Annotated in this window: 92 protein-coding genes and 5 tRNA genes (2 of these 97 cut by a window edge); 68 read left to right on the top strand and 29 right to left on the bottom strand. The window is 35.7% G+C overall.

Annotation, left to right across the window (positions count from 1 at the left end):
- The 8 genes from DLK05_RS02855 to DLK05_RS02820 form a co-directional block, all read left to right on the top strand.
- Positions 1 to 39: the 3' end of a CusA/CzcA family heavy metal efflux RND transporter gene (locus tag DLK05_RS02855; protein ID WP_127342472.1), read on the top strand. The gene continues 4302 nt to the left of window position 1, outside the view; only the last 39 of its 4341 coding nucleotides appear in the window; its start codon lies beyond the left edge, outside the window; it ends in the stop codon at positions 37 to 39.
- Positions 40 to 57: 18 nt separating this feature from the next.
- A complete protein-coding gene (locus DLK05_RS02850) occupies positions 58 to 1272 on the top strand; it encodes an efflux RND transporter periplasmic adaptor subunit (protein ID WP_127342471.1) in 1215 nt (404 codons plus the stop codon).
- A gap of 75 nt (positions 1273 to 1347) precedes the next feature.
- Positions 1348 to 1686 carry a P-II family nitrogen regulator gene (locus tag DLK05_RS02845; protein ID WP_127342470.1) on the top strand — a complete coding sequence of 113 codons (339 nt, stop codon included), beginning with the start codon at positions 1348 to 1350 and terminating at the stop codon, positions 1684 to 1686.
- 67 nt (positions 1687 to 1753) lie between these two features.
- Positions 1754 to 2140, top strand: coding sequence for a DUF302 domain-containing protein (locus DLK05_RS02840; protein WP_127342469.1), 387 nt, complete (start codon positions 1754 to 1756; stop codon positions 2138 to 2140).
- Positions 2133 to 2942: a cation efflux transmembrane domain-containing protein gene (locus DLK05_RS02835; protein WP_127342468.1), complete on the top strand. Its 810-nt coding sequence runs from the start codon at positions 2133 to 2135 to the stop codon at positions 2940 to 2942. Before DLK05_RS02840 ends, DLK05_RS02835 begins: the two co-directional genes overlap by 8 nt.
- 731 nt (positions 2943 to 3673) lie before the next feature.
- A complete protein-coding gene (locus DLK05_RS02830; RefSeq protein WP_127342467.1) occupies positions 3674 to 4417 on the top strand; it encodes a DUF6261 family protein in 744 nt (247 codons plus the stop codon).
- Positions 4418 to 4609: 192 nt separating this feature from the next.
- Positions 4610 to 5260: a S1 family peptidase gene (locus tag DLK05_RS02825; protein WP_127342466.1), complete on the top strand. Its 651-nt coding sequence runs from the start codon at positions 4610 to 4612 to the stop codon at positions 5258 to 5260.
- Positions 5257 to 5688, top strand: coding sequence for a hypothetical protein (locus tag DLK05_RS02820; RefSeq protein ID WP_127342465.1), 432 nt, complete (start codon positions 5257 to 5259; stop codon positions 5686 to 5688). Before DLK05_RS02825 ends, DLK05_RS02820 begins: the two co-directional genes overlap by 4 nt.
- A 172-nt stretch (positions 5689 to 5860) precedes the next feature.
- On the opposite strand, the gene DLK05_RS02815 is transcribed toward DLK05_RS02820, so the two are convergent.
- From DLK05_RS02815 to DLK05_RS02775, 9 genes are all read right to left on the bottom strand, one after another.
- Positions 5861 to 6658, bottom strand: coding sequence for a DUF1338 domain-containing protein (locus DLK05_RS02815; RefSeq protein ID WP_127342464.1), 798 nt, complete (start codon positions 6656 to 6658; stop codon positions 5861 to 5863).
- A gap of 227 nt (positions 6659 to 6885) precedes the next feature.
- A tRNA-Asp gene (locus DLK05_RS02810) sits at positions 6886 to 6962 on the bottom strand.
- 28 nt (positions 6963 to 6990) lie between these two features.
- Positions 6991 to 7067, bottom strand: a tRNA-Asp gene (locus DLK05_RS02805).
- A gap of 27 nt (positions 7068 to 7094) precedes the next feature.
- A tRNA-Asp gene (locus DLK05_RS02800) sits at positions 7095 to 7171 on the bottom strand.
- 25 nt (positions 7172 to 7196) lie between these two features.
- Positions 7197 to 7273: transfer RNA gene (locus DLK05_RS02795), tRNA-Asp, on the bottom strand.
- Between the two features lie 31 nt (positions 7274 to 7304).
- Positions 7305 to 7378 (bottom strand) — tRNA-Asp (locus DLK05_RS02790).
- A gap of 152 nt (positions 7379 to 7530) precedes the next feature.
- Entirely contained in the window at positions 7531 to 8079 is a 549-nt protein-coding gene (locus tag DLK05_RS02785; RefSeq protein WP_127342463.1) for an RsmD family RNA methyltransferase, read from the bottom strand.
- Positions 8070 to 8918, bottom strand: coding sequence for a DUF3822 family protein (locus tag DLK05_RS02780; protein WP_127342462.1), 849 nt, complete (start codon positions 8916 to 8918; stop codon positions 8070 to 8072). Before DLK05_RS02780 ends, DLK05_RS02785 begins: the two co-directional genes overlap by 10 nt.
- 14 nt (positions 8919 to 8932) lie before the next feature.
- Positions 8933 to 9574 (bottom strand): hypothetical protein, encoded by a 642-nt coding sequence (locus tag DLK05_RS02775; RefSeq protein WP_127342461.1) that lies wholly within the window; start codon positions 9572 to 9574, stop codon positions 8933 to 8935.
- An 89-nt stretch (positions 9575 to 9663) separates the two neighbouring features.
- On the opposite strand from DLK05_RS02775, the gene DLK05_RS02770 reads away from it, so the two are divergent.
- Positions 9664 to 11100 carry an ATP-dependent DNA helicase gene (locus DLK05_RS02770; RefSeq protein WP_127342460.1) on the top strand — a complete coding sequence of 479 codons (1437 nt, stop codon included), beginning with the start codon at positions 9664 to 9666 and terminating at the stop codon, positions 11098 to 11100.
- On the opposite strand, the gene DLK05_RS02765 is transcribed toward DLK05_RS02770, so the two are convergent.
- The 7 genes from DLK05_RS02765 to DLK05_RS02735 all read right to left on the bottom strand — a co-directional run bounded on the left by DLK05_RS02765 (position 11097) and on the right by DLK05_RS02735 (position 18574).
- Positions 11097 to 12317, bottom strand: a complete 1221-nt coding sequence (locus DLK05_RS02765) for a response regulator (RefSeq protein ID WP_209319674.1) — start codon at positions 12315 to 12317, stop codon at positions 11097 to 11099. The genes DLK05_RS02770 and DLK05_RS02765 overlap by 4 nt on opposite strands.
- Positions 12318 to 12358: 41 nt before the next feature.
- Positions 12359 to 14104 carry a phospho-sugar mutase gene (locus DLK05_RS02760; protein WP_127342458.1) on the bottom strand — a complete coding sequence of 582 codons (1746 nt, stop codon included), beginning with the start codon at positions 14102 to 14104 and terminating at the stop codon, positions 12359 to 12361.
- Between the two features lie 18 nt (positions 14105 to 14122).
- Positions 14123 to 14995, bottom strand: coding sequence for a dTDP-4-dehydrorhamnose reductase (gene rfbD, locus DLK05_RS02755; RefSeq protein ID WP_127342457.1), 873 nt, complete (start codon positions 14993 to 14995; stop codon positions 14123 to 14125).
- 7 nt (positions 14996 to 15002) lie between these two features.
- A complete protein-coding gene (rfbC, locus tag DLK05_RS02750) occupies positions 15003 to 15563 on the bottom strand; it encodes a dTDP-4-dehydrorhamnose 3,5-epimerase (protein ID WP_127342456.1) in 561 nt (186 codons plus the stop codon).
- Between the two features lie 12 nt (positions 15564 to 15575).
- Positions 15576 to 16451 (bottom strand): glucose-1-phosphate thymidylyltransferase RfbA, encoded by an 876-nt coding sequence (gene rfbA / locus DLK05_RS02745; RefSeq protein ID WP_127342455.1) that lies wholly within the window; start codon positions 16449 to 16451, stop codon positions 15576 to 15578.
- 73 nt (positions 16452 to 16524) lie between these two features.
- A complete protein-coding gene (locus tag DLK05_RS02740; protein WP_127342454.1) occupies positions 16525 to 17475 on the bottom strand; it encodes a UDP-glucuronic acid decarboxylase family protein in 951 nt (316 codons plus the stop codon).
- Between the two features lie 520 nt (positions 17476 to 17995).
- Positions 17996 to 18574 carry a PhnA domain-containing protein gene (locus DLK05_RS02735; protein ID WP_127342453.1) on the bottom strand — a complete coding sequence of 193 codons (579 nt, stop codon included), beginning with the start codon at positions 18572 to 18574 and terminating at the stop codon, positions 17996 to 17998.
- Between the two features lie 413 nt (positions 18575 to 18987).
- On the opposite strand from DLK05_RS02735, the gene rpsA reads away from it, so the two are divergent.
- From rpsA to guaA, 6 genes are all read left to right on the top strand, one after another.
- Positions 18988 to 20793 carry a 30S ribosomal protein S1 gene (gene rpsA, locus DLK05_RS02730; RefSeq protein ID WP_127342452.1) on the top strand — a complete coding sequence of 602 codons (1806 nt, stop codon included), beginning with the start codon at positions 18988 to 18990 and terminating at the stop codon, positions 20791 to 20793.
- 16 nt (positions 20794 to 20809) lie between these two features.
- Positions 20810 to 21169: an STAS domain-containing protein gene (locus DLK05_RS02725; RefSeq protein ID WP_127342451.1), complete on the top strand. Its 360-nt coding sequence runs from the start codon at positions 20810 to 20812 to the stop codon at positions 21167 to 21169.
- A 3-nt stretch (positions 21170 to 21172) separates the two neighbouring features.
- Entirely contained in the window at positions 21173 to 22102 is a 930-nt protein-coding gene (locus DLK05_RS02720; protein WP_127342450.1) for a ribonuclease Z, read from the top strand.
- 61 nt (positions 22103 to 22163) lie between these two features.
- Positions 22164 to 23411, top strand: coding sequence for a peptidase C1 (locus DLK05_RS02715; RefSeq protein WP_127342449.1), 1248 nt, complete (start codon positions 22164 to 22166; stop codon positions 23409 to 23411).
- A 90-nt stretch (positions 23412 to 23501) separates the two neighbouring features.
- Positions 23502 to 23765 carry a SemiSWEET transporter gene (locus DLK05_RS02710; protein ID WP_127342448.1) on the top strand — a complete coding sequence of 88 codons (264 nt, stop codon included), beginning with the start codon at positions 23502 to 23504 and terminating at the stop codon, positions 23763 to 23765.
- A 113-nt stretch (positions 23766 to 23878) separates the two neighbouring features.
- Complete coding sequence (gene guaA / locus DLK05_RS02705) at positions 23879 to 25408, top strand: glutamine-hydrolyzing GMP synthase (RefSeq protein WP_127342447.1); 1530 nt, start codon at positions 23879 to 23881, stop codon at positions 25406 to 25408.
- A gap of 284 nt (positions 25409 to 25692) precedes the next feature.
- Here guaA and DLK05_RS02700 read toward each other — a convergent pair whose 3' ends face one another.
- Positions 25693 to 26442 (bottom strand): Hpt domain-containing protein, encoded by a 750-nt coding sequence (locus tag DLK05_RS02700; RefSeq protein ID WP_127342446.1) that lies wholly within the window; start codon positions 26440 to 26442, stop codon positions 25693 to 25695.
- A gap of 89 nt (positions 26443 to 26531) precedes the next feature.
- Between DLK05_RS02700 and DLK05_RS02695 the strand changes: the two genes are divergently transcribed.
- The 4 genes from DLK05_RS02695 (at position 26532) to DLK05_RS02680 (ending at position 30530) form a co-directional block, all read left to right on the top strand.
- A complete protein-coding gene (locus tag DLK05_RS02695; RefSeq protein ID WP_127342445.1) occupies positions 26532 to 28151 on the top strand; it encodes a S41 family peptidase in 1620 nt (539 codons plus the stop codon).
- Positions 28152 to 28331: 180 nt separating this feature from the next.
- Positions 28332 to 29498: a THUMP domain-containing class I SAM-dependent RNA methyltransferase gene (locus DLK05_RS02690; RefSeq protein WP_127342444.1), complete on the top strand. Its 1167-nt coding sequence runs from the start codon at positions 28332 to 28334 to the stop codon at positions 29496 to 29498.
- An 89-nt stretch (positions 29499 to 29587) separates the two neighbouring features.
- A complete protein-coding gene (locus DLK05_RS02685) occupies positions 29588 to 30127 on the top strand; it encodes a SiaB family protein kinase (RefSeq protein WP_127342443.1) in 540 nt (179 codons plus the stop codon).
- A gap of 22 nt (positions 30128 to 30149) precedes the next feature.
- Positions 30150 to 30530, top strand: coding sequence for a DUF1987 domain-containing protein (locus tag DLK05_RS02680; RefSeq protein ID WP_127342442.1), 381 nt, complete (start codon positions 30150 to 30152; stop codon positions 30528 to 30530).
- Between the two features lie 52 nt (positions 30531 to 30582).
- On the opposite strand, the gene DLK05_RS02675 is transcribed toward DLK05_RS02680, so the two are convergent.
- Genes DLK05_RS02675 through DLK05_RS02665 form a run of 3 tightly spaced genes read right to left on the bottom strand, consistent with a single transcriptional unit; the run spans position 30583 to position 35064 of the window.
- On the bottom strand, positions 30583 to 33651 hold the full coding sequence (locus DLK05_RS02675) for an ATP-binding cassette domain-containing protein (RefSeq protein ID WP_127342441.1): 3069 nt from the start codon (positions 33649 to 33651) through the stop codon (positions 30583 to 30585).
- A 39-nt stretch (positions 33652 to 33690) separates the two neighbouring features.
- On the bottom strand, positions 33691 to 34110 hold the full coding sequence (locus DLK05_RS02670; protein ID WP_127342440.1) for a hypothetical protein: 420 nt from the start codon (positions 34108 to 34110) through the stop codon (positions 33691 to 33693).
- Between the two features lie 21 nt (positions 34111 to 34131).
- Positions 34132 to 35064 (bottom strand): hypothetical protein, encoded by a 933-nt coding sequence (locus DLK05_RS02665; protein ID WP_127342439.1) that lies wholly within the window; start codon positions 35062 to 35064, stop codon positions 34132 to 34134.
- A 251-nt stretch (positions 35065 to 35315) separates the two neighbouring features.
- Here DLK05_RS02665 and DLK05_RS02660 point away from each other — a divergent pair, with 251 nt between their 5' ends.
- A complete protein-coding gene (locus tag DLK05_RS02660; RefSeq protein ID WP_127342438.1) occupies positions 35316 to 37472 on the top strand; it encodes a S9 family peptidase in 2157 nt (718 codons plus the stop codon).
- Between the two features lie 61 nt (positions 37473 to 37533).
- A complete protein-coding gene (locus DLK05_RS02655) occupies positions 37534 to 38865 on the top strand; it encodes an MATE family efflux transporter (RefSeq protein WP_127342437.1) in 1332 nt (443 codons plus the stop codon).
- Between the two features lie 161 nt (positions 38866 to 39026).
- Here the strand turns inward: DLK05_RS02655 and DLK05_RS02650 are convergent, their stop codons facing one another.
- A complete protein-coding gene (locus tag DLK05_RS02650) occupies positions 39027 to 39413 on the bottom strand; it encodes an HU family DNA-binding protein (protein WP_127342436.1) in 387 nt (128 codons plus the stop codon).
- Positions 39414 to 40320: 907 nt separating this feature from the next.
- Between DLK05_RS02650 and tdh the strand changes: the two genes are divergently transcribed.
- Positions 40321 to 41352: an L-threonine 3-dehydrogenase gene (tdh, locus tag DLK05_RS02645; RefSeq protein ID WP_235831943.1), complete on the top strand. Its 1032-nt coding sequence runs from the start codon at positions 40321 to 40323 to the stop codon at positions 41350 to 41352.
- 539 nt (positions 41353 to 41891) lie between these two features.
- Positions 41892 to 42962 carry a 2Fe-2S iron-sulfur cluster-binding protein gene (locus DLK05_RS02640; protein ID WP_127342435.1) on the top strand — a complete coding sequence of 357 codons (1071 nt, stop codon included), beginning with the start codon at positions 41892 to 41894 and terminating at the stop codon, positions 42960 to 42962.
- A 36-nt stretch (positions 42963 to 42998) separates the two neighbouring features.
- On the opposite strand, the gene yccS is transcribed toward DLK05_RS02640, so the two are convergent.
- Positions 42999 to 45143, bottom strand: a complete 2145-nt coding sequence (gene yccS / locus DLK05_RS02635) for a YccS family putative transporter (RefSeq protein WP_127342434.1) — start codon at positions 45141 to 45143, stop codon at positions 42999 to 43001.
- Between the two features lie 204 nt (positions 45144 to 45347).
- On the opposite strand from yccS, the gene DLK05_RS02630 reads away from it, so the two are divergent.
- The 15 genes from DLK05_RS02630 to DLK05_RS02560 all read left to right on the top strand — a co-directional run bounded on the left by DLK05_RS02630 (position 45348) and on the right by DLK05_RS02560 (position 60245).
- Positions 45348 to 45929 carry an AraC family transcriptional regulator gene (locus DLK05_RS02630; protein WP_127342433.1) on the top strand — a complete coding sequence of 194 codons (582 nt, stop codon included), beginning with the start codon at positions 45348 to 45350 and terminating at the stop codon, positions 45927 to 45929.
- A gap of 86 nt (positions 45930 to 46015) precedes the next feature.
- The gene (locus DLK05_RS02625) at positions 46016 to 46390 is read left to right on the top strand and encodes an HYC_CC_PP family protein (RefSeq protein WP_127342432.1); all 375 of its coding nucleotides are present in this window, start codon (positions 46016 to 46018) and stop codon (positions 46388 to 46390) included.
- A 285-nt stretch (positions 46391 to 46675) separates the two neighbouring features.
- A complete protein-coding gene (locus tag DLK05_RS02620; RefSeq protein WP_127342431.1) occupies positions 46676 to 50482 on the top strand; it encodes an efflux RND transporter permease subunit in 3807 nt (1268 codons plus the stop codon).
- Positions 50483 to 50486: 4 nt separating this feature from the next.
- Positions 50487 to 51719, top strand: a complete 1233-nt coding sequence (locus DLK05_RS02615) for a TolC family protein (RefSeq protein WP_127342430.1) — start codon at positions 50487 to 50489, stop codon at positions 51717 to 51719.
- A gap of 12 nt (positions 51720 to 51731) precedes the next feature.
- Complete coding sequence (locus tag DLK05_RS02610; protein ID WP_127342429.1) at positions 51732 to 53573, top strand: efflux RND transporter periplasmic adaptor subunit; 1842 nt, start codon at positions 51732 to 51734, stop codon at positions 53571 to 53573.
- A gap of 150 nt (positions 53574 to 53723) precedes the next feature.
- Positions 53724 to 54272 carry a hypothetical protein gene (locus tag DLK05_RS02605; protein ID WP_127342428.1) on the top strand — a complete coding sequence of 183 codons (549 nt, stop codon included), beginning with the start codon at positions 53724 to 53726 and terminating at the stop codon, positions 54270 to 54272.
- Positions 54265 to 54552 (top strand): hypothetical protein, encoded by a 288-nt coding sequence (locus DLK05_RS02600; protein ID WP_127342427.1) that lies wholly within the window; start codon positions 54265 to 54267, stop codon positions 54550 to 54552. Before DLK05_RS02605 ends, DLK05_RS02600 begins: the two co-directional genes overlap by 8 nt.
- A 44-nt stretch (positions 54553 to 54596) precedes the next feature.
- Entirely contained in the window at positions 54597 to 55121 is a 525-nt protein-coding gene (locus DLK05_RS02595) for a hypothetical protein (protein ID WP_127342426.1), read from the top strand.
- Between the two features lie 11 nt (positions 55122 to 55132).
- Complete coding sequence (locus tag DLK05_RS02590) at positions 55133 to 55336, top strand: hypothetical protein (protein ID WP_127342425.1); 204 nt, start codon at positions 55133 to 55135, stop codon at positions 55334 to 55336.
- Between the two features lie 35 nt (positions 55337 to 55371).
- On the top strand, positions 55372 to 55713 hold the full coding sequence (locus DLK05_RS02585) for a P-II family nitrogen regulator (protein WP_127342424.1): 342 nt from the start codon (positions 55372 to 55374) through the stop codon (positions 55711 to 55713).
- A 132-nt stretch (positions 55714 to 55845) separates the two neighbouring features.
- Positions 55846 to 56232: a DUF302 domain-containing protein gene (locus tag DLK05_RS02580; RefSeq protein ID WP_127342423.1), complete on the top strand. Its 387-nt coding sequence runs from the start codon at positions 55846 to 55848 to the stop codon at positions 56230 to 56232.
- A 96-nt stretch (positions 56233 to 56328) separates the two neighbouring features.
- Positions 56329 to 58764 (top strand): copper-transporting P-type ATPase, encoded by a 2436-nt coding sequence (locus DLK05_RS02575; protein ID WP_127342422.1) that lies wholly within the window; start codon positions 56329 to 56331, stop codon positions 58762 to 58764.
- Positions 58765 to 58775: 11 nt separating this feature from the next.
- Positions 58776 to 59276: a DUF2231 domain-containing protein gene (locus DLK05_RS02570; protein WP_127342421.1), complete on the top strand. Its 501-nt coding sequence runs from the start codon at positions 58776 to 58778 to the stop codon at positions 59274 to 59276.
- Between the two features lie 141 nt (positions 59277 to 59417).
- Entirely contained in the window at positions 59418 to 59840 is a 423-nt protein-coding gene (locus DLK05_RS02565; protein ID WP_127342545.1) for a heavy-metal-associated domain-containing protein, read from the top strand.
- Positions 59841 to 59870: 30 nt separating this feature from the next.
- The gene (locus tag DLK05_RS02560; RefSeq protein WP_127342420.1) at positions 59871 to 60245 is read left to right on the top strand and encodes a heavy-metal-associated domain-containing protein; all 375 of its coding nucleotides are present in this window, start codon (positions 59871 to 59873) and stop codon (positions 60243 to 60245) included.
- Between the two features lie 192 nt (positions 60246 to 60437).
- Here the strand turns inward: DLK05_RS02560 and DLK05_RS02555 are convergent, their stop codons facing one another.
- Entirely contained in the window at positions 60438 to 61013 is a 576-nt protein-coding gene (locus tag DLK05_RS02555; RefSeq protein WP_127342419.1) for a DNA-3-methyladenine glycosylase I, read from the bottom strand.
- A 362-nt stretch (positions 61014 to 61375) separates the two neighbouring features.
- On the opposite strand from DLK05_RS02555, the gene DLK05_RS02550 reads away from it, so the two are divergent.
- The 6 genes from DLK05_RS02550 (at position 61376) to DLK05_RS02525 (ending at position 78091) form a co-directional block, all read left to right on the top strand.
- Positions 61376 to 64021 (top strand): helix-turn-helix domain-containing protein, encoded by a 2646-nt coding sequence (locus tag DLK05_RS02550; protein ID WP_209319673.1) that lies wholly within the window; start codon positions 61376 to 61378, stop codon positions 64019 to 64021.
- Positions 64022 to 64681: 660 nt separating this feature from the next.
- On the top strand, positions 64682 to 67771 hold the full coding sequence (locus DLK05_RS02545; protein ID WP_127342417.1) for a SusC/RagA family TonB-linked outer membrane protein: 3090 nt from the start codon (positions 64682 to 64684) through the stop codon (positions 67769 to 67771).
- A gap of 46 nt (positions 67772 to 67817) precedes the next feature.
- Entirely contained in the window at positions 67818 to 69491 is a 1674-nt protein-coding gene (locus DLK05_RS02540; RefSeq protein ID WP_209319672.1) for a RagB/SusD family nutrient uptake outer membrane protein, read from the top strand.
- A gap of 234 nt (positions 69492 to 69725) precedes the next feature.
- Positions 69726 to 72107 (top strand): hypothetical protein, encoded by a 2382-nt coding sequence (locus DLK05_RS02535; RefSeq protein WP_127342415.1) that lies wholly within the window; start codon positions 69726 to 69728, stop codon positions 72105 to 72107.
- A gap of 9 nt (positions 72108 to 72116) precedes the next feature.
- Positions 72117 to 74069 (top strand): glycoside hydrolase family 97 protein, encoded by a 1953-nt coding sequence (locus tag DLK05_RS02530; RefSeq protein ID WP_127342414.1) that lies wholly within the window; start codon positions 72117 to 72119, stop codon positions 74067 to 74069.
- Between the two features lie 956 nt (positions 74070 to 75025).
- Positions 75026 to 78091, top strand: a complete 3066-nt coding sequence (locus DLK05_RS02525) for an ATP-binding cassette domain-containing protein (RefSeq protein ID WP_127342413.1) — start codon at positions 75026 to 75028, stop codon at positions 78089 to 78091.
- Positions 78092 to 78267: 176 nt separating this feature from the next.
- Here the strand turns inward: DLK05_RS02525 and DLK05_RS02520 are convergent, their stop codons facing one another.
- Positions 78268 to 78849 (bottom strand): peroxiredoxin-like family protein, encoded by a 582-nt coding sequence (locus DLK05_RS02520; protein ID WP_127342412.1) that lies wholly within the window; start codon positions 78847 to 78849, stop codon positions 78268 to 78270.
- 787 nt (positions 78850 to 79636) lie between these two features.
- A complete protein-coding gene (locus DLK05_RS02515) occupies positions 79637 to 80050 on the bottom strand; it encodes an OsmC family protein (protein WP_127342411.1) in 414 nt (137 codons plus the stop codon).
- A 266-nt stretch (positions 80051 to 80316) separates the two neighbouring features.
- On the opposite strand from DLK05_RS02515, the gene clpB reads away from it, so the two are divergent.
- From clpB to DLK05_RS02480, 7 genes are all read left to right on the top strand, one after another.
- Positions 80317 to 82908, top strand: a complete 2592-nt coding sequence (gene clpB, locus DLK05_RS02510) for an ATP-dependent chaperone ClpB (protein ID WP_127342410.1) — start codon at positions 80317 to 80319, stop codon at positions 82906 to 82908.
- A gap of 324 nt (positions 82909 to 83232) precedes the next feature.
- Positions 83233 to 84666 carry an ADP-dependent glucokinase/phosphofructokinase gene (locus DLK05_RS02505; protein ID WP_127342409.1) on the top strand — a complete coding sequence of 478 codons (1434 nt, stop codon included), beginning with the start codon at positions 83233 to 83235 and terminating at the stop codon, positions 84664 to 84666.
- 765 nt (positions 84667 to 85431) lie between these two features.
- Complete coding sequence (citD, locus tag DLK05_RS02500; RefSeq protein ID WP_127342408.1) at positions 85432 to 85719, top strand: citrate lyase acyl carrier protein; 288 nt, start codon at positions 85432 to 85434, stop codon at positions 85717 to 85719.
- Positions 85719 to 86615 (top strand): HpcH/HpaI aldolase/citrate lyase family protein, encoded by an 897-nt coding sequence (locus DLK05_RS02495; RefSeq protein ID WP_127342407.1) that lies wholly within the window; start codon positions 85719 to 85721, stop codon positions 86613 to 86615. Before citD ends, DLK05_RS02495 begins: the two co-directional genes overlap by 1 nt.
- A gap of 68 nt (positions 86616 to 86683) precedes the next feature.
- A complete protein-coding gene (gene citF / locus DLK05_RS02490; protein WP_127342406.1) occupies positions 86684 to 88243 on the top strand; it encodes a citrate lyase subunit alpha in 1560 nt (519 codons plus the stop codon).
- Positions 88244 to 88317: 74 nt separating this feature from the next.
- Positions 88318 to 89715 carry a triphosphoribosyl-dephospho-CoA synthase gene (locus DLK05_RS02485; protein WP_127342405.1) on the top strand — a complete coding sequence of 466 codons (1398 nt, stop codon included), beginning with the start codon at positions 88318 to 88320 and terminating at the stop codon, positions 89713 to 89715.
- Positions 89716 to 89894: 179 nt separating this feature from the next.
- Entirely contained in the window at positions 89895 to 90968 is a 1074-nt protein-coding gene (locus DLK05_RS02480) for a [citrate (pro-3S)-lyase] ligase (protein ID WP_127342404.1), read from the top strand.
- 33 nt (positions 90969 to 91001) lie between these two features.
- Here the strand turns inward: DLK05_RS02480 and DLK05_RS02475 are convergent, their stop codons facing one another.
- The 4 genes from DLK05_RS02475 to DLK05_RS02460 form a co-directional block, all read right to left on the bottom strand.
- Entirely contained in the window at positions 91002 to 91322 is a 321-nt protein-coding gene (locus tag DLK05_RS02475; protein WP_127342403.1) for a PQ-loop repeat-containing protein, read from the bottom strand.
- 62 nt (positions 91323 to 91384) lie between these two features.
- Positions 91385 to 92947: a response regulator gene (locus tag DLK05_RS02470; RefSeq protein WP_127342402.1), complete on the bottom strand. Its 1563-nt coding sequence runs from the start codon at positions 92945 to 92947 to the stop codon at positions 91385 to 91387.
- Positions 92948 to 92956: 9 nt separating this feature from the next.
- Positions 92957 to 93307, bottom strand: a complete 351-nt coding sequence (locus tag DLK05_RS02465; protein WP_127342401.1) for an STAS domain-containing protein — start codon at positions 93305 to 93307, stop codon at positions 92957 to 92959.
- Between the two features lie 15 nt (positions 93308 to 93322).
- Positions 93323 to 93778, bottom strand: coding sequence for an Hpt domain-containing protein (locus DLK05_RS02460; RefSeq protein ID WP_127342400.1), 456 nt, complete (start codon positions 93776 to 93778; stop codon positions 93323 to 93325).
- 332 nt (positions 93779 to 94110) lie between these two features.
- Between DLK05_RS02460 and DLK05_RS02455 the strand changes: the two genes are divergently transcribed.
- The 17 genes from DLK05_RS02455 to DLK05_RS02375 form a co-directional block, all read left to right on the top strand.
- A complete protein-coding gene (locus DLK05_RS02455) occupies positions 94111 to 95853 on the top strand; it encodes a PD40 domain-containing protein (protein ID WP_127342399.1) in 1743 nt (580 codons plus the stop codon).
- Between the two features lie 152 nt (positions 95854 to 96005).
- On the top strand, positions 96006 to 97109 hold the full coding sequence (gcvT, locus tag DLK05_RS02450; RefSeq protein ID WP_127342398.1) for a glycine cleavage system aminomethyltransferase GcvT: 1104 nt from the start codon (positions 96006 to 96008) through the stop codon (positions 97107 to 97109).
- A 424-nt stretch (positions 97110 to 97533) separates the two neighbouring features.
- Positions 97534 to 98610 carry a 3-phosphoserine/phosphohydroxythreonine transaminase gene (serC, locus tag DLK05_RS02445; protein WP_127342397.1) on the top strand — a complete coding sequence of 359 codons (1077 nt, stop codon included), beginning with the start codon at positions 97534 to 97536 and terminating at the stop codon, positions 98608 to 98610.
- Positions 98611 to 98749: 139 nt separating this feature from the next.
- The gene (locus DLK05_RS02440; protein WP_127342396.1) at positions 98750 to 99673 is read left to right on the top strand and encodes a 3-phosphoglycerate dehydrogenase; all 924 of its coding nucleotides are present in this window, start codon (positions 98750 to 98752) and stop codon (positions 99671 to 99673) included.
- 108 nt (positions 99674 to 99781) lie between these two features.
- The gene (locus DLK05_RS02435; RefSeq protein ID WP_127342395.1) at positions 99782 to 101032 is read left to right on the top strand and encodes a DUF1015 domain-containing protein; all 1251 of its coding nucleotides are present in this window, start codon (positions 99782 to 99784) and stop codon (positions 101030 to 101032) included.
- Positions 101033 to 101222: 190 nt separating this feature from the next.
- Positions 101223 to 103646, top strand: a complete 2424-nt coding sequence (locus DLK05_RS02430) for an ABC transporter permease (protein WP_127342394.1) — start codon at positions 101223 to 101225, stop codon at positions 103644 to 103646.
- A 292-nt stretch (positions 103647 to 103938) separates the two neighbouring features.
- Complete coding sequence (locus DLK05_RS02425) at positions 103939 to 104550, top strand: TetR/AcrR family transcriptional regulator (protein WP_127342393.1); 612 nt, start codon at positions 103939 to 103941, stop codon at positions 104548 to 104550.
- A 7-nt stretch (positions 104551 to 104557) separates the two neighbouring features.
- Positions 104558 to 105856, top strand: coding sequence for a TolC family protein (locus DLK05_RS02420; protein ID WP_127342392.1), 1299 nt, complete (start codon positions 104558 to 104560; stop codon positions 105854 to 105856).
- Between the two features lie 6 nt (positions 105857 to 105862).
- The gene (locus DLK05_RS02415) at positions 105863 to 106756 is read left to right on the top strand and encodes an HlyD family secretion protein (RefSeq protein ID WP_127342391.1); all 894 of its coding nucleotides are present in this window, start codon (positions 105863 to 105865) and stop codon (positions 106754 to 106756) included.
- A gap of 1 nt (position 106757) precedes the next feature.
- On the top strand, positions 106758 to 107684 hold the full coding sequence (locus DLK05_RS02410) for an ABC transporter ATP-binding protein (RefSeq protein ID WP_127342390.1): 927 nt from the start codon (positions 106758 to 106760) through the stop codon (positions 107682 to 107684).
- A complete protein-coding gene (locus tag DLK05_RS02405) occupies positions 107681 to 108427 on the top strand; it encodes an ABC transporter ATP-binding protein (protein WP_127342389.1) in 747 nt (248 codons plus the stop codon). Before DLK05_RS02410 ends, DLK05_RS02405 begins: the two co-directional genes overlap by 4 nt.
- Before the next feature lie 60 nt (positions 108428 to 108487).
- Positions 108488 to 109594: an ABC transporter permease gene (locus DLK05_RS02400; RefSeq protein WP_127342388.1), complete on the top strand. Its 1107-nt coding sequence runs from the start codon at positions 108488 to 108490 to the stop codon at positions 109592 to 109594.
- 49 nt (positions 109595 to 109643) lie between these two features.
- The gene (locus DLK05_RS02395) at positions 109644 to 110762 is read left to right on the top strand and encodes an ABC transporter permease (RefSeq protein WP_127342387.1); all 1119 of its coding nucleotides are present in this window, start codon (positions 109644 to 109646) and stop codon (positions 110760 to 110762) included.
- A gap of 1549 nt (positions 110763 to 112311) precedes the next feature.
- The gene (locus DLK05_RS02390; RefSeq protein ID WP_127342386.1) at positions 112312 to 112797 is read left to right on the top strand and encodes a hypothetical protein; all 486 of its coding nucleotides are present in this window, start codon (positions 112312 to 112314) and stop codon (positions 112795 to 112797) included.
- Positions 112794 to 113474: an HK97 family phage prohead protease gene (locus DLK05_RS02385; protein ID WP_127342385.1), complete on the top strand. Its 681-nt coding sequence runs from the start codon at positions 112794 to 112796 to the stop codon at positions 113472 to 113474. Before DLK05_RS02390 ends, DLK05_RS02385 begins: the two co-directional genes overlap by 4 nt.
- 159 nt (positions 113475 to 113633) lie before the next feature.
- Positions 113634 to 114803, top strand: a complete 1170-nt coding sequence (locus tag DLK05_RS02380; RefSeq protein ID WP_127342384.1) for a PD-(D/E)XK nuclease family protein — start codon at positions 113634 to 113636, stop codon at positions 114801 to 114803.
- Between the two features lie 144 nt (positions 114804 to 114947).
- A protein-coding gene (locus DLK05_RS02375) for a hypothetical protein (protein ID WP_127342383.1) crosses the window boundary here: on the top strand, positions 114948 to 115343 show its 5' portion. It continues 294 nt past the right edge of the window; 396 of the gene's 690 nt are visible here — the first part of the coding sequence; the start codon lies at positions 114948 to 114950; the stop codon falls past the right edge of the window.

The raw sequence follows: 115343 nt of genomic DNA, 5'->3' as shown, positions 1-115343 counted from the left end.
CAATTATCTGCTCAGTTGAAATATTTAACAGGTAAATAATCGAAAAATCATATAAAAATGAAAACAAAAATATATTTAGTATTTATCATGGCCATTACATTGTTGTCGTGTAATTCAGAAAAAAAAGAGAATCAGGAAATTGAAGAGCATGAAAAACAAGGTATTGAAGGGGTGGTAATTCTAAATGCCAATCAACTTAAAGCTTTGGATTTAAAATTGGGTGCTTTTCAAATGCGTAATTTAACTACAACCGTAAAGTCAAATGGACAACTGGAAGTACCGCCTGAAAATAGTGCCGATGTTACAGCTATTATTGGAGGTAATGTAAAAACAATTAATGTATTCCACGGTGATAAAGTAATAAAGGGACAACAACTTGCTACCCTCGAACATCCCGACTACATTGCCTTACAGGAAGACTTTGCAGAAATATCGAGTAAGCTTGAATTCCTGACCGAAGAGTATAAACGTCAGAAAGAGCTATTCGATAATAATGTGGGTTCCGGAAGAGATTATCAAAAAACAAAGTCGGAATATAATACCGTTAAGGCTAAATACGAAGGACTAAAATCACGTTTGCAATTGTTGAATTTGTCACCACAAAAAGTTGAAAAGGGAGAAATTTCAAATACGGTAAGTATTAAATCACCTATTAATGGTTTTATCAACGAAGTAAATATTAAAATTGGAACTTATGTTGATGCAAAGGATATACTATTTGAAATAACCAATAACGATGCAATTCATGCAGATTTTATGGTTTACGAGCAAGATGTTCATCGTATCAAAGAAGGGCAAAAAGTGCATTTTAATGTTGCTAATCGCCCCGAAGAAGAATTAACAGCTACAATATTTGCAATAGGAAAAGAATTTGAGGAAAACTCAAGAGCAGTTCATATTCATGCAAGGATCAATGAGAAAACATCTGATTTGATACCTGGAATGTATATCTCAGGACATATTCATACCGATAAAAATTATACCCGCACATTACCCAATGATGCTATTGTTAATGAAGGAACAAAGTCGTTTGTTTTTGTATTGGATAATAAAGCTCTTGAAACAGCTAAGCATGAAAGCAAAGTTGATGAGAAAGACAATGAGCTTACCGAAATGGCTTTTCGCATGGTAGAGGTAATTACCGGCTTAAAGGAGGAAGGGTATACAGAAGTACGTCTTGTTGACTCATTACCTAATAATTCGGAAATTGTATTGAATGCAGCTTATTATCTTTTGGCTGATATGAATAAAGGAGAAACTGGCGAAGAATAAATATTTTATTATAGCATACTTATAATTTGATATTAAAAATTCAAGTGTAGTAAAGTGCAAAAAAAAACATGTATTATGAAAGAGATAAAAGCAGTTGTAAGACCAAATAAAGTGAATGAAATCGTTTCTCAATTAAAGAATGCTGGTTTCGAAAATATAACCCTTTCTTCTGCCGAAGGAACAGGAAAATTACAGGATGAAAATGCATTTGTATCACAAAAATTTTCTGTTACCGATAGTCCCGTTGTTAAATTAGAATTAGTTGTTGAAAAAGAACAGGTGGATGGTATTGTAAAGATTATTTCTGAATATGGAAGTACTCTAAATCCTGGTGACGGACTGATTTATATTTCAGATGTAGAAAAGGTTTTTCGCGTTAAAACTGGTAACGCGAACGGAACAAATAAAAAATAGACTCATTGCAAGTTGTCTGATCTGTTGGGCAACTTGCAGTTTATATTATTCACATAAAACAAAGCTTATGAAATACTATTTCGAAAAAACAACAAATTACTCTTTTAATAAAGCGGTTGAAAGGGTAACAGAAGAACTTAAAAAAGAAGGATTCGGAGTTTTAACGGAAATCGACGTTCAGTCCACTCTAAAAAAGAAATTGGATGTAAATTTTAAGCCTTATAAAATTCTTGGTGCATGCAATCCTTCCTTCGCCTATCAAGCATTACAGACCGAAAATAGAATCGGTGTAATGTTGCCATGTAATGTTATCGTTCAGCAAATTTCAGAAACTCAAACAGAAATTGCTGCGGTTGATCCTATGGCTTCGATGCAGGCTGTTGAGAATGAAAAATTAGCAGATATTGCTATCGAAGTCCAACAAAAAATAAAAAGAGTAATTGAAAATGTATAAAAGTGTTTTTATTATTTCTAAAATGGACTGTCCATCCGAAGAAAATATAATTCGGATGAAACTAGATGGTATGCCGGTTATTAAAAAGCTCGATTTTGATATTGAAAACAGAACGCTCGAGGTTTTTCATTCCAAAGAAAATCTGGAAATACAAGCACGTTTGGAAGACCTGAATTTAGGAGCGAAGCTATTAAATATCTCAACAATTGAAGAAAGTGAAGTTGAGATGGAAAGTACAGCTGTTCAATCAAAATTACTTTGGTCGGTATTGATCATCAATTTCGCTTTTTTCGTAATTGAAATAACGACAGGCTTTTTTTCCCGATCAATGGGTTTAGTTGCCGATTCTCTCGACATGTTAGCCGATTCGTTTGTTTATGGCTTAAGTATTTGGGCCGTTGGTTCAACTGTTATTCGTAAAAAGAAAGTAGCCCGTTTAAGCGGTTATTTTCAGTTATCTCTTGCTCTTTTGGGAATGATAGAAATTCTCAGACGATTTATTGCTTCTGAAGCAATGCCTGATTACCGCATAATGATTGGAATATCTATTTTAGCACTTATTGCTAATTCAGCTTGTTTGTATTTGTTGCAAAAATCAAAAAGCAAAGAAGCCCATATGCAGGCAAGTATGATTTTTACATCAAATGATGTTATCATTAATACAGGAGTTATTCTAGCAGGGGTGTTAGTCTTACTCACTCAATCAAAATATCCCGATTTGATTATAGGATCAATTGTTTTTTTAATTGTTGTGAAAGGAGCTTTACGGATATTGAAGCTTGGGAATACAACAAATTTATAAAATAGATTAAACGCTTTTCCGATTCCTTCGGAATACCTATACTTTCTAAAGCTCCGTATTTTTACAGAGCTTTTTTTATAAAGATCTTTACGAGTGTTAGAGCCGAAATATTAAGCCGATTTCCCGGGCTTTGATACTGTCTCAGATTTTCTTTAAATCTGAGTTTCTTAATACTTTTTCCATTAAATTTTCTTCTGATCTCACTTTCTGAGACGATTTTTAAGGGACTTTAGCTGAAATCTTAGCGTAACAATACTTTAAAAATTGAATTTTCTTCTGAACTGAGTTTCACAATACTTTTTTCAGCGAATATTTTTATGATCTAAGTTTCACAAGCTGTTTTTCCGTTGATTTTTCTGAAATCCGGGTTTCTTAATTCCTTTTTTATTGAATATTCCTCAAATCTGACTTTCTGAGACGATTTTTAAGGGATTTTAGCTGAAATCTTAGAATAACAATACTTTTTCCAGTAAAATTTCTTCTAAACTGAGTTTCACAATATATTTTTCAGATGATTTACTTCTGATCAGAGTTTTGAATATAAATTCTCTCTTTATTTCAGATAAAAATTTACTAAGATAATAAATTCTGTGTTCATTTTGACCTGCCAATTCTGCCAACTTTATTTATTCATAAATTTTAATATTTCACTCAAAAAAAATTTCATAATTAAATATTATTTTTTAAATTCGGATTCTAAAATTACTATAAACCCTTTAACCCGAATTACAATGGATACAAAATTATTGAGTAATTGCACTGCAAATGAAGTATATGACACTTATAGCAATTGCTTATCAGTACTAAATCAGCAAGATTTAAGTGCTGATTCAAATTTAACCGGAATATCAACAAGACTAAGCGACAGAGGAAAAGTACTCCTACACTCCATTGGAGTAGAAAAGAAGTCGGAATTTACTTCTGAGATTTCAGCTTTAGATGATATTTTTGATAGCAGATTGATCTGTTTTAAAAAGTTTGTTGATGCAAATAGACATCTGTCCGACCAGAATAAAGTTGAAAAAGCAAATAAAATTTGGAGTAAAATAGAAGCAAATAATCCCTACATGTATAAATTGGGATACGAGGAACAAATGACCCAGGCTTTATCGCTTTTCGATGATTTGGATGATGATATATTTCAGGCTGCCATGAGTGAATTGTACGGTGTGGCAGAAAGCTACGAACAAACAAAAATAGCTCACACTAAGCTGCAAACTATCTACCGAAAAGGTCAGGAAGTAAAAGCATTGAAGGAGCAAGTGGTGCCTTCTAATAATGTGAAAAAAGAAATCCTTGATATTCTCAACACCAAACTTCTACCATATTTGGATATTTTGGCCTACAATCAGCCAGATGTTTATGGAGATACCTACATCAAAATTATGCACTACATCGATCTGGTAAATACAAAAATCAGGACTCGCAGAAGCAAAGCTGTACCCGATGAAGAAGTCAACAGCGAAGTGGAATAAGTCATAAATTTAAATTAAACAAAAGTGAAGTAGAGACAAGGCTCGTAGGTCTTGTCTCTTTGCTAAGAGCTATTTTAAATTTGAGTTGGCAGATAAACACTTTTTATGAATAGATAAAAGAAATATACGCTGTGGTGTTTATTTAGGAGTTGGCAAAATAGAAGAATCGTACGCAATTTAAAATAAAATTATATGAATTTATTTACTCAAATAGTAGTTACAGTCGGGAGAATTACAGAAAATGGTGTAGGAATGTTAGGTACAGGATTCATCATATCAAATGACGGAAAGATAGTTACAACGAAACACGTTGTTGGTGGAGATTCTACAAGACTAGTGGTTTTAATGCCACATATCAGAAATATTAATGACTACCAAGACACAACAGATACTCGGTGTCAACCTGTACCCGTAGAAGTTCTTGAAATTGACCCACTTAAAGATTTATGTATATTAAAAGCTGACATTCAGTTTTCTGGTAATTTACCAACCTTGGGTTCATTCGATAATGTCGAAATAGGTGAAGAATTGGGAATATTTAGTTTCCCCCATTGTGTTGCAGGAAGAAGAGTTCTGACATTTCAGAAAGCTGAACTTGGAGCAAAAGTATTACTCGATTCTAGTACTATAAAATCTAAACACGGAGTTATAAATTCTCAATCTAGACCTGGTCAATCTGGTGGTTTGATATTTTCAAACAGGTCACAACAAATTGTTGGTGTTTTAATAGGGGCTTATGCACCTATGCAAGGTGGAGGAATCTCTTTAGGGGGAATAAATCCACAGGAGTTACATCAAACTACACATTGTATATCAGCAGAATATATATCAGAAATGTTATGAAAGAAATAGAAAAGATAGAACTTAATGAATGGCTTTCAGAACTTAAAGCATATCAGAGAAATAGTATTGAAGCCTTGATTGAAAGTTATGGTGAAGAAGAAGCTGCTGAAAAGTGGATAACATCGAATGGACCGTCAAACAATGTTCCGTTTGGAGGTGAAAGTAATAGAGACACAAAACCATTTTTTGAAAGATTTAAAGTAGAATTTGGAAAGTTTATTTGTGGACATCCCGATTATGAGGAGTATAGAAAGAAACTAGGTGCAGAATCACCAATTATAAAATCAACATATATAGCAATAATTTCTGCAGCTTTAGGTGCTACTTTAGGATTTACTGCGACTCTCTTAGCTCCAGCCGTAGCAATATTATTAGCAAGTGTAGGTAAAATGGGATTAAATGCTTACTGTCAAGGCTTAGAAATATAAAACTACTTTGCCTAATAAATAGAACTAGGAGCGGTTTGCAAGAAAGCGATGAGTAGGTGTTGATCTGCAAATGGGGCTTATTATCCGTATTTACTCCTCTGTGCTCCAAAATAGTAAAGCCTTCGAATCATAAGAATCGAAGGCTTTTTTTGCATGAATATTACCAATCCTATTACTCCCTAAAATTAGTGCTATCAAATATTTTATTCGCATTGGCGGCGATAAAACCAGAGAAAAGCTTTCCGGTTTTATCCGGATAACGGATGGCAAATTCATAGAAGCATGCAGGAACTTCAAAAACTCCTTCTGTAAATTCCATCTGAATGATTTCTGAGAGGGTAGAGGACTGCTGTAAGAGCTTTTCAGGAGTTCCTTTAATTTCTCCCCCCGAAGTATTCATTTCGTGTCTGCTATCCTTTATAAACTGATTCACCTTTTCGATGGTATCGTATTTTTGAAGCGCATTAATACTCACCGTAAAATGATTTACCCTAAAACCGTGTAAATAGAGCCATGCAGCATATTCCGATTCTTTCCGCAATAATTGAAAGGTCTTATAGGAAGGTTTTCCCCATACATTGCCTTTATGGATAAGATCCTTATCAGCATACACATCATCACTAACAGAATTGAGATGCTTCCGGATAATTTCCTGAAAACCCGTTGAGAATTCCGAGAGAATCAATTCCGAAATAAATACCCGGGGAGCATCGGTAATGCCTGGATGCTCTAAATGAACAGCATTCAAGTGCTTGTCTTCGAATTTATATTCTCCCCGATATTCATATCCCAGTTCCAGAAACTTTTTTGCAAGTACTTTGATATTCATCTTTACATCGTCGAAGGTTCGGAAAGCAACATGATCGTTGACAACCAATTCGTTTTCTTGAATAAATAAGTCGTGTATGACCTGCGCGGTAGGATTCTGAAGGGTGTATTCCTTCCATAGTGCGTTAAATAATTGTTGCATAAGGTGTAATTTAAATATTTTAGTAAATGAATATACGAAATAATATCGATTTCATTTTTGATGAATGGGAGGGAAGGCAGAGAGGAATTTCGATTGGTCTGTATGGTGTTTTGGTAGGATCGGGGAGGCAGGCTGGAATTTCTTCTCTTGAAATCATTCGGTCGTTTGTGCAAACTTATTCAACCAAAAAAGCCTTCGATTCCAGAGAATCAAAGGCTTCTATTTTTTGGCGGTCTGGACGAGACTCGAACTCGCGACCCCATGCGTGACAGGCATGTATTCTAACCAACTGAACTACCAAACCAAAAAATGTAAAAAAAAACTAATGTTTTTGGCGGTCCGGACGAGACTCGAACTCGCGACCCCATGCGTGACAGGCATGTATTCTAACCAACTGAACTACCGGACCAAAATATTGTAAAGAACTTAATGTTTTTGGCGGTCTGGACGAGACTCGAACTCGCGACCCCATGCGTGACAGGCATGTATTCTAACCAACTGAACTACCAAACCAAAAATGTAAAAAAACTAATGTTTTTGGCGGTCCGGACGAGACTCGAACTCGCGACCCCATGCGTGACAGGCATGTATTCTAACCAACTGAACTACCGGACCAAAATATTGTAAAGAACTTATTTGCTTTTAGCGGTCTGGACGAGACTCGAACTCGCGACCCCATGCGTGACAGGCATGTATTCTAACCAACTGAACTACCAGACCATTTTTTTTGATAGCGATGCAAAGATAATGCAAGTTTTTTGACTTGCAATATTTACATTCAATTTTTTAACAAATAATCATGCTTAAGTCAGTAAAATAGCGGTTTTGAGCGTGTTACAAAAGTGAGAAATCAAGTAATTAATTCCTGTTTACTATTCTTTTTTTGCTGAACATTGAAAGAAACTAAAATTCACACTTCCATAAGTCCTTTTTTCCATAAAAGAGGGGTGATTGGAGAAATCATTTTTAGAGGAATGTTCTACAATTAATATTCCCTCTGCATTTAATAAATCCTTCTCGATTATCAAATCAGGAATACTTTCCAAGTCTTTCAAATCGTAGGGAGGATCTGCAAAAATCATATCAAATTTTTGATGGCATGTTTTTAAAAATCTAAAAACATTGGATCGGATTGGCAGAATTTGATCCAATTCAAGTTCCCCAATTGTTTTTTGAATAAATAAAAAATGTTTATGATCCAATTCTACACATATTACGCTTTTGGCTCCTCTGGAGGCAAATTCATAGCTGATTCCTCCTGTACCACCAAATAAATCTAAGACAATAAGATCTTCAAAATCGACTAGATTATGGAGTACATTAAAGAGGTTTTCTTTTGCAAAATCGGTTGTTGGACGAGCCTTAAAATTTTTATCCGGATGTATTCTTCGCCCTTTATGTGTTCCACTTACTATTCGCACATGGATAAATTTAAGAGATTAATAAATTGGTTGTATTCCTTTTGCGGAATATCGTCTTTCATCCTTAGATCGGATGGCAGGTTTCTCACTTCAACTTGTCCCAGGTATTTTCTTAACAGTTGGATGACTTTACTATCCTCCTGTATAATGCCATCCAATATAAGCTTGCTTTTTTCATTATTCAGCTTTTGTTGCTTGTATATATTTAAAATATAATAAGCCAAATCGGTATCCTCTTTATAGGCAAAATTGTTAATGAAATGCTTTCTATTCGGATTTGGAATAATTAAATGGAAAAAATCTTTTTGAACATTTACGAAAACATTTGGCTGGTTTTCCAATTTGCTTTGTGATAGGGAGGTATTCAAAAAAGGAAAAGTGTGATGTAATAGTGAAATATTCGAATAATGAGATTCCAGTAGATCCTTGAAGGCTTCCGGAATAGAAAACACAGACCAGGAATCTAATTCTTTCATTTTATTCCAGACTAATTTCTCACTTTTATCCAGCGAATGGCAAAGTTGGTAACTCTCATGAGCAAATTCAGGAGAGAAAAATTCCGATGGAATCAATATTGATTCTTGCGAAATCCAAAGAACACTTACTTTTTGAAAGGGAAGGTTGAGAATGGTACTATTTCTTAAATTCTCCTTAAAAGAATTAATAGGATCTGAATCCGATTTATCTTGAAAGGGAGTATAAGCATTTAAGGATATACAATTTTTATTGCTATCCAGTATAGAAAAAGAAAATCCATCCAGACCAAGCTGGATGGATAGATTATATTCTTTTGTTTTGTTTTGATCAAATGATGAGTCAACAAATACAAAGTCGTCCATAGATATTTTCTAAATTACTCCCAGTTACCAGCGTTGTTATTAGCTTCTTCAAGAGAACCAACCATTAATCCAGGGAATTTGTTTATACGAATACGATTACCATTTTCTTCCAAAAGTTCATTATTGTAATCATCTCGTACATCTTCAAAAATTATCATATTAGATACTCTTGCTTCAAAAACCTGAACTTTAACTTTAGAACCTGTTACAAAAACACCTGCACCCAATTTAAACTGATGTTTACCTTTGGTAAATGGCACATATCTTAATTTCTCAATTGGATATTTCTTACCAAAAACAGTATCAAGAGCGGAAATCATAATCGTATCACGTGTTATGAGACCTTTTTTTACAGCTTCTTTTTCTGTCATTCCAGCTTCCACTTGCTCATCAGTCAATGAGCCAATAGACTTAACTAAAGGCATTGAATCTGTTTTGATAAAACTGATTAAAGTATCGAAACTTCCAGTGTATTTGCCATTTACTTCTTTGTATGCAACTTCTGCTCTACGAATATCTTTAAGTTGGGTGATAATTCGTTCATATCTTTGCTTTTTTATTTTACCAAATTTGATAGGCTTGTTAATGCTTTGATAGCTAAAGAAAGCAAGTGCAACAATTGCTATGGCAAGTAAAATTTGAAAGGCTTTTTTCATTTCTATTCTTATTAGTTTGTGTAAGTTTGTCTGCAAATTTAAAAAAAAAATCTATTTGACTATTTTTATATCTATTAAAATTAAAAGAAATGCTAAAAAATCATATCGCTGATAAGATTCAGGAGAATTTAAAATTCGAACCTACAGCTGATCAGCGAGAGGCAATTGATTTATTAGCAGATTATGTAACTCGAATTAATGAGACGAGTTTGTTTCTTTTAAAAGGATATGCAGGAACTGGTAAAACGAGTTTAGTAAGTGCACTTGTTTCTACACTTTCAGATATGAAGATTACTTCGGTCTTGTTGGCACCAACAGGCCGTGCTGCAAAAGTGCTTTCTCATTATTCCCACAAAACGGCTTATACAGTTCATAAAAAGATATACCGACAAAAATCGCTCACTGATGAAATGGGAGTGTTTGCTCTTGATAGAAATTTGCATAATAACACAATTTTCATTGTAGATGAGGCTTCCATGATATCAAATTATTCTTTGGAAGCTTCAATTTTTGGTTCGGGGTGTTTGCTAGATGACTTAATCGAATTCGTATTCTCTGGCAAAAACTGCCGCTTAATACTTATCGGTGATTCCGCCCAGCTGCCTCCTGTGGGGCTGGATGTTAGTCCTGCCTTGGATGCATCTGAATTGGAAGGATCGTACAATTTAAATGTGGAGGAGGTAACTTTAACACAAGTTGTTCGTCAGAATAAGGAGTCGGGAATATTAATGAATGCCACAATTCTCAGAAGCATGCTTGCCGGGAACACTACTGGCTATCCTTTCTTAAATACAGAGCATTTTCCAGATGTTTCGAAAATTAATGGGGGCGAGCTGATTGATGAAATTTCTTCTGCACATGATAAATATGGACTCGAAGAAACAATGATTATCAGTAGATCTAATAAAAGGGCGAATCGCTATAATCAAGGAATTAGAAATTCTGTTCTTTATAGGGAGGAGGAAATCTCAAATGGTGATTATTTGATGGTGGTGAAAAATAATTACTACTGGGCTCATGATATTGAAGATGTCGATTTCATTGCCAATGGAGATATTGTTGAGATTGTAAGAATTCATAAATACACCACTATTTACGGGTTTAGATATGCGGAAGTGACTATCCGTTTTCCGGATTATAAGGATATCGAGATGGATACTCTTATCATGTTGGATACCCTAAACATTGAATCGGCAGCCTTGGGAAGAGAAGAAAATAAAAAACTGTTTTTTACTGTTGCCGAAGATTATTCTGATATTCGAAATAAAAAAAAGAGGTTTGAGAAAGTAAGAAATAATAAGTTCTTTAATGCCTTACAAGTAAAATTTGCATATGCAGTTACCTGCCATAAAGCTCAGGGAGGACAATGGAAGGCTGTTTTTGTGGATCAGGGATATCTTACAGATGAACTATTGAATAGAGAGTATTATCGTTGGTTATATACTGCTGTTACCAGAGCCACAGAGCAATTGTACTTGGTTAATTTTAATAAAGATTTTTTTCCTAATGAAGCAGACAATAATTAGATTTCAATTCCAATAACCAGAATGTCGTCTGTTTGTTCATTATTGTGTTTCCAATTTTCAAACCAGGTGAAGATATCCGATTTTTGTAAATTGATAGACTTATTTTGGACATCAAGTAATTTATTGAAGAATTGTTTTCTTTTAAGTCTTTTCTGCTGCTCTCCACCCAATTGATCTGTAATTCCATCGGAGTAAAGGAATATCCTATCTCCAGTATTTAATTCAATTTTTCTGGTAGTAAATTCCAGAAATTCGGATTCTTTGCCAATAGAATTACGATCTCCTTGAATTTCAAATAAGGAATAATCCTGATTGCTATCTTTTGGGGTTATAATATCATTGTCAACCTTAAGAGAAGGAGCATTTTTTCGAATCAAAACTAAAGAACGTTTGGCACCGGCAAACTCCAAAATATTTTTCTTAGGGTAGATAGAACAAAATACTCCATCCATGCCATTATATTGGGTATAGGTATCTCCGGATGTATTCAGGACTTGACTGAATTTTTGACTTAGTAAGGGGAAAATAGTGTCAATTTCTATTTCGTTACCATTTTGAGATAAGGTGTGTAATTCCATTAGCCCCATTACGGTAAGCATAGCAGCAGGAACGCCATGTCCTGTACAATCAAATAAAGCTATACTTTTTTTATTGTAGCCCTGTTGGATCCAATAAAAATCACCACTAACTACATGTTTTGGCAAGTTGATAATAAATGATTTTGAGAATAACCGTCTGAAATTCTCTGCATCAGGTAAAATGGATTTTTGAATTCTTTGAGCATGAATCATACCTTGATGAATATCGTAGTAGGATTTATATTTGCTAATTTCTTGTTTTTGTTCGTTAATTTGAAAGGCAATAAGAACCTTTGTTTGGAGTTCGGTAAAATCAATTGGTTTCTTCACGTAATCTTGTGCACCAAGATTTAATGTAGCCTTAATACTTTCCATTTCGGTTTTTGCAGTAACCATTATTACAGGAATCTCTTTGAGACGTTCGGTTGCCTGAATTTGTTCCAGAACTTCAATTCCGTCCATAACTGGCATCATGATATCTAAAAGAATAACATCAGGAATGTTATCCTCCAACCATTCGAGTGCTTGATGTCCACTCTCTTTAGAGATAACATTGTACTCTTTTCTAAAATAGGCTTCTATTAATTTATTGTTAATAGGTGAGTCGTCAACAGATAGGATGGTTCTAGTAGTCATCATAAGTAAAAAAGTGTAGGGTAGCATTTGCTACCCTAAAAATATCAGTTTAATTTTAAGGAACGAACAATTCCTTCGATTTTTTTATTTGCTCGATCTTCCGTCGCATAAAAATCTTCTAATGATTTTAATTCTTCACGAACCTCAAAATAATATTTTATTTTAGGTTCCGTACCAGAAGGGCGTACTGAAATTTTAGTACCGTCTTCTAAATAAAACTGAAGTACATCTGCCGTAGTTTCAAAATCAAGATCAGTTGTTTCTCCAGTAATCGGATTAGCCGCTTTTCTGGTTGTATAATCTTTAATCAAAACCATAGCCGATCCATTAATTTCCGAAGGAGTGTTGAATCGATAATCGTGCATCATTTGGTTGATTTCCTGAGAACCTTCCAATCCTTCTCTAACAATATATATCATCTTTTCTTTGGAGTATCCATACTCTATATAGATTTCCTTTAGAATGTCAAATAAATTTTTGTCTTGATCTTTAGCCCAGGCAGCAATTTCGGCCATAATACTACAAGAGGAAACTGCATCTTTATCTCGGGTGAAATCGCCTGGCATGTATCCAAATGATTCTTCGCCACCACCTATGTAGTTTTTATCCTGATTTTTACGAACGATATCGGCAATCCATTTAAAACCGGTGTAAGCATCAAAGCATTGAACGTTGTTCTTTTCGGCAACTTCTTTAAAAAGTTCTGTTGTTACGATGGTTTTTACAACGTAGTCGTTGCCGGTAAGTAGTCCCAGCTCTCGTCTGCGTTTAATAAGATAATAGGTAAATATTAGTGCTGTTTGGTTTCCATTAATAATTTCCCATTCTTCTTTGTCATTCTTTACGGATATACCTAAACGGTCCCCGTCAGGATCACAAGCCATTACCAAATCAGCATCAATTGCTTCGGCTTTGTCAATTGCCATTTTTAAGGCTTCCGGTTCTTCAGGATTTGCAGACCATACAGTTGGAAAATTACCATCAACAACATCTTGTTCCGGAATATGAATAATATTTTCGAAACCGTAGTTTTTCAAGGATGCAGGAACTAATTTTACAGTTGTTCCATGAAGTGGTGTAAATACAATTTTTAAATCTTTTTGATTTTTAATTGCCTCTGGTGACAGACTCAGCGTTTTTACCGTATCCAGATATAGCTGATCCATTTCAGATCCTAGAACTTCGATTAAATCAGAGTTTCCTTCAAATTTGATTTCCTCTACTTTTACCGACTTTACTTCTGTGATAACATTTTTATCATGAGGAGGAATCAACTGGGAACCATCTTCCCAGTAGGCTTTATAGCCATTATATTCTTTAGGATTGTGCGATGCCGTAATAATAACTCCGGATTGACAACCAAGATGACGAATGGCAAAAGACATTTCGGGAGTTGGTCGCAAATCCTCAAAAATATAAGCTTTGATACCATTGGCAGAGAATATATTGGCTACTGTGTCTGAGAATAATTTGCTATTGTTACGACAATCATATCCAATACAAACCGAAATTTGATTTTTGCCTGCAAAAGTCTTATTTAAATAATTGGCAAGGCCTTGTGTGGCAGCTCCAACAGTGTATATATTCATTCTGTTGGTTCCAGGCCCCATCTTGCCACGTAAACCACCGGTTCCAAATTCAAGATCTTTATAAAAAGAATCAATGAGATTGGTATTGTCCTCTTGTTCCAATAATTCTTTAACAGCATTTTTTGTGGCCTGATCGTAGTTGCCTTCAAGCCATATATTTGCTTTTTCTTTTACTGTTTTTAAGATTTCCGTCTTATTCATTTTGTTGGTTTATTCTGGTTAATTATTCATTCGATGAATGCAATGCTTCATACTGGTTCTCCAATGAGGGATTTCCAGATCAAAAATATGTTTAATTTTTGATTTATTCAAGACACTATAATGCGGTCTTTTTGCAAGACAATGAAAATCTTTACTTTCGATAGCACTTATTTTGCACTTATTTCCAGCACTTAATTGAATTTCCTGAGCAAAATCATACCAACTACAAACACCTTCATTGGAAAAATGGTAGGTGCCGTAATCCTTAAAATTATTGTCTTTTTCGATATGTGAAATTATTTTGAGAATGCTCTTTGCTAAATCATAGGCATAGGTTGGAGTTCCTATCTGATCAGCAATGACTTCTAATTCAGTTTTATTTTTACCCAATTGAATCATAGTTTTTAGAAAGTTTTTGCCAAAGGGAGAATAGAGCCATGAGGTTCTTATAATTATATGATTTGGAGTTGTTTCTTTAAGCAATTCTTCGCCTTGCAATTTTGTTCTCCCATAACTTCCTTGCGGATTTGTTGAATCGGTTTCGGTATATGGTTTGAAATTCTCACCAGAAAACACATAGTCTGTCGAAATGTGAATTGGGATAATGTTATTGTTAGATGCAAGCTCAGCAAGATTTTTAACAGCTACGGCATTTATCAGTTGAGCAGTATCTTCATTCTCTTCGGCTTGATCTACATTGGTATAAGCGGCACAGTTTATCAAATAACGAATATCTTTTCCTTCTATATAGGATTGTAAGGCTGTTTTATTTGTGATATCAAGTTCTTCAATATCTGTAAAGAAAAAATGAAAGGAATCGTATTCTGAAGATAAATCTCTGATTTCACGACCTAACTGTCCATTGCTACCTGTTACTAATAAATTTATCATGAAGTTATTATTTGACAAATTTAAAATTTGTTTCAGCGTCCTTAAAATTAGGGGAAGCCTTATCTTTTGAAGAGATATTTTCGTTTTGGGGACTAATTCTCCAGTCAATGTTCAAAAAGGGATCATTATAATTAATTCCACGTTCAGCCTCTGGATTATATACTGCATCACACTTATAGATAAAGGTTGCAGAATCACTTAGAACTGAAAATCCATGAGCAAAACCTTTAGGAATTAGAAATTGAATTTTATTTTCTGCCGATAATTCAACCCCCTGCCATTTTCCATAGGTTGGTGATCCAAGTCTTAAATCAACAGCTACGTCAAACACTTTTCCACTGATAACGCGGACTAGTTTTGTTTGAGAATATGGAGCCAATTGGTAATGTAATCCTCTAATTACGCCATAGTTGGATTTTGATTCATTATCCTGAACAAATTGAAGCTGTATACCTAGTTCTCTAAATTTATTTTCATTGTAACTTTCAAAAAAATATCCTCTTTCATCTTCAAATACTTTAGGTTGTATAATAAGAAGATCAGGAATTTCCGTCTTTATAATTTCCATTTAGATACTTGTTTAAAGGAGATTTTCATTGGCTATAGCCATAAGGTAATCTCCGTATTGATTTTTAAGAAGGGGTTTAGCCAGATCCAGTAATTGTTCACGAGTAATAAATCCATTTCGGTATGCAATTTCCTCGATGCAAGCCACCTTTAATCCTTGTCGCTGCTCTATTGTTGCAATATAGTTTGATGCCTGCAACATGCTATCATGAGTTCCTGTATCCAGCCAGGCAATACCTCGTCCTAAAACTTTTAGATTTAATTTATTTTCTTTGAGATACAACATGTTAAGGTCTGTAATTTCTAATTCACCTCGCTTGGATGGTTTTAATGATTTTGCTTTTTTAACGACATCATTACCATAGAAATAAAGCCCTGTAACCGCATAGTTTGATTTAGGATTTTTGGGTTTTTCTTCTAAACTAATAACTAAGCCATCTTTATTGAACTCAGCAACACCATATCTTTCTGGATCTTTTACATGGTATCCAAAAACTAAAGCTCCTTCTGTCATTTTTGCTGACTCTTCCAATTGTTTGCTAAACTCATATCCATAGTATAGATTGTCTCCCAGAATCATACAAACAGGACTATCACCTATAAATTCTTCTCCTAATAGGAATGCTTGTGCTAAACCATCTGGAGACGGTTGCTCCACATAGGATATATCTAAACCATATTGATTTCCACTACCAAAAAGATCTTTATATAGGTGGATGTCTTTTGGCGTGGAAATAATTAATATTTCTCTAATACCAGCAAGCATGAGTACCGATAATGGATAATAAATCATTGGCTTGTCGTAAACGGGGATTATTTGTTTAGAGATACTTTTTGTAATAGGGTACAGTCTTGTACCGGATCCACCGGCAAGTATTATTCCTTTCATAAGTACTGGTTTTTATTGAAATCAACAATATAGATTAGGAATGATTAAATCCATTTGAAATATTACATCTTTTCTACCACTTCGTGTTCGAAAGTAAGTCTTCAAAATAAGAAATCGTTTTTATTAATCCTTCATGAAGCTGAACTTTTGGCTCCCAATTATTTAATTCCTTTTTTGCTAGATTAATATTTGGTTGTCTTTGAGTAGGATCATCTTTAGGTAAAGGCTGATTAATGATTTTTGAATTGGAGTTGGTAAGTTCAATTATCTTTTTAGCTAATTCGAGAATGGTGAATTCATTTGGATTTCCGATGTTAACCGGGCCAACGAACCCATCTCTTGATATCATCATTCTGGACATACCTTCCAGTAAATCATCAACATATTGAAAACTTCGGGTCTGAGAACCATCACCAAAAATGGTAATATCCTCCCCCTTCAGACATTGTACTATAAAATTAGAGACAACCCTACCATCATTGGGATGCATGTGCGGTCCATAGGTATTAAAGATGCGTACAATTTTGATGTCTACATTATTTTGATTGTGGTAATCCATAAATAGTGTTTCTGCACAACGTTTTCCTTCATCATAGCAGGAACGTATTCCAATAGGATTAACATTACCCCAATAGTTTTCTGTTTGTGGATGAATTTCCGGATCACCATAAACTTCACTCGTTGAAGCTTGTAATATTTTTGCCTTAACACGTTTGGCTAAGCCAAGCATATTAATGGCACCCATGACAGATGTTTTGGTAGTTTTAATGGGATTGAATTGATAATGAATAGGTGATGCAGGACAGGCTAAGTTGTATATCTGATCTACTTCTGCAAAATATGGAGCTGTAACATCGTGTCGTACTAACTCGAAATATGGATTGTCTAATAAATGTGCAATATTTCTTTTTGAACCAGTGAAGTAATTATCCAGGCAGATTACGTCATTTCCTTCTTTTAGGAGACGTCCGCAAAGATGTGAACCTATAAAACCTGCTCCACCAGTTACTAAAATTCGTTTCATGTGTTTGTAATTTTATTTTTAGTTATTACATGGAAGCCACCGGAATAGTTATCTTCTTGGGATTGGGAAGTCTTACTAATAGCTTTTTTCATGTATGTTAAAACCTCTCGGATTAGCCGGGAGACGGTTATCGTTTTTGGTTAATGTTCGAAAGCAATTTGTTTGGAGTATTTATTATTCCACGTATAATAGATTGGTAAATATAATCATTTTTTTACGTCTTCCTTTTTCTAATTATTTCTGCTGTTGAAGTGGATTTTTAAATTTTGAGGAATTATGACACAGGGAAACTAGTCTGAAGTTTTTAATTCAATTCAAAATTTCAGGAAGATTTACAATTTGGCATGTCAGCCTAATTATGGCTTGAGGATACGTTGGGAAATTGAAATGTACAGAACTGATTTCTAAATAAATTACTTTAGAATTTTAATTTGATGTGGTTTTAAGCATTAATTTAGAAATGGAGTGCAAAAAGAGGAATCCAATACTGAGTTCCTCTCTCTAAATTTTAAAAACATCTTTAGTTTGTTTTCTTTACAAATTTAGTAAGTATAACAATTTGTTGTCCTTCTACACGCCCTTCGATGTGTTCTGGATTATCATTAACCAGATGAATATTGCGAACAGCGGTTCCTCGTTTTGCAGTGAAGCCTCCACCTTTTACATTTAAATCTTTGATTAAAACAACAGAATCGCCAGTACTTAATTCTACTCCATTGCTGTCAAGATGCTTTATCTCTTCTTCCGTGGTTTCTTCTTCGTTACCAGATTTCGCCCATTTCAAGGTTTCCTCATCCAGATAAAGCATATCAAGTAAATCCTGAGGCCAACCTTCTGCACGTAGTTGGTTTAGCATGCGCCATGCCATTACCTGAACAGCAGGAACAGTACTCCACATGCTATCATTTAAACAACGCCAATGGTTGACTTCCATTTTGTCTGGATTTTCTATTTGCTCCTGACAAACATTGCAAATCAAGATATTTTGATCTGCAGTACCATTAGATGGAGTAACGGGATAGGCTATTAAGGAATCAGTCGCGCCACACAATTCACATACGGAACCACTACGTGTTTGTAATTCTTTTTCTATGCTCATTTTATTAATCGTTAATTATTTTAGTTAGACTAGTTTAAATATTGAAGCTAAGACTAACAATCCTCCTGTTTTTTTTCGGATGCAAAGTTAAGTGAGATTATTCAAATTAAAAGAACTGTATAAAAATAGTTTGGTTTTGGATAGATAGTGATTTAAATTAGAATAATCTTATTTAACTTTTAAGCAGTTCTTTTTGGGAGATATTTAGAGTCAGATTAAAGTATTATTAGAAGGAGGTATTTTCTTGTGTGAATCTTTGTTTTCAGGGATTTCTTGTAGGTTTTCAGGAGATAATTTGAAGAGGTTTAAGAAAAAAAAGTCGTAACTTAAACTTTCTTCGGAATAATTGTATATTTTTGTGCCGAATTTGAAATTATATAATGTCTAATTTATTAATTAATCAGTAATTTAACATGATTGAAGAAAACAAAAAAGTAGATAATTCTGTTGCTGACGCAGAATTTGATTGGGATGCATTCACTAGTGAAGAAGGTTTTTCAGGTGAAAACAGAACCGAATTAGAAGCAATGTATGATAAAACCTTATCTACAGTTGCAGAAAAAGAAGTAATTGATGGTACAGTTATTTCTATGAATAAAAGAGAAGTTGTAATCAATATTGGTTACAAATCAGATGGTATCGTAAGCTTAAATGAATTCAGGTATAATACTGAATTAACTGTTGGTGATACTGTAGAAGTATATGTGGAAAGTCAGGAAGACAAAAAAGGACAGTTAGTTCTTTCTCACAAAAAAGCTCGTGCATTACGTTCATGGGATCGTGTGAACTCTGCACTTGAAAACGATGAAATTATTAAAGGTTATATCAAATGTCGTACTAAAGGTGGTATGATCGTTGATGTATTTGGAATCGAGGCTTTCTTGCCAGGATCTCAAATTGATGTGAAGCCTATCCGCGATTACGATGTATTCGTTGGAAAAACTATGGAATTCAAAGTTGTGAAAATCAACCATGAATTCAAAAATGTTGTTGTTTCTCACAAAGCACTTATCGAAGCTGAATTGGAACAACAGAAAAAAGAAATTATCGCTAAGCTTGAGAAAGGTCAGGTATTGGAAGGAACAGTTAAGAACATTACTTCTTACGGTGTATTCATCGATTTGGGTGGTGTTGACGGTTTGATTCACATTACTGATTTATCATGGGGTAGAGTGAGTCACCCAAGTGAAATCGTTGAGCTTGATCAGAAATTGAATGTTGTTATTCTTGATTTTGACGATGATAAAAAACGTATTGCTCTTGGATTGAAACAATTAACTCCACATCCATGGGATGCTCTTGATACTGAAATGAAGGTTGGAGACAACGTTAAAGGTAGAGTTGTTGTTATGGCCGATTATGGTGCTTTCGTTGAAATTGCTGCTGGTGTTGAAGGTTTAATTCACGTATCAGAGATGTCTTGGTCACAACACTTGAGATCTGCTCAGGATTTCATGAAAGTTGGAGATGAAGTAGAAGCTCAAATTTTAACTTTGGATCGCGAAGAGAGAAAGATGTCTCTTGGTATCAAGCAATTGAAAACAGATCCATGGGATGGAATCGAATCTAAATATGCTGTTAACTCTAAGCATACTGCTAAAGTTCGTAATTTCACAAACTTTGGTGTGTTTGTTGAAATCGAAGAAGGTGTTGATGGTTTGATTCATATTTCTGATCTTTCTTGGACTAAGAAAGTAAAACATCCAGCTGAATTTACTCAGATTGGCGCTGATATTGAAGTTGTTGTATTAGAAATTGATAAAGACAACAGAAGATTGAGCTTAGGGCACAAACAGTTGGAAGAAAATCCATGGGATGTATTTGAAACTATCTTTACAACAGATTCTGTTCATGAAGGAACTATTGTAGAAGTATTTGAAAAAGGCGCTGTAATAGCATTACCTTATGGCGTTGAAGGTTTCGCAACTCCACGTCATTTGGTGAAAGAAGATGGTACTCCTGCAAAAATAGATGAGAAATTATCTTTCAAAGTTATTGAATTCTCTAAGGCTGCTAAAAGAATTATTCTTTCTCACTCCAGAACTTTCGAAGATGTGAAGAAAGCTGAAGAAACAGCTAAGAAAAAAGAGGTAGCAAAAACCACTAAAAAAGGTGTTAAAAAAGTGAAAGATTCACTAGAAAAGACTACCTTAGGTGATATATCTGAGTTAGCTGCTTTGAAAACAAAATTGGAGAATAAAGAAGGTGGCGAAAAATAATTAAAATACGCTTATAATGAATTTCAAGATTGACAAGAAAGATGGATACACCTTTGTTCAGGTTTTAAAAGATAAATTGGATACCCATATTGCTCCGGCATTAAAATCAGAATTGGTTCTTATTTCCGGAAATGGTGAAAAAAATATCCTTTTAGATCTTACACCTTGCACTTATTGTGATTCATCCGGTCTTAGTGCAATTCTTGTAGCCAATAGGTTGAGTAAAAATGCCAACGGAACATTCGTTCTATATGGTTTGCAGCCTGCTGTCGAAAGATTAGTATCTATCTCTCAGTTGGATTCGGTTTTAAATATTGCTTACAATATGGACGATGCCGTTTCCTTAATGAAGAATCAGATTGAATTAAACAATTAGTTTGTGAAATTTGAAATTACAATCTTAGGTAGCAATTCTGCATTACCAACTTCCAAAAGATTCCCAACCGCTCAAGTGCTCAATGTACTTGAGCGGTTTTTTTTGATTGATTGTGGGGAAGGTGCTCAAATGCAGATGAAAAAATTTCGGATACCGATGAGTCGGATACACCATATCTTCATCTCTCATCTACATGGTGATCATATTTTTGGTTTGATCGGTTTGTTATCCACATTTTCACTGCAAAGGAGAAAAGCCATACTGCATATTTATGGACACAGTAAACTTGAAAAATGGATTCGCCTTCAGATGGATATCTTGGATTCTAAAGTGGGATATGAAATCGTTTTTCATGCAATTTTTGGAACGGAGCTACAAACACTTTATGAGGATGAAAAAGTGGTAGTTCAGTCATTCCCATTAAAACATGGCGCAATGCCCTGTGCCGGATTTCTTTTTAAAGAAAAGGAAAGACCTCGAACGCTAAAGGCTGATCTTCTGGATTTTTATAATATTCCAATCAAGAATCGTCATGCTATAAAATTAGGAGCTGATTTTATTCGTGAAGATGGTGAAATCATTCTCAATTCTAAGCTTACTGTCGATCCTCCAAATCCAAGATCCTATGCTTTTTGTACGGATACTGCCTATCGACCGCAAATAGTCAAAATAATAAAGGGGGTAGATATCTTATATCATGAAGCAACTTTTCTCAAATCTGATGAGAAAAGAGCAAAAAAAACATATCATTCTACTGCTGAGCAGGCTGCAAAAATCGCAGTGCAGGCAAAGGTGAAAAAACTAATTATAGGTCATTTTTCCGCTCGATTTAAAAATTTGGAATCTCATTTATTAGAGGCAAGAGAAGTATTTGCCAATACTGAACTTGCGGAGGATGGGAAAAGGTTTTTGGTAGATTTTTATCGATTTTAATTCAAAGTGAATAAGTTTTTTTACTTTAGCACCTCAAAACTTACTTTTTAAACAATATTACATGAAACGAATAGCCTTATTATTAACAGCTGTTTGTCTTTGCTTTGGTGGTTTTGCACAACAGAAGCAAGATAAATCTATTTTCAAAGAATATCAGCCAGGATATTACCAAAACTCTATCATGAAGGACATCCGAATGGTAGATGAGAAGTTGGAAAAGAAAGATGTGGATAAAAGATTCTTTATGGATCAGTCCTCCTATGATTTACCAAATAAAATTTCCTTATATAAGGATAATACACAATGGGCACAAGGAACAATCTCGCAAGGTAATGCTGGTACATGCTGGTGTTTTTCAACTACTTCATATTATGAGTCAGAAGTATATCGTTTGCACCAAAGGCAAGTAAAAATTTCAGAAATGTACACCGTTTATTGGGAGTATGTCGAGAAAGCACGTCGTTTCATTCAAGAAAGAGGAAATTCTTTATTTGATGAAGGTTCTGAAGGAAATGCTGTTGCGAGAATTTGGAAACAATATGGTACCTGTCCTGAATCAGAATACTCAGGTTTAATAAATGGTCGTAAGTTCTATACTCATGCCAAAATGTATAAGGAAATGATGGCCTATTTGAATTCTGTGAAGAAAAATAATGCATGGAATGAAGACGAAGCATTGGCTACGATCAAAGCTATCATGAACCATTATATGGGTACTCCTCCAACTAAATTTAGAGTAGAAGGAAAAGAGTACAATCCACAAAGCTATCTGTCTGATTATCTAAAATTAAATATGGATGATTATGTGGAGATATTATCTTACAAACAAGAGCCTTATTGGAAACAGGTAGAATATAAGGTGCCTGATAACTGGTGGCATTCAAAAGAGTATTACAATATTCCACTAGATGATTTTATGAAAGTGGTTAAGACAGCCGTTCGTAAAGGTTATACAATGAGTATTGGTGGTGATGTTTCTGAAGCAGGATTTCTAAGAACAACCAACTGTGCAATGGTTCCTACTTTCGATATTCCTTCGGAGTACATTAATGAAAATGCTCGTCAGATGCGTTTTTCAAATGGTTCAACTACTGACGATCATGGAATGCACTTGATAGGTTACTATGTTGATAAAAATGGTAAAGATTGGTATTTGATTAAAGATTCAAGTTCTGGATCCAGAAATATTGATGAAAATTCTCCTGAGTTTGGATATTATTTCTTTCAGGAAGATTACGTGAAATTGAAGATGATGGGATTTACAATCCATAAGGATGCAGTGAAAGATCTACTCAAAAAATTTAAATAATTATTCTTGCCCCTGTCAAATTTGACAGGGGCTTTTTTTTATTGTAAGTTGAACCATTATTTCTTTCACAATTATTAAAAGCATAATGAAATGGGTTTAACAAGTTTCACTTCTTTTTTAGGTTTTGCTGCAGCATTTTGTACAACTATTTCTTTCGTTCCTCAGGCTATTAGGGTTATTCAAACAAAGCAAACTAAGGATCTTTCTTTAGGAATGTACACCATTTTTACAATTGGCATCATTCTTTGGCTAATTTACGGAATAGCTATTCAATCTTGGCCCATAATTGTAGCTAATGCAATTACCTTGGGGCTTACCATTACTATTTTGATCTTAATAGTTAAGTACAAATAAGAATGTATCAAATAGTTTTGGAAATCGAGTCACTGTAACTCGTCAGAAATAAATTTGTGTATCTTTGTACGCCAAATAGTGACTATGAACAACCATCAATTTTACAGAAATTTATGCAGGAAAAAATTCTAATTTTAGATTTTGGCTCACAGTACACACAGCTAATAGCAAGACGTGTACGTGAATTAAACGTGTATTGCGAAATTCACCCTTATAATAATTATCCAGTTTTGGATGATTCGGTAAAAGGTGTAATTCTTTCGGGAAGTCCGTTTTCCGTTCGTGATCCAAAAGCCCCAATCCCAGATTTATCAGAGATGAAAGCCAAGCTTCCTTTATTGGGTGTTTGCTATGGAGCACAGCATTTGGCTCATTGTTTTGGAGGGGAAGTGATGGCTTCTAATAAAAGAGAATATGGACGTGCAAATCTAACTTTTGTAGATGATAGTAATTCTCTATTTAAAAATATCAGTCTAAACTCACAGGTTTGGATGTCACATGGAGATACCATTGAAAAGATGCCATCCAACTTCAAAGTGATAGCGAGTACAGCAGATGTTGCAAATGCGGCATTTACAATTGAAGGTGAAAATACTTATGGAATTCAATTTCACCCTGAAGTATATCATAGCACAGAAGGTAAGGAATTATTGAAAAATTATGTGGTTGGTATATGCGGATGTGCGCAGGATTGGACTCCGGATTCATTTGTTGAAAGTACGGTTACGGAACTTAAAGCTAAAATTGGTGATGATAAGGTAATTCTTGGATTATCTGGAGGTGTTGATTCAACTGTAGCAGCAATGTTATTACACAAAGCCATTGGTGAAAATTTGTATTGCATTTTCGTGGATAATGGATTATTGCGAAAGAACGAATTTTACAATGTCTTGAAGAAATATGAAGTTCTTGGATTAAATGTAATTGGTGTTGATGCCGGAGAAAGATTTCTCAAGAAATTAGCAGGAGTATCTGATCCTGAAACAAAGCGAAAAATTATAGGAAATACTTTTGTTGATGTTTTTGATGAGGAATCACATAAAATAGAAGATGCAAAATGGTTGGGACAAGGAACTATCTATCCCGATGTAATTGAGTCTTTATCTGTTAATGGTCCTTCTCAAACTATAAAATCGCATCACAACGTAGGTGGTTTACCTGATTATATGAAACTTAAGGTAGTTGAACCTTTGCGTTTATTGTTTAAAGATGAGGTTCGTCGTGTAGGAAAAAGCATGGGGCTGGAAGATAAATTTATTCAGCGTCATCCATTTCCAGGACCAGGATTGGCGATTCGTATACTAGGTGATATTACTCCAGAAAAAGTTCAAATTTTGCAGGAGGTAGATGATATTTATATTTCAGGACTGAAATCGGATGGATTGTATCACGAGGTTTGGCAAGCAGGAGCTATTTTGCTGCCAATTCAGTCAGTTGGTGTGATGGGAGATGAACGAACTTATGAGAGGGTGGTGGCCCTTCGTGCCGTGGGATCTACAGATGGTATGACTGCAGACTGGTCTCATTTACCTTATGAGTTTTTGGCGAAGATTTCCAATCAAATCATCAATAACGTTAAAGGGGTAAATCGTGTGGTGTACGACATTAGTTCAAAACCACCAGCAACTATTGAGTGGGAATAATTTCGAGAAAATTACAGATATAAAATAATAAGGCAGTACCTGAAAAGTGCTGCTTTTTTTTGTCTAACTTAAAATTAATTCCATTATTTCCTAATTGAGAGTTTCGAGGTACTAATTTGTAGATTATAATTACTGCCTTTGGGATAAAAGATTAATATTCTCTATTAAAATTGGTCTTTGACGCATTACTTATGTTAGGGAAAATGGATCCTATCTAGGTTTAGTTTATGTTGAAATGTTAAATAAATAGAGGTAAGTATGAAAAGATAAGTTGTGTATTAAATCTAATTTTTAAATAAATCCTGATTTGCTTCCATAAAGCTTTTTGCTTTTTCAATTTCATCAATCAGTTCGCTGAGTTTAAAGATAGCTGCATCTTGATCCTGATCTAAGATTAATTTTTCCAAATCAATAATGGTAATTCTTGCTTTTTGCATCGAAAAATTAGCTAGTACACCTTTTAATTTGTGAGCAGCATCCTTTGCTTTATTATATTCTTTCTTAGATAGCGGAGTTTGAATATCCTCAATCCTGGATTTCCAAACCTTAAAGAATTTTGTCATTACGCCCTTAATAAATTCCCGATTATTATCGACTCGTATAAATAGTTCTTTAAAATCGATAATGGCAGCTTGGTGTAATTTTTGTTTAACTTCTCTAGGTAAATCAACTAACTTTGTAATTAGTGACTCTAGGTCCAGACTATCAGGATAAAATAAGATTTTATTATCCTTACACAAAACTTCCTCTGCTTGGGAAGAGGTGAGAACCAGAAGTTTAAAATGTTTATTTTTTATTTTTGCGAAATAGGATTTTAAACCTTCTAAATCTTCTGTAAATTCTATAGCGCTCGAATTTTCAATTGTAAATTTACTGATGATTAAATCAAAATCTATTTCGATTAGTTGTTCTAGGGCTTGTGTTTTATTTTGACATTTGGCAAAGGAAATATTAGGCATAGATTCAATCTCCAAATGGTTTTGGAATCCGACAAGTAATATGTTGGGTTTATGTTTCATATTTATGGATTTCAATGCCTAGATTTCTTAAAAAGATTGTATCTTTCGTGGAGTTCTAAAAGTATATTCAATTTGCGTAAATTTTATTAAAAAGCATAATTTATATGAGTAGTTTGAGAAATTTTTTGAGGAATGTGATTACCCTTATTGTATTCACATCTTTGTTATGCGTAGGTACCGCAAAAGCACAATCCGTAAAGAATCAGGCCATTAAATATCAGAATTTATTGGCGCTAATCGATGCCTTTTATGTGGACACTGTAAACGTAGAGCATCTTACCGAGGATGCTATTGTTAAAGTACTTGCGGATTTAGATCCTCATTCTATTTATATCAGTAAGGATGAGATTAAGGAAATGAATGAGCCATTACAAGGCAGTTTTAGTGGAATTGGTATTCAATTTAATATTTTGCGTGATACCTTGATGGTGGTTGCAACAATTCCTGGAGGACCATCAGAGAAGGTTGGGTTAAGAGCAGGGGATAGAATTGTGAAGATAGGAGAGGAGAATGTTGCTGGAACGGGCTTGAAAAATATGGGCGTGCGTAAACGCTTACGGGGAGAGAAAGGAACTGTAGTGACTATTTACGTAAAAAGAAAATCTGAAAAAGAGCTATTGGAATTTATTATTACTCGGGATAACATTCCTATTCATAGTCTGGATGCTGCCTATTTGCTCACTAAAAATATTGGATATATCAAACTGAATCGATTTGCCGCTACTACTTCAGAGGAATTTCTTGAAGCTTTGTTGAAGTTGAAATCTCAAAACATGAAGAATTTAGTGCTTGATTTAAGAGGTAATGGTGGTGGATACATGCAAGCAGCTATAAATATTGTGGATCAGTTTATGGATGCTAATCAATTAATTGTTTATACTAAAGGGCTAACTACTCCACGCCGAGAGAATCGATCCACTGAAGCTGGGATATTTAAAAATGGAAAAGTTGTAATACTATTGGATGAGGGATCAGCATCTGCTTCCGAAATTGTTTCAGGCGCAATACAGGATTGGGACAGAGGAATTATCATCGGAAGACGATCTTTTGGTAAGGGGCTGGTTCAAAGACAATTTCCTTTGTCTGATGGATCGATGATTCGTCTTACTACTGCACATTATTATACTCCAACTGGGCGCTGTATTCAAAAACCATATAATAAAGGCTTGGAGGATTATCATATGGATATATTGAAGCGATTCAAATCTGGAGAAATGATTAGTGCAGATAGTATCCAATTCCCAGATTCCCTAAAATATAGTACTTTAATCAATAAACGTACGGTTTATGGTGGTGGTGGTATCATGCCTGATATATTTATACCAATAGATACAAGTCTTAATTATAAGTATTTCAATTTGTTGGTTCGGAAAAATGTAATTTATCCTTTTGTCGTTAATTATATGGATGAAAATAGAGATCAACTAAAAAAGAAATATCCAAAATTTGAAAAATTTATGAAGGATTTTGAAGTTAGTGATTCTATGCTTTCCGAATTGGTTGCATTAGGGGAAAAGCAAGGAATAGAAAAAAATGAGTCGGATTATCTTGCTGTTGTTGATGATCTGAAATTGCATATCAAAGCTTTGTTGGCAAGAGATCTGTGGGATAGTTCAGAATATTATAAGATAGTAAATAAAAAGAACGATTTTATACTGAAAGCAATAAGCGTATTGGAAAATCCAAAACTCTACGATAACGGATTAAAAAATAATGCAAATTAAAAAAAAAGCCGAAAGACAATTCTTTCGGCTTTTTTTTCGATTATATTTTTAAAAGTCTATGTTTTTAGTTGGTAAAGATTAATTTTGTAGCCGAAATTCGGATCGGTAATGAAAGTGTAAAGATATTTTCATGGATTTGGAGAATTGAAATAATTTGGACGTAGAATTAAAAAGATAGTTTTGAAGAAAGACTCGGGTAAATTCAGATTAATAGCAAAAACCTTTCAAGGTTTAGAAGAAGTTTTATCTAAGGAATTAGAACAACTGGGAGCCGAAGAAATTCGGATATTAAAGCGTGCTGTTAGCTTTGTGGGAGATAAGACTTTGCTCTATAAAACAAATTTGCATTTGAGAACGGCTACTCGTGTAATCAAACCAATCCACAAATTTACTGCTCATGACACGGATGAGTTGTATAAGGGAATTCAAGAAATAGATTGGGGAAAGTATATTGCCAATAAGGATACAATTGCAATTGATTCCACTGTTAGTTCGGAAGATTTTAAGCATTCACAATTCGTTACCTATAGAGTGAAAGATGCTATTGTGGATCAATTTTTCTACAAAACAGGCGATCGTCCTTCTGTGCGAGTGGTAAATCCAAGCCTTAGAATCAATGTTCATATTGATAGAAATACTTGCACTGTCTCTTTAGATAGTTCTGGCGAATCTTTGCATAAAAGAGGATATAGGGTTGGTGAAACTGCAGCACCATTGAATGAGGTCTTGGCGGCAGGATTGATTCTTCTTTCCGATTGGGATAAGAAATCCAATTTTATTGATCCGATGTGTGGTTCGGGAACTATTTTAATTGAAGCCGCTTTAATTGCCTATAATATTCCGCCAGGATTATATCGTAAGGAATTTGGATTTCAAAAGTGGAGAGATTTTGATGAGGAACTATGGGATGAAATCTATAATGATGAAACGGAAGTTGATTTCGACGGACAAATAATTGGAGCTGATATTTCTGATTTGGCTATGGAAATTGCAGAAGCAAATATTCGAAATGCAGGTTTAATAAGAAAAATTAAATTGAATGTAATTCCTTTTCAGCAATTTACACCTCCTGTTGAAAAAGGATTGTTAATCACAAATCCTCCTTATGGCGAGAGATTAAAGCTACGGGATCTCGACGGGTTGTATTCAATGATCGGGGAAAGATTAAAACATCATTTTATGGGATATGACGCTTGGATTTTGAGTTATGCCAAGGAGAGCTTTAACAGTATTGCTTTACGTCCTTCTCGTAGTATAAGTTTATTTAATGGTCCGCTGGAATGTAAATTTCAGAAATACTCGATGTATGAGGGGAAAAAGAAGGATAAATATACAAAGCGAGATTAGATTATGTGTCTTGAATTTGATAAGTCTTCTCTTTTAGCTTTGCGATAATTTGTTATATTTGTCTTCGGGTAACAATAATTAATTCATCTATGAATTTTGATCTTAATCAGTGGTACAGCGAAAAAATAGACGAGGATGCTATTTTTTACTACAAAGGATGTATAGAAGACCAAAATGTTACTGAAATACTGAGTTCCATTGAAGATATATTGCATAAGAATAATGAATCTCCAAAGATTTATAAGAAGATTTTTAATGTTATTGTGGAGTTGGTTCAGAACCTTTATCATCATGGTGAAGTACCTCCGGAATTGAGCTTACCTTATTCTAAATTTGGTGTTTTAATTATGCGCGATGAAGGAATGCAATATCGTATTAGCGCAGGTAATTTTCTTAAAATTGATGGTTTAAAACTCATTCGTGACAGAATTGACCAAATTAATACCTTATCTTCGGATGAAACTCAGAGTTTGTATCGCCTTATATTAAATAATGATGAGTTTTCTGAAAAAGGCGGAGGAGGCTTAGGAATTGTTGATATTGCCAGAAAGAGTGGTAATAATATGGAATATCAGTTTCTGGAGTATAATGAAAGTTACTTATTTCTATCTATTGATGTAATTATTTAAAAAAACCTTAAAACAAACATATATGAATTCACTTGTTCTAAAAGGTAGTCCTAAAACACCAAGTATTAACTTTGATCCTAGTACAGGTACATTTTTAATTGAAGGAAGATCAATTCCGGAAAATTCACTTGATTTTTACAAGCCAATTATGGAATGGTTAGACTCTTATATTGGAAGTCCCGAGGAACTTACTACTGTTGTTGTGAAATTGGAATATTTCAATACAAGTTCGTCTAAATGTTTGTTAGATGTGTTTAAAAAATTGGAGGGTATTTTCAAAAGGGGACATAAAGTAAGCATTAACTGGCATTATGAAACTGATGATGAGGATATGCTTGAGGCTGGGGAAGATTATCAGTCTATTATAAAAATACCATTCGAAATGATTGAAGATGAGGTATGATAAAATAATATTATAATAGAAAACGCAGGTATTTGCCTGCGTTTTTTTTTGCTTAAATATTTTGCTTTCGCTTACGAATTTTTTGATCGAATATATTTAGTAATTTTTTTAACAACCCATAGTAAAGTACAATATAAAGCGATATACTGGACAGCCAGATTACAATCATATTAACCCAATAGGTGTCGTAATACATTCCAAATATTCTTTTTCTTGGAGCATAAAAGTGTGCTTTTACAAAATATCCATCCGGATCTCTGTAGATAGGATCAATTTTCTGATACAGTCTATCCTTGTATTCAATAATTCTTTCTATGTCATTGCTATTTCGTACAAATTCAGTTAAACGATCATTTGAATAAGATTTTTTCATCCTTACAAAAGATTTCTTGTCTTCGAAACTCTTTTGTAATGCAATTAAATGTTCGTCCTTCTTACGATTAGATACATTGTATAAATTGATATAATAGCGGTTCAGCTTATCAAAATAGGCTCTCGCTTGAACAATGGTTGTTTCGTCTAATTTGTCAACCGTAAGATTCTCAATGCCTTGAAAATGAAAATTTATAATTTTAAGGTCTTCAATTGAAAGTTCATTTTGGAGTAGTCTTAAATTTGATTTCAATTTCTCCTGTTTGTCTGGATGATTGATGTAGCGCTCACATTCATTAAGTTTATTTTTAAGTATTGGAAGCCAATAATTCTTCCTATAATCCGCTTTACTCATCAATTTTTCATATACATAGAAATTTTTGGCATACTCATTGTTTTTAAATTGATGTACTGCCAAAGCTTCATATGCCCACCTTGCCGTGATAATTTCTCCATACCATGGAATTGAATTTGGAGTAGATATATTGGGATTAAGTTTATCAAATTTTACTATGATACCACTGAGAATTAACTGAGGAATAAGAATAAATGGAATTAGTATGTAAATAGTAATTACTGTTTTAAAACTGTCCGAAATTATTAATCCAAGCATATTTGCAAAACACCAGGCACTAAACAAGGCAAACCAATAATGAAAAAACATACCGTTTATTTCCAATATTGTATTTCCAATTAAGGTGAATAAAAATGCCTGAAATGCTGAAATTATAAATAGAATTACAATTTTAGATAGCAAATAACTCGAAGTGCTTAAGTTTAAAAAACGTTCTCGTTTTAATATTTTACGATCCTTAATAATTTCCTCGGCACTTAGAGTTAAACCTATAAATAAGGCAACAATAACAGCCATGAATAGATACACAGGAAGATTACTGTTATTACTAAAGGTGTATCCTAACTGATTCCCTGCATCAATATTATAATACTTAATAAGGTAGGATAGTATGAAAGCAAGCAGCGGTGTTTCAAATAAATTAATTATCAGATATTGCCTGTTTGCCAATTTTGAAATGACATCTCTTTTGGCAAAAACCATAAATTGTTTGAAAACTGAAGGAATTTTGAAGGTGACCGGAGGCAACTCATTTGAGTCAGTTACTTGCTTAAGGTTTTCATTTCCAGTCTGAAATCGCTCATACCATTCTTGTGGCGTTATTTTTCTTGTTTGGGTTGGATTTCCATACTCATCCAAAACTTCCGATTCTACAATATTAAATATTTGATCGGCATCAACATTTCCACAGGTGGAGCACTCACTTTCAGTACGGTTGGCACGTAAGGATTGTGATTTAAAATAAGTGATAGCATCCAGCGGATTACCATTAAATATCAGATAGCCGCCAGTATCAAGAACCAATAGGCGGTCGAACATTTTAAACGTGTCTGATGCAGGCTGATGAATTACCACAAATATTAATTTGCCTTTTAAGGCTAGGTTTTTCAGGAGATCCATTATTTTGGCTGAATCTCTCGACGATAATCCAGATGTTGGTTCATCCAGGAAAAGAACCGATGGTTCACGAATAAGTTCTAAAGCTATATTTAGTCTTTTTCTTTGACCACCACTAATTTTTTTATCTAAAGGATTTCCAACTTTTAAATTTCGTGCATCGTAAAGTCCTAAATCTTTCAGAAGCTTCAAAACGATTCTTATCAGCTGAAAACTACTATATTTATCGAAACAAAGTTTAGCATTAAAATACAGGTTTTCGAAGACGGTTAATGATTCAATCAACAGGTCATCTTGCGATACGTGACCGACGACACCTTCCAACGTTTTCTTGTCATCGGTGATACTATAACCATTAATAAGAACCTTTCCATTATTGGGATTTGCAGACCCATTAAGAACATTAAGTAGAGTTGTTTTACCAGCTCCGCTGGATCCAATGATGCCAACCATTTTACCCGATTCTTCTTTAAATGAAAGATTGTGAACTCCTATATTATTCTCCTTAAAACGATATTCGATGTTTTGGGCTTCAAAAACTACTCTTTTCTGGTTTTCATCACGGTGAAAGGTTGTGACTATATCGCTAAAATAGATTGGTTCAATTTTTGGATTCCGAATAGATGAACCTTGAGAGAGAACATGCACGCGTTCCGGATTTAAGGATTGCCCATTCATGAATAATTCTTCGATACCTTTGAAACGCATCACAAACATATCTACTCGTTGCAATCTTAATATCTTAATTTCTCCAACTAAATTAATCGATTGATAATGCTCTCCCAGTTCATGTTTTTCATTTTTATGATTAATGGTTAGTAGTCTTTTGGATCTGCTGATTTCCTCGAAATCACTTAAAACAAAATCTTTAAGTCGCTGATAACCATCAATAGGTAAGTTAAATGTATCCGCGACAGTTTCTATAAAAGCAAACTCTTGCTCGCTAATTTCCTCTTCTGACTTGAGGAATTCCAACAGTTGAATAAGGACAATAACTTTCTGACGAACGATAAGTTCCTCGTTTATTTCAGTACAAATACGAAGCACTCGCACCGAACTGGCAGAGGTGTATTTCTTAATTTTGGATTTTCGATTGGTTCTTTTTTGATTTTCTTCGTAATGCTTATCATACAAGGCCAGGTATTCATCTGCAGTTTCCTGATCGAGTTGATGCCTTAAATATTTAGATACCATCCGGCGCCTCTCATTTGCTGAACTTTGTGGGTGAGCAATGATGGCAAAGAGTTGCATTAAAGCCTTAAGGATTCTTTCACTCATAGGATGGGTTTGTTATAGAAATAGAGTAGAGGTTAATAATTATTGCTTGAATCCTATCAGTATTAAAACGAATCCGGAGCTTACCTTTTTTTGATTTAGTTTGGCTTCAATCGTACAGTTTATTGTATTAGAGAATTGAAAATCCCAATAAGGGGAATTTTTATGATCCCGATTGGTAAATAGTAAATGATTCTCCTCATCATAAATGGAGAATATTACATTATTTTCTTCCTTACCGGTAGCAGCGACAATACGGTAGTAGTTTTCTGCATAAAAGGTAGTATGAAATTCAGCAATCTCACCTCCCGATAATAAAGCTTTATATTCCTGTCCATCAGAAATAAATTGTGGCTCGAGATATTTTGTGCAATTTGAAAGGGTGACATCAGATTGTGCTTTTACAGAAAAATTAATTCCCCAAAAAAGCAGAAAGAATAATATCGTATATTTTCGATTCATAAAGTAGTTTTTTACGGATGTTTACTTGATAATGTGTTCGCGAATAATCTTAACCTTTTCTGTAATTTGAGCTAGTTGCTTCTTATTCATTTTTAATTTCGATTTGCTTTTTACGACGGTTAGTTTTTTATGTGAATCCGTAATCGGAGCAACATAGGTGTATTGCTCTTCAATCTCATCAAAAGTATAAGCCAAGTCAATTAAGCGATCCACGATAAAATAGTAGTTTTTTGACTCATTGGAATAGGGAACTAATAGCTTAATTAAATTTTCCAAAGGTCTTTTTTGTTCTGCAATTCTTGTCATTAACTTCGGTTGGGAATGATCCTTTAATTGTTGTGTCAGCAAGTATATAGACTCAATCCATCCGCCTGCTAATATTAAAGCTCCTGTATTTTCGCGATTATTTTTCTTTAAATAATTGTCAATATTGCGGTAGGTGTCGCTAACAATAACAAGAAGTGAGTCACGATTCTCAATATTATTCTCAATGCGTTGAATTGTTTGTTTATTCATCGCATCGTAAAGGCCAATGTCCTGAGAAATAATTTTTAATACCGCAAAATAACTGGCAGCATCCTGAGTTTGTCCGTAAATATTGATGTATCCTAAATCAGAACCATAAATTCCAAAATTTATTGCTTGGCTAAAATTATCTACATAATCACTTGCCTTGCTGGTTTTATTCAGTAAATCCCGGTTATAGGAAATTCCTGATTTTTCAATCAACAATGATATTTGATAAGGAGATGGAATACTAAACAAGATATTATTGTACTTGAAAATATTTCCATTTGGTTTTATTTCTTTCATTAGAGCAGCTTCAGTGACTTTTTCAATTTTAGCCTCCTCCGTTGGCTTTTCTGAAGGCTGAAAGATCAGAAAACTCACAATGGCAGCAAGCGCTACTAGAAAGATAAATTTAATACTATTCGGGATTCTTTTTTTTGGCATCTTGTGTAACTTAAAAATTATTAAGCCAATGTAGGAAGAAAAAACTGTTTCTCAAAGTGAAGAATTTCCCACTTATCAAGCTTTTCAAGCCTTCTTTGTATTTCAGTTGATTCAATCCTAATTCAGACTAATCTAAATTTATTGGTGATTTCTTGTTTAATTTATACAACCATTCTTACTGTGTTTATACGAAAAAGGATACATTTGAAGGCAAAAAAAATAATAATATAAATAACAACAAACCGAATACCATGAAAAGAATAATCCTTTTAGTCTATTTATTAATCTATTGCGGCTTTTTGTCGGGTGTGCAGGCACAGTCAAAAAAATTGACAATGGAAGATGCTATTCTGGGGCAATGGGGCAAATTTTATCCAGAAAGCCTATCTATGCTGAATTGGCAAGCAGATAGCAATACCTATACTTATGTTGATAATAACGAATTGTTTGCTGCAAACAAAGGGGATGATGCAGAGATGATATTGAGCTTGACTCAAATGAATGAGGTTTTGAAGACTAATAGTTTGGATACTTTAAAGCGTTTTCCTCATTTCTCATGGGTAGATGTAGCTAGCATACAATTTTACGACAAGAATGATTTGTTGCAATATAATCTTGAAAAAAAGGAGATTGTGATGCAATTGCATTATAATAAAAAGGCAGAAAATAAGGATTTTTGTGAAGAGAATAAACACATTGCCTATACGATCGAGAATAACTTATTTATTAGTGGATTAGATGGAAAAGAAACTGCGGTAACCAATAGTCAAGATAAAAATATCGTTAATGGTCAATTTGTAAGTCGAAACGAATATGGCATAGATGGCGGAATTTTCTGGTCGCCAAAAGGCGGACAATTGGCTTTTTATCGCAAAGATGAAAGTAAAGTAAGTACTTTCCCTTTGGTGGATATTAATACCAGAGTAGGAAAACTTCGTGAGATTAAGTACCCAATGGCAGGTATGGATAGTGAGGTAGTAAGTCTTGGAGTTTATAATTTAAATACCAAAGCTACAAGCTGGATTCAACCAGATGACTTTGGAAGTGATCAGTATCTTACCAATATTTCCTGGGGATTAGCAGGTAAGTATATCTATATTCAGGTTTTGAACCGTGCTACAGATCACATGAAAATGAACAAATATGAAGCTGCAACCGGAAAATTCGTAAAGACTTTGTTTGAGGAGAAAGACGATCGCTGGGTAGAGCCTCAACATAAATTGATTTTCTTAAAGAATAAAGACAACCAATTTATTTATCAGACCAATAGTCTGGATGGATACAATCATTTATATCTGTACAATACAGAAGGGAAATTGATTAAACAATTAACCAAAGGTGATTGGGATGTTACCAAAGTATTAGGATTTGATAAGGCAGAAAAAAACCTTTTTTACATGTCGACAGAGGTGAGTCCTTTGGAGCGACATGCCTATAAGGTAAATTTAAAATCAGGTAAAAGAAATCGTTTGACTAGCAGCGAAGGTTATCACAATGTGCAAGTAAGTGCCGATGGTAAATATATGTTAGATAATTATAGTAGTCTGAATGTTCCAAGAATCATCAATTTAAGCGATACCAAAGGAAAAGTGATAAAGCAATTGGTGAAAGCAGAAAACAAATTGGCAGATTATAACTTAGGGGAAATCTCCTTAGGAAAAATAAAAGCTGCTGATGATTCTACCGATTTGTACTACCGAATGGTGAAGCCAGCAAATTTTGATCCTACAAAGAAATATCCTGTAGTGGTATATGTTTATGGTGGACCGCATGCACAAATGGTAACAAACCGATGGTTAGGCGGAACCCGTTTGTGGGAGGAATATATGGCACAGAATGGCTATTTGATGTTTATTCTTGATAATCGTGGTTCTTCTAATCGAGGAAAAGAATTTGAAGCAGTAATACATCGTAAGTGCGGTCAGGCCGAAATGGCGGATCAGATGAAAGGTATTGATTTCTTAAGAACATTACCTTATGCAGATATGGATCGAGTTGGAGTTCATGGATGGAGTTATGGTGGATTTATGACCATCTCATTAATCACCAATTATCCTGATGTATTTAAGGTTGCAGTTGCCGGTGGACCTGTTATCGACTGGAAATGGTACGAGGTGATGTATGGCGAACGCTATATGGATACTCCGCAGGAAAATCCCGAAGGATATGCAAAGGCTTCTCTTATCAACAAAGCAAAGGATTTGAAAGGAAAACTTTTGATTATTCAGGGAGCCGTTGATAAAACTGTAGTTTGGCAGAATAGTTTGAATTTTATTCGCGAGTGTATCAAAAATAATGTTCAGGTGGATTACTTCCCTTATCCGCGCGCCGAGCACAATGTTCGAGGCCGCGATCGCATCCACCTCAAACAAAAGGTCAGTAATTATTTTGACGATTATTTAAAATAAAAAGATTAATTTTCGCCGGTTCTCACTTTTGAGAGCCGGTTTTTTTTAATCCAAACTTAACGTGAGCATACAAACCAACTATAAAAATATTTGGAAGATTGCCTATCCCATTATTTTAGGGAGTGTGGCACAAAATATAATTGCGCTAACCGATACAGCTTTTTTGGGGCATTTGAGTGAAATTGCTCTGGGTGCTGCTGCAATTGCTACTATCTTTTATTTTGCCATAGTAATGTTAGGTTGGGGCTTTGGTCTGGGTACGCAGATTGTAATTGCCCGAAGGTTTGGAGAAGGAAATCATAAGCGAATAGGAAAGACATTCGATCATGCACTTTATTTTTTAATTGTTTTGGCTATTCTGCTTCTCGGATTTATGGAGATACAAGCCCCGTCAATTCTAAAGGCAATTGTAAATTCAGATGCTATTTACCAAGCTAGCCTGGATTATATTTCGGTTCGTGCATGGGGTATTTTATTTGCCTGTGTTAATTTGCTTTTCCGGGCTTTTTATATCGGTATTGCCAAAACTAAAGTAATAAGCTGGAGTACGGCTTTTATGGCTATTATCAATATTTTCTTCGATTACGCATTAATTTTCGGGAAATTTGGTTTGCCGGAAATGGGAATTAAGGGTGCTGCTTTGGCTTCGGTGATTGCCGAAGTTTGTGTGTTGGTCTATTTTATCATCTATACCTTAAAAAAGGTTCCGGTAAAAACATACGCTTTATTCGGATTTGAGAAGATTGATTGGGATTTGTATTCCCGTTTATTAAAAGTATCCTTTCCGATGATGATACAAAACTTTTTGGCACTAAGCTGTTGGTTTGTTTTCTTTCTGTTGGTGGAGAAAATGGGAGAGAGACAATTGGCAATTTCCAATATCATCCGAAGTATTTATGTGTTGATAATGGTGCCGGTGTGGGCTTTCGCTTCGGCGGCAAATACCTTGGTGAGTCAGGTTATTGGCGAAGGAAACTATAAGGAAGTAATGCCTGTTATTTGGCGAACCATTAAAATGTCAACGCTTTGTGTTTTTGCACTGGTAGGGATTAGTTTATTGCAACCCAATTGGGTAATATCAATTTACACCGACGAAATTGCACTTATTGCCGAAACCAAACCTGTTTTATATGTGATTTTTGGTGCAGCCATGATATTTCCGCTGGCAATAACACTATTTAATGGAGTATCCGGAACCGGTAATACTTTTCACGCTATGATGATCGAGATTGTTGTTCTTTCCTGTTATCTGTCAGGTGTTTATTTTTTAATTCAGGTGCTTCAGCTTTCTATAGCAGGCGTTTGGCTTTCGGAATATTTTTATGCCGGATTTTTGGCAATTGCGTCATTGCTCTACTTGAAATTTGCCAATTGGAAGGATAGTGAGATATAGTAGAAAAAGAATTGTTTATGAATCTTCTGATTTGCAAAAACATAACTAATTAAAAAAAACATGCTGAGGTTTTTATAAAAACCTCAGCATGTTTTAATGAAAACGTAAGGATGTTTTTATAAAAACATAAGCACGCTTTTTAGGGCAGGTAAGATTGAGTATTATTCTACCTTTTCGTACTCCAAATTTTTAAGCATTTTCTTTAATTCTTTTCCTGGAGTAAAAATGGTTTTAGCATTTTTAATGGATTGTGTGTTGACCTCATCTTTAGAGGTTTCTCCATTGCTGCTAATACTTACACGAAGACTACCCAGATCGCCAAGACGAACGATTGATCCTTCATCCAGGGCATCTTGCATGACTTCTACCATTGCGTATAATACCGCACGGATATCTGCTCCACCAACGGTACTGTTTTGAGCAATACGTTTGGTTAGTTTTTCAAGTGTAAGTTCACCATTACTAATTGTATTTGCATAGAATTTTTTCTCGCCACCACCCACAACGCCTGGTTGGCCTCTTTCTATGACTTTATATTTTATTGTCATATCAACAAGATTTTTAAATAGCAATATTATAGATTGGTTGTAATTTTTTCTATAAACTTATCTGCCCTAATAATTATTTACTTGAGTGTGAATTAGAACCAGAGTCTAATAATATTACGATTTAGTTGTATATTCGAGGGCCCATCGGCCTCCTCTTCCAGTTTGTCTCGTCAAAGTCTGCCGGTTGATGACTAGCCGATGGGTTACCTTTTTGTTCTGAACCGGACATCAAAATGACCTCCCATTTCAAAAACAATTTCGAATTTAAGTAAAGTTTAGGTTTTAAAAAAGCGAAATCTGTGTCAAGTTTATTAGTGAGTTAAATTTTTATGGAATTTAACACTGTGTCGAAATTAATTAATGTGAAGAATTAAAATAAAATGATAAGATGATTTTAATTTTAGGTAAGCAAATTTATATACCATGAATTATTGTTTGTCTTGTTTATCATCAAATTCTTTGGTTTATTCGTTTTGTTAAAGGAATATTTCTGTTGAGATATCTAGTCATTTTTTATGGTATAGTAATTACACCTGTTTTGTATAGGCTTATTTTTCTTTCAATAGAAGCATTAATAAGCATAAAAACTTCTTTTCACTACCAGCATACCGGCTTGTCCTTTCTTAAATTGACTGAGTTGGTGTGACCCGTCAGAGTAGGGAATGATAACAAGAGTTGTTAAAATAGGAAAAACTCCGTCAGGTTTGGGGACTCTGATGGGTATAGGAGTCCGTAATTCCTGTCAGAGTTTAATAGAAACAGATGAATTATTTTTTATTTATTTCCCGAAAGGCTTATTGAAATTACAATTTACTTTTTTTACTTTGGAGGATGATTCATCAAAAGGACAACAGCCCTATTTATAGTGAATTAAGTACTTAAAACAACAAAAATAATATAAACAACGATGGCTAAAATGAAAGCGCTTGTAAAAGCCAAACCTGAAAAAGGCATTTGGATGGAAGAAGTTGACATTCCTACTATAGGAGTGAACGACGTTTTGGTAAAAATTAGAAAAACTGCAATTTGTGGTACCGACTTACATATCTACAAATGGGATGAGTGGTCGCAGAACACCATTAAAACCCCTATGATTATCGGTCATGAATATGTTGGGGAGGTTGCTGAGATTGGTGCCGGGGTTACCGGGTTTAAAATTGGAGATCGTGTTACCGGCGAGGGACACATTGCTTGCGGACATTGCCGTAATTGCCGAAGAGGTAAAAAACATGTGTGCGAAAACACCGTGGGTATAGGTGTAAATATCAATGGTATCTTTGCCGAATATGCTGCTATTCCTTCTTCAAATCTCATGAAAATGAGCAATCAAATCGATGATGAGTTGCTAGCAATAATGGATCCATTCGGAAATGCAACGCATACCACGCTTTCCTTTCCTGTAATTGGAGAGGATGTTTTGGTTACCGGTGCCGGATTAATCGGTAGTATGTGTGTAGCTATTGCAAAATTTGCAGGTGCTCGTTATGTGGTGGCTACTGAAACCAATCCTTATCGTATCGAGTTGGCGAAAAAAATGGGTGCCGATCGTGTAATCAATCCGATGAAAGAAAATTTGGATGATGTAATCAAGGAATTGGGAATGATTGGTTTTGATATTGGTTTGGAATGCTCGGGTGCTCCCGCTGCCTTCAACGATATGTTGGATCACATGTACAATGCTGGTAAGATTTCCTTATTGGGTATTTTGCCATCTCAAACTAAGGTTGACTGGACTAAAATCATTTTTAAAGGTCTTCAGTTGAAAGGAATCTATGGTCGTGAGATGTTCGAAACCTGGTATAAAATGGAGCAAATGTTGATGAGTGGATTGGATTTATCGCCAATGATCTCTCATCGATTTAAGGCTGCTGACTTCCAAAAAGGATTCGATATAATGGAAGAAGGCAATTGTGGAAAAGTAATTTTGGATTGGGAATAATATCTTTATTTTAAAATAATATCGTCCTAAAATATTTTAGTTTAAGATGTATCTTTTATTGCACAAAAGATGTTTATAGCTAACAACACAATAAAGGGATTATTTTGAGCAGCTGACAAATGGCATCTTTATTAAATAGCTTTTGTTTTACGAAAGCTTTAGTAAGACCGGGAAGTTGAGAACTTTGTTCGAAAATCACCCGGCCGCACTTAAGCTTGAGGCAAATAAGAAAGGTATTTAATAAGTAGCCTTGATCTTTTTTGCTTCTGTTTTTTGGATTAAGCTAAAAAATGAAGTCGGGTTTGGGCGAAGCGCCAATTTAGTAGGACAATATTGATTTAAAAATATTAATAATAAAGCTCAGGTAGTACCTGGGCTTTTCGTATTTATATCCTCTACTTTAAAATTATAAATGATGTTAGTTCGGCCTGAATTTTATAGTTTTAGATTAAATGAATGTAATGAATTGATCAATTATGTCTCTTTAATCATTCTGGAATGATATTCCCAAAGGATTATCAGTAACTAAATAGAAATTTATGGAACAAGAATTTTATCACCTACGGATAGTAGGAATAGAGAAGCCAATTAAGGAGGCCACTACTTTGAGTTTTAAAATACCTGAGAACCTGAAGTCTATTTTCGAATTTCAAGCTGGTCAGCATCTCTGTTTTCGTTTCTATCTAAATGGAGTGGAAGAACGCAGAATGTATTCATTGCATAATTCTCCTCATGAATCAGATTTGTACCAAGTAACGGTGAAAACTCATCCGGACGGTTTTATTTCCAGATTTGTTGCCAATAGTTTAAAAATTGGGGATAAACTGGAGGTTTCTAATCCTCTTGGAGATTTTACAATTAATCCGGTAAAAAATGCGCATAAAAACTATTACCTATTTGCTGCTGGAAGTGGAATTACTCCCATTTTTTCCATGATAAAATCGATTCTTATGGTAGAGCCAAATAGCTATGTTTATTTGCTTTATGGAAATCGAACTCTAGCCGACATTTTGTTCTATGATGAGTTAGCGATCTTGCAAGAGCAATATCCGGAACAATTGATAATTACTCATACGCTTTCCACCCGATTTTTGGATTTTTCACTTGCTCCATGGGAAGGGAAAAGGGGGCGAATCGATGATGGTATGGTGGAAGCCTTTATAACGGATAATCCACTAAGAACTCAAGACGTAGAATATTATATCTGCGGCCCCGAAGGAATGATTCAAACTGTTCAGGATACGCTTATCGATATGGGAGTTCCAACTAAAATAATTCATTTCGAATACTTTTCTGCTCCCTCTCTGCAATATGATGAAGGATTGGCTTTTGTTGAAAATGCAAGCGTAAGTGCCACTATCCGAAATAAAAACTATCAGGTACGTTTAGAGGCAGATGAAACCATTTTGGAAGGGCTGCAAAGAATTGGAGCACCTGCACCATACTCGTGTAAAAGTGGTATTTGTGGTTCTTGTAAGGCAAAATTATTAGAGGGTGAAGTAAAGATGAAAGCATCTATTGCTTTGAGTTCAGAAGATAAAAAGAAGGCTTTTATTCTTACCTGTCAGTCCTTAGCACAAACACCAAACATAAAAATTGACTACCAGTAATCCAGGGCGATATTTTATTAGTTAATTGCTGTCGATTTATTCTTCGAGAATTAAAGATGCCTCTCGTATCAGTTGTTCTGTTACTTCTGCAATATTATACAGGAGCACTAGTTTTTGACGTTGGGTTCCTTTTTCCATTTCTGCTAATTCTTGTCCCAGCTCCTCCAGAAAGTCGTGTAAGCCAAGGGTGGAGTCGCAAGGATTATTATCCTGAAGGGCTCCTATGGCTTTTTCAAGCTCCCATTCTACTTTTTGGTACATCTGCATTTCATCTTTGCCGATATAATGATTAAGATTTCGATGCGCGCCCAAAGCAGACAAATAGGATAGGAGTGCATGATTTAGATAGGTTAAGGAGAAGGCTCGTTTCTGGAATTTCTGTCTTTTTTTAGGTTCAAGTTTCATGCCGCGCCAGGCCAATACTAAAGCATTATCTGCCTGATGAGCACGATGCCTTGCAATTCGATAATTTAGATCATCTTCTTGTGTGACTTGATATTCTTTTAAAATAGTGCTAAAGTAATTTTTATTGCGCTCTAATGCTGCTGTCAACAATCCAGGAAGTCGCTTGTATTGCCAATCGGGCCACATCAATCGAACAACAGCAATTGCCAGTGTTGCACCAATAATAGTATCCATGACACGGGGTACCATTACAACAATTCCCTTGCCAGCGATAAGGTTGAAAGCTGCTATCACAAACGTAGTTACAAATACAACCGAAATAGCATAATTCTTTTTCAGCCAAACAAAAAATGCAAATGCCGAGGCAAGCATCAAAAGAAGTTGCCCTCCAGTGGTTGGGAGCAGTTGCACTAGAATTATGCCTAAAACCACACCACTTATTGTTCCCAATATTCTTTGAAATAGCCTTCTTCGGGTTTCGCTATAGCTGGGCTGACAAACAAATAGACTGGTAAGTAAAATCCAATCTCCCTTTTCAAGATTCAGATAAACATTTAAAAGATATCCAATCAAAAAACAGGTGCTTAAACGAATAGCATACCGCAAACGGGGATGAGTCCAGCTCATTTGAGCCATAAAACGCTCTCCAACAGATCTGTTATCCCGATCCACCCTGGGAAGTACACCTGTATCGGTATTATAATTCATATTCTGCAAAGAGAGATGCGACTGAGTTAAATTCCGGAGAAGTAAACTTAACTCATTTCGTTTGCCTGCTGCTTTCTGTTGCTTCATTTGATTTTGAAGTGCTGATACAGTCCATCTTATCGATATGGGATGATGATAAGGAGTTGACATCACTAAACTTTTGGATACTTCGTGACATGCCAGGGAGAGTTGAACTAGCAATTGTCCTAATCCTTCCAAAATCTTCCGATTATCGGGATCGTTGCTTAATAAATCATACCGTTCGTGGCTGGAGGCGGCTCGTTCGTGCAGACTTTGCAGGAGTAGAAATTTATGCAGATAGGGCCGTAATTCATTCTGATCATCTAAAGCATCCGCATAACTATTAATCACGTTTTTACAACGTTCCAACGTATTTACCAATTGAATGTTTAGGCCAGCTAATCGGTTTCGGATTTTTTCTTGTGCTTTTGTTTCGCTGGGAAATAGCCTTGACTTCTCTTTTATATAAAGGGAAAGATCCTCGAATCCTTGTGAAAGTTGTTCTTCCAATAATCGGCTTGGTTTAAAGGTTAAAAGCAGAAGAGACAATAAACCGTAGCATAAGGCTCCGGCTGATAGCAGTATTGGTTGCCAATACCAGTTGGGTGAAATATCATATCCAAGCATCGTATAAATGGCAATTAATAAAGCGCCAAAGGTAATTCCACGGTATCGTTCTCCTAATCCACCAATAATGATAAAGCTGAAGGTGGAACTGATTAAGCCAATTCCAAAAAGAATAGAATATGGGCGTAATATCTCGACAGAAAGACTTGAAATGGCAAAACTAATAATGGTGATAATAAGCGCTTTTATCCTTCCTTTCGGATGGTCATCGGTTTCTGATAGAGCTCCGGCTAATGCACCTAAACCTAGTGTTACGCCTAAAAATGAGAATCCCGTTAAGACAAAAGGAATAATTAAGATTCCCATTGCTATTACCGCTTTTAGGGCAAACAAACGATTAGGATATCGCCATAATTGCTGAATCCATAAATCTGTCAATACTTTTTTTTGATTTGTAAACCAGGATCTTTTTCTTGTCATTGATAGTCGCATTAAGATTGTAAAGATACAGAACCCGTAGGAATTCAATACTTATGCTTTATTCCTTTAGTAGTAATGTAATTTTTATCGATTAGATGAATTGACTTTTTCGTTTTGAAGATTCAGAAATTAGTAGTTTATTAGAACGTACCTCGATAGAAGATCACTTGTATCGATAGAATTACTTATAAAAAATAGATTTCAATGGAAACGTTCCGATTAAATATCAAGAATATGGTGTGCCCCAGATGCATCATGGCTGTAGAAGAGACATTGCGTGATTTAGGAATTGCTTTTACCGAAGTAAAATTGGGAGAGGTAAATTTGACAAAAGAATTAGGAACTGAAGAGTTGCTGGTTTTGGAAACTAAATTGAAACAACTGGGATTTGAGCTTTTAAATGATAAGAATTTGCAGTTGGTGGAACGTATAAAGAACGAAATCATTCAATTGGTACATTATCAGGATAATCCGGATAAGATGGGACATTTGAGTAAACAACTCCCATCACTTATAGGGCAGTCCTACACCTCGCTAAGTAAGCTGTTTTCCGAGTCAGAAGGAATCACCATCGAAAGATATTTAATACTGCAGAAAATTGAGCGAGCAAAGGAATTACTTTCCTACGGAGAATTAAATGTGAGTGAAATAGCCCTTCAATTAAATTATAGTTCCAGCCAGCATTTTTCACGACAATTTAGTGGTATTGTAGGATTCTCTCCAACAGTTTACGCAAAAAATGAGAAGAAAGATCGAAGCCCAATTCATAGAATCCATAAAGATTAAGCCATGAATTGTGTACACATTAATTAAAATTGTGCACATCTCTTAAAAATTCAATCCCTATATTTGTACTATTAACAGATATAATAATGCTTAAAAGAATCAGTCATATCGTATTTGCTTTCCTATTGTTCGTTGTAACAACAGGTATGACTGTATCCTCGCATTATTGTGGTAATAACCTCAAAAATATTTCTGTACAGACTGCAGCTAGTTCCTGCTGTGAATCAACAGGAGATTCTGGTTGTTGCCACAATGAAAACTTCACTGTTAAGATTCAGGATAACTTCACCTTAGCTTTTCATTCCTTTGATTTTAATCAGATGGGAATTGATCTACCTGCTTCAATAGAACTAGTTGTAATAGAAGAATTGGTTCAAGAGAAGTGGAATATAGTGAATCGCCTGATTCCACCACCCAAAATTCAAACCGTACTTTCCAGTTTGCAGATTTATCGTTTATGATGTATTGCTCTATTTGGGACGCGAGAGTGGGAGAGTTCTGTCCTTTCGTATTTCCAAGTATAATCCTGCATTTCATTTAAAATTTCCTGATAATAGCTAAATAAGTTAGCAGTGTAATTTTTCAATTCACAATTCTATTAGCAGACAAAAAAGCTTAATAGAGGATTGCAAAGAACGGTTTGCATATTATCCATAGGAGAGTAAATTTAAATTCAATGCATGTTATTATGAGATTCTGGTATAGAATTCATCCTATTAGAGTATTCAAATCATAAGAGGATTAATATGCTTCATAAAATCATCAAGTTCTTTTTAGAGAACAAATTAGTTACGTTTATTGTATTAATCGTACTAGTTGCAATGGGAATTGTAAATTCCCCATTTAGTTGGGAAACCGGCATTTTGCCAAGCGATCCTGTACCTGTGGATGCCATTCCCGATATCGGGGAGAATCAACAAATTGTATATACAGAATGGCCAGGAAGGTCGCCACAGGATATTGAGGATCAAATTTCATACCCTTTAACTACTTCTTTGTTAGGAATACCCGGGGTGAAGACCATTCGAAGCAATTCTATCTTTGGTCTTTCCAGCATCTATATTATTTTCGATGAAAAGGTAGATTTCTACTGGAGTAGAACCCGAATTTTAGAGAAATTGAATTCCTTACCAGCAGGTACGCTTCCCGTGGAAGTTACACCTTCCCTAGGGCCGGATGCAACTGCTTTGGGACAAATTTACTGGTATACATTAGAAGGTAGAGACAAGGATGGAAATCCTGCAGGTGGCTGGGATCCGCAAGAATTGCGTACCATTCAGGATTTTTATGTGCGTTATTCTCTTACCGCTGCTAAAGGGGTTGCAGAGGTAGCGTCTATTGGTGGTTTTGTTAAAGAATATCAAGTAGATATTGACCCAAATGCCATGAAGGCTAACGGGGTGAATGTTACTCAGATTATGGCTGCCGTTAAGAATAGTAATCTTGATATTGGTGCTCGTACTCTCGAGTTTAATCGGGTAGAATATCTAATTAGAGCAATTGGATATATTAAAAGTTTAAAAGATCTGGAACAGAGTGTAGTTGCAGTGCATAATAATGTACCAATTCGATTGAAAGATGTTGCAAAAATCCATTTTGGACCTGCAACTCGTCGTGGTGGATTGGATAAAGGAGGAGCTGAAGCCGTAGGTGGAGTTGTGGTTGCACGTTATGGTGCCAATCCCATGGAGGCAATTAAAAATGTAAAAGAGAAAATTGCTGAAATTGCGCCTGGCCTACCCTCCAAAAAGTTAGCTGACGGTACAGTTTCTAAGGTTACTGTAGTTCCATTCTATGATAGAACAGGATTAATTAAAGAGACATTGGGAACTCTTGAGGAAGCACTTTCGTTGGAGGTTTTAATTAGTATTCTCGTAGTCATTGTCTTGGTGATGAATTTACGAGCATCATTCCTAATCTCCAGTTTATTGCCAATAGGTGTGTTGATGACTTTTGTGGTGATGCGCCATTTTGGAGTAGATGCAAATATTGTAGCACTATCAGGTATCGCAATCGCTATTGGTGTTATGGTAGATGTGGGTGTTGTTTTTACCGAAAATATTATCCGGCATTTGGACATGGCCAAAAATATTGGTGTCCGAGGAAAGGAATTGCTTACTGTTATCTATGATGCTACAATTGAAGTTGCTAGTGCTGTCATCACGGCTTTGTCAACTACAGTAGTCAGTTTTCTTCCGGTTTTTGCTATGCAAGCAGCCGAAGGGAAATTATTTAGGCCACTTGCTTTCACCAAAACATTTGCCATGTTATCGGCATTGTTTATTGGACTGATTTTTATTCCTACTCTGGCGAACCTCATTTTTTCCATTCGATTGGATAAGAAAAAGGTTAATTGTGTTCTTAATATCATTCTGGGTATTGTTGGAATAAGCTTACTCATTCTTACCGGAAATTGGATTGCCATTATATTGGTAGCTGTAGCAATTAATAATATCACGGAAAGTATAATACCTATTTTCCCCTGGAAAAATACCAACCTGATAAATATATTGCTTACCCTAAGTGTTGTTATCTTCTTTTTAGCTAAGATTTGGATGCCACTAGGTGCTCAGAATAGTTTTGTAGCTAATTTCCTTTTTGTGATTGTGATGGTAGGAGTCATACTTGGTCTACTAATGACTATTGTACACTTTTATGCCCGCATATTAAAATGGTGTTTGGCGCATAAATGGCAATTCTTAATGATTCCTATTGTTGTTGTACTGTTTGGAATCATGGCTTGGCAGGGAGTGAATAAGATGTTTGGATTTATGCCTGATTTTGTAAAGGAAACTACTTTCTGGGCAAAGGCAGAAAAAACTTTCCCCGGTGTTGGTAAGGAGTTTATGCCTTCCTTGGATGAAGGATCATTCCTTTTGATGCCAACCACGATGCCGCATTCCGGTATTGCTGAAAATTTGGATGTGATTCAATTGTTGGACAAAAGATTAAACTCCATTCCTGAGGTAGAAAGTGTAGTTGGAAAGTGGGGACGTGTTAGTTCTGCGCTCGATCCTGCACCTACTTCTATGTACGAAAATGTGATCAATTATAAATCAGAATATATTCTCAATGAAGATGGTCACCGAATGCGATTTAAGGTGAATAAGGAGAATGCTTTTGTCCTAAAAGATGGTACAAACTATGATCCAACAAAAGAAGGTTTTAAACTTATTGGCAAAGAAAAATTGATTCGTGATAAAAATGGAGAATATTTCCGTCAGTGGCGGGATGAAATTCATTCGCCGGATGATATTTGGAAGGATATTATCAAGAGAGCAAGAATTCCGGGATTGACCTCTGCACCAAAACTACAGCCTATTCAAACCAGGTTGGTGATGTTGCAAACAGGTATGCGTGCGCCAATGGGAATTAAAGTCTTTGGACCCGATTTGGAGACTATAGAAAAAGTGGGTTATGAGATTGAGAAAGATCTAAAACAGGTAGAAGGAGTAGAACCTATGTCTGTATTTGCAGATCGTGTTGTTGGGAAACCATATATCGAAATGGAAATTAATAGAGATAAGGTAGCTCGTTATGGTTTAAGCATTAAAAGCCTTCAGACTATTTTGAGTAGTGTGGTTGGAGGAATGCAATTAACATCTACTGTTGAAGGTAGAGAACGCTTTCCGGTTCGTTTGAGATATGCCAGAGAATTTAGGGATAATCCAGAGGATTTAAAGAAAATACTAATTCCAACTCCTACCGGCGCACAAATTCCATTGGGAGAATTAATAACAATACACTATGTGAGAGGTCCTCAATTGATAAAAAGCGAGGATACCTTCTTAGTTGGCTATGTGATATTCGATAAAAAACCGGAATATGCCGAGGTTGATGTGGTAGAGAATGCACAGAAATATCTCAATGATAAAATGGATGCAGGTGATTTTGAATTGCCAAAAGGAGTGAGTTACATTTTTACTGGTAATTACGAAAATCAAATTCGTGCTACCAAGCGATTAATGATTGTTGTTCCTATTTCCCTGATCCTAATCTTCTTGATTCTTTATTTCCAATTTGGATCTGTAACCGTTTCCTTGATGACCTTTTCGGGAATATTAGTTGCCTTCTCAGGTGGTTTTACCATGATTTGGTTGTATGGGCAGTCCTGGTTCCTGAATTTTGATGTTGCCGGGGTTAATATTCACAATTTGTTTCAGATGGGAACAGTGAATTTGAGTGTGGCCGTATGGGTTGGTTTTATAGCCTTGTTTGGGGTTGCCACCGATGATGGTGTGATTGTGGGAACCTATTTGAAACAAGTATTCGAACGGAATCGTCCCAAAACCATTGAGGGAATTCGAAAATCTGTTTTAGAGGCAGGATCGCAAAGGGTTCGTCCGGCAATGATGACGGCTGCAACCACTATAATAGCATTAATACCTGTGTTAACATCAACTGGGAAAGGATCAGATATTATGGTACCGATGGCTATTCCTTCATTTGGGGGAATGCTGATACAGGTAATGACCATGTTTGTCGTTCCGGTTTTGTATTGTATGTGGCAAGAATCAAAGGTGAAAAAAGAATTGAAAAAACTAAAAGCATAATACAATGAGGAATTTAAAATTAATAATAGGATTGTTCTTCTTGTTGATATCAACCGTGCTTAGTGCTCAAGAATCCCTTGATGTTTACTTGAAAACTGCAGCTGGGAACAACCCTGACTTGAAGGCAAAATTTGATGAGTATATGGCTGCACTGGAGGTAGCACCTCAGGTGAAGGCTCTGCCAGACCCACAAGTTGCTTTTGCATATTTTATTAATCCTGTTGAAACACGGGTTGGTCCGCAACAGTTTAAAATTTCGGCTTCGCAGATGTTTCCCTGGTTTGGTACATTAAAAGCAAAAGAAAATGCAGCCATTCAAATTGCTAAATCGAAATACCAACGATTTGAAGAAAGCAAATCAAAATTGTTTCAGGAGGTAAAAGCTGATTATTACAATCTCTATTTCAATAGGAAAGCGGAAATTATTACTCAGGATAATATTGTAATACTAAAAACTTTTCAAAGACTGGCAACGATTAAAGTTGAAGCTGGCTTAGTCTCTTTGGTGGATGAATACCGAATTGAAATGGAATTGAACGAGCTGGAAAATCAATTGGCACTTCTAAAAGATAAACGAAGGGTGTTGCAGATCCGTTTCAACAATTTATTGAATGTGGAGGAGATGGCAAAAGTAGTATTACCAGAAGATTTGGGAACGGATGATATTGCTTTTTCACGGGAAATAGCCTTGGATTCGATAAAACAATTCAACCATCAGTTATTACAACTCGATTTTCAACAAACTGCTTTGCAATATAAGCGCGAGGTCGCTGGCTTAATGGGAAAACCTTCTTTTAAGATTGGATTGGACTATACATTTATAGGTAAGGGGGAGAAGAATTTGGCAGGAAAGGATGCTTTTGTTTTTCCTTCAGTTGGAGTGAGTATTCCTCTGTATAGAAGGAAATATAAGGCAATGGTGAAAGAAGTTGTCTATTTGGAGGCTGCGAAAACTAACGAGAAGATCAATAAAACAAATTTATTGGAAAGCTTGTTTGAAAAAATATGGAAGGATTATCTGGATGCAAATAGAAGAATAGATTTGTTCGAAAGACAGTTGAAGCTTGCCAATAATTCGTTGAGTCTATTGGAAACGGAGTATGCTACAGGGAATAAGAATTTCGAGGAAATATTAAGAATGGAACGAAAAGCCTTGAAATTTAATCTTGAAAAAGAAAAAGCTAAAACTGATAAACAGGCCTCTATAGCATTCGTAACTTATTTAATGGGAAAATAATACTAAATCATTATGAATAATATAATTCAGAATATAAAACAAAATTCAAAACTTATTATAGGAGTTTTGATAGCAGGAATCTTTTTAGGATGGTTGTTTTTTCATCAGGGCGGTGAATCGATTAAGAATAACGAAGAAATTGCAGGTCACGAAGGTCACAATCACGAATCGGCTGATCCTACAACATGGACTTGTTCTATGCACCCTCAAATAAAAATGGATAAACCTGGGAAATGTCCGATCTGTTCTATGGATTTAATTCCCTTGGTTAAGGCAGGAGCTAGTCAGGAGGAAGCAATTCCGAATGCAATAGTTATGACTGCTTCAGCTGCGAAACTTGCGGATATTGAAACAGTAAAAGTTGTAAATGGAATTCCTCAGAAGAAAGTGTTTCTACAAGGAAAAATCCATGCTGATGAAAGGAATATAGCTGAATTAACAGCCCGTTTTGGCGGACGAATTGAGAAATTATTTGTGAATTTTACAGGTCAGGAAGTAGTAAAAGGTCAAAAATTAGCAAGGCTATATTCTCCGGGATTAGTTACAGCTCAACGAGAATTATTAGAGGCTATCAACCTAAAAGAAAGTCGTCCCGCTCTCTACAAAGCTGCTAAGGCAAAACTTAAATTATGGGATCTTGCTGATAATCAAATTAGAGCTATTGAAGAAAAGGGGGAGCCACAGGTGTATTTTAATATTCTATCTCCTATCACAGGAACTGTAACCATGCGCCACGTTGCATTAGGAGATTACGTGAAAGAAGGGAATGCTCTTTTTCAGGTGGTTGACTTACGTAAAGTTTGGGGTATGTTTGATGCCTACGAAAGCGATTTAGCATGGATAAAAATGAATGATAAGATTGATTTTACGGTTCAGGCAATTCCTGGAAAGAATTTTAGTGCCAAAGTAAGTTATATCGACCCATTCATCAATCCGAAAACGAGAATCGCAAAAATACGTGTTGAGATTGTGAATAAGAAAGGAACTTTGAAACCGGAGATGTTTCTGAATGGTATTGTAAGTTCTGAGGGAAATACCAGAGCGAATGCAATTTTAGTTCCTAAATCCTCCATTTTATGGACCGGGAAAAGAGCTGTTGTATATGTGAAAATTCCCAATCGTGAGAATCCAACCTTTCAATATCGTGAAGTAGTTCTTGGACCGGAATCAGGTGCTTTCTATGTGATTGCAGATGGCTTGAAAGTAGGAGAAGAAATTGCAACCAATGGAGTATTCAAAATTGATGCAGCAGCACAACTACAAGGGCTCCCTAGTATGATGAATCCGGAAGGTGGTGCTGGTTCAACTCCACACGATATGTCGAAAATGAATATGGGCGGCGCTTCAAAACCAATGTCAGCCAAGCAAAATAAAGGCGTGAAAATGACAGCGGATGTCACAAAAGTAGATGTGAAATTCAAGAAGCAACTAACTGCCGTTTATAAAGCATATTTGAACATGAAAGATGCTTTTATTACTTCCGATGCAAGTAAAGTGCAAACGGCAGCCACCGTTGTGAAAGAAAAGCTTGCAAAAGTTCAAATGGAATTGTTGAAAGGAGATGCTCATATGGACTGGATGGAAGTGTTGCCACTATTAATGAAAACTACCAATATAATTGTAAAGAACGCAGATATTAAGCAACAAAGAAATGAATTTGTAGCTTTTAATCAGGCTTTTTATAAGGCAATTAAAACATTTGGATTAACTAAGGTAACTACCTATTATCAGTTTTGTCCAATGGCAAATCAGGATAAGGGAGCCTATTGGTTTAGTGATAGCAAAGAAATAAGAAATCCATATTTAGGCGATGAAATGCTTGGTTGTGGAGAGACTAAAGAAATGATTAATTAGGTTTTGATTTGGGATGGAGCGTAATGCTCCTCCCTTATTTGAAGATGAAACTTAATTCATACTTTCTAAATATTGGATAGAATATTGTGTATTCAACATCTTTCAAATTCAATATATGTAATTGAATGTTTAACTGTTAAAACATTAATCATGAAAACAAAACTAATTCTTATCGCACTTGTTTTATTCTGTGTAAGTACTAGTATGGCACAAGTAAAATATCAAGGAACCGTAAATACCAGATATAAGTCTATGCAACTTGATAACGGGGAATATAAATACGTTAGGTATGACGGACAGAATCAAATTGTAAGCATATTAAATTTAGATAATACTCCATGGCGTACCGTGCATTTGCCTCTTCCTAAGAATCATTCTTTGGATGAAATAAAACAAATATCCCAACATGTATTTAATAGTAATGATAGCGTTGAAGTAGTTTATTCTTGCGTTGTTCAGACAATTCCTGAGAATACAGAGGATCCAGCTATTGGATATGGTGAAATTAACTTCACACTTAATATTGTATCCGAATCAGGAGAATCAATTTTGAGAGTGTATGATAGTAATGAAATGGAAATTGTGCCTGGTGATGTTAGAGATAAATTATTGATATACAAACATATTAGTAGGCGTTTTGACAATAGTGATGAAACACTTATTTATAATCTTCCAATAAAAAAAAATAAAAATGAGTAGCAGGATACGAAATTTTGAATTCTATGCAAATCAGGAAATAAGTGGATTCGAAATTGAGGTAGTTTATTCTTTTTTTAATGGTGTTGATGGTGTAACTGATATTTATTGTATGGAAAATAGGATACAATTGGTTTACGACTCATCAGTTCTAAATGAATCACAAATCCTTATTATGGTAAGTGAATTGGGATTGGAGGAAATGAAAAGAGATAAAGTTAAATCTAATTTTTTTAGGTTCTTAACAACTTTTAAAAAAAGACTACATGGAGCAAATCGGTAAGGTTTTCTCAATATTATTTTAATAATTAAAAAAAGTATAAGGATATGAAAACAAGAAATTTAATTATAGCAATTGCAAGTATTGCATTATTTGCATGTAATAACGAAGGAAATGAAAAAATAAATGATCTGGATGGAACTTATATCGGCACATTAACTAGTGTAGATCTTGGTCAAACTAAATCTTTTAATACAACAAGTGATGCTGTCGCTGAAATAACTTCGATGGGAGATCAGATAGAAGTGCATTGTTATGGTGGAGATTTAGATACAACGTACATGTTGAATTATTATCAAAATAAGGATAGTGTTATGGTGTGTATTACAGGTACTGATTTTGAAAATATGTACGGTCATATGCTAGGTGGAAATCATATGTCGGGAGGCATGATGAGTGATAAAAATAATAATGAAACTGAATGGATGCACCATTTAAATGATGAACATCAAGCTGGAGATGAGCATTTTGGTGGATTTAATATGAGTCAGCATACTTTTGATTACACCTTTCATTTTACAGATGGGAATTCTAATACTCAAATGAAATTTAGTGGTGTAAGAAATAATTAATTTCAATTATTATGTTTCTGAAAATATTAATTATATCTGTTATTCTGGTTGCAATTGTAGTTTTAGCACTTGGAATAAAAATGTTATTTGACCCCAAAGCAAAGTTTACAGCACATTCCTGTCATTTAGATGATAAATCGAATAATGAAGGTGGCTGTTCTCATTGCGATCTTACAGAAAGTTGTGAAATTGATAGAAGTGAGGAGATTGATTAATAAATAGAAATCTAGTAAATGTTAAAATAAATAATATGAAACTCATAAAAGCATATATAAGACATCGAAAAGCTGAAGAAGTATATGATAGCCTAAAAAGCGAAGGATTTTGTTGTATGACATTTGTTGAATGCGAAGGTACTGGACAATATTCCGATCGTGAAAAAGAGCATATCAGCGAAAAATACCCATTTGCACAAGCGTATCGTGTAGTAAAATTAGAAATATTAGTTGCCGCAGAACATGTTGAAAGAGTTATCGATGTAATTCGGAAAAATGGGCGAACCGGGTATCCGGGAGATGGGATGATTATTGTTTCTCCTGTCGATAATGTGTATAAGGTAAGAACTGATGAAGAAGGCATCTTAGCCATTTAGTTAAGTTTTGTAAATGAATAAGATACGATTGTAATCCATTTGGAAATTATTATTGTGCTGAGAAGGTTTTGGTTTAATCTTTATTTTTCAAATTATATATTTATTTAAGGTAATCGATTAAAAATTTTGAAGATGAAATATTTTATTAGTAAAGAAGTAAAACTTGACTTTGAGAGTGCTGAGAAAAAAGTTTTGGAAGAACTGGGAAAACAGGGTTTTGGTATTTTAACTCAGATTGATATTCAAGAGAAATTAAAAGAAAAATTGGATGTTAATTTTCGAAAATACAAAATACTTGGTGCTTGTAATCCTCCCTACGCATACAAGGCACTGCAATTGGAGGATCAAATAGGATTAATGCTTCCATGTAATATTGTTTTACAGGAACATGTTTCTGGTATTGTTGAAGTTTCGGCGGTAGATCCAATAGCTTCTATGCTAGCTGTCGAAAATCCTAATCTTGAGAGTATTGCGAAGGAGATTAAGGCAAAGCTCGAGCTAGTCATAAAATCTGTATAGGCTTTGAAAAGAATCTTTAATAATGATGCTGATGAGTGTTCCATAAGGAAATCAATATAATTTCAATCAGATTTTTTCATTTAACAATTTTAAGTCATGAATAAAAATACCGAAAAACATTACGCTTGTCCTATGGGATGTGAAGGTGATAAAAAGTATACGAATCCGGGAAACTGTCCGGTTTGTCATATGCATTTGGTAGAAATTTCAGAATTAAAGAAGAAGGAAACTGAAAAATCTGATTGTCCGCATTGTGCTCACGAGAATGTGGGTGACGGTAAGCCAATTAAAACATCTGGAGAATATTATTGCCCAATGCATTGCGAGGGTGAAAAAACATATGATAAACCGGGTGATTGCCCAGTTTGTGGTATGCATTTATTAAAAGAACAAGTGGTACAAACCCCGCCGAAACCGGCGATTTTTACCTGCCCGATGCATACTGATATATTAGAATCCCAATCCGGTAATTGTCCTATATGTGGTATGGATCTAATTGCGGTTACCTCTTCAGTTAAGAGTGAGGAAGATAGTGCTTACCAAAATATGCTAAAGAAATTTTGGATCGCTATTATTTTTAGTTTACCGGTATTTATCATTGCGATGTCCGAATTTTTCCCTTTTCTTCAGTTGGAGAGTGTTGCCTCTAAAAAATTTTGGGGTTGGATTGAATTTATTCTGGCAACTCCGGTTGTAATATATTGTAGTGGTGACTTTTTTAAACGAGGATGGAATTCCATAAGAAGATGGTCACCAAATATGTGGACATTAATTTCTTTAGGTGTTGGATCTGCTTATTTATTTAGTGTAATAGGACTTATTTTCCCCGATTTATTTCCTGCTCAATTTAAAGAAAATGGTAATGTTCATCTTTATTTCGAAGCAGCTGCTGTTATTTTAAGTTTGGTTCTTTTAGGTCAGGTGATGGAGCTTCGTGCTCATAGCCAAACGAATTCTGCAATAAAAGCCTTGTTGGGATTGGTTCCTCCCGTTGCCAGGTTGGTAGAGAATGGAGAGGAAAGAGAAATTCCGTTAGAGGATGTGCATGTTGGTAATCTATTAAAAGTAAAGCCGGGTGAAAAAATTCCTGTAGATGGTGTAATTGTTCAAGGGACAGCAATTATTGACGAGAGCATGATCACAGGAGAACCAATGCCTGTAGATAAGGAAAAAGGACATAAGGTTACCGCTGGAACCATAAACGGACAAACTGCCTTTGAATTTAAAGCAGAAAAAGTTGGTAGCGACACCTTACTTGCTCAAATAATTGATATGGTAAATAAAGCAAGCCGTTCCCGAGCTCCGATTCAAAAATTGGCTGATATTGTTGCTAAATATTTTGTTCAGATAGTAATATCCATATCTATTTTAACTTTTGTAGTTTGGGCAGTATGGGGACCGGAACCAGCTTATGTATATGCTTTTGTAAATGCCGTTGCTGTTATGATTATCGCTTGTCCTTGTGCATTAGGATTAGCTACACCAATGTCGATTATGGTTGGAACAGGAAGAGGAGCTCAAGCCGGAGTTTTAGTGAAAGATGCTCGTGCCATAGAGGAGATGAATAAGGTTGATACGCTAATAATAGATAAAACGGGTACGATAACGGAGGGAAAACCAAGTTTAAATAATTTTCAATCTTTTGGCGATTTAAGTGATTTGATGGTGTTATCCCTTGCTGCTTCTGTTGATTATAATAGTGAGCATCCTTTGGCAGCTTCAATTGTTGCCGGAGCCAGAGAAAGAAATTTGGATTTATTAAAAATTGAATCGTTTGAATCTTTATCAGGTAAAGGTGTAAAGGCTGTTTATAATGGAAATCAAATAGGTTTGGGTAATGATAGATTGCTGGATTCTTTCAAGTTAGAACTAACTAGCGATCAAAGAAAATTAGTGGAAGATTGGCAATCTCAAGGGCAAACAGTAATGTATCTGATTCTTGATAATCGGGTAGAGGGAGTTGTTAGTGTTTCTGATCGTATTAAGAAAACATCCGCAAGTGCCATAAAAAGTCTGCAAGCTAAAGGAATAAAAGTATATATGCTTACAGGTGATAATCAACTAACGGCAAAAGCAGTAGCTAAGGAGCTCGGATTGGATGGTTTTGTGGCAGATTGCTTGCCGGAAGATAAATATAATAAAGTAAAAGCCTTGCAGGAGCAAGGTCATATTGTAGCCATGGCAGGAGATGGTATTAATGATGCACCAGCATTAGAACTTGCAAATGTTGGTATTGCAATGGGAACAGGAACCGATATAGCCATGCAAAGTGCAGAAATAACCCTGGTAAAGGGAGATCTAACAGGTATTGCCCGTGCGCGTAATCTTAGCGAGAAGGTGATGCGGAATATCAAGCAAAATTTATTTTTCGCATTCATTTATAATTCCCTTGGAATTCCGGTAGCGGCAGGAATTTTATATCCGTTTTTTGGATTATTACTAAGCCCGATAATTGCAGCAGCAGCGATGAGCTTTAGTTCTGTGTCTGTTATTTCAAATGCTTTGCGATTACGAGGTGTGAAAAATATTTAAAACTAGAAATTATGATACCAATACACCCAAGAATAGTACATTTTCCGCTTGCTTTATTCATGATTGCAGCTTTAGTGGGAATTATTGCATTACTATCTCCGAGTAGAAGAAATTTATTAAAGGAAATTTTGTTGTGGAATTTAGGATTTGGTTTATTAGGTGCTGTTTTAGCAATTATTACTGGTTATTATGAAGAAAGTGTTTTAGTTCACAATGAGGCTATTCATGAATTAATGGAGACACATGAACTATTGGGAATTATTTTCACAAGTCTGTTCTTAGTTTCATTTGTATGGATGCTGATTCGAAAATCAAAGATGGGTAAAATTGAATTTATATCGATTGTGCTTTTTTTGATTTTTTCCTCGGGTATTCTTGCTTATTCCGCTCATTTAGGAGGAAAAATGGTATATGAGAATGGTGCAGGAGTTGTTCCAATGAAAAAAATTATTAAAGATAATTCTAAGGATACACATGAACATGAAGAGCATAACCATACTCATGAGCATTAATTTAAAAGGTGACATTTTATTCTAAAATAATTTAGTGATAGGAATGTTGAAGAATAGAAAAACGATTAAGGTAATAAGTGTAGTTTTTTGAAAAGCGTAATTAATATCAATATTTAAAACAATCAAAGAAAATTTAAAATGATGATTAAAAAAGTATTAAATCTGGCTTTCCTAATGCTTATAGGAATAAGTGGTGTAGTAGCCCAAAATCAAACTGTTAAGTTTGGTGTGAATGGGAAATGCGATATGTGTAAGAGTAGAATAGAAAAGGCCGCATTGTCTGTTGAGGGAGTTTCTAATGCTAATTGGGACAAAGAGTCTAAAATAGCAGAGATCACTTTTGATAGCTCAAAAACAGATATGCACAAAATTCAATTTGCTATTGCAGAAGCTGGACACGATACAGATATGCATATCGCAAAAGATGAGAATTATAATAAATTGCCTTCTTGTTGTCGATATACAAGAACTGTAGGTAATCAAAATGCCGCTGAGAGTACACCAGGAAATTCAGGATGCACTCGTCACAAGAAAGTTAGTGGCGCTTCTTGTTGTAATAAGTAATAGTATTGTAATTATTAAAATTTAGAAATTATGAAATTGAAATTTTTAGGAGTTGTAGCATTGTTTTTAGGGAGTGTATTCACTTTATCCGCTCAGGTAAAAACAGAAAAATTTAAAGTGTTTGGAAATTGCAGTTCGTGCGAAAATCGTATTGAGAAGGCTGCATTGTCGGTTGATGGCGTATCTCAAGCAGATTGGAACAAGGAGACAAAGATGATAGCAGTTTCTTTTGATAGCACAAAAGTGAATGTGCATCAAGTGCACATGGCCATTGCAAAAGCAGGTCATGATACTGAAATGCACAAGGCATCAGACGAGGCATATAATAATCTTCCCGGATGTTGCCAGTACGAAAGAGGTAAATCGGATATGAAAATGAAGGAAATGGACGGGCATAAACACTAAGTCCTGGGTTAAGTATTTTATAGACTAGAACAAAAGGAGCTTGTTTCAAATGAATCAACCTCCTTTTTTACCTCGATGATTTATAGATAGTAAATATAATATACCACGAAGTGGTTAAATTTGAATAACCGTACTTTTTAAAGTGGGCTATGCGAAATAGTTTATGTATATCCCTGATAAGGGGTGAAACTTTTATTTATTCTGAAGATGATTTTTGTATAAAAAACAATCTGTGGTATGGTCGTTTACCATACCTGTAGCCTGCATAAAAGCATAGCAGATGGTTGGTCCGACAAAGGTGAATCCTCTTTTCTTCAAATCCTTACTCATGGCAATCGATTCCTTAGTTGATGCCGGTAATTCGGATAAATCCTTCCAGCGATTTATGATGCTCTTTCCATCTGTAAAGCTCCAGATATATTCATTGAAACTGCCAAATTCGCGCTGAACTTCCAGAAATGCTTTGGCATTTTTAATGGTGGCTTCAATCTTTCGGCGATTGCGGACAATGCCCTCATTTTGCATCAATTCTTCTACTTTTGATGTTGTATAATCCACAATAATATTTGGATCAAAATTATCGAAAGCTTCCCGGTAGTTTTCTCTCTTGCGCAGGATGGTTATCCAACTTAATCCGGCCTGAGCTCCTTCCAAAATCAAAAACTCAAACAGCATTTGATCATCATGAAGGGGAACTCCCCATTCTGTGTCGTGGTAGCTCTTATATAACGGATTGCTTCCTGCCCAAGCACATCTTGTTTTTTCCATCCTTGTAAAATATATTGGTTCCGGATAAAGATATAAATATTCTATTTTGTATTAAAAAGCATGAGACTGGTATTTGAAGGTGCATATGGTCAGTTTGTATGCTATTTTGGTCAGTTTGTACAAGCATGGAAAGCTTAATTTCTCTTGCTTTACGAGAAGATTAAACTGAAATTTATGATTCTTTAAATTACGTAGAAATAGGAATGTATAGCGTACTCGCTGAAGAAATGTAGTTTGTATAATTGCATAAAATTCAGAAAAAATTTTCAATTTAGATGCGTTACAAGATTGGCTCATACAATGTGGGAGATTGGGAGCCTTTCTTGTTTTTCTTATCTTTAGATTTTAGGAAAAGAATTAGGATGCACAGAAGAATCGTCACTTACATTGTTGTTTATCTCTTTATCTGTAGTTCGGAACTACAGGCTACTCAGTATTTTCAAAAACTATCTAAATTCACAACCGAACATGGGGTTGCCAATAATACCATACTCTCGCTTTTTCAGGATTCTTGCGGGATGATGTGGATTGGAACTTATGAAGGTTTATGTAGTTATAATGGTAGTGAATTTATAAGTTATCCTGTTACTGATTCTTTAATGGGATATGCCATTCATTTTATCGATAGAATCGATAATAAGCAATTGATTTTAGGTACAGATAAGGGGAATCTCCTTTTTTCGGTGCACGATAGAAGTTTTACTCCACTCTTTTTTTCTAATCAGGGAAGTGCTTCGGTAAGCGCATTGTTTAGGATAAATAACAGAGCTTTTATTGGTACTCAATCGGGTATTTATGAATACGAACCCCAAACGCATACTGCTATAATACGCGATAATCATTCTATTAGCTGTAAACAAATTTCTCCGGAAGGAAAGATATGCTTGGGAAGTGAGGAGCAGGGAATATGGGAAGCCAAATTGAAAGATTCGGTTTTAAGTCTGTCTCCTGTTTATCCGGAATTGCAAAAGGAAAAGGTGCTGTCTATTCAATTTAAAAGTGATGGAACTCCTGTTGTTCTTACAGAGAAAGGGCTTTGGCTCCAACAAAATAAAAAATTTAATCTTGAGATTAGAGGTTCTTTTTCCTCCTTAATCCTATCACAGCAGAACGAGATTCTTTTAGGGACACATGGTGATTTTATTCAGCAAGTGTACCAAAGAGGGAGTAAATTTGTCTTGAAAGATTATATCAGCCGGGATAATGAGATACTGAACGATTATTACGACGCTCAGATAAATGTATTGTTTCGGGATCTCTCCGGAGCATTATGGATTGGAACCAATCGTGCTGGTTTGGATAAAATTGACAGGAAGAAGATCACTTTTAATAAATATAAAAGCACCATACAATCCAGCGAACCGGAAGCCGGGTATATAAATGCTTTGGCGCAGGGAGAGGATGGAAACATATGGATAGGAACCTCCGGTAAAGGATTGCATTATCTGGATGAAAAGAAAAAGGAATTGATACCTGTTACAATTTCTGGTGTTCGTTCGGATAGTCTTTTTATTGAAGCCATATTGCAGTATCAGAATACACTTTATATCGGAACCAGATTTAAGGGAATTATAACTGCAAAATATAGTTCTAAGGATTTTTCGAAATTGTATGCTTCCGGACGTTTGTTTTCATCGGAAGTTGGTTTGGAGAAAGAGGATTACATCTATGCATTAAAGCGATTTGATGAAAAATTATATATCTGTTCATCTAAAGGAACTTTTGTTTACGGATTTGATGATCAGATCATGGTGAAAATTGATAGTATTCCTTCTATCAACGTTAAGTTGGATTCTTTAAGTAATATATGGATTCTGTCTTCTTATATGGAGCTGTATCACAATCAAAAAAAGATAGAATTGGGTATGGAAGTTTCCGATTTCTATTTTGGAGATAATAATGATGTGTGGGCTGCTACCTCTAAAGGATTAGCCTTGATTAATGATGAGAATACGAAGCCTCATTTTTATAATCCTCCTGAGAAAGTCATTGAATTTACATCCATAGGAAAAGATAAAGAGGGACAATTTTGGTTGGGATCCAGAATGGGAATATACCGATTCGACCCGCAAAGCAAATTGTTTGCAGATTATCAAATACCTGGTGGATCGAAAGCCAATAGTTTTAACCATGCTAAACTATTACATAGTTTTAGCGGAGAATTTTATTGGGGAAGCAATGATGGTGTGGTTTCCATTATCCCTTCAGCAAACAGTTATCTCCCCAAACCTTTATTTGAGGTAATACAAGGGAAACACGATAACCCCTCAGTCTTTGAAGTGTATAATTATTCCTTTAATCATCAGGCAGAAAATGGTATTGCCTATCGGTTTTCTCATCCCGATTCAAGCTGGAAATATCTTTCCGGGAATCATTCAGTTCTTGATTTTTCTTCTCTGGGGAAAGGATCTTATCAGTTGGATATTAGTGCGGTTAATGCAGATGGGATAATGAATAAGGATTATAAATCATTCCAATTTCAAATAAAGAATTCGTTGAATGCTAATATAACTTTGTGGTTCATTTTCCTTATTATATTGACCGGTGGTTCTCTTTGGTATTGGAGAACAAGGCAGATGCTGCTATCTCATGTTGCAGGAGAGGAGGATGAAAGTATTAGTCTGCCCGAAACTCCCGAAGATAAGATTCATAAGGAATGGATGAAAGATGATTTTATGCAGAAGGCAATTCTAATCATCGAAGATAATCTGTCTAACAACTCCTACGGGGTAAATGAGCTATATGCGGGCATGCAGATGAGTAAATCAAATTTTTACCGTAAGCTTAAAACCATCACCGATTTGTCTCCCAACGAATTGATTCGCTTCATCCGGCTCTGGAAATCAAGTAAATTACTAGTTGAATCTAAATTAAGTGTTAATGAAATTGCCTACGATGTAGGCTTTAATTCACCATCTTATTTTACTCGTTGCTTTAAACAACAATTTGGTATTGCTCCTTCGGAATACAAAGAACATTACGATACTTATTGCTGCAAACCGGCATAATATCAGGATTTCCACTATTCAGCATCACAGAAGTCTTGTTCCGGGTCAGAAGAAACCTAATCCGCGACAGATTCTTATTATTCCGCATCAACAATTTGTACTTCCGTATCAAACTTTTGGTTTTCCGCGTCACAGGTTTCTTGTTCCGAACGAATCGGACGGCAATCCTTATGTTACGGAAGGCCATATTTATGTTACGGAAGGCAATATCCGTGTTACGGAAGACCATATCTGTGTCACGGATGGCAATCCTTGTGTTACGGAAGACTATATCTCTGAATCGGACGGTATTTCCTTTGACGCGGAAGATCATATCTGTGAATAGGCCTTTGTTTCTAATAAAGTTGGATTTGCTTAATTAAGGATTGATTCAAAAAAGAATTGTCTTAATCGATTCTGGTTTATTCCTTTTTTATTTATCTGATATTATTTTCGGTTTCGGATTATCGTTTTAATGGCAATTGGTCATTTAGTACTCAATTTTGGTCAGTCTGTACAATCATTTCCCCCCCAGAATACCGTGTTTTGAGAGGTCTTAAAGAGACTCTAAGAATCTTGTATAATTCGATTGAGAGAGGAATACAAGATAAATATGCTTGGGAATGCTCCCACCATCCCCGGAAAGTAAGTTGTATTAATTTTTTATCTAACCTAAAGTTTATGAAAGAAATCTCAAGAAGTTTAGCAAGGCAAAGCAGTCTTCTAAAGAAAAGTTTTTCATGGATCGCAAGCTTGTGTTGCGCTGTATTTTTTGTTACAGGAACACCGGCATTTGCAATGTCCAATTATGAAAAAGCAGAACTAACTGCACAACAAACTCAGGAAAAAAAAGTACAGGGAAAGGTGGTGGACAAAAACGGGGAGTCCTTAATCGGTGTAAATATCATTGTAAAAGGAACAACCACAGGTACTATTACCGATTTTGACGGGAATTATAAATTGATGGCACCAGTAGACGGGAGCTTAATCTTTAGTTTTATTGGTTATCTCGATCAGGAGGTTCCTGTTGCTAAGCAATCCACAATTAATGTTACTCTTGAAGAGGATGTGTTGGGGCTCGACGAAGTTGTTGTTGTTGGTTATGGAACTCAGAAAAAAGCTAATCTTACCGGATCGGTATCGGCAGTGAAAGGCGACGAGATGGTGAAGAAACCTATGGCAGATGTTCGCCAGGCTTTGCAAGGTGTTTCAACCGGAGTAACCATTATCGACCGTGGAGGTGTTCCCGGAGAAGAAAATTTGAATATCAACATTCGCGGGATTGCTTCTATTGCTGCGTCGGTTGCTCCCCTTGTTTTGGTGGATGGAATCGAAATGCCTATGAATGATGTTAATCCAAATGACATTGAAAGCATATCTATTCTGAAAGATGCAGCATCCTCTTCTATTTATGGAGCTAAAGCTGCCAATGGGGTAATTCTGATCACCACCAAAAGAGGTGCTGCAGGTGAATTTAGAGTCGATTATAACGGATATTACGGATGGCAAACGCCGGCAACCTTACCCGAATTGGTTGGTGCCGAGGATTATCTGAATTTAGTGAACGAGGCACTGGTAAATGCAGGGATGAATCCGAAATATTCGGATGATTACATTCGAAATACGGTAGCAGGAAACGATCCTATCAATTATCCCTATGTGAATTTGTTTAAAGAGTTGTTCGAGACAGCTCCTGTATTGAATCAATCTGTTCGCATAAGCGGAGGAAACGAGAAATCAAAGATTGCTCTATCCTTGAATCATATGAATCAGGACGGGATGTTGAAAAATGTAAATTCGAAACGATATGGTTTTCGCTTGAATACTGATTTTCAGGTGAAAGAAAATCTGAAATTGAGAGCTGATGTTTCTTTTAACAGAAGAGATAATGAAAAACCAAACAGACTGGGTAGTGCTATTGGAGCAATGGTTGGAACTTCGCCGGTTACAGTATTAAAATATCCGAATGGAGTATATGGTTTGAATAAGGATAATACCAATGCTTTGGCTTGTCTGGAAGTAGGTGGAATGAATGAATCTGTGAATGAAGCATTAAATATGAAAGTTGGTGCAGATCTGGAAATGATAGATGGACTGACCTTAAAAACCGATATTTCCTATAAGAGTAATAATAACAGATATAAGAATTATACGGCGGCATACGATTTTAGAGATCCGGAGAATCCTGATAATGTGATTCAAAAATGGTCGCCAAGCAAGTTGTTGGATGGACGCTGGACTCAGCAGGAAATCAATTTAAGAGGATTATTGGATTACAATAAGACTTTTGGAGATCATAGTATCCATATGCTGGGAGGTGTGGATGTCACCGAAAATAAGGCTTATCTTTTGGAAGGTCGTCGTAATAATATTTATAGCAACGACTATGTGGAACTAAATACCGGTGATGCCGAAGGGCAAACGAATAAAGGCTATAAAACAGACTGGGCATTGTTATCTTACCTGGGACGAATCAATTATTCCTATAAGGGGAAATATCTGTTGGAAGGAAATATCCGTTACGATGGATCTTCTCGTTTTGCCAAAGGACATAAATGGGGCATCTTTCCTTCTTTCTCAGCAGGATGGAGAATGTCCGAAGAGGATTTTATGTCTTCTCTTGATGTAATAAATAACCTAAAATTAAGAGGTAGCTGGGGACAGTTGGGAAATCAAAATATTGGTAACTATAAGTTTACCTCTACAGTTTATGCCGATTTTCCTTATAATTTTAATGATAATGAGGTGAATGGGTATTCACAATGGTACTTTGCCAATACAGATGTAACCTGGGAAACAACCGAAATGATCGATTTTGGATTTGACTTATCCCTTTTCGATAGTAAGATCGAACTTGTGGCCGATTGGTACCGCAAGGATACCAAAGATGTATTACTGGTATTGCCTATATCCTATTTAACTGGTTTGGGGGCATCAGAAACCAATGCCGGTAAGGTGAGGAATACTGGATGGGAACTTTCCATCACTCACAGAAACCAAATCAACGATTTCCATTATTCTGTGGGTTTTAATATTTCGGATGTGAAGAATGAATTGGTTGACTTTGCCGGAAACGAACCTTCCATCAGTGGATGGTCCATCCTAAAAGAAGGGGAAGCTCTAAATTCTTTTTACGGATACGAGTCGGATGGTTTATTCCAGTCTCAGGCTGAAATTGACGAGCATGCTGTTCAACCCAACCAATCGGAACTAAAACCGGGTGATATTAAATTGGTAGATCAGAATGGCGATGGGGAGATAAATGATGAGGATCGTAAGGTAATTGGTTCTCCTATTCCTCACTATACTGTAGGGATGAATTTATATGCCGAATACAAAGGCTTTGATTTTTCTGCCTTTTTCCAAGGTGTTCTAAAGGCAGAAAACTACTTCTATGGAGCACCTAACGAAGGTCCTGCTTACGAGATATTCACTACCAAAAGGGTGTTGGATCGCTGGACTCCGGATAACCCGGATGCTACTTTCCCACGCTTGGAAGCTGCTTCGAACAAGAATAATTATCTGTACAATGATTTTTGGATTCGTGATGCTTCTTATATCAGAATGAAAAACCTGCAAATAGGTTACTCTCTTCCTAAATCGTTATTGGAAAGATGGAAAATCGAGAAATTGAGATTTTATGTTGGTGGCACCAATCTGTTCACTATTACTGATGTAGAATCAGGTTTGGATCCGGAAACCTACGATGGAAGACCAAATTATTATCCTCCGGTATCTACTTATACATTTGGTGTGCAAGTTCGATTCTAAGAGGAATACAATTAACAAGTTCGAAAAATTCATAAAGGAAAATACGATGAAAAAAAATATAATTGGTCTGGCTTGTGCTTTACTATTTGTGTTGGCAGGCTGTAGTGATGATTTTTTGGAGCGTTCACCAAGCGATCAGGTGTCCTCCGCAAATTTCTTCACCCAGGAGAAAGATTTAATTTATGCTGTAAATGCTGCTTATGCTTCTATTGGTTTTAATAGTTGGGGCACAGATTACGGATATTCAACCGATTTGCTTCGTATCGAAGCTTTAACTGATAATGCTTTGGATCATCATTCCTGGAATGCTGGTTATCGATTGGCAGATGGAACTGCTTCTTCCTACGATGGGTATGTTGAAACCAGATGGAAAGAACGCTACAGGGGAATTCAGAGAGTGAATCGAATTCTGGAAGGTGCAGATGGTGTAACAGATATTTCTGCAGAACTGAAAGCTCGATTGCTTGGAGAAGCAAAATTTTTAAGAGCTTACTTCTATTTTGATTTGGTTTATCTCTTTGGGGATGTTCCTTTTTTAACCAATAGTATCAATCCTGATGATTGTGCTCCAACCGAAGGTGCTGAGGGAGAAAAAGTAGCTGCCGAAGAATGTAAGAGAACGGATAAAACAGTAATCATGAATGCCATCCTTACTGATTTAACAGAAGCTGCCAACGATTTGCCAACGTCTTATTCCAGTGATGATTTGGGACGCGTTACCAAAGGAGCTGCACTTTCTTTAAAAGCCCGGATTTTGCTTTATCAGGAGAAGTGGGAAGAAGCTGCAACTGCGGCCAAAGAAGTTATGGATCTTGGTGTTTACACCATTTATCCAAGCTACGAGGATATGTTTACTTACCAGGGAATCAACAATTCGGAGGTGATTTTCGACCTTCAGGAGATGAAGGAAAAGCAATGGAATTTTACCATGCAGAACTATGGTCCCAATTCAGTGGGAGGATGGAGTAGTGGTTGCCCAATGCAATCGCTAATCGACACCTATGAGTGTACCGATGGAAATACCATTGATCAGTCGTCTTTATTTGATCCGAATAATCCCTATGCAAATCGCGATCCCCGATTAACTTATACTGTATTGTATCCCGGACATGATTGGCGGGGTGGTGTTTTCAATACTATCCCGGGTGCTACATATCCCGGAAAGGAAATTGTCCCCGGCGATGACTTAACGGACGGTACAAACGGGCAATGGAATAAAACAGCTACCGGATACAACTGGTTGAAATATATCTCGGAGGACGATATTGATAATGGTGACTATTGGAATGGAGCCATTCATTTTATCCTGATAAGATATGCCGAGGTTCTTCTGACTTATGCCGAGGCAAAGGTAGAGGCTAACGATATTGATCAATCTGTTTATGATGCAATTAATGAAGTGCGTCAACGAGCCGATGTGAATATGCCTTCCGTTACTGCCGGAAAATCTCAGGATCAATTGAGAACAATTGTGCGACGGGAAAGAAGAGTGGAATTGGCATTTGAAGGATTGCGCTTGATGGATATTCGCAGATGGAAAATTGCTGAGAATGTGATGCCTGGTGTACCCAAAGGACTTACTTATACCGATCCTGATTCAGGAGGAGAGGTTACCCTTTCGTGGGGAGTACGTTCATTTGATGTGAATAAAGACTATCTATGGCCTATTCCACAAGCGGAAATCGATGTTACGCATATCGAACAAAATTCCGGATGGTAGGAAAAAGTCGTAATTAGTTGCAACATCAAGTCCCGGGGTATTGCCCCGGGACTTGAAATGAATTTAAAAAAGTGTGTTGTTTGCGAAACATAAAGTAAGCATCACAAAAAATTGCCAAGAGTATATATGAAAAGTTGTAGGCTAAAGCCAAGAGAAAGGTTTTTTGAGATGCCTTTATATCTGATTCCCGATAACCTGAGTTTCAGATCGCTTTAGAATAAAAAATGTAAGCAGATGAGAAAAATAATAGTACTAGTGATGTTTTGGTGTTTCTTCCAAAATTTAATGGGGCAGGAAAAGGTTTTCCCGGGTGCGGATGAAAAAAGTCCTTCCAGAGCACAGTATTTTTCATGGATCAATAATACCAATGAAGGTGCTACCGAAGAACAAAGTCTGATTAATCTGGATTTTTTCCAGTGGCTTCACAATGAGTATGGGATGATTTTGGATATTTATGCTTTCGATGCCGGTGCTATTGATGGAAAAAGATTCTATGGCAGTATTCATTCGAAACGATTCAATAAGCAATTTCCGAATGGATTTACTCCCATATATCAAAAGGCAAAAAGCATGGGGACTCGCCTGGGGGTTTGGGGAGGGCCTGATGGCTTTGGAGATACCGAAACCGAAAAACAGTCCCGAATCAACCAGATGGTAAGTCTTTGCAAGAATTATGAGTTTGAACTTTTTAAATTTGATGCAGTTTGTGGTCCCTTGAGACCTGAAAAGGAAGATGCATTCGTTGAAATGATGAAAGCTTGTCGGATTTACAGTCCCGATTTGATTTTGCTCAACCATCGCCTGGGATTGGATAAGGCTAAAGCTTATGCAACAACATTTTTGTGGGGAGGACAGGAAACCTATATCGATGTATTTACTTCAAATGAAATAACGGCTCCTCACCATAGGGCTGGTGCTCTTTCAAGAGGATTGGTCTCCGGATTGAAGAGACTAACAGAAGATCATGGGGTATGTATTTCTTCCTGTCTGGATTATTGGGATGATGATCTGATTTTGCAGGCATTCAACCGAAGTCTGATTCTGGCTCCGGAGATTTATGGAAATCCATGGTTGCTGCGCGATGATGAATATCCCAAACTATCCCGAATCTTTAATTTACATCGCAAATACAGGGAAATTCTGGTTCAGGGAATAGTGCTTCCGGAAGAGAAGTATGGGAAATTTGCCGTTTCAAGAGGAGATGACAATACTCGTTTGATTACGCTGCGTAACCTGACATGGAAACCAATTATCTATACCGTAAAATTAGATCAGGAAATTGGTTTGGAATCGGAAGGTAAAATTCAATTGCGACAGTTTCATCCTACCGAAAGAATTTTGGGAAGCTTTAATAATGGCGATGAGGTAAGCATTCAGGTAGCTCCATTTCGTACCTGTCTTTTGATGGCTACTACAAAAAATTGTGATGAACCGGGTTTAACTGGTTGTGATTATGAAGTGGTTCAAAATATCTCAGGCAAACCGGTATTGATAAAGGTATTAGGAATGCCCGGAACTACATCAAATATAAAACTATCAAATCCTTCCCAATTTATATCAGCACAATTGAATGGAAAGACGGTAAATTCCCTCCTAAAGGGGAAGAGCTTAAAAGTGATGTTTTCCGGAAAAAAACTGGAATATTCACCTCACCGCAAATTGGCTGATATGAAAGAAGCGGTAGTTCCGGAAGATGCTAAAGCATTGTACGAAGCAACTTGTTTTGCTGCAGATAACAATGCATTGGAAGTTCGTTCTCTTTTTCGATCCGGGAAAACCAGTATTCCCGTGGTTCAAAAAGCCCGAGATGCTTTCTTTAAACAAGAAGTATTTGTGGAGCGGGGTATTTGGGACAAGAATCTTTTTGATGGGGATTTAAATACCGGTTTCTGGCCAAGCAGAAAATACAATATCGATCAAAAAGTAAAGGGTGGCTGTTTTCGTTTGGATCTGGGTGCAATTACCGATGTGGATAAGCTGGTGATTATGGTTCCTGATGAATTCTCACTTCAACCTTTGTTGCGTGATGAAGGAAACTATGCCGAGGTATCTTCCGATCTAAAAACATGGAAAACAATTACTTATTATGCAGGTAAAAAAATGGTAATCGATGTGAATGAACCCATGCGTTACCTAAGGTTGAGATCTCAACCGGGAAGAATTGTGGAAATCGAAGCTTGGAAAAATGGAAAAAAACTTGACAGAAGTAAATGGAGAGCCTCTAATCTTTTTGCTCATCCGGATAGGATGAAAGCACAAAAGACCTGGAAAGCAAATTTCAAACTGGATGAGATTCCTGAAGGAAGTTATCTGTCCATTGCTCTTAACGGAAAACATGGCATTGAAGGAGCTTATGCCGCTGCTAAAATTGGAGGAAAACTTATAGGTTGCCCCGACAGAAGTGTTTCTTTTCCTTCCAATACCTGGGAATATGTAAATTCCAGAAGCGACAGTAATTATACCTACTATCTTCCTTTGGATAAAACCATGAAGGGGAAAAAAATAGAAGTTTATGTAATGGGTTACGACGAGAAGAATATCAATTTTAAACCTGAAGTGTGGATTTCTGCTAATCCAACACCATTTAAAGAACAAATTCTAGAACTAACAAAATAAGAACAAGCTATGAATAAAAAGCTAATCTGTTTGCTTTCGCTTTGCCTGTTTATTGGGGTAACATACGCAAAGGAATATAAACTGCAATCGCCAGATAAGAAAACAATTATTACGGTTCAGGCGGGAAAAGAATTAAGTTTTACCGTAAAACACAATCAGTCTCTTTTGATTGATACCACCTTCATTGCCATGGAACTCGAAGGGGGAAGAATATTGGGTGAAAATCCGGTAGTAAGAAAAAAGAGTACTAATAATGTAAATCGGGAAATCAAACCTGAGATTTGTGAAAAAAATAAAATCATAACAGAGAATTACAAGGAGTTAAAATTATCCTTTGAACAAAATTTCGATCTTGTATTTCGAGCTTATAATAATGGGATTGCCTATCGGTTCGAAACTCGATTTCCTGACGAGATAACAGTAAAATCGGAAACCAGCAGTTTTAACTTCCCCGGTAACAATTTGGTGTATTGGCCAAGGGAAAGAAGCTTTCACTCCAACAATCAGGTTTACTACGATTTTAGCTCTCTTGGGGAATTGTCTTCCCGGGATTTGGGTAGTCTTCCCGTGCTAATGGATACTGGCGACGGTCCTAAACTGGTGATTGGAGAAAGCAATCTGGAAGATTATCCCGGTATGTGGTTCAATGGGGCAGAAGGGAATTCATTGCATGCAAGCTTTCCGGCCTATCCTGACAAAACCGAACAGGTGGGCGACCGGGATGTTTTTGTAAAGACAAGGAAGAATTTTATTGCCAAAACAAAGGGAACCAGAACTTTTCCATGGCGATATGTTGCTATTGCCGACAAGGATGGTGATTTGATCACCAATCAAATATCCTGGTTATTGGCCGATACTTGTGAGATTAAAGATCCATCGTGGATTAAACCTGGTAAGGTAGCCTGGGATTGGTGGAATGCTAACAATGTATATGGTGTGGATTTTCGTGCTGGTGTAAATACCGAGACCTATAAATATTATATCGATTTTGCAGCAGAATATGGATTGGAGTATATCATCATGGATGAAGGATGGTATGAATTGGGTGATTTATTGAAGATTGTTCCCGAAATAGACATGGAGGAACTAACCAATTATACCAAAGAAAAAGGAGTGGGAATCATCCTTTGGGTGGTATGGAAAACTTTGGACGATCAATTGCAGGAAGCTATGGATCAGTTTCAGAAGTGGGGTATTAAAGGTATTAAGGTGGATTTTATGGATAAGGACGATCAGTGGATGGTGAATTATTATCACAAAATTGCGAAGGAAGCAGCCAAACGTAAACTGCTGGTTGATTTTCACGGATCGTACAAACCTGCCGGAATCCGAAGAAAATATCCTAATGTTTTGACCCGTGAGGGGGTTAACGGTGGGGAGCAGGACAAGTGGAGTATGCGTCAGACTCCGGAACACAATCTAATTCTACCATTCTCGAGAATGGTAGCCGGACCTATGGATTATACACCTGGTGCTATGAATAATGCACAGAAGAAAAATTTCAAGCCTATTTTTAACCGACCTATGAGTATGGGAACGCGTTGTCACCAACTAGCCATGTATGTGGCATATGAAAGTCCGCTACAAATGCTGTGTGATAATCCTTCTAATTACAGAAAAGAACCGGAATGTATGGAATTTCTTTCAGCGGTTCCTACTGTGTGGGATGAAACAAAGGTATTGGATGCCAAGATTTCGGATTATCTGCTTATTGCCAGAAGAAAAGGGAAAGATTGGTATATTGGTGCCATGACCGATTGGGACAAGCGGGAGCTGACTGTGGATCTTTCCTTCCTGAAAAAGGGAAATTACAAAATGGTTTTGTACCAAGATGGTATCAACGCAGATCGTTGTGCAATAGATTATAAAAAAGTAATTGAAGAGGTGTCTTTTAAGGATAAAAAAATCATTCATTTGGCACCAGGAGGTGGTTGGGTGGCTAAGATTTCACCTTTAAATTAACACAAAGAAAAATCCCGGACTCTCACCCCCGGGATTTTCTCTAACCACTAATTACTAACCTAAATTTAATCTATGAAAAAACTCTTACTTGTTTTGTCTGGTACAAATATAGGCTGTGGTTTCGTTAATTGGATTGAAGAAAAGTTAAAGAAATACAAAAGTGAAATTTGGTTTTCAACTACCAGAGATTAATGCAAAGAAAAATCCCGGACTATGAACCCCGGGATTTTCTCTAACCACTAATTACTAACCTAAATCTAATCTATGAAAAAACTCTTACTTGTTTTGTCTGGTACAAATATAGGCTGTGGTTGCGTTAAGGGGATGAAACAAAAGTTAAAGAAATACAAAAGTGAAATTTGGTATTCAACTACCAGAGATTAATGCAAAGAAAAATCCCGGACTCTCACCCCCGGGATTTTCTCTAACCCTAATTACTAACCTAAATCTAATCTATGAAAAAACTCTTACTTGTTTTGTCTGATACAAATATAGGCTGTGGTTGCGTTAAGGGGATGAAACAAAAGTTAAAGAAATACAAAAGTGAAATTTGCAGGTTAAAATACCAGAGATGTATGCAAAGAAAAATCCCGGACTATGAACCCCGGGATTTTCTCTAACCACTAATTACTAACCTAAATCTTTAATCTATGAAAAATACTATCTATTGTAGTACATTACAAATGTAGATCATTAATTAGTTAAGGACTTTAAATAAATGTTAAAAATCATTAAAAGGTATTGTCTTGTAATAAGATAGGGGATGTGTGATAACCTTTGTTTCTTTTCTGTCGAGCATACTTGAAAGTTCTTAATTTTAAGAATCTCTTCTACTATTTAGCTTGGTAGGGAGTGATTATAGGAGAAGCTTGGTAACATAAAATCAAATTTTTCCATTGCTCAGGGAAATTACCTAAATTAGTGCCTTATCAAAATAAATACCCGAATATAACCACATGAATGAATCTGTACTGAATGCCTTAATGCAGCTGTTCGCCATTATTGTGGATGAACAAAAGGTTGGCTTTGAAATTGCTGCCCGAGATGTGGTAGCGCAATATTTAGAAAAACAATTCAGTAAAGAATGGTTAGAACGTTATCTGGATGATTTCGATCAGTATTTAAAAGAATCCTATTACGATAACGATGATAAAGACTCCATAAGAAACAAGCACAAACAAGTGGCATCCATATGCTCGAAATTAGTGGAAGAAGTTGAGCAGGAACAGAAGGTATGGATTATGCTTCAATTGCTGGAGTTTATTGATGATACGGAATTTACTGGTCCGGAAGAGCTTGATTTTGTAAAGACTGTCTCCAAAACCTTTAAAATTCCAAAAGACGAATTTGAATATAGCAGACAATTCATCATCGGAGATGAATACTCCATTTTATTTAATCAATATCTTCTTCTTGTTGATAGCAACGAAAAGTTTGAACATGAAGTTGTAAAGCATATTTATAGACCAAAGCTTAGGGGTCGGATTTTTATTCTTCATCTGGCAAGCACCAATACTTTTCTAATGAAGTATTTTGGTGAGTATAACTTGTTTTTGAATGGGCATAATATTAAGCTGGACAGATCTTATATCTTATCTTTTGGATCTGTGATACGAAGTCAGCGTATTGCCCCAATCTATTATTCACAGATTTCATCGGTTTTTATTGAGCGAAAAAATCTTATGGATATAGAGTTTGTCGTTCGAAATGTGGAATTTAAATTCCCCGGATCTAATAATGGAATATATCCGGTGAGTTTCGAGATGGAATCAGGGCAATTGATAGGCGTGATGGGAGGTAGTGGTACTGGAAAATCCACCTTGCTTAATGTTTTGAATGGTAATCTGCCACTGAAGCAAGGTAATATATACATTAATGGCTACGATCTGCATGCAGATGCAGAAAAACTAAAGGGTGTTATTGGATACGTACCTCAGGAAGATTTACTCGTGGAAGAACTTACGGTATATGAAAATCTTTATTTTAATGCCAAGTTGTGCTTTGATAAGACATCTGCTGAGAAAATTGAGGAGATCATAGATCAGACTATAGAGAATTTTGATTTGGTGGAAGCTCGCGATTTAAAAGTGGGCGATCCTATCAACAAGGTGCTTAGTGGAGGACAGCGAAAGAGATTGAATATTGCCTTGGAGTTGATGCGACAGCCATCGGTATTATTTGTGGATGAGCCAACATCCGGACTATCGAGTATGGACTCCGAAAAAGTGATGTATCTGCTAAAAAGGCAGGTTATTAAAGGGAAATTGGTGCTTTGCAATATACATCAGCCATCTTCAGATATTTTTAAGCTGTTGGATAAACTGATTATTATGGATCATGGTGGGAAAGTGATTTATTACGGAAACCCAATTGATGCAGTAGTCTATTTTAAAACGCAAAGTAATTACGTAAAGCCAGATGAGAGTGAGTGTTTGACTTGCGGGAATGTGAATTCGGAACAAATACTTCGAATTGTGGAAGCTCGTATGATGAACGAATACGGTAAGCAAATCAGGAAACGGAAACGAAGCTCTGATGAATGGTATGAGAAGTATCAGGAGAATATAGAAAGTAAAAATCCCGTGAAGCGTCCACGAAGAAAAAAAATAATTCCGAAGAATTATTTTAGTATCCCCGAACGATTCGAGCAGTTGAAGATCTATCTGTCCAGAGATATTAAATCTAAAATCAGTAATCGGCAATACATGTTGATTACACTATTGGAAGCTCCCGTTTTGGCAGTTATCTTGGGGTATTTTACGAAATATATCAGCGGTACCAGCGACAATCCGAATGCTTATATCTTCTCTCAGAATGAGAATATTCCTTCTTTCATTTTTATGGCTGTTGTGGTGGCTTTATTTTTAGGTCTGATTATATCTGCCGAAGAGATCTTACACGATAGGAGAATCATGAAACGGGAATCCTTTTTGAATTTAAGCCGATCGAGTTACCTCAACTCAAAGGTGATTATCATGTTGCTTATTTCGGCTATACAGACTTTTCTATTTGTGATTATTGCCAATACCATTTTGGAGATTCAAGGATTAACATGGGAGTATTGGCTGGTGCTTTACACTGCATCGGCATGTGCTAATTTAATTGGATTGAATCTTTCGGCAGGACTTAATTCAGTTGTTGCTGTTTATGTTTCTATTCCTTTTATATTAGTTCCACAATTGCTTTTTTCCGGAGTAATAGTCAATTTCAATAAATTGCACCCTGCTATAACCACTCAAAAGTATGTGCCAATAGTTGGAGATTTAATGACCTCGCGTTGGGCTTATGAAGCTTTAGTAGTAGAGCAGTTTCGAGATAACGAATTCGAAAAACAATTTTTTGATTACGATCAGAAAATGAGCGAAGATTCCTATCGTTCTTCTTTCCTGATTCCGAAATTGGAGCAAACCTATAAATCCTGGTTGCAAACGGAGGAGGATAATAAATTTAAGCTTTTGAAGACTGAACTACGTAAATTAGCTGATCAGTATTTTATGCCTTCCGATTTGGAATTTTCCAGAATCGGCTTGCGTCATTCTTCTAAAAAGATATTCAGCTGGCTCAATAATATAAAACAATCTGGTTGGGTTGAATACAACCATATGTCGGAAAAAAGAGATCAGAAATATGATTCGCTTGTCAACCAGTATGGAGGTAAAAAACAGGTAATCAATTACAAGCAAAAATACTACAATGCAGCTATAGAACAGATAGCTCTTAATCGGCTCGAATTAAAAAAGATCATCGAATACAAGCAGGAATTGATTCAGCTAAAAGACCCTGTTTTTCAGATTCCAACCAGCAAAAATGGTAGAGCACAACTTTATGCTCCGCGAAAAAGACTAGGTAATTATTTGATTGACACTTTCTGGTTTAATATTGTAATTGTATGGCTGACTACCATTATATTTTACCTCAGTCTGTATTTTGATGTGTTGCGCAGATTGCTGGTATGGATAGAGATATTCTGGGTGAAAATCCTTCCTGAAGGTGATTTACGTATTACCAGAAAACGACAATAATGTTGAAATAAGCAATTAACTTAGCATTTGTTGAGTCTGAAAGGTTCTAATTCCATAACCAGGGGCATCGCCCCTGGTATACCGGAGCTGTAAGTCATCAGCCTGAAGGGTTGAAATATGTCAGGTCTTCAGGCTGAATTAATTTTCATTGCTTCCCCTTATTTTGTCAATATTATTTACAAATGCATTAAAATTTCTTTTGGAGTAGAGCGGTTTTTGTAATCCGGATCATACTGAAAGTATTTAACGATACCATCTTTACCAATCACATAAGTTGCAGGAACAGGTAACATCTGGTCGCTGTTTCCATTCGATTTTGTCAGATCGATACCGTATTCTTTATATTTCTCCTGCAATTTCTCAGGTAATCTAAAATCAACACCATAGGCCTTCATGATCATAGCATCCTTGTCGTAGAGAATGGAGTATTCGGCTTTTGTTTTTTCTACTGTTTTGCTGATGCTCACAGGTATTTCAGGAGTGATGGCAACCAATCGGGCTCCTGCTTTTTTAAAATCAGCAACATGATCTTCTAACAGTTTTAAATGCTTATTGCAGTATGGGCACCATTCACCTCTATAGAAAACAACAATCAGTTCTTCATTATTCAAGATGTCCTGACTGTTTATCAGATTACCATTTTGGTCAATAGCACTGAATTTAGGTGCCATTTGTCCAACCAGTACACTGCTCTTTTCTCTCTGCGAAAATCCGGTAAGACTACTTAAAAAGAAAATTGCAACCATTAAATGTTTCATATCTCTCGTTTTATATTTTTAATAAAATACAAATTACTCTTTTATTTTGAATTGATCTAAGGTAGGCTGTGTTTGCTGACGTTAAAGTTTTGTTAATTCCTGGCTTAAGACCAGACAAATAGGAGGTATGTTACGGGGAGATTGTTTTATGGAAGCGGCAGTATTGCTTTTCAATATCTTTAGAATACTTTCGATCGTGAATTGAATTTTAAATCCAGATACATTTGTTATTGAAGAATCTAAATGGAGTAAGAGGGAATAGATATTTAATGATGAAAAGGATGTCGGATTTCACTCCGGAGCCATTTTGTATATCGAAAATGTATGCGGATTTTGCTCCGTGCCCATTATTGCCGCACGAAGACCCCTCGGATTTTACTCCGGAGCTATTTTGTATATCGAAAATGCATGCGGATTTCGCTCCGTGCCCATTATTGCCATACGAAGCCCCCTCGGATTTCACTCCGGAGCCATTTTGTCTATTGAAAATGTATGCGGATTTCGCTCCGTGCCCCCTTTGTGTTACACGAACACCCCTCGTATTTCACTCCGCAGCCATTTTGCACATTGAAAATGCATGCGGATTTCGCTCCGTGCCCATTTTCTACGTAGTAAATGCATGCGGAATTCGCTCCGCGCCCCCTTTGTGTGATTGCTAGCACCAGTAAAATGGGGAAAACTATTAATAATGCCGTGTTAAGTTGTAGGTGTACCGCAAAATAGAAGTAGGGAAACAAAAAAATCCCTTGTGCAAACAAGGGATTTTTAAGGATCAAATATTTAAGACCTATGCCATTTGTAACTTTTTAATAGTATAAGTGGTATTCACTCCTGCTTGATGGAATAATACACCTACAGGGCAAAGTTTAAGCGTATTCTCCAAGCATTTTTCAATTTTTGAATCACTTGCTTCGGTGTTAATTCTTAATTCTATTTCCACATCTGTAAATGTAGGGGCATCCTCTTTTTGCAATCCTGTAGCATCTACTTCCAGTGCATCGAATTCAATTCTCATTTTTGTAGCCACCATATTAAAAATGGTATTAACGCAGCCCGAATAGCTCATTAAACACAATTCAAAGGCAGTTGCTCCTAGATCCGTTCCTCCTTTTCCTTCCGGAACATCCATAACCACTTCGTGACCTCTGTTGTTTGTTGCATTTAAGGACATTCCTTTTGTCCAGCAAGTTGTTGCTTTCATATCTTGATTTATTTATTTTGAAAATTTAAGATGGTAAATATATAAATAATCTGATGTGGTTAGTTTATTGAGAATATAGTTCTTTAACATGAAAAAATAACAGGGAAGTCTAAAATAATATGTCAAATTGACATTGGTTGACTTGTTGAAAATGTCAAAATTGCAGAATAAATGAAGAAATGATATGTTGGCAAATAATTTGGAGCAATGGAGATGCAAATCAATCCGTAAAGTGTTTGGATGGTAAATTAAAAAATCACAAAAAAATGAACTTCAATAATTTTACAATTAAATCGCAGCAGGCAATCGAAAAAGCATTTCAAATTGCCTCGGGAAAACAACAACAAGCTGTGGATACCGGTCACTTGCTGAAAGGGGTATTGTTGGAGGGAGAAAATGTAACTTCCTTTTTACTCAAGAAGCTAGGGGTTAATACTCAAAATTTCGATTTGGTTTTGGATCAGATCCTAGCATCCTATCCTAAAGTGAGTGGAGGAGAACCCTATTTGTCTCGTGAAGCAACAAAAGCATTGCAGTCAGCTACGGATATTTCAGCAAAAATGGGAGATCAATTTGTGTCGGTAGAGCATATTCTTTTAGGACTTCTGGAAACAAAGGATCAAATTGCCCAGATGTTAAAAGATAATGGCATTACAGGTAAAGATTTGAAGATGGCTATTTCAGATTTAAGGAAAGGTGCCAAAGTAGATTCTCAGACTGCCGAAGATACCTTTAATAGTTTGAAACGTTTTGCCATAGATTTGAATGAACGAGCCCGAAATGGTAAACTGGATCCGGTGATCGGCAGGGATGAGGAAATCCGAAGAATTCTTCAGATACTATCGCGTAGAACAAAGAATAATCCAATTTTAATTGGAGAACCTGGTGTCGGAAAAACTGCCATTGCAGAAGGTTTGGCACATAGAATCATCGCAGGAGATGTGCCGGACAATTTAAAGAATAAACAAATTTTTTCTTTGGATATGGGAGCATTGATTGCTGGTGCCAAGTACAAAGGGGAATTCGAAGAGCGATTAAAATCGGTGGTGAAAGAAGTGGTGGAGTCGAATGGTGAAGTAGTCCTTTTTATCGATGAAATTCACACTTTGGTTGGAGCTGGTAAAAGCGATGGCGCCATGGATGCAGCTAATATTTTAAAACCTGCTTTGGCGCGTGGCGATTTGCGGGCTATCGGTGCTACAACCTTAAATGAGTATCAGAAATATTTCGAGAAAGACAAAGCGCTTGAGCGGAGATTTCAAAAGGTGATGGTGAATGAACCGGATACTTTGAGCGCCATATCTATTTTACGTGGATTGAAGGAGAAGTATGAAAATCATCATAAAGTACAAATTAAGGATGAGGCCATCATAGCGGCAGTTGAATTGTCACAACGCTATATTTCTGATCGGTTTCTACCGGATAAAGCTATTGACCTGATAGATGAGTCGGCTGCTAAGTTGCGATTGGAAATGAACTCATTACCTGAGGAATTGGATGAGATCGAACGACGAATCAAACAATTGGAAATTGAACGTCTGGCCATTCAGCGTGAAGGCGATAAGAAAAAACAGGAAGATCTGTCGAGAGAAATTGCCGAATTAAACGATGAGCGAAATCGCTACAGAGCTAGATGGGAAGCAGAAAGAGAAGTGATTGATGGTATTCAGAAAAGTAAGGAAGAATTAGAGAATTTAAAGTACGAAGCAGAGAAAGCAGAGCGTGAGGGAGATTACGGTAGAGTAGCCGAAATCAGATATGGAAAATTGAAGGAGGTGGAAGCCAATATCGAAAGCCTGAATAAACAGCTTAAGGCCAATCAGCATTCTGATGCTTTGATCAAAGAGGTGGTGAGTAGTGAAGATATCGCTGAAGTGGTTTCGCGTTGGACTGGTATTCCCGTGAATCGGATGCTGAAATCAGAACGTCAGAAGTTGTTGGGTTTGGAAATGGAGTTGCACAAGCGTGTTGTCGGACAGGAGGAAGCAATAACCGCTGTAGCCGATGCAGTACGCCGTAGTCGTGCCGGATTACAGGATATAAGCCGACCAATTGGTTCCTTCATATTTTTAGGAACTACCGGCGTTGGAAAAACGGAGCTGGCAAAAGCTTTGGCTGAATTTTTATTCGATAACGAAAGCCAGATGACCCGAATCGATATGTCGGAATATCAGGAAAGACATTCTGTTTCCCGATTGATTGGAGCTCCTCCGGGATATGTGGGATATGATGAAGGGGGACAATTGACCGAGGCTGTTCGCAGAAAACCTTATTCTGTTGTCCTACTCGATGAAATAGAAAAGGCGCATCCTGATGTGTTTAATATCTTGCTGCAAGTGCTGGATGATGGTCGATTAACCGACAATAAGGGTAGAGTGGTAGACTTTAAAAATACTATCATCATTATGACATCCAATGTTGGTTCGCCACTAATTCAGGAGAAAATCGAACGAATGAATGAGGAAAATAGGGAGGAATTATTACAACAGGCAAAAAGTGAAGTACTGGACTTGTTGAAGAAAAGTATTCGTCCGGAGTTTCTGAATAGAATTGATGAAACCATTGTATTCACTCCACTGGATTTATCGGATGTGAAACGTATCGTGGCATTGCAATTCGAAATCATAAAGACCATGCTTGCGAAGAACGATATTCATATTCAACTAGGTGATGCTGCATTAAATTATCTGAGTAATCTTGGTTTCGATCCGCAATTTGGAGCCCGACCCATAAAAAGAGTATTGCAAAGGCAGATTCTTAACGAATTGTCAAAGCAGATTCTATCCGAGAGTATTACTTCCAATCAGCAAATCCTGATTGATGTGGAGGGAGATAATTTGGTTTTTCGAAACCTTTGATGATTTGCAAGCATACATTTAGAAGTACTATGAAGGATGTTCTTTGGGGGACGTCCTTCCTTGCTATTAGTTATGATGCTTTCAATGGTATAATACAAGTTTCGGGAAATTCAAAAAGATAGTAGAATAGATTGCATCTTTTTGTAATAGATTGACTTATTAGGTTTTAAAATAGTGATTTGTATTTATGAAAATGCAAACCATTGCGTTGATTTTTTAATGTTTTTTGGTACTGATTTTCCTAATTTATCGAATTATTAATTTCCTTTGCCTTTAATATCATAGCGATAATAACTAGAAATTATAATAAAAAATCATACCTAAATGTCAACATCCGAATTAAAATCCAAATGGCTTGAGAATTATAAAACAGCTCCGGCTCAATTGGAGAAAATGAGTCATATTAACGGCTTAATAAGTGCTTTTAACGCTAATGTTGATGCAGTAATCAAAGTGAGTGGTAAAAATATCGAAAAGCTCATTAAGGAGAATAGTTTGAATGTTGAGGCTATTATTTCTGATGGAGCGAAAGCGATTCGTACAAAGGAAGACGCCATCAGAGGATTTTTGAATTGTTTTAAATCAGGTATTGCTGAAGAGTGGTTGATTGAAGAAGTTGAAGTATTCGAATGGCTGAACAAGAATGTGGGCTACGATAAATTGCAAATGGGCGGACAAGGTGGAATTGTTGCCAATGTAATGGCTGTTTGTGGTGTGAAACAGGTATATGTTCATTGTGCTTCTGCTCCACAAGCACAAGCTCAGCTGTTTTTAGATCTTCCTAATTTGCTTACAACAAATGAAAATGGGGATCTGACTCAGGCTTCGAAAGTGAATAGAGCTTCCGAAAATGCTCTAATTCATTGGATTATTGAATTTGACAAAGGAGATTCAATAAGTATTGATGGGGAAACTTATATTTGCCCTAAATCAAACCGATTTATTGCTACTTACGATCCATTAAATTTTAAATTACATGTGGACGAGAACTTCGATAAACGAATGGCTCAAGAAGATGTAAATCCTGAATATATCATTTTATCGGGTTATCAAATGCTTCACGAAACACTTCAGGATGGAACTACTGGTGCCGATCGCATTGATTTGTCTAAGGAGATGATTGCAAATTGGAGAAAATCCTGTCCGGATAATTTATTGCATTTGGAAATCGCTTCCACACAGGATAAGGTGGTAAGAAAGCACCTAATTGATAGTTTGGTGGAAAGTGTGGATAGCGTAGGTTTTAACGAACGAGAGCTAATTGATATTTTAGAAGTGATAGGAGAAGAGGAATTGGCCGAGGAGTGCGAAAAGAATACGAATGCTTCCAATCTATTTAAAGGTATGTTAAAGATTTATGAATATACCAACTGTCCTCGTATGCAACTGCATATGTTTGGTTTGTATCTTACCTTGCAAAAGAAAGGATTTAGGATTACTCCGGATCAAAATAGAAATGGAATGCAGTTGGCAGCAACTGTAGCCGCCGCTAAGGCAGGAACTGGTGCCATCGATACTAATGAAGTGCTGCTTTGGGCTAAGGACCATGAAGTTTCTGAGATCGGTTTAAATGAATTGGAGAACTTGAGTAATTTGGTATCTCAACAGTTTGGGGCTAACAAACTAATGGAAACAGGTATTCATTCAAATGATGAATTCGAAATTATAGCAGTACCAACAATATTGATTGAAAAACCGGTAACCCTGGTAGGAATGGGCGATACCATTTCATCTGTTTCCCTTGTCGGTGCAAGATAAGTAACACGGATTTACAGATATTTGCTAATCAGAAAGCTGAATAAATAATCCAATCCGGAAGATAGAAATATTAAAGGGGTAATTGAGTTTAGACTTGATTACTCCTTTTTCTATTTAAGATAAAATACTACTATAATATTTTGATTTACTAGATACATCCTTAAGCAAAAAAAGCATTCTAGTTGCATTAACGGAAGGTATTGATTGTTCTATCCTAAAAATATATTCATTGGTAATGTCATTATTCAATTTGATAAAAATAGAGGAGAGGTTTTGTTAAAAACCCAGAAAACGTTTGCGTAAACTGAATATTTACACTTATATTGCGACAGATTTAAGAGAAAAACAAACTTTTACCATTTGTGATCTCTATTAATCACACCTTTAATTTATCTTTGGATAAGTTTAGACTAACCACTAACTTATTACTAACAATTAAGGTTCTGCATTTATGCAGAACCTTTGTTGTGTTTGCTAATATTTCAATAAATTGAGCTTACAAACATCGATATTAAAATTGAAAAGAGTGTAAAAACTCATTTGAGACTTGATTTTTATACAATTTAATTATAAATGTAGAAAAACAACTAATAGTCATTGATGGTAATAGCTTGAGGAATAGTGTTTTGAGAACTCTGTTATAAAACATTGTAGCATTAGGGAAAAAAATCTTTAAAAGTGCTTTGAATTCTATCGAAAGTCACTAAAATTTGCACTATTAAAATTATCACTACACAACTATATTTAAACAAATATTTACAACGCATGACACCAAAGTTTAAAGCGCAAGCCGGAACTTTTGAATCAAGTGATATTATGATCTTGATTGAGCCTGTTCAGCCGGATACCGGTCGCCAGGTCGATATATCTTCAACGGTAATATTGCAATTTGAAGCAGATATTACCAAAACGATAATTCAAGTTCTGGATGAACTGGAAATTAAAGATGTACATCTTATCGCTAAGGATAAAGGTGCGCTCAACCAAACTATAAGAGCAAGAGTGGAAACTGCTATTAAAAGATCGTTAGGAATTCAGAAGGGAACATTGTAATGGCTAAAAAGAAAAGAAGATCGATGTTATACATCCCGGGGAACAACCCAGCCATGATTCAACAGGCCGGAGTTTATGGATGTGATGCAGTTTTACTGGATTTGGAAGATGCTGTGGCATTAAACCAGAAAGATGCCGCTCGTATTTTGGTGAGAAATATGTTGCAAACAGTTAATTTTTACGACACAGAAGTTTGTGTTCGTGTAAACAACATGCATACTCCTTTTGGATTGTCCGATTTGGAAGAAATCGTTCCCTTGCAGCCAGATAATATTCGTTTTCCAAAAACGGAAACTGTTGAGGATGTTAAGGAATTCATGAAGGAAGTTCGCCGAATTGAGTCGGAGCATGATATCGAAGAGCCTAGCATGACGATTCATGTGATGATTGAGACTGCTAAAGGAGTGGCAAATGTTTATGATATTGCTGCGGCAGACCCTCGTATTGATGCAATAACTATTGGTGGACAAGATTTGACTGCTGATATGGGAATTATAAAAACTCCTGATGGAGTAGGTATAGACTATGCTCGCAAGCGAATCGTGATGGCTGGAAAAGCTTATAATTTAGATGTTTTAGATACTGTTTTTGCAGATGTAAATGATGAAGAAGGATTAAGGGAGGAAACTGAGTATATTAAGAAAATTGGTTTTGCAGGCAAAGCACTCATCAATCCCAGACAGGTTGATGTGGTACACGAGGTATTTAATCCAACCGAAAATGAAGTTCGAAAATCTTACCGCGTTTATTCTGAATATATTAAGAATAAAAAAGCTGGTATTGGTGTTTTTGCAATAGACGGAAAAATGGTAGATGCTCCTGTAGTACAAAGGGCAATTACAGTTTTAGAATATGCAAATATCGATTTAAAGGAAATCGAAAAAAGTGTCGGGTAATTGGATTTTAAGTGGAAAATAATTTTACTTGAAATCAGATCTATTTATGACATCTAAAAGGTAAACAAATGAAAAATGCAATTGGAGTAGAAATTCCAGAATATATAGAAGGCTTGGGTAAGCTTGAACCATTCCAGGGCGTATGGAAAAGTATTATCGAAGATGAGGTGCCTGTTACAAATATCTCCCGAACGTTAAAAGCGAAAAAGCCACATACATCTAAACTGTGTGATACTTTAGAGGATGCAATAAAAAAGTGCAATCCTTTTGACGGTATGACCGTTACTTTTCATCACCATTTGCGGGGTGGAGATCATGTATTGATGGCTACCATTAAGATTTTAGATCAATTAGGAATCAAGGATATTACTTTGGCTTCTTCGTCGCTAACTTCCGCTCATGATGGATTGGTTCCATACGTGGAAAAAGGGATGATCACAAAAATATTTACCTCTGGTATTAGGGGACAATTAGGGGAAATTATTTCAAAGGGAAAATTGAAATATCCAGCCATAATTCACTCTCATGGAGGTCGTGTTCGTGATTTCCTTACCGGAAGAATTAAGCCAGATTTGTCGGTATTGGCCGCTGCCGCTGCTGATGAAGAAGGAAATGCAACCGGTGCTCACGGGCCGTCAGCTTTTGGGTCAATGGGATATGCTGATATTGATGCCAGATATTCAAAAAATGTAATTATCGTTACTGATAATTTGGTAGAATATCCTTGTGTTCCTTGTACTATACGTCAGCATTTTATTGACTTTGTAGTTAAGGTAGATAGTATTGGTGATGCAACGAAAATTGCTTCTGGTACTACGCGTATAACCAAATCACCAATGGATTTGCGGATTGCAAAAATTGCAGCTTCTGTTATCGAACATTCTGGTTTGTTTAAAAATGGAATGTCCTTTCAGGTAGGAGCTGGTGGTGCTTCTTTGGCTGTTGCTAAATTTCTTCGTGAGGATATGAAACGCAAGGATATTAAAGGAAGCTTCATGATTGGTGGGGTAACTTCCTATGGCGTTGATATGCTGAATGAAGGATTGTTTCATTCTATTTTTGATGTTCAATCTTTTGATGCTGCCGTTAGTACTTCGGTATTAAATAACCCTAATCATATAGAAATCACCGGTGATCAGTATGCGAATGCTAACAATTGTGGCTCGATGACCAATAAATTAGATGTGGTTGTTCTTGGTGCTTTAGAGGTTGATGTTGATTTTAATGTGAATGTTATAACAGGTGCATCCGGTGAAATTCGTGGTGCTTCAGGAGGGCATTCTGATACTGCATCCGGTGCAAGTTTAACGGTTATTGTTTGTCCTTCCTTCCGAGGTAGATTGCCTATTGTTCAGGATAGGGTACACACCGTGGTAACACCAGGAGAAAGCGTTGATGCAATTGTTACAGAAAGAGGCGTTTGTGTGAATCCTTCGAAACCAAATCTGGCAGCTGCCTTAAAAAAGGCAGGTGTAAAGGTTGTGGATATTCGTGATCTTAAAAAGGAAGTGGAGGAGATGACTGGTTTGCCCGCGGAGAAAAAACTTGGGGATAAAATAGTTGCTCTGGTAGAATACCGGGATGGAACGATCATCGATGTAATATACAATGTGGAGAATCTTTCCTAAAGTTATCTGAATGAATTAATAAAAAGTTGCACCCTAATTGTAATTCTACTTTTAGGGTGTAATTTTGTGAAGGAATGGATACAGTATTGCAAAATATATTAGAAGCCAAAGAGCAAAGAGCCAAAGCAAGGCAAAAATTTGCGGATCAAGGGAATGCTTCTCTGAGCTTCAGTCTGAATATTCCTGGCTACCCTAAATCAAATTCACTCTTCAAGCACTTTTTTGATTCTTGTTTGAATGATTTGAAAATATTCTTATTGTCCTATCGGATTAATATCTGTGAAGAAGAGGAAATAAATCATGAGGATTGTGCAGGAGAGTTTTATTTGACACCAGTTTTATTGGAAGGAAATGAGGCTACAGATATTAAAAGGATAACAGAAATTTTTGAGGAGGAACATCCGTTAGGCAGACTTATAGATGTGGATATTACGGATCAGAAAGGCAATCCTGTATCTTCAGGTAAGGCAAAAGCTTGCTATTATTGCAATTCGCATCCTGCTGTTTATTGTATGAGAAATCAAGCTCATGATTTGAATGAGCTAAGGCAAAAAATTAGTAAGGATATTAATTTATATTGGAAGGAGAAGGAGAAAGAAAGAATCTCTAAAGACATTGCAGCAGAAGGGTTAAAAGCACTTTTGCACGAAGTTGCACTTACTCCAAAACCTGGATTAGTGGATCGGGTATCCAATGGTTCTCATACAGATATGGATTTCGGTACTTTTTTGAATTCAAGTGCTGTTCTTTCTGTTTATTTTAAAGAAATAGTCGATTTTGGATATACTTTTTCCGGAGAGCATCTTTCGGACGCGCTACCTAAATTAAGACAGGTGGGGATAAGGATGGAACAGGATATGTTTATCGAGACTAATGGTGTAAATACGCATAAAGGAGCCATTTTTTTACTGGGATTTTCTCTGTTTATTAGTGCTTATCTTATCGCTCAGGGAAACTTTTCTTACCAGAAATTTGTTGAAATAATTAAAGATCTTAATGGAAATTTAGTCGATAGGGAACTTGTTCGAAGAATGTATCCAAATCAAAAGACTCATGGAGAGGAGTGTTTTGACAAATTTGGTGAAAAAGGAAAAGGAATAAGAGGAGAAATTCAAGATGGATTACCAACTGTTTTTAAATATGCCCTTCCGGTATTAAGAGGGAGTTTTGATAAGGTGGAGGTATTGACAGACAAAATACTTCAAAAGGGACTTACGCTTGCATTATTGTCTATAATGGCAAATAATGACGATAGCAATATATTATATCGTAAGGGAGAGAACATCTTGGAGGAACTAAAGGAGAAATCACATCAAGCATATATTACTCGAGAGATTCGTTTTTTTGAATTAAAATATCAGGAGTTAATTGAGTATTGTCAGGTAAATCATATATCACCTGGGGGATCAGCAGATTTACTTGCAGTTTCATTGTTTCTCTATAAGATTAATAGGCGATATGGGAAATCATGATGAATACAAAAATAGGAGGAATATTCAAAAAACTTTTATCATGTTTTTGGGGGTCCTCAGAACCTTTGAAACATATTCAAAAAAATGTGTTTGTCATTAAAATCTCATAACATTGAATAGTATTTAATAGCATAATAGATCACACAAAATATTTAGTAAATAAACTAACGGAAAAAGGGATGGGAGTTGAAAATACGGATTATCGGGAAGAATCTTTAGATTTAATTAACCCGTTTGATATAAAATTGGTTTCTGAATTTCTGGAACCTCTTGGATTTGATTTTGATCCTCATGATGTGGATTATACAATGATATTGTACAATTTAAATGGAGAGGTGATCGGAACAGGATCACACAAAGGCAAAGTGCTTAAATACGTAGCCGTATCACCAAAATTTAGAGAGGGTGCTGCCTTCGCTCAAATTGTTACCCATCTAATTGATAGAGTTATTTTAAAGTTTAAGCACATTTTTGTTTATACTAAACCTCGGAATTTAGAGGTATTTAAAGGACTTGGATTTACTGAAATTGCAACTGCGGAGCCTTTGTTTTCGGTTTTGGAGTTTGGCTACGAAAATATTAAAACTTACCAGGATTATTTAAGATCACTCAGAAGGGAAGTAACTGTTGGCAATATTGCAGCTGTTGTTGTGAATTGTAATCCTTTTACCAAAGGGCATAAATATTTAATCGAAAAGGCCTGTAAGGAAAATAGATTGGTTTATCTTTTTATTGTTGAAGAAGATCGTTCCTCTTTCACATTCAATATTCGTTGGAGATTAATAAAAGAGGAGTTAGGTCATATTGACAATTTGATCATGGTAAAGGGGGGAGATTATGTAGTTTCTGGAACGATATTTCCTTGTTACTTCTTAAAGGAAGAAAAACAATGTGATATTGCTGCGAAGCAGGCTGAATTAGATGTGTTAACTTTTTTAAGATATATTGTTCCAATTTTAAATATTAATAAGAGATATGTTGGAACAGAGATGTATTCTCCAGTTACTGCAGCCTATAATGAGGCAATGTTGAAACACTTGCCTGCAAATGGGGTCGAAGTTTTGGAGATACCTCGTATTACTTGTGGTGGGGATAAAAATTATATATCAGCATCTAAAGTTAGAGAAGCTATACGGAAAGATCGATTGGAAGAAATTCTGGATTTTTTACCTCAGTCGACTAAGAGTTTTTTGCTCTCAGATGAATCAAGAGAAATTCGGGAGAAAATTAAGAATACAGTGACCAGACATTAATTTATAAAGCCGAATTTCTATTCGGCTTTTTCTTTATCTGTTATTCTTTTTGATTCTATGCCTTAGAATAGCTAAGGTGGTAGGTTTTGTATTGTAGGTGTACTTGGCAAAAAGTAAATAGAACAATAAAATAAGATTGAAAATATAGTTGAAGTATAGTGGAATATGATGGATGTTGCTGGCAAGATCATCAATGATTATATAAGTAAAAGTAAATACTTCTCCCCAAAACCAAAGCCATAAAAACAATTCGTTTAAATCGTCTGTTTTTCTGGTTTTAAAAGTGTGAATTACTTGTGGTAGCGCACAAATTGCAAAAAGAAGACTACCTATCCATCCAATGATATCATTCATCGCAGCTAATTTTATTTCAATGGCAAAAATGATAAAAATATTGGATATAAAGGCGAAAAGAATTAATTTCTTTGAATAATCATAAGTGTTCTATCATCATCGAAATTTGATACGTTGAATTCATGAGTAAGTTCTTCCTCCATCTTTCTGGGCGATAGATTTTTTTCTTCTTTATTTTGTTCTAAAACAAAAAATATAGCATCATCCCCAATCATTTCATTATTCTTGTCATTGGTAGCTTCTGTAAAGCCATCAGTATAAAATATCAGTTTGTCTCCTTGCTGGAAATCGTGTACCAAACTTTGGTATCTGGCATCTGGAATAACGCCCAATAAGGTTCCAACAATATTTAATTGAGAGATGGTTTTGTCAGCACCATTGAAGTAATAAGGGCGGAGAGCACCAGCAGAAGCAACACTTATTTTATTTGAAGCTGTGCAGATGGATATTATACTAAGAGTTGTGAAAACCTCGGTTAGTTTTAAATCTTTAAATACGTATTGGTTAATAATTTCAAGAAATTTACCAGGGGATGCTACAAAATCGAATTCTTTTCTGTTTAAAAAAAAATTAATGGTACTTCGTATATAGGCAATGTAGGCAGGTACGAAAAACCAGGCATCCCATTTTTTACCCATTACATCGCCCAAAACAAAAATTTTTCGATTTTCATCTACTTCAATTATTTCATAATAATCCCCACCGGGTAATTTATCATATGGTTCGTGCAATATTTGAATATTGTAATCTCTTACATCTAATTCGTAATCATTTTCACAACGTATTGGAGATCTTTTTGCTGCTGTATTTAATGCGTTTAGATACTTGTTCTTTAAGATAACCTCTCTCTGTATATCTGAATTTATTTGATGAATAATTAGTTTAGAGGGTAGTGATTTATAAAGATAAGTGTTGATTTGATAGTTGAGTAAGGAGTCAATTTTTTCTGTATCCTGCGTGTCCGATAATAGAAGGCTTACTGGAATATGTTGAGATACAATTTCCGTTATCTTTTGAATAATATCCATAGCCCAGTTTGCATTATCATCGATGATAATACCCCAGGTATTCATCTCCTGTAAAGCCATAAACAGATCAGTATCTGTGTAAACAACTTTTATTTTTGTTTTGATATATTTTCGCGACAGAGGGAAGGGTTTAATCCGATTTGCACAATAAATCAGACTTCCTTTATCGAAATTTATATTGTTTTTACGGGCACCATTTATTAGATCTGCTCTTAAATAGGCTTTTTTAAGATGAGATTTTATTTTAGAAATGAAGATCTTCTGCTTGATGGGTTTGGTGATGAAATCGTCTGCACCATCATTTAAATTTTTGATCCAGGTCTCCTCCTCATTGTTTCCTGAAAGAAAAATAAAAGGTGTGTGTTTGTATTCTGGAGATTTTCGAAAGTGACGTACCAACTCGTTGCCATCCATTAATGGCATATACAAATCAGAAATAATTAAATCGAAGTGTTGATTATTAGCATGTTCGATAGCTTCTTTTCCATTTTTTGCAAGTGTAGTTTGATAACCTAATCCCTTCAGGGTAAACTCAATAAACTTTAGGATAATTACGTCATCGTCAACAACTAGAATATGTGGCGAAGCATTGGCCATATTGGCGATTTATTCTACAGATGAAAAGCTATTGATACAAGCTGAAGGATCTTGCAGAATATCAAATATTGAATCTAATTGCATCAATTCGATCAATTCCATAACATCCCTATTGATATTGCATAATTTAATTTTACTGTGATGTTCTTTTGATGTTTTAAGAGCGGATAATAAAGCTCCAAATCCTGAACTATCTATAAAATTTATGGCCTCAAAATCCACTACAAGTTTGGATTCAGGCTGCGTAAGAACTTCATTCATCTTTTCTTTAGCTATATTGGCATTCAGGGCATAAAGACGATTGGTTTCACCTAATTTCATTATAGTAATAGTATCAATTTGTTTGGTTTCTATATTCATAGCTTAATTAATAATTTAAAGGTGTTTTAAAGTATATTGAAGTTCCTCCAAGGCTTTCGGACATTGATTGAGAAAACTTTCAACAAGTTCGGGTATTTCTTTTAAATCAACATCACTTTTTGTTTCATACATCACATTGCGCCAGTATTTTTCCTCTTCAGGGCTAAACTCGATACCTTTTTCTTTTTTTAGCTGTAATTCAAATTTAAGATTTCCTTTTGAATAATGTTCTAATTTTTCTAGACATTCTCCCATATATTCCATTCCCATCGTTCGAACCGAAGATTTTGCCTTGTGGGCAATGGCCCCAAGACCATTCCAGTCTTGTAATTCGAAATGAGTTGAAATTTCTTCTTCAAATTCAGGGATTTGTTCGATGAAAATTTCAATCATTTCCTCGATAATGCTTTTGTCATTCCCCGACATTTCTTTCAAATAGGATAAATCAATAATATTTTCGCTTTGGGTCATATTTAGAAGGTTGATGTGATTATGTTGATGTTTGAATCCGAATCTATTGAACTATTTAAAGAATAATTTCCTTGCTATTCACTAATAAATTTCACATTACTTATTAGAGTACATATAATGCAATAATACTAATTAATTTTTAATTTACCTATTAGCAAAAGGACGCAGTAATACTATAAATACTTAGTTTTTATTCTGTTTCAAGTCTGGTGATTTTATGATTTAAATTATTCTTTTTTTAATTAATCTTCCTTTTAAAAGTTTTGCCCTTCAATAATGCTCAGATTTCTTTAAATTAGAACCATCTTTAAAAAAATCTAAACTCTAAGAATATGAAGGGACTTTTTTACACGCTCATTTTGTTAATATTCCTAATGTTTGGCAATACCCTATATGCCCAGGAGTTATTGCCTATTAATAAATCTGAATTTGTTCAGAAAATACCGGAACGAAAAATAGCTTATTCTAAAATAAAGGAAGCAAACAAGTTATATGCTAAAGGATTGGGTTATGTAGGGAAATGTTTAGATTTATTGCTGGAGGCTTATGATACGAATTCGGAAAGTCCGCAATTGAATTATAATATTGGGATTTGTTATTTGATTAATGGACCGAAGGATAAGGCATTATCATATATGCTTAAAGCTGATTCATTACAGGCAAATCTTAGGTCGGATGTTCATTTTTTTATTGGTTTGGCATATCAATACCAAAATAAGTTTGGTGAGGCAATTGTTCAGTTCAAAATGAATCAGGAATTAATTCAACAAAGCAATGAATCCATTTCGAAAGAACTGATGAATTTATGCAACAAGCATATTGATGAGTGTAGGAATGGGAAAATCTTCATAAAACAGATTGGTGCTGAAAAAATAGAATTGCTTTCAGGGAATGTAAACACCAAATACGATGAGTTTAATCCTTTTGTATTTTCCGGCAACTTTTATTTCAGCTCTCGTAGAGGAATCGAGAGTCAAGACCAAAGATCTGTTCAGGATAATAAATTTTACGAGAAAATATATAAAGCTAAACTTACTGATGGAGTGCTTGGTAAATCTATCGCTTTAAATACTAAATTCGACAAAAAATCGAATGTTGCGTTATTGTCTAAATATTTGAATAATCAGTTTGTTGTTTATGCTGATAATTCCGGGAATGGAAATCTCTTTTATGCTGATAAACGGAATGATAAATGGAGGTATTTTAAACCTGTATCATTCATAAATGAGAAATCTTCTAGGGAAAGTTCTGCCAGTTTCACCGATGATGGGAAGGAAGTATATTTTGTTAGTAACCGGAAAGGTGGATTTGGGGAATGTGATATATATTTTAGTAGTAGAGATGATGAGGGGAAATGGTCGAGGCCAATGAATATTGGAGCTGAAATTAATACAGAATATGATGAAGGAGATGTGTTTGTTACTTCAGATGGAAAGGAATTGTATTTTAGCTCGAAAGGACATAATTCAATGGGAGGATACGATATATTCAAGTGTAATCGTGAGGAAAACAATAGGTGGGGAAAACCGGAAAATTTGGGTTTCCCAATTAATAGCACGGATAATGATATTACTTTTTTTAAAGATAAACTAGGAGTATTCTATTTTGCATCCGAACGGAGTGGTGGATTAGGCGGCTTTGATATTTATAGACAAAAACAAAAAACCGAGCCTCTGGTTGTTAATGAGGAAAAACCTGTAGAAAAGAAAACCACTGCATCAGTAGAAAAGAAAATGATAACACCAATTGCAACAATTGTAATTGATCCACCCTCAAAATTAATAGAGAAACCTGAAAAACAGGAATTAGCGCTGGAAGCTTTTGTCTATAGGGTGCAAATTGCAGCAAGCCACAAGGAGATGGGAACTGTTGAACTATTCAAAAGATATAAAGGAGGAGATGTTATAGAGCATTTATTTGTGGGAGGATGGCATAGATACACTATTGGCGGATTTAACACATACGAGGAAGCGGCCAAATATAAAGACTCCTGTGGCGTTCCAGATGCTTTTGTTGTTTTATTTAAGGGAGACTATAGAATCGGTTTTACCCATCGAACAGGTGCTGTAAAGTAGTTGACGAATGCAAACGTTATCTGAGAAAAATTTTTACATTTGCAAAATTAGAACAAAGACCTAAATACAAACAGATTTATTCCTTGGCGAAATCCATCTCTGTTGTTCTTGGTTTTGAATACCCGGATGGTTTGCCTTAAATACAAAATACGATGAAAAGAACAGCATTTACTAGCTTTCATGAAGAATTAGGCGCAAAAATGGCGTCTTTTGCCGGGTATAATATGCCTATTGAGTACACTGGAATTAAAGACGAACATCTTTGTGTTCGTGAGAAATTAGGTGTTTTTGATGTTTCACACATGGGAGAGTTTTGGGTGAAAGGTGCAAAAGCCTTTAATTTTGTACAGAAATTAACTACGAATGATGTTGCAGCTCTTGCAGATGGAAAAGTACAATATACTTGCTTTCCAAATGGTAATGGCGGAATTGTTGATGACTTGTTGGTTTATCGTTTTGATGAAGAAACTTATTTATTGGTAGTAAATGCAGCCAATATTGATAAGGATTGGAATTGGTGCTGTAAACATGCTGAAGAAATGGGCCTAATAGTTGGGACTGAATTGTATAATGCGTCTGATGAAATTTGTCAATTGGCAGTTCAAGGTCCTTTAGCATTAAAAGCGATGCAAAAAATAGTTGATGTTCCTGTTGAAGATATGGAATATTACACTTTTAAAAAGTTAAACATTGCAGGTATCGAAAATGCTATTTTCTCAACTACAGGATATACCGGTTCTGGAGGATGTGAAATTTATGTATCAAATGAGGATGGAGTAAAACTATGGAATGCTGTGTTCGAAGCAGGTAAAGAATTCGGAATTCAGCCAATTGGACTTGGTGCTCGCGACACACTTCGTTTAGAAGTTGGTTTCTGTTTGTATGGTAACGATATTGATGATGAGCATTCTCCTATTGAAGCTGGTTTAGGTTGGATTACCAAATTTGTTGATGGAAATGATTTTATCAATCGTGATATTTTTGAAAAACAAAAAGCTGATAAACCTCAACGCAGACTAAAAGGTTTTGAAATGATTGATCGTGGAATTCCACGTCATGGATATAAAATTGAAGATGCTGAAGGAAATGAAATTGGTGAGGTTACTTCAGGAACTATGGCTCCAATGATTGAAAAATCAGTTGGTATGGGTTATGTCAAAAGTGAATTCTCTAAGCTGGGTTCAGAAATCTATATTCGTGTTAGAAAAAAGGCGCTAAAAGCTAAAATTGTAAAAATTCCTTTTTACAAAGGATAATTCTCAAAAAAATAAATCAAAAAGCAGATGTATTATTTATACATCTGCTTTTTTTATTGCAGAATTTAGACCGGATTATTAGCATAAATTAATATTTTTGTAGCTATTAATTTTTTAGTTCAATTAATTTCTAATCTGAAGATGATTTATTTGAGTCAATTCTTTTAATAATATAAACAGGAATTTGATCAATTTTCATTTTATCTTTTCGAGTAGAATTTTGAGCTAGATATTTAAATTAATTCTGTGGGTTAAATTTCTGTATTTCAGAACGTAGATATTAATCTATACAAAGGGGGAAGAGATGTGAATTTATTTGTTGCAAAACATAGAAAATTAGAAATAAAATCACCTCTAAATAAATTTTTATTTGCAAATTTGCCTCAGGATATGGAATAATACAAAAATTTAAAACGTTTGAAAAATGAAAGTACACAACTTTTCTGCAGGTCCTTCAATCCTTCCTGATTTCACAGTTGAAAAAACTGCTGAAGCAATTCATAATTTTGCTGGTACTGGTCTTTCTGTAATGGAAGTATCTCACCGTAGTAAAGAATTTGTTGCAGTAATGGATGAAGCTCAGTCTTTGTTTAAAGAATTATTAAACATCCCAGAGGGATATTCAGTATTGTTTTTGGGTGGAGGCGCTTCTACTCAGTTTTGCATGATACCTTACAATTTGTTAGGAAAGAAAGCCGCTTACTTAAATACTGGTGCCTGGGCGAACAAAGCTCAAAAAGAAGCTAAACTTTTTGGTGAAGTAGTAGAAGTTGCATCGTCAAAAGATGCAATCTATAATTATATCCCAAAAGGTTATGAAATTCCTGCTGACGCAGATTATTTCCACATTACTACAAACAATACTATTTATGGTACCGAGATCAAAGAAGATATGGATATCGACGTTCCTTTGGTAGCTGATATGTCTTCAGATATTTTTTCTCGTCCGGTGGATGTTTCTAAATATGTATTGATCTATGGTGGAGCACAAAAGAACCTTGCACCTGCAGGTGTTACTTTTGTTATAGTAAAAGATGAATTTCTAGGCAAAATGGAACGCGAAATTCCTACTATGTTAGATTACAGAACTCATATTAAAGGTGGTTCCATGTTTAATACACCTCCCGTTGTTCCTGTATTTGCAGCTTTGCAAACTTTAAAATGGATCAAGGCACAAGGTGGTGTTGCAGCAATGCAAAAGATGAACGACGAAAAGGCTGCGGTTCTTTATAATGAAATTGATAGAAATCCAATGTTCAAAGGTACTGTTGTAAACAAAGAAGATCGTTCGATAATGAATATCTGTTTTGTGATGACGGAGGAGTATAAAGAATTGGAAAAAGATTTCCTTGATTTTGCTGTATCAAAAGGAATGTCTGGAATTAAAGGACATCGTTCTGTAGGCGGATTCCGTGCTTCAACCTATAATGCTTTACCAAAATCAAGTGTGCAAGCATTAGTTGATTGCATGAAAGAATTTGAAAGCATTCACGTAAAATAGTTAGATTTAGATAGGCAGGACTAGGAATACTTTTCCTGCTTTTCGTCATTCAGTGCATGAGGAACGACTAAAGTAATTCTGATTGAATTGCTTCGATTTGGCTGGCAATGACATTTTATTAATTTAAATATCAAATAAAATGACAAAAGTATTAATTGCAACCGAAAAGCCTTTTGCTCCTGCCGCCGTTAATGGTATCAGAGAAGTTGTGGAAGGCGCAGGTTATGAATTGGTTTTGTTGGAATCTTATACTGATAAAGCTGACCTTTTAGCAGCAGTTGCAGATGTTGACGCTATGATAATCAGAAGTGACAAAGCAACACGCGAGGTTATCGAAACTGCTAAAAATCTAAAGGTAATTGTTCGTGCTGGTGCAGGATACGATAATATCGATCTTGAAGCTTGTACCGAAAAGGGAATAGTTGCCATGAACACTCCAGGGCAAAACTCCAATGCTGTTGCAGAATTGGTTTTGGGAATGATGGTATTCTTTGCAAGAAATGGATATAATGGTAAAGCAGGTGTTGAACTTCGAGGAAAGAAAATTGGAATTCACGCCTATGGTAATGTAGGACGCTATGTTGCTACCATAGCCAAAGGATTTGGTATGGAGGTTTATGCATTCGATCCATTTGTAGCAAGAGAGAAAATCGAAGCTGATGGGGTAAAAGTTGTGACTTCTGTTGATGAATTGTATAGCACCTGTAATTATGTGTCTTTGCATATTCCCGCAAATGATAAAACTAAAAATTCAATCAATTACGATTTATTGAATAAGATGCCTAAAGGTGGAATTCTTGTAAATACAGCCCGTAAAGAAGTAATTGATGAGCAAGGATTGATGAAATTGATGGAAGATCGAAAAGATTTTGCTTATATCTCAGATATTGCTCCGGATTGTAAGGATGAAATTGCTGCCAAATTTGAAGGTAGATTCTTTTTCACTCCTAAGAAGATGGGTGCACAAACTGCAGAGGCGAATATCAATGCTGGTATCGCCGGAGCAAATCAAATTGTGAATTGCATCGAAAAAGGAGATGAAACCTACAGGGTGAATAAGTAATATTCAGAAAACAAGAGGAATATCATATTCTTCTTGTTTTCTTCCTTATATATTTGAACGCGATTCAAAAAATAATAATTAAACAACACAACAAAAACGTAACAGAAAATGGCTATTGTAAAACCATTCAAGGGCTTACGCCCACCAAAGGATATTTCAAAAACATTGGCTTCTTTGCCATATGATGTAATGAACTCAGACGAAGCAGCTCAAATGGTTGAGGGTAAAGAGTGTTCTTTACTACATATCACTCGTGCTGAGATCGACTGCCCTGAAGGAACAGATATTCACTCAAAAGAAGTGTACGAAAAATCTGTATCCAATTTTAAAATGTTTCAGGAAAAGGGATGGTTGGTACAAGATTCGGAAGCTAAATTTTATATCTATGCACAAACCATGGACGGACGTACTCAATACGGTATCGTTGGATGTGCTGCTTGTGAAGACTACAAAAATGGAATCATCAAAAAACATGAGCTAACTCGTCCCGATAAAGAAGAGGATCGTATGATTCTTACTCGTTATACCGAAGCGAATATAGAGCCTGTATTCTTTTCTTACAAAGCAGTACCAGAGATTGATGCAATTGTAGAAGGTATCGTTAAAAATAACAAACCTGATTACGATTTTGTTGCGGAAGATGGTTTTGGACATCACTTTTGGGCAATTAATAGTACCGAAACCAATAAGCAGATCGAAGAATTATTTGCTACTAAGGTTCCAGCTACTTACGTAGCGGATGGTCATCATCGTACAGCAGCCGCTGCAAGAATCGGAGACGAATTTGCTGCAAAAAATCCAAATCATACTGGTAATGAAGAATACAATTTCTTTATGGCAGTTCACTTCCCAGACAATCAGTTGAATATTATCGATTATAATAGAACGGTGAAAGATTTGAATGGCTTGTCTGAGGAAGAATTCCTTGAGAAATTAAACGAGACATTTGAGGTAGAGTGCATGGGCGAAGAAATTTATAAGCCAGCTAAATTACACGAATTCTCTATGTATTTGGAAGGTAAATGGTATAAGCTAAATGCTAAGCAAGGTACTTATGATGATAAGGATCCTATTGGTGTTTTAGATGTAACTATTCTTTCTAACCATGTTTTGGATAACCTTTTAGGAATTGATGATCTTCGCACTACAACACGAGCAGATTTTATTGGTGGAATTAGAGGATTGAAAGAACTACAGAAACGTGTAGATTCTGGTAAAATGAAAGTTGCTTTTGCTTTATACGCAGTTTCTATGCAACAATTAATTGATATTGCAGATACCGGTAATATCATGCCTCCAAAAACTACTTGGTTCGAACCTAAATTACGTTCTGGTTTGTTGATCCATAAGTTAGATTAATAGATCAATACATAAATAATTGAAAGAGATGTCGATAGGCATCTCTTTTTTTTGTTCGAAATCGAACAAGGTAGTACTTATTCGAACATTTTTGAATCTAGCGTTTTTTTGTAATGATTTGATAAATAATGCATAATTGTGTGTGGCATACTGATTGATAAACATAGGGAGTATTCCTAATTTCTTAATAATGATTAGTAATTTCTTTAAAGTAGCACTTCGAAATATGAATAAGTTTAAAGGCTACTCTTTTATTAATATTATTGGTTTAGCCATCGGCTTAGCTTGTGTATTTCTTATTTACCTATTCGTGCAGGATGAATTAAGTTACGATAGGTTTTATCTTCAATCTGAAAATATTTACCGCGTAGCAAATCGTGTTAAGATGGGGGAAAGAAAGATGGATGGAAATACCATTTGTGCCCCTTTTGCTCCAACAGCAATGGCCGATTTCCCGGAAATAAAAGAAGCCGTTCGGGTTCATTTTTGGAATAATGTACTTTTTAGCTATAAAGATCATCAGTTTGTTGAGGATAAGCTCTTGCGTACCGATTCTACATTTTTTAAAATATTTTCCCGACCATTTTTGTTTGGTAATCCTGAAAAAGCATTAAGCGAGTCTCACAATATTGTACTTACCGAATCAACTTCTAAAAGATATTTTGGAGAGAAGAATCCAATTGGAAAGGTTTTACGTTTAGGCGAGAAAAAACTCTATACTGTATCTGGAGTGGTAAAAGATGTGCCAGAAAACTCTCATTTTCATTACGATTTGGTTTGTTTGTTGAATTTAGAGCCGGAGGAAGAAGACAATTGGTTTAGTGATTACATGCAGGCTTACATCTTGCTTAAGCCTGGTACGGATTATAAAGTATTGGAATCCAAGTTCAATGATTTTATAGTTCGGCATATGGGTCCACGCTTAGTTGATGTACTAGGAATAGATCTGGATGCATGGCTGAAGATGGGAAATGAATTTAGCTATTATCTCGAACCGTTGGAGTCTATCTATTTGCATACCACTACAGAAGGGCAGATCGAACCTGTTGGCGATATTAAATATGTATATATATTTTCTGCTATTGCATTTTTTATCTTACTTCTGGCATGTGTCAACTTTTTGAATCTTACGACAGCACGATCGTTTACCCGCGCAAGGGAAGTGGGTGTTCGTAAGGTATTTGGCAGTACCCGTGGATTGCTTTTTGTTCAATTTTATGCCGAAACATTATTGGTTGCATTATGCTCTGGTGTGCTTTCCTATTTTTTAGTGGAACTCACTTTGCCTTATTTCAATCAGATTGCTCAAAAAAGTTTGACTTCATCTCTGCTTTGGGACTGGCATTATATCCTATTTGTGTTATCTGTAATTGTTTTTGTGGTAATTTTTGCTGGTAGTTATACTGCATTTTCTCTTTCGGGATTTCGTGTGATGAAGGTTTTGCGAGGCGAAGTTCAAAAAGGAAGAATAGGTAAGAAAATAAGAGCTTCACTAGTGGTTTTTCAATTTACTGTAGCCATTGTCATATTAATATCCACATTTGTGATTAAGGGGCAGGTAAATTATATGCAGGCCAAAAAATTAGGTTTCGATAAGGAAAGGGTACTTGTAGTTGATCGTGCATATACATTTGAAAAAGCAGAAAAAGAAAGTATTAAGGAGTCGCTAAAGAAATATACGGGAATAGAAGGAGTGTCATTTTCTGGTATGATTCCCGGAAGAGGAACGAATGGTTGGTCTATGTATCGCGAAGGAGCAAGCAACGAAGAGATGATTAACTTTCGTTTGATGAATGTAGATGAGGATTTTATCGATCTGCTTAATTTACAGTTATTGGATGGGCGTAAATTCGATAGGGACAGGCTGGCAGATACTGCTGTATTTATTGCTAATGAAGCAGCAATTCAAGCTTTGGGATATACAGATCATCCTGTTGGTAGATTTGTGTATAAGCCAAGTTTTCAGGGGCGCGGACGAACTCCTGTTGAAATTGTAGGAGTGGTGAAGAACTTTCATTTTGATTCAATGAAAGATAAAATATTGCCTTTGTTCTTGCATTATACTCCCAAGTATCATCAACGTTATATGTTGGTGAAACTGAAAGCAGACCATGTGATGGAGGGAGTGAAGATGGTGCAGAAAAAATGGGCAAAAATGACCAAAGGAGAACCCTTTGAATATTTCTTTTTAGATCATGATTTTAATAGCCTGTTTAAAGGTGAAATTCGGGTTGCTAATGTACTGCGATATTTTACTATACTGGCCTTTTTTATAGCCTTGCTAGGCTTACTGGGATTAGTATCATTTGAAATGCAACAACGGGTGAAAGAGATTGGAATTCGTAAAGTATTGGGTAGCTCAGAAATTAATCTGATTGTTATCCTAAGTCGAAATCTATGTTTAAGTGTTATTATAGCTAATATTTTAGCTTGTCCGATTACTTATTATGTCATGCAACGTTGGCTTACTAATTATGTGTATAAAATTGATTTTCCATGGTTTTATTTCATTATTGGTTTGATACTCTCTCTGATATTGGCTATTGTTACAGTTATTGGCCACTCCATGAAAGTTGCCCGTACCAATCCCATAAAATCACTAAGATATGAGTAATACGTAAATGTGATTTTTAAAATTCAATAAAGATATAAGCTTCTGTTTCACCGACAGGAGCTTTATTGTTTTAAAATTCATGGACATAAAATAAACGCCAGAGGTACTAGTAAATAGGTAGTTACTGTAGGGTGATTGCTCCTTGTTTTATAATATTTAACCACTTGGTTAAAAAAAATCCTATTTATTTTTGAATTAAAAAGTAATCGCATATATTTGCATCAACCAAATGGTTAATCTGTTTGGTCAATTTTTTGCTTTTCGTTTAACCATGTGGTTAAAAATTTAAATAATGGATAAAAAATCAGTTGAAACTCAGGAATTAATAATTAGAGCTGCCAAAAAGGTGTTTGCTAAAAAAGGATTGGCAGGTGCCCGAATGCAAGAGATTGCTGACGAAGCAGGAATTAATAAAGCTATGTTGCATTATTATTATCGAAGTAAGGATGGGTTATTTGAACATGTATTTCAGGAAGCAGTTATTAAGCTACTTAGACCAGTTGCTGCATTTTTAGCGGATGATTCTGAGCTTTTCCAAAAAATTCGCAACCTGTGTCGTCATTATTATTCTGTTTTATCTGAATACCCTTTTCTCCCCAATTTTGTAATGAATGAGGTTAATATGGCACCGGAAAGATTGTTGAAAATGATGGAAATTGAGGGATTTGTAGAGGCCAAAGAAAATACGGTCCAAAAGATTAATGAAGCTATTCAAAATGGAGTAATCAGATCAATAGATCCAAGAGATCTAATTTTAAATATTGTTAGTTTATGTGTTTTCCCCTTTGTCAGTAAGCCGCTTACCGAAAAATTACTTTTTGCTGGTGAGGATGTGGATGAATTACTAAAAAATAGAGCGGACAGGGTAGCAGATTTTATCATTGCATCAATAAAATTAAAATAATAAATATATGAGAACATATTTTTTGAAATATAGAAGTGTAACTCTTTTGATTGCACTCCTATTTTTTACTCAAAAGGGATGGACACAAGAGGCAGAGCTTAGTTTGGAGCAATGTCAGCAGGAGGTTCAACAAAATTTCCCAATAGTTAAAGCAAAACAACTTTTAGAACAAAGCTCAAGTCTTAATCTTGAGAATTTGAAAACAGGGTATTTACCTCAAATGTATGCCAATGGTAAAGCTTCCTATCAGTCGGATGTTACGGGAATTTCTTTGCCGGGCATCGATGCACCAAAAGCACCCAAAGATCAGTATAGCTTAAATGTAGATGTGGAGCAGCTGATTTATAACGGCGGTCGAATTAAAAGTCAGATGAAATTAGAGAAAATGGCTTCGGCAGTAGCTGTTCAAAATATTGAGGTACAGATGTACCAGCTTCGGGAAAAGGTGAATACCGCCTATTTTAGTATCCTGCTGATTCGAAAAAACAGAAACTTACTTAACGAAAAGGTAAAGACGATTCAGGCTCGTTTGGATTTAGTGAAATCGGCAGTCGCAAGCGGAAGTCTCCTGTTGGCAAATCAAAAAATTCTGGAATCAGAAATGTTGCTTATCGATCAGCAAATGCAGGAATTAGCAGCTGCTGAATCTTCTGCATTTGGAGTTTTATCTCAGTTAATGGGACGTGAATTGAAAGTGGACATGCAATTGAAGGAAATGCCCATTGAAGAAACTGAAATAAACAATTCAAGCCTGAGAAGCCGACCAGAATATCAATGGTACGATAAGCAGAAATTATTGCTCGATGAACAAATTAATTTAACGCATAAGAACAGATTGCCAAGCATTAAAGGGTTTGGACAAATGGGTTATGGAAATCCGGGTTATAATCAATTAACCGATCGTTTTGATACTTATTATATGATTGGAGCAAAGCTTTCCTGGAATATATTCGACTGGAAAACAAGTCGTAGAAAGCAAAAAAATTATAGTCTGCAAAAGGATTTGGTGACAACACAAGAACAGAGTTTTGTGCGTAGTCAGAATATAGAATTGGAGCAGGAAGCAAATAATATCAGCAAATTCAAGATATTATTGGTGAAGGATGATGCAATTATTGAATTACAAGAGGATATTAGTAAGAGTTCCGCCTCACAACTCGATCATGGAGTAATCACATCCAGCGATTATTTAGATGATTTGAATAAGGAAATTCAGGCAAAATTAAATCGGGAATATCACTTGGTGCAATTGCAACAATCAGTAGCCGAATACAAAAGAATTAAAGGATTAGCGTTAAAAAAATAAGGAGACATGAGAAATATATTTAAAATATCAAGCTTAGGAATATTGTTTTTGGCATTGTTGCCTGCATGCAATACAAATGAAAATGAATCGGATGCTTATGGAAATTTCGAAGCTGTAGATTATACTATTTCAGCGGAAAATAGTGGGAAAATATTACATCTAAATTTGGAGGAAGGAGATGTATTTACTCAAGCTACCGAAGTGGGAGTGATTGATACCACTCAGTTGTATCTACAGCGGGAACAACTCAAATCGCAACGAAAATCTATTGCAGCCGGAATCAAGAATATCTTATCCCGAATCGCCGTTTACGAGGAGCAAAAATCCATCATGGAAAAAGATCAGGCCAGAATCGATCAAATGTTCCGCGATAAAGCAGCTACGCAGAAAGATGTGGACGATATACACGGAAATATATTGGTAGTGCAAAAGCAAATTCAATCCGTGAAAACGGAAAATGCCAAAGTGTTTGGGGAATTGGAAAGCATCGATAGAAAGATGGATGCGATAAGCGATATGATTCAGAAAAGCAGAATTTTTGTACCCAAAGCTGCTACTGTCCTCGAAAAATATCATGAGACATATGAAATGGTGAATGCAGGAACTCCTTTGTTTAAGTTAGCTGATTTAAGAAGTCTGGATTTAAGGGTATATGTAAGTGGAGACCAGCTACCGGAAATAAAGCTCGGACAGCAAGTGAAGGTGATCATCGACAAACAAGGAGAGCAAGAACAGAGTCTTTCCGGAAAAATCACATGGATTTCTGCTCAATCAGAGTTTACACCGAAGATTATCCAGACTAAGAAGGAAAGGGTGAAATTGGTTTATGCCGTAAAGGTGAGAGTTGAAAACGATGGCAGACTAAAGATAGGAATGCCGGGCGAAATCAGATGGAAATAAGATGGATTCACATATCAGTATAGAAAATTTATCGAAATCTTACGGAGAGGTATTAGCGCTTCAGGGTGTTAGTTTGGAAATTAAGTCAGGAGAGCTATTTGGATTAATTGGTCCTGATGGTGCAGGAAAAACTACATTATTTAGGATTCTGACTACTCTTTTACTACCTAATACCGGTAATGTTTCTCTCTGTGGTTACGAGGTGGTTAAAGATTATAAGTATATCCGCAATTTGTTGGGTTATATGCCGGGGAGGTTTTCGCTTTATCAGGATTTGAGTGTGATGGAAAACCTTAATTTTTTCGCTACGGTTTTCAATACGCGTATTGAGGACAATATGGATATGATTCACGATATATGGGTGCAGATTGAACCATTTAAAGATCGTTTGGCAGGGAAATTATCTGGCGGGATGAAACAAAAACTGGCACTTTGCTGTGCTTTGATTCATCAACCAAAAATATTATTGCTGGATGAACCAACAACAGGTGTGGATGCTGTATCCCGGAGTGAGTTTTGGCAAATGCTGAAAGGTTTGAAAGCAAAGGGAATTACCATTGTGGTGGCAACTCCTTATATGGATGAAGCAAATTTGTGCGAGCGGGTTGCCTTAATTCAGGATGGAAAAATACTGCAAGTGGATACGCCTGCAGGTATTGTAAATCAGTACGAAAAAGATTTGTATGCCATTCATACTTCGGATATGTATCAGGCGATGCTTGATATTAGAGAATATCCTTCGGTTCATTCGGTGTTTGCCTTCGGACAAGTGTTGCATTACACGGATAAAAGGGATGCGTTTGAGGTAGCCGAATTGAAAGAATATCTGGTAAATAAAGGACATGAAGGGGTGAAGATAGAAAAGATTCAAGCGGTTATCGAAGACTGTTTTATGGCGCTTAGTCAGGAAAATAAACTGGAGCAATGAAAGACGAAAAACAAGTAATTCGGGTGCGGAATTTGTTCAAAAAGTTTGGCGATTTTACGGCCAATCACGACTTGAGTTTTGATGTGTATAAAGGAGAGATATTCGGGTTTTTGGGAGCCAATGGAGCCGGTAAAACTACAGCCATAAAAATATTGAGCGGACTTTCGTATCCCACTTCCGGAGAAATTGAAGTAGCTGGATTTGATGTTTATAAGCAACGCGAATTGTTGAAACGCAATATCGGCTACATGAGTCAGAAATTCTCACTTTATGAAGATTTAACGGTATATGAGAATATCCGGTTTTATGGGGGAATTTATGGTTTGTCCCGTAAGGAAATAAAGATGAAAGCCGATGAATTGCTTACCACATTGAATTTAGAACATGTCCGAAATAAGCGAATAGGGGAACTGCCTTTAGGATGGAAACAAAAACTTGCCTTTTCGGTTGCCATTTTGCACAATCCGGATATTGTGTTTTTAGATGAGCCTACGGGTGGCGTAGATCCGGTAACACGTCGCCAGTTTTGGGATTTGATTTACGAAGCATCCCGAAAGGGAATCACTGTGTTCGTAACAACACATTATATGGATGAGGCGGAGTACTGCGACAGGGTATCGATAATGGTAGATGGGAAAATTGAGGCGCTCGACACTCCTTCTGAACTCAAAAAACAATTTGAGGCCAAGGATATGGATGCTGTCTTCCTTCGTTTGGCACGAAATAGCAGCTATCAGGAATAGCGTTTAGAATATAGAAACATTATAGACCTGATCGGTCTGCAATATGAAAATTATAAATAGATGAATAGATTTATCGGCTTCGTAAAAAAGGAATTTTATCACATTTTTAGGGACAAAAGATCCATGTTGATTTTGTTTGGGATGCCTATTGTGCAGCTTTTGTTGTTTGGATTTGTGATTACCAACGATCTGAAAGATGTGAAAATGGCTGTGGTGGATCATTCCAAGGATAGTTATACCAACGAGATTATTAATAAAATAACTTCATCAGGATATTTTAAATTAACCGACAATCTGGAGAGTATCAATCAGGTTGAGGGAGTGTTTCGGAAAGGAGAGGTGAAGTTGGCTTTGGTATTCGAACCCGATTTTGCTACCAACCTGACTAAGGAGAGTAAAGCCAAAGTGCAGATTTTAACCGATGCTTCAGATCCTAATATGGCGAATTTGGCTGTGAACTATTTGCAAGGCATTCTTCAGAATTACAATCTCGAAATTAATCGGGGTAAGGTATTGCCTTTCCAGGTAAAACCACAAACCCGCATGTATTTTAATACGAGTTTAGAAAGTGTGTTTATGTTTGTGCCAGGTATTATGGCAACCATCCTGATGCTGGTTTCGGCAATGATGACTTCCATTTCAATTGCCCGCGAAAAAGAGTTGGGAACCATGGAGATATTATTGGTTTCGCCACTAAAACCCTTGCAAATTATTCTGGGTAAAGTAACTCCTTATTTGTTATTGTCCTTTATCAATGCATTGGTAATTGTGGGAATGGGTTATTTTGTTTTTGGAGTACCGGTGCTCGGTAGTTTCGCTCTATTGATGGCAGAGAGTATTTTGTTTATTCTTTTGGCATTATCTCTGGGCATTTTTATTTCTACTGTTTCCAATAGTCAGCAAGTAGCCATGATGCTATCGATGTTTGCATTGATGCTGCCTACCATTTTGCTTTCCGGGTTTATTTTTCCAATCCGAAATATGCCGTTGCCTTTACAATTAATCAGTAATATTATTCCACCACGCTGGTTTATTGTGGTGATCAAAAATATCATGTTGAAAGGAGTAGGATTTGAATATATATGGAAGGAAACCTTGGTTTTAATTGCCATGACTACAGTATTTATTGGTTTGAGTGTGAAGAAATTTAAAATCAGGTTAGAATAAGTTGGATTTTGTTTGAGGCATTGGAAAATTAACACGTGAAGAGAATATTATGCGAACCATTAGATATATATTACAAAAAGAATTTTTACAGATTTTCAGAAATAAGGGTATGCTGCCCATCATATTTGTGATGCCTATAATACAGCTTTGTATTTTGGTATTTGCAGCTACCTACGATATGAAAAACACCAATTTATATGTGGTGGATAAAGATTTATCTTCCCATTCGCGCGAGCTGATATCCAAGTTTAATGGCTCTCCGTTTTTTACGGTGAAAGATCTGGGATTTTCGGTTGATGCTGGTGAAAAAGAACTGTTCAAGGATAAAGTAGATGCCATTTTGGTATTCGAGAAGGGTTTTGGTAATGATGTCGATTTGAAAAGACCTGCTGGTGTGCAAGTGTTGGTAAATGCCATCGATGCCAGTGCGGCTGGTTTATACAATGCATATATTCAGGCTGTAATACAGGATTATAATTTGCATTTGCAGCCCAAATTGATAAATGCCAAAACTAGACAGCCGATACAGATTGTGGATAATAGTTATTCGCATCTGTTTAATCCCGAAATGGATTACATCCCATACATGTTGCCAGGAATCCTTGTTTTATTGGTTACGGTGATCGGGCTTTTTCTTTCGGCCATGAATGTGGTTCGCGAAAAGGAAATTGGTACCATCGAGCAAATTAATGTTACCCCAATCAAAAAATATCAATTCCTTATCGGTAAATTAATTCCCTTTCTGATTATTGGATTTTTTGAATTGGGCGTAGGACTCCTATTAGCCACCTTTGTCTTTAAAATACCATTTCTGGGATCGTTGGGATTGATCTATCTGGTAGCTTTTGTGTATTTGTTAGTGGTGTTGGGAATTGGCTTGTTGATTTCCACTCAAACCGATACCCAGCAGCAAGCCATGTTTATCGCCTGGTTTTTTATGGTGGTTTTTATCATGATGAGTGGGCTATTTACTCCTGTGGAAAGTATGCCCGAATGGGGACAGAAGTTAAATTTCCTGAATCCGGTATCTTATTTTATTAAAATGATTCGGATGATTATGCTCAAAGGTTCCGGCTTTAAGGATGTGATGAGAGAATTGGGAATTCTAGGTTTGTATGGTATTGCGATGCTTACTATTGCTGTAAACCGATACCGCAAAGTATCTTAAGGGATAATTTACATGTATTGCCAAACCAAATCAACGACGAAGCAATCTGCTGAAATCAAGGACAAACGCTAAGTCGCAAAGTCGCAAAGGATGAATAGTGTATAAGAATTCATTTTAACCTGTTAGTTTTCGGTAAACTGACAGGTTTTTTTTTACTGATTTTCTTCGTGTCTTCGTGTCTTTGCGTTAGATATTTGTAATCGTCATCGCAGGAGTTTTTTTAACGACGAAGCAATCTGCTGAAATCAAGGACAAACGCTAAGTCGCTAAGTCGCTAAGTCGCAAAGGATGAATAGTGTATAAGAATTCATTTTAACCTGTTAGTTTTCGGTAAACTGACAGGTTTTTTTTACTGATTTTTTTCGTGTCTTTGCGTTAGATATTTGTAATTGTCATTGCAGGAGTTTTTTCAACAACGAAGCAATCTACCCCAATAAGCACTAATTTTCAGCTGTATTTATTCATAGCTTTCTTCCATTTTTAGTTTGGGATGGGTGAGCCTGAAAGGCTCTAATCCTCTAGCCAGGGGCATCGCCCCTGGTATTTATGTGTCACGATTAATTCAGGCTGAAGGCCTGATATATTCAAGACATTCAGCCTGATGATTTACAGTTTTGTTATACTAGGGGCGATGCCCATCGTTCTGATATATAAGCCCTTCAGGCTTTTAGATTAGCTGACTTGTGTGATGTTTTAGATGACTGAAAACTACAAGTTGCAAACTTGCAGTAGGTTGAGTTACACGCCCTGCCGGTGTTCCTGATTCCCTGCCGAAATATTTCTTATCCTGCTGTCTTTTTTGTCGCCCTGCCACTACTAAAGGTAATCCTGCCAACATTTTGATGTTTCCTGCTGCCTTTTTAATCGTCCTGCTAGTATTTCTGCATTTCCTGCCGCCTTTTGTGTTCTCCTGCCAGATATTTACACGTCCTGCTGTATTATTGCTTACCCTGCCAGATATTTACCCGCCCTGCTGTATCATTTATCGCCCTGCCCGGCAGGACAATTTATTTCTTAGCAGGACAACTTATTTCTTAGCAGGACGACCAAATTACCGGCAGGACAGGTTATTTAGTAGCAGGACGCGTAAATTACCGGCAGGGCGACATTTTTTGCAGCAGGATTACCTAAACCCCGGCAGGACTTCTTATCAAATATTGTTGGTATAAATCTTATTTAAAATGATTCTATGATCATAACCTATGAAATTCCTGCTAAATATTAAATAATATATTTAATTTTAGAAGGCGTTTAGAAAACATACTAAATGCGAAAGGGGAGATTAGGCTAGGCGATTTCGCACAGACTAACAACTTAGCGGGAGTAAGGAACAGATTTAAGATATATTCAGGAAGGTTTGGGGTAGGGAAGTTCAAAAACGATTAAGGTTTATACTCCTCTAAGTAATAAATCTTTTGCAAAAATCAAGAGTCTACCAAACGTAATTTTAAGCAATAACAATTAGGATAACAACAACTTACAAATAACAACAGATAAGTGATATAAGACGCTATGCGTCTTATCCACTTGTTGCCAGTAATTTAAAGAGATGAACTACAAAACAGAACCATATAATGAATTAGTTGATTCGTTATCTAAACATGATATCGATTTAGACCAGGAAGTTTACTTTGTTCCTGAAAATATATTTGAATCAAAGAAATCTTCTGATTTTGTTTATTCAGAAACAACTTCAGACATTAGAAAAGTATTCAGAAAAGAGAATGTTCCAATAAATTATTTGACTGAAGATAAGCCATTGTTACGTTCTAGAAAGGGAGCTGATTGGTTTGGACCAACTTTATTGTTTGGTTTTTCAGTGCTAATTAACAATCCGCATGTAATAGGAGTAAGTTTAAATTTAGTTTCAAGTTATCTATATGACTTCTTCAAAGGAAAAATTGGAGATAAATCAGTGAAATTTGAAGTAGTTGTAGAATGTAAGAAGAAAAAAGAATATAAAAAGATTAATTATGAAGGTTCGGTAGAAGGTATTCCTGAATTAGAAAAAATTATAAAAGCATTAAAACCATGATAATTGAACATGTAGAGGTTAAAAACCTCCTTGACGAGTTTAATGACTTAATTTCCAATTCTCAGAATATTGCAATATTTACACGTGACATTGAATTGCAAAAGGAAGAAAAGAATACTTTACATTCATTCATAGAAAAGGCTGAAAGTCTTAGGAAAGCTGAAAATAGGAATTATTCTGAACCTGAACTTAATCTTATTTTGTGTTTGGAAATTAGTGCAGAAGCTATCCAAAGTGAGGTTTCAATGCTAATTAACTTAAAAGAAGGAAATATGGATGCAGCATGGGGAAATCTTGTTTGTGCTCAGAATCAGACTTCTATCGTTGCAAGTAATCATCCATTTAGTAACGGAGATTACTTAAATGGATATTTAGCAAGATTAGATGCTTATGAAAAGCTAATTTTCCCTAAAATGATGTTTGCAAGTGCTGGAGGAATAATACGGGAGACAAAGTGCAGCATATGTAAAGGTGATTATGAAGAATGCGACCATATGAAAGGTAAAATGTATAATGGTCAGCTTTGTGTGCGAGAAATTCATAAGATTGATTTAGAAGAAGTCTCTATTGTTGAAAATCCTGCAAATAAACTTTGCCGAGTATTGACTATTGAAAGAAATGGGAAAATGGTGGATACACTGACCTTAAAAGGAAAAACTACTGGCAACAATGTATAAAAATAATAGCTGAGACAGTTGTAAATTCAAGGGTTATAGCTCTCTTCAACTTTTGTGTAATTTGATAGGAAAGTGCGACGAAGTCGCCTACTTTTCATATACTTAACGTTGTGCTTCATACAAATCCAAGAAGATTAGATCAACTTTAATTCAAAAAAAATGGGAGAAACTGAAGGATATTTACATTTACTAAAAACACTAGAAGAATACCTGAGAGTTTATAATATTGAACAAAGTAAAATTCCTTTACATATAAATCTAGTTGAGGAGATTGCTCCGAATGAAAATGCACATAGCAGAATACTCGCTCAACTATTTCGTATAAGTGAGAAGAACCTAGAATCATTCTTCAGGTATCTAGGAGGTGAATATAAGAAGATCGATGTAACAGATTATACCATTGAATGTGAAAAACATCGAATAGATATATCTATAAAAACAAAAAATGGTGACGGAATAATTATAGAGAATAAAATTTGTGGCGCAAGTGACCAGGGGGAACAAATAGAAAAGTATATAAAAAAGTTAGAGGCTAGAGGTGTTAAGAAAGATAGAATTTATGTTCTTTACTTGACTAATAAGGGTGGCAGTCCTAGCAGAAACAGTTTGACAGAGGAAACAGAGAATCAATTAGGTGATAGATATCGATTAATAAATTATCGTGATAATATTCTACCTTGGTTAAAATACGAGTTGCTTCCTAGTTGCCATTATAAAGACAAGGCAATGATAGGTGCAATTGAACACTATATTAATTTTTTGGAGATTAGGTTTAGAACATTAGATACTTATGAAGATATGAATAACGAGCTAGAAAATATATTGTTAAACGAGTTTAAGCTTAACGACAATAATTTAAACGAAAACTTGAAAATAATATCAACAAAGATTGAGGAAATAAATCAACTAAGTACTAGTGCTGAAAGGTTACAACATAATTTTATTGAACAAATTTTCGAAGGATGGCAGAGTCAAATTAAAAATGAATATAAGAGTAGAATAAGATGTAACGTGAAGGAAGCAAATAGTTATTTCTTTCTGTCTATACTGTTCGATTATAAAGACAAAGACTTTGCTTGCAGTATAGGAAAAGACCAAATTGGAGATCAGCAATATTATGTTGGTATTTCTGTTAGAGGCACAAAAGAGGAAACAAAATTTGAAGAAATTTCAGAGTTATGTAGGATGGTTTTTTCTAAAACTGGTAGCTCAAAGAGATGGTATGTTTGGAAATCTATTGACTTTGATGATGTCTATATAGAATTCGTAAAGATACTAGAAGCTATTGAATCAAAAAGTACGACAATAAATATACGTAATGCGGGGTGATTTGCTAAATTATAAACTATAAAGCATTTAATAAACATTGTAGCATTTTGATAGTTTGAAGCTTTGAAATCCCACACTACGCATATTCTGACCGCTGTATGCCATTGACCTTATGAAATAAATGTTTGATTAAAATAAATTATGATGAAAAATAGTTTTTTGTTTTTTATTCTATTACTTCTTGCGAGTTGTTCGACACAACGTATAAGCACGTTTTCAGAACTGTCATTGTTTTCAACAGATGAACTTATTAGTCAAAATGAAAACTATGAAGTGAAAATTCAATTTATTAAAACGATATACGATAATTATGAATTTAAAATAGGTATAAAGAATAAGTCCAATGATTCAATTTTCGTGGAATCTTCTATGTTTACTTATGATTATTTTCCCAATGAAAAAGGAATAGATCAACAATCGGTATGTTGTATTAATCCCATCGCGAGAATAAAACAATTAAATATAAATAAAGATAGTCTAGTGAAGGAAAAGAACCCCTATTCTTTAGCTAATAAAAGTACTAAGGAGATTATAAAGGAA

Origin of the sequence: Ancylomarina longa (assembly GCF_003996985.1) — a bacterium.
GTDB lineage: Bacteria > Bacteroidota > Bacteroidia > Bacteroidales > Marinifilaceae > Ancylomarina_A > Ancylomarina_A longa.
The sequence above is the reverse complement of the archived record's forward strand: the minus strand, read 5'-3'. Positions and strand labels throughout refer to the sequence as shown.

Excerpts from the sequence above, each read along its gene's own strand:
- DLK05_RS02595 (WP_127342426.1), top strand. The coding sequence starts at position 54,597 with ATGAAAACAAGAAATTTAATTATAGCAATTGCAAGTATTGCATTATTT.
- DLK05_RS02535 (WP_127342415.1), top strand. The coding sequence starts at position 69,726 with ATGAGAAAAATAATAGTACTAGTGATGTTTTGGTGTTTCTTCCAAAAT.
- DLK05_RS02460 (WP_127342400.1), bottom strand. The coding sequence starts at position 93,778 with ATGACCCAAAGCGAAAATATTATTGATTTATCCTATTTGAAAGAAATG.
- DLK05_RS02410 (WP_127342390.1), top strand. The coding sequence starts at position 106,758 with ATGGATTCACATATCAGTATAGAAAATTTATCGAAATCTTACGGAGAG.
- DLK05_RS02430 (WP_127342394.1), top strand. The coding sequence starts at position 101,223 with ATGATTAGTAATTTCTTTAAAGTAGCACTTCGAAATATGAATAAGTTT.
- DLK05_RS02565 (WP_127342545.1), top strand. The coding sequence starts at position 59,418 with ATGATTAAAAAAGTATTAAATCTGGCTTTCCTAATGCTTATAGGAATA.
- DLK05_RS02590 (WP_127342425.1), top strand. The coding sequence starts at position 55,133 with ATGTTTCTGAAAATATTAATTATATCTGTTATTCTGGTTGCAATTGTA.
- DLK05_RS02525 (WP_127342413.1), top strand. The coding sequence starts at position 75,026 with ATGAATGAATCTGTACTGAATGCCTTAATGCAGCTGTTCGCCATTATT.
- DLK05_RS02630 (WP_127342433.1), top strand. The coding sequence starts at position 45,348 with ATGGAAACGTTCCGATTAAATATCAAGAATATGGTGTGCCCCAGATGC.
- DLK05_RS02380 (WP_127342384.1), top strand. The coding sequence starts at position 113,634 with ATGGGAGAAACTGAAGGATATTTACATTTACTAAAAACACTAGAAGAA.
- DLK05_RS02520 (WP_127342412.1), bottom strand. The coding sequence starts at position 78,849 with ATGAAACATTTAATGGTTGCAATTTTCTTTTTAAGTAGTCTTACCGGA.
- DLK05_RS02550 (WP_209319673.1), top strand. The coding sequence starts at position 61,376 with ATGCACAGAAGAATCGTCACTTACATTGTTGTTTATCTCTTTATCTGT.
- clpB (WP_127342410.1), top strand. The coding sequence starts at position 80,317 with ATGAACTTCAATAATTTTACAATTAAATCGCAGCAGGCAATCGAAAAA.
- DLK05_RS02765 (WP_209319674.1), bottom strand. The coding sequence starts at position 12,317 with ATGATGACTACTAGAACCATCCTATCTGTTGACGACTCACCTATTAAC.
- DLK05_RS02385 (WP_127342385.1), top strand. The coding sequence starts at position 112,794 with ATGATAATTGAACATGTAGAGGTTAAAAACCTCCTTGACGAGTTTAAT.
- DLK05_RS02740 (WP_127342454.1), bottom strand. The coding sequence starts at position 17,475 with ATGAAACGAATTTTAGTAACTGGTGGAGCAGGTTTTATAGGTTCACAT.
- DLK05_RS02465 (WP_127342401.1), bottom strand. The coding sequence starts at position 93,307 with ATGAATATAGAAACCAAACAAATTGATACTATTACTATAATGAAATTA.
- DLK05_RS02545 (WP_127342417.1), top strand. The coding sequence starts at position 64,682 with ATGAAAGAAATCTCAAGAAGTTTAGCAAGGCAAAGCAGTCTTCTAAAG.
- DLK05_RS02780 (WP_127342462.1), bottom strand. The coding sequence starts at position 8,918 with ATGGACGACTTTGTATTTGTTGACTCATCATTTGATCAAAACAAAACA.
- DLK05_RS02825 (WP_127342466.1), top strand. The coding sequence starts at position 4,610 with ATGAATTTATTTACTCAAATAGTAGTTACAGTCGGGAGAATTACAGAA.
- citD (WP_127342408.1), top strand. The coding sequence starts at position 85,432 with ATGACACCAAAGTTTAAAGCGCAAGCCGGAACTTTTGAATCAAGTGAT.
- DLK05_RS02615 (WP_127342430.1), top strand. The coding sequence starts at position 50,487 with ATGAGGAATTTAAAATTAATAATAGGATTGTTCTTCTTGTTGATATCA.
- DLK05_RS02710 (WP_127342448.1), top strand. The coding sequence starts at position 23,502 with ATGGGTTTAACAAGTTTCACTTCTTTTTTAGGTTTTGCTGCAGCATTT.
- DLK05_RS02675 (WP_127342441.1), bottom strand. The coding sequence starts at position 33,651 with ATGAGTGAAAGAATCCTTAAGGCTTTAATGCAACTCTTTGCCATCATT.
- DLK05_RS02470 (WP_127342402.1), bottom strand. The coding sequence starts at position 92,947 with ATGGCCAATGCTTCGCCACATATTCTAGTTGTTGACGATGACGTAATT.
- DLK05_RS02725 (WP_127342451.1), top strand. The coding sequence starts at position 20,810 with ATGAATTTCAAGATTGACAAGAAAGATGGATACACCTTTGTTCAGGTT.
- DLK05_RS02580 (WP_127342423.1), top strand. The coding sequence starts at position 55,846 with ATGAAATATTTTATTAGTAAAGAAGTAAAACTTGACTTTGAGAGTGCT.
- DLK05_RS02625 (WP_127342432.1), top strand. The coding sequence starts at position 46,016 with ATGCTTAAAAGAATCAGTCATATCGTATTTGCTTTCCTATTGTTCGTT.
- DLK05_RS02575 (WP_127342422.1), top strand. The coding sequence starts at position 56,329 with ATGAATAAAAATACCGAAAAACATTACGCTTGTCCTATGGGATGTGAA.
- DLK05_RS02420 (WP_127342392.1), top strand. The coding sequence starts at position 104,558 with ATGAGAACATATTTTTTGAAATATAGAAGTGTAACTCTTTTGATTGCA.
- DLK05_RS02850 (WP_127342471.1), top strand. The coding sequence starts at position 58 with ATGAAAACAAAAATATATTTAGTATTTATCATGGCCATTACATTGTTG.
- DLK05_RS02405 (WP_127342389.1), top strand. The coding sequence starts at position 107,681 with ATGAAAGACGAAAAACAAGTAATTCGGGTGCGGAATTTGTTCAAAAAG.
- DLK05_RS02735 (WP_127342453.1), bottom strand. The coding sequence starts at position 18,574 with ATGAGCATAGAAAAAGAATTACAAACACGTAGTGGTTCCGTATGTGAA.
- DLK05_RS02605 (WP_127342428.1), top strand. The coding sequence starts at position 53,724 with ATGAAAACAAAACTAATTCTTATCGCACTTGTTTTATTCTGTGTAAGT.
- DLK05_RS02600 (WP_127342427.1), top strand. The coding sequence starts at position 54,265 with ATGAGTAGCAGGATACGAAATTTTGAATTCTATGCAAATCAGGAAATA.
- DLK05_RS02475 (WP_127342403.1), bottom strand. The coding sequence starts at position 91,322 with ATGAATGATATCATTGGATGGATAGGTAGTCTTCTTTTTGCAATTTGT.
- DLK05_RS02505 (WP_127342409.1), top strand. The coding sequence starts at position 83,233 with ATGTCAACATCCGAATTAAAATCCAAATGGCTTGAGAATTATAAAACA.
- DLK05_RS02390 (WP_127342386.1), top strand. The coding sequence starts at position 112,312 with ATGAACTACAAAACAGAACCATATAATGAATTAGTTGATTCGTTATCT.
- DLK05_RS02685 (WP_127342443.1), top strand. The coding sequence starts at position 29,588 with ATGAATTTTGATCTTAATCAGTGGTACAGCGAAAAAATAGACGAGGAT.
- DLK05_RS02395 (WP_127342387.1), top strand. The coding sequence starts at position 109,644 with ATGCGAACCATTAGATATATATTACAAAAAGAATTTTTACAGATTTTC.
- citF (WP_127342406.1), top strand. The coding sequence starts at position 86,684 with ATGAAAAATGCAATTGGAGTAGAAATTCCAGAATATATAGAAGGCTTG.
- DLK05_RS02530 (WP_127342414.1), top strand. The coding sequence starts at position 72,117 with ATGAATAAAAAGCTAATCTGTTTGCTTTCGCTTTGCCTGTTTATTGGG.
- DLK05_RS02400 (WP_127342388.1), top strand. The coding sequence starts at position 108,488 with ATGAATAGATTTATCGGCTTCGTAAAAAAGGAATTTTATCACATTTTT.
- DLK05_RS02820 (WP_127342465.1), top strand. The coding sequence starts at position 5,257 with ATGAAAGAAATAGAAAAGATAGAACTTAATGAATGGCTTTCAGAACTT.
- DLK05_RS02770 (WP_127342460.1), top strand. The coding sequence starts at position 9,664 with ATGCTAAAAAATCATATCGCTGATAAGATTCAGGAGAATTTAAAATTC.
- rpsA (WP_127342452.1), top strand. The coding sequence starts at position 18,988 with ATGATTGAAGAAAACAAAAAAGTAGATAATTCTGTTGCTGACGCAGAA.
- rfbD (WP_127342457.1), bottom strand. The coding sequence starts at position 14,995 with ATGATAAATTTATTAGTAACAGGTAGCAATGGACAGTTAGGTCGTGAA.
- DLK05_RS02835 (WP_127342468.1), top strand. The coding sequence starts at position 2,133 with ATGTATAAAAGTGTTTTTATTATTTCTAAAATGGACTGTCCATCCGAA.
- DLK05_RS02570 (WP_127342421.1), top strand. The coding sequence starts at position 58,776 with ATGATACCAATACACCCAAGAATAGTACATTTTCCGCTTGCTTTATTC.
- DLK05_RS02425 (WP_127342393.1), top strand. The coding sequence starts at position 103,939 with ATGGATAAAAAATCAGTTGAAACTCAGGAATTAATAATTAGAGCTGCC.
- DLK05_RS02515 (WP_127342411.1), bottom strand. The coding sequence starts at position 80,050 with ATGAAAGCAACAACTTGCTGGACAAAAGGAATGTCCTTAAATGCAACA.
- DLK05_RS02540 (WP_209319672.1), top strand. The coding sequence starts at position 67,818 with ATGAAAAAAAATATAATTGGTCTGGCTTGTGCTTTACTATTTGTGTTG.
- tdh (WP_235831943.1), top strand. The coding sequence starts at position 40,321 with ATGGCTAAAATGAAAGCGCTTGTAAAAGCCAAACCTGAAAAAGGCATT.
- DLK05_RS02650 (WP_127342436.1), bottom strand. The coding sequence starts at position 39,413 with ATGACAATAAAATATAAAGTCATAGAAAGAGGCCAACCAGGCGTTGTG.
- DLK05_RS02775 (WP_127342461.1), bottom strand. The coding sequence starts at position 9,574 with ATGAAAAAAGCCTTTCAAATTTTACTTGCCATAGCAATTGTTGCACTT.
- DLK05_RS02640 (WP_127342435.1), top strand. The coding sequence starts at position 41,892 with ATGGAACAAGAATTTTATCACCTACGGATAGTAGGAATAGAGAAGCCA.
- DLK05_RS02435 (WP_127342395.1), top strand. The coding sequence starts at position 99,782 with ATGGCTATTGTAAAACCATTCAAGGGCTTACGCCCACCAAAGGATATT.
- DLK05_RS02485 (WP_127342405.1), top strand. The coding sequence starts at position 88,318 with ATGGATACAGTATTGCAAAATATATTAGAAGCCAAAGAGCAAAGAGCC.
- DLK05_RS02665 (WP_127342439.1), bottom strand. The coding sequence starts at position 35,064 with ATGCCAAAAAAAAGAATCCCGAATAGTATTAAATTTATCTTTCTAGTA.
- serC (WP_127342397.1), top strand. The coding sequence starts at position 97,534 with ATGAAAGTACACAACTTTTCTGCAGGTCCTTCAATCCTTCCTGATTTC.
- DLK05_RS02455 (WP_127342399.1), top strand. The coding sequence starts at position 94,111 with ATGAAGGGACTTTTTTACACGCTCATTTTGTTAATATTCCTAATGTTT.
- DLK05_RS02560 (WP_127342420.1), top strand. The coding sequence starts at position 59,871 with ATGAAATTGAAATTTTTAGGAGTTGTAGCATTGTTTTTAGGGAGTGTA.
- DLK05_RS02760 (WP_127342458.1), bottom strand. The coding sequence starts at position 14,104 with ATGAATAAGACGGAAATCTTAAAAACAGTAAAAGAAAAAGCAAATATA.
- yccS (WP_127342434.1), bottom strand. The coding sequence starts at position 45,143 with ATGACAAGAAAAAGATCCTGGTTTACAAATCAAAAAAAAGTATTGACA.
- rfbA (WP_127342455.1), bottom strand. The coding sequence starts at position 16,451 with ATGAAAGGAATAATACTTGCCGGTGGATCCGGTACAAGACTGTACCCT.
- DLK05_RS02555 (WP_127342419.1), bottom strand. The coding sequence starts at position 61,013 with ATGGAAAAAACAAGATGTGCTTGGGCAGGAAGCAATCCGTTATATAAG.
- rfbC (WP_127342456.1), bottom strand. The coding sequence starts at position 15,563 with ATGGAAATTATAAAGACGGAAATTCCTGATCTTCTTATTATACAACCT.
- DLK05_RS02670 (WP_127342440.1), bottom strand. The coding sequence starts at position 34,110 with ATGAATCGAAAATATACGATATTATTCTTTCTGCTTTTTTGGGGAATT.
- DLK05_RS02680 (WP_127342442.1), top strand. The coding sequence starts at position 30,150 with ATGAATTCACTTGTTCTAAAAGGTAGTCCTAAAACACCAAGTATTAAC.
- DLK05_RS02830 (WP_127342467.1), top strand. The coding sequence starts at position 3,674 with ATGGATACAAAATTATTGAGTAATTGCACTGCAAATGAAGTATATGAC.
- DLK05_RS02845 (WP_127342470.1), top strand. The coding sequence starts at position 1,348 with ATGAAAGAGATAAAAGCAGTTGTAAGACCAAATAAAGTGAATGAAATC.
- DLK05_RS02815 (WP_127342464.1), bottom strand. The coding sequence starts at position 6,658 with ATGCAACAATTATTTAACGCACTATGGAAGGAATACACCCTTCAGAAT.
- DLK05_RS02610 (WP_127342429.1), top strand. The coding sequence starts at position 51,732 with ATGAATAATATAATTCAGAATATAAAACAAAATTCAAAACTTATTATA.
- DLK05_RS02695 (WP_127342445.1), top strand. The coding sequence starts at position 26,532 with ATGAGTAGTTTGAGAAATTTTTTGAGGAATGTGATTACCCTTATTGTA.
- DLK05_RS02840 (WP_127342469.1), top strand. The coding sequence starts at position 1,754 with ATGAAATACTATTTCGAAAAAACAACAAATTACTCTTTTAATAAAGCG.
- DLK05_RS02495 (WP_127342407.1), top strand. The coding sequence starts at position 85,719 with ATGGCTAAAAAGAAAAGAAGATCGATGTTATACATCCCGGGGAACAAC.
- DLK05_RS02715 (WP_127342449.1), top strand. The coding sequence starts at position 22,164 with ATGAAACGAATAGCCTTATTATTAACAGCTGTTTGTCTTTGCTTTGGT.
- guaA (WP_127342447.1), top strand. The coding sequence starts at position 23,879 with ATGCAGGAAAAAATTCTAATTTTAGATTTTGGCTCACAGTACACACAG.
- DLK05_RS02585 (WP_127342424.1), top strand. The coding sequence starts at position 55,372 with ATGAAACTCATAAAAGCATATATAAGACATCGAAAAGCTGAAGAAGTA.
- DLK05_RS02440 (WP_127342396.1), top strand. The coding sequence starts at position 98,750 with ATGACAAAAGTATTAATTGCAACCGAAAAGCCTTTTGCTCCTGCCGCC.
- gcvT (WP_127342398.1), top strand. The coding sequence starts at position 96,006 with ATGAAAAGAACAGCATTTACTAGCTTTCATGAAGAATTAGGCGCAAAA.
- DLK05_RS02480 (WP_127342404.1), top strand. The coding sequence starts at position 89,895 with ATGGGAGTTGAAAATACGGATTATCGGGAAGAATCTTTAGATTTAATT.
- DLK05_RS02620 (WP_127342431.1), top strand. The coding sequence starts at position 46,676 with ATGCTTCATAAAATCATCAAGTTCTTTTTAGAGAACAAATTAGTTACG.
- DLK05_RS02415 (WP_127342391.1), top strand. The coding sequence starts at position 105,863 with ATGAGAAATATATTTAAAATATCAAGCTTAGGAATATTGTTTTTGGCA.
- DLK05_RS02660 (WP_127342438.1), top strand. The coding sequence starts at position 35,316 with ATGAAAAGAATAATCCTTTTAGTCTATTTATTAATCTATTGCGGCTTT.